Origin of the sequence: Kribbella sp. CA-247076, assembly GCF_050942445.1 — a bacterium.
Taxonomy (GTDB): domain Bacteria; phylum Actinomycetota; class Actinomycetes; order Propionibacteriales; family Kribbellaceae; genus Kribbella.
On record NZ_CP192051.1, the window covers coordinates 673,594 to 786,609 of the forward strand.

Genomic DNA, 113,016 nt, shown 5'->3' on the forward strand with positions numbered 1-113,016 from the left:
TCCTGCCGGGGTACGGCGACCCGCGGTCCAGGCCGGTGCGGTCGCGCGAAACCCTGTGCAGACAGGAATCGTGAGCCGGAGAAATGCAGTGCCCGAAAATTTCCGTCAGACCCAGCCGCGTTTTGCCGCGGCGACACCCAATTCGAATCGGCTGGCCGCGTCCAGCCGCTCGGAAAGATTCGCGGTAATTCGCCGGGCGGTCCGCAGAGAAATACCCAGCAAACGCGCGACCTGTTCGTCCTTGGCGCCGCCCGCGAGCAAACGCAGTACTTCCGCCTCATGGGGGGTCAGCGGCGTATTCTCGTCGCGGTCCTCGGGGGCGAACATTTCGGCCGCCCGGGACCAGTAGGCGTCGAACAGCGCCAGCGCGACCGAGACCACGGCCGGGGTGCGGTGGATGACCGCGCCGGCCGTCGGGTTCTCCGGGTCCATCGGCATGATCGCGATCTCCTGGTCGAAGATCAGCAGCCGCATCGGCAGGGTCGGCGTGGCCCGGACCTCCCCGCCGAGCCGGTGCATGGTGGCGGCGTAGTCCAGGGCCTGCTTCGACGACGTCATGCTCTGCAGGTAGACGGTCCGCATCTTCAGCCCGCGCTCGAGCAGGGTGAAGTCGGGGGACCGGTCCACCTGCTGGATCGTGTCGTCGATGTGCGCCGGCACCAGGCCCCAGAACGTGTCCCGGGCCTTCAGCGCGAGCTCCTCGATCCGGCGGGACGCGTTCGCCCGGCCCTTGAGCACCTCGACGTCACCGCTGCTGCGGGCGGTCAGGAGCTCGTTGTACTGCTCCGCGACCACCTCGGCCGACGCCTCGGCCTCCTTCAGCTCGCCGAGCATCTTGTTCAGCTCGGTCCGCCGTCGCTCCGCCAGGCCGGTCAGCCCGACCCGCGGGTGGACCGCGTGCTCGGACTCCGGGTTGGTCCAGGTGGGGACCAGCAGCTCGAGCCGGCGCAGCTCGTCCAGCAGCGCGTGCACCTCGGTCACGGAACGATTTACTAGCGCCGCAATCTGCTCCGGCGTACTGTCTGGGTGGCTGAGAAGGGCGTGATAGACCGCAAAGGTGGCTTCGTCCACCCCCAGCGGCTCGAGCACGATCCCTCTCCTCCAGAACTTGTCGGAACCGACCATATACAGAGTGCGTCGAGAAAGAGCACTCAATTGATGGTTCCGGATTATTTCCGAAAGGACGAACGGTGATCAAGAAGCTGCTGACCGTAGTCGGCGTCGCAGTTCTGCTCCTGACGGCCGCGCCGATGACGGGTACGGCGTCCGCAGTGGGTGCCGGGCCGGGTTGCCACGGGATGACCTGCTGGTAGCCCGCCGGGGTCGCGGGGTGGCCTGAGGGCCGTCCCGCGTCCCGTAGACTGCTCGTGTGGCTCGTGGCGATGGTCGGCTCACCCATGATCTTGACCCGCAGGATCTCGGACCGCAGGACGCCTGTGGCGTCTTCGGAGTCTGGGCACCCGGGGAAGAGGTCGCCAAACTCACCTATTTCGGGCTCTACGCCCTGCAGCACCGCGGACAGGAGTCAGCCGGCATAGCGGTCGGCAACGGCAGCCAGATCCTCGTCTACAAGGACATGGGGCTGGTCAGCCAGGCGTTCGACGAGGCGACCCTGGCCTCGCTGCGCGGGCACATCGCGATCGGCCACTGCCGGTACTCGACCACCGGGTCGAGCGTCTGGGCGAACGCCCAGCCCACCTTCCGGTCCACCGCGACCGGGTCGATCGCGCTCGGTCACAACGGCAACCTGACCAACACCGGCGAGCTCGCCGCCAGCCTGAACGGCGGCGGCGACCTGGATCTCGGCCTGGACGCCGAGGTCGAGCACGCGAAGGCGAACGCCAAGCACAGCGCCTCGTCCGACACCGACATCCTCACCTCGATGCTGGCCGGCTACCCGGACCTCACCATCGAGCAGGCGGCGGCCCGGATCCTGCCGAAGGTCAAGGGCGCGTTCAGCCTGATCTTCATGGACGAGAACACCCTGTACGCCGCCCGCGACCCGCAGGGCATCCGCCCGCTGGTGCTCGGCCGCCTCGAGCGCGGCTGGGTGGTCGCCAGCGAGACCGCGGCCCTGGACATCGTCGGCGCCTCCTTCATCCGCGAGATCGAGCCCGGGGAGATCGTCGCGATCGACGCCGACGGCCTGCGCTCGACCCGGTTCGCCGAGGCGGACCCGAAGGGCTGCCTGTTCGAGTTCGTCTACCTGGCCCGCCCGGACACCCAGATCTCCGGCCAGCGGATCCACTCCACCCGGGTCGAGATCGGCCGCCGGCTCGCCCGCGAGCACCCGGCCGAGGCCGACCTGGTGATCGCCACCCCGGAGTCCGGCGTCCCGGGCGCGATCGGGTACGCCGAGGAGTCCGGCATCCCGTACGGGTCCGGACTGGTCAAGAACGCGTACGTCGGCCGGACCTTCATCCAGCCGAGCCAGACCATCCGCCAGCTCGGGATCCGGCTGAAGCTGAACCCGCTGCGCGAGGTGATCGAGGGCAAGCGGCTGGTGGTCGTCGACGACACCATCGTCCGCGGCAACACCCAGCGGGCGGTCATCCGGATGCTGCGTGAGGCCGGCGCGAAGGAGATCCACGTCCGGATCACCGCGCCGCCGGTGAAGTGGCCGTGCTTCTACGGCATCGACTTCGCCAGCCGGGCCGAGCTGATCGCCAACGGCCTCAACACCGAGGAGATCTGTCGCTCGCTCGGCGCCGACTCGCTCGGCTACATCAGCCTGGACGCGCTGGTCGAGTCCACCACGGTGCCCAAGGAGCGCCTCTGCCGCGCCTGCTTCGACGGGGTCTACCCGGTCGAGCTGCCGGATCCGGAGCAGCTCGGCAAGCACCTGCTGGAGGTCCCGGTGGCCACCGACATCGACGGCCTGGCCACGGTCTCCGGTGGTGCCGGCGCCGCCGACGCACTCAGCCGCCCGTGACGGGCCGTCCGTAACCGGCGTACGCCGTACCGAGGAGAAGAACGTGAGCGAAGGGGCGAGCTACGCCGCCGCCGGTGTCGACATCGAGGCCGGGGACCGGGCCGTCGAGCTGATGAAGGAGTGGGTGGCGAAGGCGACCCGTCCCGAGGTTGTCGGCGGGCTCGGCGGGTTCGCCGGGCTGTTCGACGCGACCGCGCTCACGTCGTACCGGCGCCCGCTGCTGGCGACCTCGACCGACGGCATCGGCACCAAGGTCGCGATCGCGCAGAAGCTGGACAAGCACGACACGATCGGGTTCGACCTGGTCGGGATGGTCGTCGACGACCTGGTCGTCTGCGGCGCCGAGCCGCTGTTCATGACCGACTACATCTGCACCGGCAAGGTGGTCCCGGAGACGATCGCGCAGATCGTGAAGGGGATCGCCGAGGCCTGCGTCGAGGCCGGTACGGCGCTCGTCGGCGGCGAGACCGCCGAGCACCCGGGCCTGCTGGAGCCGGACGAGTACGACGTCGCCGGCGCGTCTACCGGGGTGGTCGAGGCCGACGAGGTGCTCGGCGCGGAGCGGGTCCGGGCTGGCGACGTGGTCGTGGCGATGGGCTCGTCGGGGCTGCACTCGAACGGGTACTCCCTGGTCCGGCACGTGTTCTTCGACCGGGCGAAGTGGTCGCTGGACCGGGTCGTGCCCGAGCTCGGCGCGACGCTGGGCGAGGTGCTGCTGACGCCGACCCGGGTCTACGCCAAGCACTGCCTGGAGCTGATCCGGGAGCTGAACGGCGCGGCCGAGGGCGACGCGAAGCCGCTGCACGCGATGTCGCACATCACCGGTGGCGGGTTCGCTGCCAACCTGGCCCGGGTGATCCCGGACGAGCTGTCGGTCCGGATCGACCGCTCCACCTGGACGCCGGCGCCGATCTTCGGCCTGGTAGGGCTGCTGGGCGACGTGAAGCTGGCCGAGCTGGAGAAGACGCTGAACATGGGTGCCGGCATGGTCGGCGTCCTCGACCCGTCGGTGGCCGACCGCGCGATCGCCGCACTGGCCGTCCGGGACATCCCGGCCTGGGTCTGCGGCGAGGTCACCGCGACCCCCGGCGGCACAGTCACCCTCGAAGGCACCTACGCCAAGTAACCCCACGAGCCTGGGCGGCGGGCACTGCACGACCCCCGGGCGGCGGGCAACCGCACGAGCGGCGGACGACGGCCTCTGGGCTGCTCGACCGCACGAGCCGGGGTGGCGCTTCACCGCGTGAGCGGACTGACAGACCGGGCGGTCCCGCCGGCTTGGGGCAGGCGGGACCGCTGCGGCTACTGCTGGTGTGGTGGAGCTCGTCGGGCGCGCGACCAACTGCTCAGCGACCCGTGAGGGCGCTGAGCAGGTCAGTCGAGCTGTTGCTTACCGACGGGGGTGGTAGTCGTCGGCGTCGTAGTCGTCGCCGTCGTTCTCGCCGTTCGCAGAACGGTCGCCACCTTGTTCACCGGACAGCTCACGCTTGAGCTGGTCCAAGTCGGTGTCCCAGGTGCGGTACTTCAGGTCGCGAGCGACCTTCGTCTGCTTGGCCTTTGCACGGCCGCGCCCCATAGCGTCGACCCCCTCGCACAAGTCAACCGGGTACGCAGCGTGGCGCCCACGGATCAGTCGTCAGTAATCGTGTTTACAGGATACCCGGAGCTTGGGATCGACACACGCACCGGCCCCCTGGCCGGACCCGGAGAGGTCCGATCAGACTCCCGGGCGGGGTGGTCCGGCCCCCTCGAACCGGCCCACCCCGGCGCGTCCGTGCCCCGCTACTTGACCTCGCGACGTGAGCTTGCCCACAGTCCCACGACGGTCGGCAGGGCGATCCAGATCCCGAGCGAGGTCAGCGTCTCGGGCAGCATCCCGTGCAGGTCACGCTCCGCGATCCGGCCGAAGGCGGCGAAGACGTCCAGCCAGTTCGCGTTGTCCTTGAACAGCTCCGGCCCGGCGAGCGCCCACGCGGTCGGGGCGATGAAGTACACCAGGATCGCGACCGCGGTCTGCGCGATCACGGCCCCGAGGGCGGCACCCATGACCACGTTCAGCGCGACGGTCAGGTAGGCGCCGGCCAGTTGCCCGCCGGCTCCGGCGTACGACGCCGGGTGGTCGGTGACCGCACCGGCCAGGGCCGTCCCGGCGAAGGCGAGCGCGACGACGACGGACATCACCACGACGCTGAGCACGATCGCGGAGACGAACTTGGCCAGCTGGACCCGGACCCGGCGCGGCGACAGCGTGAACGTGGTCAGCGCGGTCCGCTGGGTCCACTCGCTGGTCATGGCCATCACGCCGATGACCGGGAGCAGCAGCAGGACGCTGGTCGACGCCGCGCCGAGGAAGCCGTCGAAGCCGGCCGGTCCTTGCGGCAGGTGGGTGAGCTGCCAGCCGATCGTGATCAGCGCGAGCAGCATGATCGCGGCGATCAGGACCCGGCCGCTGCGGGTGTTCACGGCCTTGCGGAGTTCGAGGACGACGAGTTTCAGGAAGGACTGGCCGCGCGCCGGCGGCAGCGCGGTCGCCACGTCGGCCCGGTGCTTGGCCGGGGCCGGCGGTGCGAGTTCGGTGACGGTAGTCATGGTGATTGAGCTCCAGGAAGTGTGTCGGTGATCAGGCGGCTTCGGCGACCGGGGTGGTCAGCTGGAAGAACAGGTCCTCCAGGCCGGCCCCGTCGCTCTGGCGGAGTTCGAGCAGGATCTGACCGGCGGCCGCGGCGGCGCGGCCGACCTGCTCGGCGCTGCCGTCGACCCGCAGGGCGCCGTCCGGCAGCGGCTCGAGGTTCAGGCCGGCGGCGGTCAGGGCCTGGTTCAGCCCGATCGGGTCGAGGCCGCGGACGAGCGTGCCGCTGCCGGACAGCAGCTCCTCGAGGGAGCCGTTGGCAACGATCCGGCCGCCGCCGATGACGACGAGCCGGTCGACGGTCGCCTGGACCTCGCCGAGCAGGTGGCTCGACAGGATCACCGTGCCGCCGCGGGACGCGAAGTCCTGCAGCAGGCCGCGCATCCACCGGATGCCCTCCGGGTCCATGCCGTTGGCCGGCTCGTCCAGGATCAGTACGGCGGGGTCGCCCAGCAGCGCACTGGCGATGCCGAGCCGCTGCCGCATGCCGAGCGAGTACTGCCCGACCCGGCGCTTCGCCGCGTGGCTGAGCCCGACGGCCTCGAGCATCTCCTCGACCCGGCCCTTCGGCACGCCCAGCAGGCTCGCGTTCAGCAGCAGCGTCTCCCGGCCGGTGCGGCCCGGGTGCTGTGCGGCCGCGTCGAGCATGACCCCGACGACGCGGCCCGGGTTCGGCAGGTCGGCGTACCGCTTGCCGGTGATGGTCGCGGTGCCGGAGGTGGGCGGCGTGAGCCCGGTCAGCATCCGCAGCGTGGTGGACTTGCCGGCGCCGTTCGGGCCGAGGAAGCCGGTGATGCTGCCCGGCTGGACGCTGAAGGAGACGTCGTCGACAGCCGTGGTGCTGCCGTACCGCTTGGTCAGGTTCTCGACGGTGATCATGACGTCGAGTCAACCGTCCGGACCCCTGGCCGCACATCGGTCGAGCGGCTGCGATCACCCCCTACGAAAGTCGTCGGGGACGGTCCCTGATCCCACCCGGAAGGGTGACGAGAAGTCGGCGACCGCACAACTACGCTGACAGAATGCGACGGTTGCGCCGGTGGTACGCCTGGTGGGTCAGGCATGCCGCGCGCCTGCGCGACGTCCTGTACGTCGGCTTCAGCCTGCTCACCATCGTCCTGCAGGCCGCCTCCGGCGCCGGCGGCTGGGGAGTCCGGGACTGGTACGTCCTCGGCGCCGGCGCGCTGGCCTCGGTCGCCCTTTTCTGGCGCCGGCGCTTCCCGGTGACCGTGACGGCGGTCGGGGTGCTGACGATGCTGACCTCTGGTGTGTTCGTGCCGATGGGCCTCGCCCTGATGACCCTGGCGGTCCGCCGCCGCGACCTGGCCCTGGCCGTCCTGGCGACCGCCGGGTACGTCGCCTACGTCCTCCACACCTGGTCCACCGGCGGGGAGTTCTGGGTCGCGGTCTTCACCGCACCGTTCCTGGTCGGCACCTTCGTCGCGATCGGCGCGTACGTCGGCGCCCGCCGCGACCTGATGGTGTCGCTGCGGGACCGCGCCGAGCGGGCCGAGGCGGAGCGGGAGCTGCGCGGCGAACAGGCCCGGCTTGGTGAGCGGGCCCGGATCGCTCAGGAGATGCACGACGTGCTCGCGCACAAGGTGTCGCTGATCGCCCTGCACGCCGGCGGTCTCGAGGTGAATCCGGCGGTCGGCCCGGAGAAGGTGGAGGGCTCGGCCCGGCTGATTCGGGAGACGGCCCGGCAGGCGATGGAGGATCTCCGCGAGGTTCTTGGCGTACTGCGTTCCGACTTCAGCGTCGACGGGGCTGACCTGACGCCGGTGCCGCGCGCCTCGGACCTGGACCGCCTGGTCGCTGCGTCCCGGGACGCTGGGGTGGGCGTGACGGGCGAGTTCGCGCTGCCGGACGACGTACCGGTGTCGGTGGGGCGGACGATCTACCGGGTCGTGCAGGAGTCGCTGACCAACGTGCACAAGCATGCCCGGGGTGCCTCGACCGACGTGGTCGTGCGCGGGAGCCGGGGAGACGGCGTCACGGTCAGCGTGACGAATGTCCGGCCGGTGGCGGCTGGTTCACTGCTGCCGGGAGCCGGCGCGGGCCTGGTCGGCCTGCGGGAGCGGGTGCAGCTGGCCGGTGGCCGGCTGTCGGCCGGGCCGACCCGCGAAGGCGGTTGGCAGGTGGAGGCGTGGCTGCCCTGGCCGGACGGCCGGGAGAACGTCGAGTCGGATGTGGACGAAGGGGAACGATGACGCGGCTGCTGATCGTGGACGACGAGGCGCTGGTCCGGGCCGGACTGAAGATGATCCTGGAGTCGGACGACGACCTCGAGGTGGTCGCCGAGGCCGAGGACGGCGCCGACGCGGCGGCGATGGTGGTGAAGCACCGGCCGGACGTCGTCCTGATGGACATCCGGATGCCGCGGCTGGACGGGCTGGCGGCGACCCGGGAGGTGCAGGCGCTGCCGGAGCCGCCGAAGGTCGTAGTCCTGACGACGTTCGACCTGGACGACTACGTGTTCCGCGCGCTGCAGGCCGGGGCAAGTGGGTTCCTGCTGAAGGACACGCCGCCGCGCGAGCTCGTGCAGGCGGTGAAGGTGGTGGCTGCCGGGGACGCGATGCTCTCACCGGCGGTGACCCGGCGCCTGATCGGGCACTTCGCCGCGGACTCGCGGTCGGACCGGCAGCGGCAGGCACGCGAGCGGCTGGCCGCCCTCACCGACCGCGAGCGCGAGGTGCTGACCGCCGTCGGCCGCGGACTCTCGAACGCCGACATCGGCAAGGCCCTGTACATGAGCGAGGCGACCGTGAAGGCGCACGTCTCCCGCGTCCTGGTGAAGCTGGGCGCCACCAACCGCGTGCAGGTGGCGATCCTGGCCCACGACGCCGGCCTGCTGGACGCCTAGGCACCGGACGACTGGACGCAGAGGAAACCGGTCGGGGCCGTCGGAGGGGTGGGGGGACGACGGCCCGCGACCGGTTTCAGGGTCAGCGATCCCTGGGGGGAGAGGATGCTGACAGGTCGGACTCAGACGCGGCCGAAGGCCACGCTCTTGGTCCAGATCTTTGCCTTCCGCACCGGAACGCCCGGCTTGGAGGAGTGCCACAGCATGTTGCCACCGGCAAAGATGCCGACGTGGTACACGCCGCCGCCACCGCTCTTGAAGAAGACCAGGTCACCCGGCTTCGCGGACTTGCGGCTGATGTGCTTGGTCGCGCTGTACTGCGCACGCGACGTACGCGGCAGCTTCTTGCCGGCCCGCTTGTAGACGTAGCCGGTGTAGCCGGAGCAGTCGAAGCCGCGCGGCGTCGTGCCGCCGTAGCGGTACGGCGTGCCCTTGAGTTTCGCCGCCTCGCGCAGCACCTTGGCGCGGAACGTACTGGTGCCGCTGGCCTTGCCGTACGGGCCGTAGAGCAGCCCGCGCTTGGCGGTGTAGGTCAGCCGGCTCCAGGTCTCGCGGGTCGTCGTACCCGTGGCCTTGAGACCCCAGGAGGCCTGGTACTTCTTCAGGACCCGGATGGTGCTGGCGCCGTAGTAGCCGTCCGGCCCGAGGTGCAGGGCGCGCTGGACGTACTTGACGGTGGGGCCCTTGTCGCGGAACCGGAGCAACGGCCGGCTCGGGATGCTCCAGTAGCCCCGCGGCGTGGTGGTCGCGGTGGCGGACGTGGTCGCCGCCGAGGCGGTGGCCGGAGGTGCGGCCAGGGTGATGGCGGCTCCACCGCCGACCGTGAGGCCCACCGTGAGGACGGTCGCTGCCGCCCTGGGGGTCATCGGCTTGCTGGGCTTGCGGTGCTTCGCGAGGGTCCGGCCGGTGGACCGGGGACTGAGCTCGCTGGTCTGGCTGACGGCGCGCGACAGCGACGTCCGTCGGGCAGTGACGGGCATGGTTGGTCTCCCGACGCCTGCGGAGTTAGCTGTCGGGTTCGGGCTGGGATTCATCGCCCGGTCCGCTCCCGCGGACTTCACCCCAGGGTTCCGGCCACTCACGGCCGGGACCCAACTTCCTGGGTCCCCCACCCCTGCCATGGTTTTCGAGGGGAGCACAGGCGCCTGGCAGGGCTCGGCGTTGACGCCTGTGCGGTTCGTCGTATTTACCGAACCGCCGACGACTGTATAACAGAACGATCACGACGCAAACCCTCCGATCCACAGAGACCCTCCGAAAAGGCCCTGGAAGGCTCTCTGACGCGTCAGGGACCAGTGGTGAACACCAGGTGTCCTGAGCGTGTCTGAGCGGGGCTCAGGCGGCCGATGAGCGGTCGGGAGTGACTTGGATCACACTTTGCGGTGGCTTTCTGTGACAACGAGCACAGTGCGTACTCGGGGCCTCCTCAGGGCACCCTCAGGTCATTGCGAATTCAGCGATCTCCGAGGAGCTCGAGGAAGCGGTCGAGGCCGACGTTCCCGCCGGAGAGCACGACGCCGACACGGTCCGGGAGCGACGGGATCCGGCCGGCCAGCAGCGCCGCCAGCGCGCTCGCCCCGCTCGGCTCGAGGACGATCTTCAGCCGCTCGAACGCGAACGTCATCGCCGCCAGGATCTCGTCGTCCGACACCAGTTCGACACTGTCCACGAGCCGCCGGTTGACCGCGAAGGTCAGCTCACCCGGCGTCGAGATCGCCTGCCCGTCCGCGATCGTCCGCGGTACGGCGATCTCCACCCGCTCGCCCTTGGCCAGCGAGCGCGCGTGGTCGTCGCCGGCGGCCGGCTCGACGCCGATCATCCGGATCCCGGGCGACAAGGCGGTCGCGGCGGTCGCGCAGCCGGCCATCAGTCCGCCGCCGCCGATCGGGACGAGCAGCGCGTCCAGCGGCCCGGTCTCCTCGATCAGCTCCAGCGCGACCGTCCCCTGCCCGGCCATCACGTCGGAGTGCTCGTACGGCGGGATTAGGGTCAGCCCCCGTTCGGTCGCCAGCTCCTCCGCCAACGCGGCCCGGTCCTGCGCGTAGCGGTCGTACGTGACGACCTCCGCGCTGTACCCGCGGGTGGCCGCGACCTTCGTCGGCGGCGCGTCGGCCGGCATCAGGATGACGGCCTTCGTCCCCGCGATCCGCGCGGCCAGGGCCACGGCCTGCGCGTGATTCCCGGACGAGTACGCCGCGACGCCGTACCGGAGCTGGTCGGGGGAGAGCCGGCTGACCGCGTTGTAGGCACCGCGGAACTTGAAGGCGCCGATCCGCTGCAGGTTCTCCGCCTTGAGGAAGACGTGCGCGCCGACCCGCTCGTCCAGGGTCCGCGACGTCAGCACCGGCGTCCGGTGCGCGACCCCGGCGATCCGGCCGGCGGCGGCCTGCACGTCTGTGAGACTCAATGCCGTCATGCGGCTGACGCTATCTGGCCGGACGTGATGTCAAGATGGCGGCGCCGGCTCCGTACTCATGGGCGAGAGGCTCCCGGCCGGGGGCCGCGGACAGAGGAGACACACCGTGAAGTACCTGTTGGTTCTGAACATCAACCCCGACGTGCTGGCCGCGCTGACCGAGGACGAGCAGCAGGCGATCGGCGCCGGGCACCAGAAGTTCCTGGACACCATCAAGGCCTCGGGGGAGTTCCACAGCACGCTCGCCCTGGGACAGCCGGCCGAGTCCGCGGTGGTCCGGGTCCGCGACGGCGTACCGGCGGTGACCGACGGGCCGTTCGTGGAGGCGAAGGAGTTCCTCGGCGGCTTCTACGTGATCGACGTGGCGTCGGCGGAGCGGGCGCACGAGCTGGCCGCGATGATCCCCGACGCGGCCATCGAGGGCCTCGGGGTCGAGGTCCGGCCGATCGTGTTCGAAGACGGTCTCTAAGCAGCAGGGGGTCTCGCCGGTCACGGCGAGACCCCCTTGTTCTATGGGCTTTTCAGTCCGTCTGGTCGTCGACGTTCGCCTCCGCGGCGTTCCGCTTGATCGAGTCGATCCCGTTCAGTGCGCCGGCCTTGGTCTCGTAGCTCTCGCTGCTGGTCGCGATCACTTCACCGTTGCCGGCCTTCAGCCGGAACCGGAACTCGCCCGACTTGTCCTTGTACAACTCGAACTTCCCCGCCATCGCCAAACCTCCAGGCTGCATCGGTAGTCACTCCGCTTCGGAGCGTAGCCCGATCAGCCGGGCGGGACCTCGCGCACCACGCCGGGCGGGCCGGACCAGCCGGGCCACGGACCGGGCGCCGGGCCGTCGGCGTCGGGACGTTCCTCCTCGACCGTCTGGTAGGGCTTGAGTCCCCGGGCCTGGTAGTTCGCCAGCGCGGCCGGCCCGTCGAGCGTGTTCGTGTTCACCCAGACCCGGGTGACCGGGTCGACGCTGTCGTGCCGCTGGTCCAGGGTCCACGCGTTCCGCAGGCCGACGGTCAGCAGGTGCCCGCCGATGCCGCGACCGATGAACGACTTGAGCAGCCCGAAGTTCTCGATCTCGACCTCGCTGCCGACACCGCGCAGAGCGACGTACCCGGCCGGAACGCCGCCGACCCAGGGCACGTAGGTCTCGAAGCCGGGGCGACTCAGCCAGTCGACCCACTGGTCCCAGTTCCAGCCGAGCTTGCCGATCCAGTGCCAGTGGCCGCCGACCGCGGTGTAGAGGTAGCGGGCGAACTCCGGTGACACCTCCTCGACCCGTCTGATCTCGATCGGCTGCTCCCGCGCGGGGACGATGTCGTCCGGGCTGTGCTGCTCCAGGTACGTCAGGACGCTGAGTGCCAACTACTTCTCCTCTTTCAGTACGCCGCGGATGCCGGCGACCACGAGGTCGATGCCGAGGGCGTAGTACTGCTCGGTCGAGGCCGGGCAGACCAGTGTGTCCGCGGCGGCCGTGATCAGCGGGTACTTCCGCGGCGGCAGCGCGGCCAGGGACGCGCGCTTGCGGCGCAGTGAATCATCGCGGGTGACTGGGTCGCTGGCCTCCCGGGCGATCGGGTCGTTCGTCACCAGGACGATCAGCGAGCAGATCGACTGCCGCCCGACCTCGGCCGCATCGTCGACCGAGAACCCGCCCTCGGTCAGCAGCTCCATCGTCCGCTCGGCCATCTCCAGGCCCGGCTCGGCCACCAGGATGCGCATCAGCGTGAGGTCGGCCAGTCGCGGATGCCCGCGCAGGGCGGTGACGAACGCCGTCAGCACCTGGTGCAGTTGGCGATCCCACGGCTCGTCGGTGGGCTCGGGCAGGACGACGTCCGCCAGCAACCGGTCGCCGAGCGCGGCGAGCAGGTCGTCCTTGTCCTTGAAGTGCCGGTACAGCGCCATCGGCGTGACCTCGTGGAGACCGGCCAGCCTTCGCAGCGTGACAGCGGCCGGGCCCTCCTCGTCGGCGATCGCGAGCGCGCTGTCGACGACCTTGCCCGGATCCAGGCGGCGGGCGGTTTCTCTGCTGATCACGTTGACAAGTTTACACCGTAGACCTAGCGTCTACCTTGTACGCATACAGCGTATACATACAACGTAGACTCTTCGTGAGGTCATCATGCGACGTAGTCCCTGGGCCACCCTGGCGGTGCTGGCCCTCGCGCAGTTCATCGTGGTGCTGGACGTGACGATCGTGAACGTCGCGCTGCCGGACATCCAGGCCGACCTGAACTTCTCCGCCGACTCCCTGCAGTGGGTGATCAACGCCTACACCCTGCTCTTCGGCGGCTTCCTGTTGCTCGGCGGCCGGATGGCCGACCTGCTCGGGGCCCGCCGGGTGTTCGTGGCCGGGCTGCTGCTGTTCGGTGTCACCTCGCTGGTGGCCGGGCTGTCCAACTCACCGGAGTTCCTGATCGGTGCGCGCGCCGTCCAGGGTCTCGGTGGTGCGCTGCTGTCGCCGGCGGCGCTGGCGATCCTCACGATGACGTTCGCGCACGGGCGGGAGCGCAACATCGCGATGGGCGTGTGGGGTGGACTCGCGGGCCTCGGTGGCACGCTCGGCGTGGTGCTCGGCGGCGTACTGGTCGATTCACTCAGTTGGCAGTGGATCTTCTTCGTCAACGTGCCGATCGTGCTTGCGCTGGTCGCAGTGATCCCGGTGTTCGTTCGCGACGTACGGCACGCGGCTGATCGTCGTACGTTCGACACTCTGGGCGCTGTGCTCGCGACGGCCGGGCTGATGGCAGTGGTGTACGGCGTGGTGCGGTCGGAGCCCTCCGGATGGGGATCCGCCGAGGTGGTCGGCGTACTGGTGGCCGGAGTGGTGCTGTTGGCTGCGTTCGTCCTGGTGGAGCGGCGGTCTGCGGCTCCGCTGGTGCCGTTGCGGCTGTTCCGATCGCGTGCGTTGAGTGTTTCGAGTGGAGCGCTGGCACTGAACGGTGCTGCGTTCCTGTCGATGTTCTTCTTGACTGCGATCTACCTGCAGCAGGTGCGTGGGGACAGTGCGCTCGAGGCGGGTGTGCACTTCCTGCCGATGGGTGGTGCGGCGATCGTCGGGGCGGTGCTGGCTTCGCAGCTGGTGCAGCGGGTCGGCACTCGTACGGTCCAGCTCGCGGGTGCTGTGTTGAGTGTGACCGGGCTTCTCCTGCTGTCGCAGGCTGACGCGACCGGAAGCTACACGGCCGAGTTGCTGCCGGGGTTGGTCGTGTTCGGCTTCGGAATCCTCGGCGTCGGCGTACCCGGTCAGATCACTGCGGTGTCCGAGGTGCAGCCTGCTGAAGCTGGTGCGGCGTCCGGTGTGGTCAACGCGATGTACCAGGTGGGCGGTGCACTCGGGCTGGCGATCGTCACCACGCTCTCCATCACGCACACCACGCACGAGCTCACCCGCGGCGCCACGCAGGAGCACGCCCTGGTTGCCGGCTACGAACGCGGCCTACTGGTCGCCGCGCTCTTCGCGGTGGCCAACGTGATCCTCACGCTCGCGTCTCCTCAGCTCCAGCCCACCTCCGAACAACTGGCCGAGGCCACCGCCGCGGCGTGACCCCTTTCGCTTCCCCTACAGGGTTTTCCGGGTGGGCGGAGGGCGATCCCCGATCTCTTGGCGGGGTTCGTTCGGAAGGCTGGCCTTCTGACTCGACAGGAGGCTGGGGATGAAGCGAGTGCTTCGGGTGTTGGTTGCAGTGACGACGGTGGGCGCGGTGATCGCGGCGCCGGCGACGGCTGTTGCCGGGCGGGATCCGTCCGGGTTGCAGAAGCAGTTGGACGGGGTCGTCGCCGGCAGTGCGGTGGGCGCGTTGGCGGAGGTGCGCACCGGGCATTCCCGGTGGCGCGGGACCAGCGGGGTCGCCGAGCGGGAGACGACGCGGCCCGTCCCGGTCGACGGCAGGTTCCGGGCCGGGAGTATTACCAAGACGTTCGTCGCCACCGTCGTACTGCAACTCGTCGGGGCGGGCGAACTCCGGCTGGACGACCCGGTGGAGAAGTGGCTGCCGGGCGTCGTACCGAACGGCGAGAACATCACCGTGCGCCATCTGCTCAACCACACCAGCGGTTTGGCCGACTACAAGAAGACTCTGCCGATGCCGCCGTCGCCGGAATTCTTCGCCAATCGGTGGCGGACCTGGACGGCTGACGAATTCATCCAGCGCGCCGTCGCCCAGCCGCCGGTCCACGAAACCCCGGGCAAGGTCTTCGACTACTCGAACACGAACTACATCCTGCTCGGCGAGATCATCGAGAAGATCACCGGCGAGACGTACGCCGACGAGATCGAGCGGCGCCTGATCAAGCCGCTCCACCTGCGCGGCACCGAGATGCCGGGGACGTCTCCGCGGATCCGCGGCCCGCATCCGCGCGGTTACGTTCCCGCGGACCGGACCGGTGAGAACTTCGTCGACTTCACCGAGCTGAACCCGTCGCTCTTCGGCGCCGGCGGCGAACTGATCTCGACCACCGCCGACCTCAACCGCTTCATGAGCGCGCTCCTCACCGGGCGCCTGCTTCGGCCGCACCTGCTCGCCGAGATGAAGAAGCCGGGCGTCCCCGGCGGCGACTACGGCCTCGGCCTGACCTGGCGGGACCTGTCCTGCGGCCTGCGCGTGTACGGCAACGACGGCGACGCTCTCGCCTACCACTCGTGGTCGTTCGTCACGCCGGACGCCCGGCGCCAGGCCTCGGTCGCGCTGACGCCCAACTTCGACGGTGACAGCGACGACTACATCGACGGCTTCCTCGACGAGGCCTTCTGTCCCTGACGGGATTCGCAGTCGGCCGCCCGGTGCCCCCGGACGGCCGATTGTTGCCGTGGGCCTCTTCCGGGCAGGGGTTCGGGCAAAAGAAATGGCAAGGAGTATCTCCTTGCCATGTCTAACTTATAGCGTATGGGGGGACTTGCCGCAAGGCCCAGGTGGTGGCGCACAATCGTCGGCCGTAGAGCACATCGATGGATTGAGAGTCACTGAATGCCGATGATCTCGAGTGCGTTCAACCTTCCCGAGAACCTCGCCGCCAAGGCCGATCCGGCGCTGATCGCCGGTGACGAGAAGCACTTCGCGGCGATCGCGGAGAGCCTCGAGCAGACGATCGCCGAGCTGACCGACCGGCTCGACGCGACCCGCAAGGCGCCTGGCGGCACCGGCCAGGCTGCGCTCGACCGCGACCTGGAAGTCCACCGGTTGACCTCCCGGCTGCGGGCGCTGAAGCGCTTCGGTCTCGACCTGTGCCTCGGCCACATGGTCAGTGAGGACGACCACGAGGCCGTGTACGTCGGCCGCCTCGGCCTCACCGACAGCAGCGGCCGCCGGCTCCTGATCGACTGGCGTTCGCCGGCCGCCGAGCCGTTCTTCGGCGCGACCCACGCCAACCCGATGGGCCTCGCGAGCCGGCGGCGGTACCGGTGGACCCGCGGCCGGATCAGCGACTACTGGGACGAGGTGTTCACCCCGGACGGCCTCGAAGGGTACGCCGCGTCGCTCGACGACCAGTCCGCGTTCATCGCGAGCCTCGGCAGCAACCGCTCCGACCGGATGCGCGACGTACTCGGCACCATCCAGGCCGACCAGGACGCGATCATCCGGGCTGGATCGCGCGGGGCGCTCGTCGTCGATGGCGGTCCGGGCACGGGGAAGACCGTGGTCGCTCTGCACCGGACGGCGTACCTCTTGTACTCCGATCCACGGCTCGGTCGCCGGCGTGGCGGCGTACTGTTCGTGGGTCCGCACCAGCCCTATTTGGCGTACGTGTCCGACGTACTCCCGAGCCTGGGTGAGGAGGGCGTGCAGACCTGCACGTTGCGGGACCTGCTGCCGGAGGGCGCTGCGGCGCAGCCGGAGACCGATCCGGAGGTGGCTCGGCTGAAGTCGACCGCCGCCATGGTCGGGGCGATCGAGCCGGCCGTCCGGCTGTACGAGGAGCCGCCGACCAAGCCGATGGTGGTCGAGACGCACTGGTCCGAGGTCTGGCTCAGCGCGGCCGACTGGGCCGAGGCGTTCGGCTCGGTCGACGCCGGTACGCCGCACAACGAGGCGCGCGACCTGGTGTGGGAAGAACTGTTGACGATCCTGATGGACAAGCACGCGGAGGAGTACGAGGACGACGACGTCTCGGACGAGATGTTGCGCAGATCCCTTGTGCAGAACGAGGAACTGACCGATGTCTTCAGCAAGGCCTGGCCGCTGATCGAGCCGACCGACCTCGTCGGCGACCTGTGGACGGTCCCGGCGTACCTGCGGCTGTGCGCGCCTTGGCTCTCCCGCGATGAGATCAGGAGGCTGCAGCGCGAGGATCCGGAGGCCTGGACGGTGTCCGACCTGCCGCTCCTGGACGCGGCCCGGCAGCGGCTCGGTGACCCCGAGGCGTCGCGGCGGAAGCGCCGGCAGCAGGCGGTCGCGGCGACCGAGCGAGAGCGGATGGGGCAGGTTGTCGACAATCTGATCGAAGCCGGTGACGACGAGTACGCCGGCGGCCTGGTGACGATGCTCCGGGTCGAGGACTTCCACGACGCGCTGGTCGACTCCGACGCCCTGCCGACCGCGGACCCGGACCTGCTGGCCGGCCCGTTCGCTCATATCGTCGTGGACGAGGCGCAGGAGTTGACCGACGCGGAATGGCAGATGCTGTTGCTGCGCTGCCCGTCCCGCAGCTTCACCATCGTCGGCGACCGCGCCCAGGCCCGCCACGGCTTCACCGAGACCTGGTCGGAACGACTCGAACGCGTCGGGCTCGACCGGGTCAACCTGGCCTCGTTGACCATCAACTACCGCACGCCCGAGGAGGTCATGGCGGAGGCGGAGCCCGTCATCCGCGCCGTACTCCCCGACGCCAACGTCCCGGTGTCGATCCGCAGCAGCGGACTCCCTGTCCACCACGGCTCGACGTCCGAGCTGTCGTCGATTGTCGACAACTGGATCGCCGACAACCCGGACGGAATCGCCTGCGTCATCGGCGATCCGACGTACCCGGACAGCCCGCGCGTCCGCTCACTGCCACCGGAGCTCACGAAGGGCCTCGAGTTCGACCTCGTCATCCTGGTCAACCCCCAGACCTTCACCCCGGTCGACCACTACGTAGCCATCACCCGAACGACCCAACAACTGGCCATCCTCAGCGACTGACCACTTGGTGCCGTTGTCGTTTCTGTCCAAGACGGCCGACTCGCCCGCGATCTAGCGTGGGCCCAGCAACTCTTCCGAGCATGAGGAGACAACACAATGCGTGACCTGGTGTACACCGGTTTCATGTCGCTGGACGGCGTCGTGGACTCGCCCGGCGGCGGGCCGACGGAGGAGCACCGCAGCGGAGGGTGGGTGTTCAAGGACCTCGAGTTCGTCCCGGAAGCCTGGTCGCTGAAGAGCGAAGAGCTCGCCGACACCACGGCGCTGATGTTCGGCCGCCGCAGCTACGAGGCGTTCTCGCCGGTCTGGCCCACCTCGGAGGACCACGCCAGCTACAAGGAGATGCCCAAGTACGTGGTGTCGTCCACGCTGCCCGACGACGCGCTCGTCGAGGGGTGGGGGCCGACGACCATCCTGCGCACGACCGAGGACGTCGCCGCGCTCAAGGAGGGCGAAGGCGGTGCGATCTTCATCCACGGGAGCGCGGAGCTGGCCCGGCGGCTGTCGGACGCAGGACTGATCGACCAGTACAACCTGCTGGTGTTCCCCGTGCTGCTCGGTGCCGGGAAGAGCCTGTTCGGCCGGGCGGACCGGGACAAGCACATGCTGACGCTGCGGGAGTCGGAGGCCTACCCGAACGGAATCCTGAAACTGGTCTACGACGTCAAGCGCTGACCGTCGCGCCGTCGGCCCGCGGACTGCCGCGCTCCAGCTCGAGCCCAATCGCGCCGCCGGTGCCCTCGGCCCCCTCGGCCCGGTCGCGCCCGGTCGCGCCGCCGGCGCCCTCACGCAGGTCGTGCCCGGTCGCGCCGCCGGTGCCGTCGGTCAGGTCGTGCCCGGTCGCGCCGCCGGTGCCCTCGGCCAGGTCGTGCCCGGTCGCGCCGCCGGTGCCCTCGCCCAGGTCGAGGCCGATCGCGCCGCCGGTGCCCTCGCGCAGTTGCCTGACGGTGCGGCCGACGTACGCGCGCAGAGCTCGTGCCAGATGCGGCTCGTCGAAGTAGTCGAGCTTGGCAACGACGTCGGCGGCCGCGGCGCCGGTCGCCAGCAGTTCCGCTGCCGTGCGGGCCCGTTCGATCTGCCGGACCGCGCCCCGCGTCAGTCCGGTCGCGGCGCGGAACCGGCGTTCGACCGTGCGCCCCGAGACGTCCGGGCGGTGCCCCCGCAGTACGTCGGCGACGAGCGGGTCACGGACCACGATCCCGGCCCGGACGAGACGCTCGACCAGGGCCTCGGCGTCGTCGGAGCCAGGCACCGCCCACCGCGCGCCGTCCAGCCGGAACGTCCGGCGCGTGGCGTCGGGAAGCTCGATCCCGCCGTCGACAAGCGCCGGCGTCGGCACGGCCCGCAACGACGTACCCAGGGCGAAATCGATACCCGTAAAGCTCGCGCCCTCCGGCACAGGCGCCGTACTGGTCCGCGTCGCAGGCCCGGTGATCGCGGCGTACGCCTGCCCGTCCTGCTCCCAGAACACCAGCCCCCAACGCACCCCCGCCACAGACGTCATCTCAACAACCTGCTCACTAGTACAGGTCCACACGCTGTCCACCCACAACGAGTCAGACCCCCGCCCTCCAAACCGCAGCCGCATCCCTGAAGGCTACGCCGCCCCGCGCACTGATGGCCCGCCCGACCACATGGCTCTGCTCACCGCCACTCCCCAAACAGGGTGCGAAGGCAACCAATCAGCAAGACCATCGCCAGCCGAGGGTCGGGGTACGCAAGCACCGTCGAACGGTACATGAAAAGAGAATCCCTCCCCGGACACCGGAGAGGGTTGGTGTGGTCAGGGGCGGTCTCGAACCGCCGACCTTCCGCTTTTCAGGCGGACGCTCTACCAGCTGAGCTACCTGACCGGGAGAAAAAGGGCGGCGGTGTTTGACACCGCCGCCTTCTCCTGGCGACCCAGACGGGACTCGAACCCGCGACCTCCGCCGTGACAGGGCGGCACGCTAACCAACTGCGCCACTGGGCCAGATTTCTCGATGATCCTACAGCATCTTCGAGGTGGTTCTGACACCGGCCTTTCGACCGTATCCCCAACGGGATTCGAACCCGCGTTACCGCCTTGAAAGGGCAGCGTCCTAGGCCACTAGACGATGGGGACTCGGACCCGCGGGAGCCGAAGCTCCAGGGACAGCCGTAAGCATAGAGGAGTCTGGCGCTGGGTCCAAAACGAGTTCCGGGCGAGGGGCCGGCGGGTGCGCGTGGAGGCCGGTGGGGCCGCGCGGAGGTGGGTCGTACGCCGCCCCAGCAGACGGAAGGGTCGGCCGGCTGGAGGTGGGTTACTACCCTGGCTGCGTGATCGAGATGAGTCGGGCGGACTTCGAGGTGCTGGTTTCGGAGGCGCTGGACGAGGTGCCGGCGGAGTTGGCGGCGTTGATCGACAACGTGGCGATCTTCGTGGAGGACGAGCCGCCGGCGAGCGATCCACAGTTGCTCGGGATCTACGAGGGCATTCCGCTGACCGAGCGCGGGCACTACTACGGCGGCGTCCTGCCCGACCGGATCACGATCTACCGGAACCCGACGCTGGCGATCTGTGACACCGTCGAGGACGTCGTCGACGAGGTGAACATCACTGTGGTGCACGAGATCGCGCACCACTTCGGCATCGACGACGCCCGGCTCCACGAGCTGGGGTACGGGTAGGTCAGGAGCGGCGGAAGAGGAGTTTCCAGGGCATCAGGGCGGACTCGAGCTGGACCTTGAGGCTCATCTTCGATGCTCCCGCCGTCCGCTCCTCGAAGCGGATCGGGACCTCGGCGATGCGCAGGCCGCGCCGGACCGTGCGGTAGTTCATCTCGACCTGGAACGAGTACCCGTTGCTCTCGATCGTGGTGACGTCGATCCAGCGCAGCGTGTCCGCCTTCCACGCCTTGAACCCGGCGGTGGCGTCCTTGACGTGCAGCCGCAGGATCGCGTTCACGTAGAAGTTGGCCCACGCGGACAGCGCCCGGCGGTGCCAGCCCCATTCGGCGGCCGCGGAGCCGCCCTCGACGTACCGCGAGCCGATCACGACGCCGACGTCCGTGGTCCGCAGCTTCTCGACCATGATCGGGATCACCGAGGCCGGGTGGGACAGGTCGGCGTCCATCTGGATCACGATGTCGGCGCCTTCGTCCAGCGCGCGGCTGATCCCGGCGATGTACGCCCGCCCGAGGCCGTTCTTCTCGGTCCGGTGCAGTACGCCGACGGTCTCCGGCGACTTCTTCGCCAGCTCGTCGGCGACGTCGCCGGTGCCGTCGGGGGAGTTGTCGTCGACCACGAGCATCTGCAGGCCCGGGAGGTTCAGGTCGGACAGCAGCCCGGCCAGCACGGGCAGGTTCTCCCGCTCGTTGTAGGTCGGCACGACGACGACGATCTTGCTCAGCTCACCCATGACTTTCCTTCTTCGGGGACCACCGGACGCTATCGCATTCACCGGTCGAGTGCCCCGGTGACAGCCGTCCGCGCCTGCATCGTTCCAGTAACGCACTAGGGTCAAGCAGGTGACCTGGCTAGGCGTCGACGTCGGTACGACGAATCTGAAGGTGTGCCGAGTTCCGCCCGGCCGCACCGGGCAGGACGTGGTCGTCCGGTCCGTCCGTACGCCGGATGACGCTACGGAGCTGCAGGACGCCGTACGGCGACTGGTCGGCGAGCTGGCGGACGGGTACGACGTCGACGGCATCGGGATCTCCGCGATGGCCGAGACCGGCGTACCGCTCGACCGGGAGCTCCGGCCGCTGACGAAGCTCATCACGTGGCGTGACCAGCCCGGGGTGGAGCAGGCCGAGGCGTTACGGGCTGAAGTCGGCCCAGAGGAGCTGTACGCCCGCACCGGTCTCCGGCTCAGCCCCAAGCTGCCGGTGATCACCTGGCGCTGGCTCCGAGACACCGGGGTCCTGCCGCGCACCCACCTCTGGGCCGGCGCGCCCGACCTGGTCCTAGCCGCGCTGACCGGCACGTACGCGATGCACCTCACCCATGCGCAGCGTCTGGGCGTGCTGGACCTCCGCACCAGGCAGTGCGACCCCGAGCTGCTCGAGTACGGCGGCCTGGACCGCCTACCGCCCGTACTCGACCTGATGACCGTCGCCGCGACCACACCGGCCGGTGTGCCGGTGGTCCTGTGCGGCCACGACCACCTGGTCGGCGCCTGGGCCGCGGGCGTACGTGAGCCCGGCCAGGTGGCCGACTCCCTCGGTACGGCGGAGGCCGTCATCACTCCGAGTCGTGAGCTCGTGCTGGACGACGTACTGCGGCAACAGGGCATCAGCACCGGCTGGTACGTCGATGGGCGCTACGGCTGCGCGATCTCGGGTCACGGTGCGGCGGGCGGCCTGGTGGAGCAGCGGTTGGCTGCGCTCGACCGCGACTACCCGTGGCTGAACGGCGTACTGGCGGAGGATCGGCCGCCGAGCGAGCAGTTCGTCGCGCCTTATCCACAAGGGCGTCAGGCGCCGAAGCCCGATCCGCGGTCGACGTACGACGCCCAGCGGTCGGCGGACGACCCGGCTGAGGAGCTGCGGGCGCTCGTGGACGCGTTGAGCTTCCACGCGCGGTGGATGGCTGAGGAGCAGACGCGGCTGCTCGGGATTCCGTGGCGGAGCACGGTGGCGTTCGGTGGTCCCGTGCGGCTCGAGGGGTGGATGCGGCGGAAGGCGCTCGCGTCCGGCGGGCGGGGGTTCGCCGTACTGCGGGGGGAGGCGACCGCGGCCGAAGGAGCCGCGCTGATGGCGGCCGAGGTGGTGACCGGCTCGCCCATGGAGCCGTTGCCGGCAACGCCGATCCAGGTTTCTCCACAGCTTGCCGAGACGTGGGATGGCGCGTTCTGGCATCGATTCCATAAGGTGGTGTCGTGAGCCCGACACTCGATGCCCTCGCCTACCCCGACGGGACGTTCGCCATGGTCGCGATGGACCAGCGCGAGAGTCTGCGCACGATGCTCGCCGACCACGGACGGCCCGACGATCCGGAGGCGATCACCGCCTTCAAGGCCGCCGTCGCCGAACACCTTGCCCCGCTGGCCTCCGGCTTCCTGATCGACAAGGGGTACGACGCTCCGCCCCGGCCCGGGTGGATCCTCGCCGCCGACGCGCTCACACAGGAGCGCGGCGGACCGGTCACGGACACCCACTTGGACGAGTCCGTCGACCCGGACGCCGCACGTGAGGCCGGTGCGGTCGCGCTCAAGCTCCTGGTCATCTGGAAGCGCGACGACCAGCAGCAGCGCCGCGTGGAGATGGCCGCCGAGTTCGTACGGCGCTGCGCCGACGCCGGACTGCTGTCCGTGCTGGAGCCGGTCGCGCAGCCGGCGGCCGGTGAGGACCTCGATGCCGCGATCGTCGAGGCCGCCGAGGTCCTCGGCCAGGTCCGCCCCGACCTCTACAAGGCCCAGGTCCCGAGCCGCGGCCTCGGCGACCCCGATCAGATCATCAAGACCTGCGAGCAACTCACCGCCACCCTGCACGGTCCGTGGGTCGTGCTCTCCAACGGCGTGGCCCGCGACGACTTCCCCCGCGCCGTAGAGCTCGCCTGCCGGGGCGGCGCCTCCGGCACCCTCGCCGGCCGAGCCCTCTGGACCCCGGCTCTGGAAACCCCCACCCCCACCGAATCCCTCACTACAACCTGCCGCTCCCGCCTGAAACTCATCGCCGAAATAGTCCACAAACACGCCCGCCCGTGGCGCGAATGCGGTTAATAGCGCTCCAGCAGGAGAACTTCACAGCACTCATCAGCCGATCTCACGCCTTGCCACCTCGACCCAGGGCCCGAACGCTACTCCGATCACACCAGCAGCGCTCTCTGGTGCGCTTGCTGTTGCCTTGTGCTTGTACAGAAGGCTGAGGACCGTGTTCGGGTCGTCGTCAAGGAGCGAGAGAGGGAGTACCGCGCCGAGTCGGTTCGCCACGTCCTGCTTGCAGCGATCACAGTAAATAAGCAGTCGCCCAGTCTGTGTCGACAGGTTATAGCGGGCGACGACAAGCCAGTCGGCCAGTCCTCCGCAGCGCGAGCATGTCCGGCGCCTCGAGGTCGGAGCAGCGTCGTCGGCCATAGTGTCGTCGGCAGCCTGCGCCGTCTGCCATCGACGCGGCACGGCCTTCCAATGTGTCCAGTGGCGGCTGGTGGGCCGCCCGTCGCCATCGCAGCGTTGTACGGCGTACCGCAAGCCAGGGTCGTCAATGGCTAGGAACCGTGTGCGCCCGTCGGGACGGGTCCACTCGGGCCAGTCTGTGATCTTCAACCCAGCACTTGGCTGTGGACCTGCGAGAAAGAGATGGACGTCGAATCGGTTCCGAAGTTCTCCAGCGAAGATTGAGTCGAGACGCATGACCTTTCTCTTCAGTTGCGTGTTGCTCCACCCGGTGAAGCCCTTGGCTTCGATCAGGATCAGGTGCGCACAGCCATCCGGGCCTTCCCATGCGACGATGAGGTCCACATCCTCCGGTGATGCCGCCAACTCTCCCTTCGACGGCCAGGGCTGGGGAAGGCTGTCGTCTTCAGCAAGAGTCGCTTGGACCGCGGCGTACAGCCAATCCAGCGTGTAGTCCATCGCGACGAAAGCATCCGCCGGTGGTTCAATCCCAACGGCACGAGAAATTGCGGAGCGCAGCGCACCCCCGACACGAAACGGCTCCCCTGCAACCCACTGCAGGAGGAGCCCGCGCTCGTGGCTGTCGAACCGCCGGAGATTGCCCACGAAGCTGGATGAAGTCATGACAACACCGCCCGCGTCGTTTTGTAATGCCTGCTCATCTTTGCACGATGTAGGGCTTGACCGTCAGAGGAAGGACGCTGAATTGCCTGCGACGAACCGCCTTGTCGACTTTCGAGCCCCGTATGTGCCGCAGGATCGAGGCCTGGAGCTGCGGGCTAGTGCTCTGGCCTTGATTGGGCAGATCCTGAGCATGAAGGGTGTCGACAGCAGGCACCAGCGGGAGTTGTTGTCGATCGGATTATGGAAGTGGACCGAGGCTCCCGGGATCACTCCCTATCCGAAGTACAACGTTCGGTACGTGAGTCGTGGAGTTCGTGGCGAGGACGTCGCGAAGATCAACCATGAACATGTCTGGCCACGTAAATGGATGATCGACCGCCTGCGGGCACAGGACTGGACCGTCACCGAGTTGGAGACGTTCCTCGACACGCATGGCGTTGCCTGCGTGGTGACGACCGAGGAACACGCTCGGCTCGGAGCGGCGTCAGGGCAGGGCTGGCAGCGATACGACCGCGCCAACATCGACGTCTGGGACCGCCAGCTTGGCCGGTGGGCGGAGCTCCACGCGGTCTCGGTCGATGTGCCACCCGAGTTGGCGGCCGAGCCGGAGGCTGAGGACGCCGAAGCTGACGTGGTGCCCACCGCAGGTGTCGATCTGCAGCAGGTACTGCGAGAGCGCGCCGGCAAGCACGCATTCGTTCTGGGCGAGCTTGCCCGGTGGACCGACGTCGAAGGTGCAGTGGCCGTGGTTGGCGGCACGCGAGATCCGCAACAGCCGGTCGGTGCATACTTCCGCATCCATGACACGGAGATCGAGGAGCCGACCCCGGCGGCTGCTTATGCGCACTGGAACGGGCGCGTCTCGTTCCGCCTCGTCGGCGCCAACCTCCCGGCTGGGACCAAGGTCGACGGCGTCAAGGTCGTTTCCCACCAACGGTACGGAGTCGAGTGTCGTGTTTCTGACGACAGAACGCTTGAGCTCGCCAAGGAACTCCTGTTCCTCGCCTTAGAGAAGCTGCGGGGTGAACTGTGACTGCGAAGCCGGCGATGGTGCGAGTCGGGCGCCTCAAGATCCCGCTGCAGTCCGCCGTTGAGTGGGTGCGCGACTACACCGACGCCGACCGGAACGCGGCCGGGCCCAGGCCATACGCCTATCCGGCGTACGACGAGTTCGATTGGGAGAACAATCTACCGGCGCGACTCAGTGATGCGGATCTGCTCGCCCCAGTGCTTCTGAATGTGGGGCTGTCGATCCGGGCGTTCTATGGACTGCGGCGGATCCGAGACAGGCTCGAGCACGGGCTGGCGAATCCGGACCTGCGGCGCCCGCTCGCGGAGATCGAAGATCAGCAGCAGATCTCCAGGATGGTCGAGCCTCTGTACGGCTTGCTGGACGATCCGGAGACGAAGCCGTGGGGTGTTGCGGGGACCACCTTGTCGAAGATCCTGCACCGGAAGGCGCCTCACGCCCTTGTGCTACATGATCGGTGGGTACGCGCCTGCTACGTCGGTGATGGCGGCCCAGTCCCGTCCGCACGCAATCGGTCGTGGGCCGACTACATGACCGCGATGACTGCGGCCATAGGGCAGGACATCCGCAGTCAGGGAGCCGCGTTCACCCAGCTCGACGCAGCCACCGGGAGACCCGGCCAGCTCAGTCATGTGCGACTGCTGGATCTTGTGGCCTGGAAGTCGAAGGGCGCCGCTGGCTAGACCTGCGAGCCGTCGTCACCAGTTGATGGATGGGAGCGTCAGGGCCTTCTCGGTGGCGAGGAGGAGTTGGCCTAGGGGCCAGGTGTGGGAGAGGGTGAGGAGGGCGCTGGGTGGGCCGAAGCAGTGGGTTTGGCAAAAGCGTTCGGTGAGCATGGCCTCGGCGGGCGTTGAAGTCGCCGTCGTGGCGAGCGATGAGCTGGCGAGCGAAGCGGAGATATGTGGCCGCGAGCACGTAGCACTGGTCGCCGGTCCAGGTGGAGAGGGTTGCCGGTTCGGTGGTGCAGATCCGGCCGTAGGTGTGTGTGCAGGTGCTGGTTGGACGGGCTGGCGGTGTCGGCACCTCGGGTGCGGGAGTTGTAGGCGCCGAGGATGGTCTACGTGGAGGAGCTCACGTCGTACCTGTAGCGGAAGGTGCGCGTCCAGTCGGCGGCTAGCCGGGCGAGCTCGAGCCAGCGTCGATCTTGTTCGATCCTGTACAGGGACACGTAGGCGACGTTCACCTGCATGGGATCAGCCATTCGACGGGGTGGAGGTTCAGGCCGTCGACCACCACCAGGCCGGCGCCGGACCACTGGAGCTCGATGGTGCGTTCTTCGCCGGGGAGGAGGACGAAGCCGCTGTCGGAGAGGATGAGCCAACCGGGGGCGTCGGATGGGCGGCCGTCGCGGATCCGGACGAACGGCGCGACCGGGCCGTCCCGATGCCGGACGACTAACGAATCCCCGTGCATCACAACCTCGATTCCAGGCAGTTCGCCCGGAAGGTGCGCCAGGTCGGCACCGGCGCTCGTGCGGGGACCCAGGAGGCTTCCGAGGTGGTGATCTCCGGTGAGGACGTAGCGCCGTTCGGCGTGCACTTCCCCGGCCTGCAGATGTACGTCGACCACGAAAGGCCCGGGCGGCGTCGGGGCTCGTAGCGGCCCGAGCATTGTTGCCTCAGGCCCAATCTTGACGTCCTTCACGATGATCACGGCCAGCTCCTCGCCGTGCCAGCTGATCAGGCGCGCCGTGATTGTCGCTGGGCCTGACCAGTGCTCGGCCAGTGCCCACAGCGGTAGGGTCACCTCGGGATGGCCGGCCCAGCTCTGGCGCGTGCACACTGCACCGACGAGCACCGGACGGTACGCCGCCGCGACGCCGAAGTACGCCGGTTTCGGCTCGCCCGCGTGCGTGATCACCGAGGTGCACCAGGCGTTCGGATAGGGCTCGTTGAACTGCCACGGCAGTGTCCCGACACAGCGTGGCCAGCGCCGGCGATGCGCCTCGACGGCGTACGCGAGCCCGTCGCGCTGCAGGAACTGGCTCGCCAGGCCGAGAGTGTCGAGGTCCTCGATGCGGTTGCCGAAGCAGGCCTGGACGAGCGACTCGTTGTTCCACCAGCGGCCGAGGTGGTCCCACACCGGCCGGCCGCGCGTCGGCAGGCGACGGTCGGGTTCGGGTACGACGTGCGCCAGCGTCCGCGGCATCGTCATCCCCTCGACGCCGAACTCGCTCAGCAGGTGAGCCGTCCCCGCGTCGTACAACGCGTAGTGGTCACGCAGACCCTGATGCTCCCACGGGCCGTGTACGTCGTGCTGGTCGTCAGGCGCCTGCCGGATCAGGTCGAGCCGGTTGAGGAACGCCGGGCCGGTCGGCGATGTGGACAACCACAGCCGCCCGGGGTCCAGCCGCCGTACGACGTCCGCGAGAGCCGCGAGCACCGGCGTGCGATCGTCGAGCGGCTCACCTTCGCCGGCCTGCAACTCGTTGCCACCACCCCAGATCGCCAGCGAGGGGTGATGGCGCAACCGCGGCACGATCTCCTCCGCCTGGGCCCGCATCATCGCGACGAACTCCTCGTCGGCGGCCGGCGTCGACTCGATCCCCGAGCTCGACTGCGAGAACTCCTGCCACACCAGCAGCCCGCGCCGATCGCACTCGGCGTAGAACTCGGGTGTCTCGATCAACCCGCCGCCCCACACCCGCAGCAGGTTCACGCCCGCGGCGACCGCGAGGTCCAGCAGGTCGGCGAGCCGCTCCGGCCGGGGTACGCCGTAGCTGAGGTCGATCGGCACCCAGTTCCATCCTTTGGCGAAGATCCGCCGCCCGTTGACCGAGATGCCGTACGGCGCCGCGTCGGATGCAGCACCGTCGGCCCGATGGAAACCCAGCGTCCGCAGCCCGACGTCCAGCTCCCGACGATCGCTCACCACTCCGTCGACCTGGGCGACGACGGAGAGCCGATAGAGATACGGGTCGCCGGATCCGTTCGGCCACCACAACCGTGGATCGGGAACCACCAGCGAACGATTGCCGGTAGCAACTACCTCGCCGTCGGCAGCCGTCAGTGTCAGCGACACCGACGCGTCGGCGTCGAGACCCACGCCGACGGTCACCACAGCGCTGTCGGTGTCCACAGCCAAGTCGGCGTCCACAGCCAAGTCGATGCCCACGGACACGGACACGTCGGTGATCCGCGCCGGCCCGGTGACCTCGACGTACACGGACTGCCAGATGCCTTGATGCACCAGCCGCGGGCAGAAGTCCCAGCCGTACGTCATCCGCGCCTTGTGCACGCGCACCTTCGGGGTGAACCCGACCTGCGGTTCACTCACCGGAGCCGGCTCGACGACCACCACCAGGACGTGATCCCGCGACCCGGTCAGCAGCGAGGTCACCTCGAAGCGTCCGTGGACGAACATGCCGTCGACCCGCCCCAGCTCCTGACCGTCCAGGAACACGATCCCGCTGTGATCGACCCCGTCCAGACACAGCCACGCCCGTTGACCGGTCGCGGGCGGATCCAGCGTGAACTCGTGCCGATACGCCCAGTGCCGATCCGAGACCCATTCGATCGCCCGCGTGTTCAGGCCGACGTACGGATCCGGTACGGCGCCCGCACGCCACAGATCGTCGACGACGCTGCCCGGGACCCGCGCCGGCATCCAGGCATCGGGCTCACGCAGCGGGCCCCACACGCGATGGTGTCGCCACTCGTCACCGAGAAACCCTCGGACCTGCCAGCCGGACTCGTCGAGCAGGATCCGCACGTCACTGACCCAGTGGCGGCGGCTTCGCCGGGTCCCACTCGAGCAGGTCGACCTCGACCGGCGCCACGTCCGCGGACGCCGGCAGCTGCAAGGTCTTCACCTCGTGCGGCCCGAACGCCGTCTCGAACGAGCGGCCCAGGAACGGCAGCTCGACCCGGACCGAGGCCGCACGTCCGCTCGTTTCGTAGCCGCGCAGGACCACAGTGCCGTTGTCGTCCTCGCCGCGCTTGAGCACCGAGAAGATGACGTCGTCCGACCCGCTCATCGTCAGGTACGACTGCGAGACCGGCAGCGGCCCGTCGTGGAAGCACTCGATCAGGGGCGTCACCGGCTGGTTCAGCTCCGAGGCTCGGCGGACGACGCCCGCCGTACGCCAGTCGCCGCCGTGCGGCTGCAGCCGATAGGTGAACCGCTGGATGCCCTGGTCGAGGTACTCGTAGACGCCGTCGTCGTCGAGGCGGCGCGGATCGTGCCACGCGTAGACCGGCGAGCGTACGACGGTCATCGCGAGCACCGGCTTGCCGGCCTTCGAGCCGTCGACCGCGAACGAATACTTCCCGTCGTTCAGCACCGCGACGCCGCCGCCGGTGCCCGAGATGTCCACCCACGCGTGCGACGGCACCTCCTCGCGGTTCTGCTCGCGGACCAGGTGGCCGTACGGGATCTCGTGGGTCGCCACCGACTTCTTCACCGCGAACGGGAAGCACAGCTTGAGCGCCTTCAGCTGCTCCCGCCAGTCGACCGTGACCCGGACCTCGACCGCGTCCGACTCCGCGTCGAGCACGAACTCCTCGATCAGCTTCGACTCGCCGTACGCCGATTCGACCCGGACCAGCTGGCGCACCGGCCCGTCCGCGAGCCGGCGGACCCGGGTCACCTCGAAGGCGCCGGACGTGTTCCACAGCGACCGTACGCCGTGGCTCCAGGTGTCGGTGTCGTCGTCGATCACCTGGGCGTGGGCGACCCCGGAGGCCGCCAGGTTCGGCCCGTCGGCCAGCCCAAGCGTCCGCAGCCAACCCGTCTTCGGGTCGATCTCGGCCCGCACGACGCCGTTGTCCAGGACCAGGTCACCCGTGGGCTCACCCAGGTGGTACGACGACGCGTCACCCGGACGCATCGTGTAGAGCTGATATCCCAGCGGCGGCACCTTCGCCGTGAAGGCGACGCGCCGGCGCCCGTTGGCGGTCGCGGCCGACCGGATCTCCTGGACGTCGAGCAGCGGACCGTCGAGCCCTTCGGACAACGCGATCGCCCCTCGCAGCGGCGCCGGGTACCCGAGCTCGAGCTCGACTGTGGCGGTCACCGGCCACGCGTGCGGGTTGAACACGGCGACCGGAACCATCGCCGTCTCGGCCGGGATGTCGATCTGCCGCGCGATCGACTGGATCGACCGGTTCGCCAGCCGGGCCGCGATCGACTTCGCCTCACCGAGCTGGTCGCGGGCGTCCTCGTACGCCGGCTCGATCGCGGTGCCGGCCGCGATGTCGTGGAACTGGTTGAACAGCACCTGCTTCCAGGCGTGCCCGAGCTCGACGGTGGCGTCCGGCGTGCCGCTGACCACGGCCGCGATCGTCGTCCACTTCTCCGCCGCGAGCAGCGCCTGCTCGGCCAGCCGGTTCTGCCGCTTCACGCCGGAGTGTGCGGCGTAGCAGCCGATCGCGTGCGGCTGCAGCTCGGTCGGGTGCACCGGGATGCCGTCGAAGGTGCGTGCCTCGTCGAAGAACCGGCGCATTGTGGAGGGAAACATCTCAGGGAACAGGTCGCGCCGGGCGAGCTGCTGGATCGACTCGATGTTCTCGATCGTCGGGCCGCCGCCGTGGTTGCCGACGCCGTAGAACACCATCAACGGCTCCGTTGTCACCGGCAACTGCTGCAGCGCCTTGGTGACGTGGCCGGAGATCTCGCCGCGGGGCGAGCAGTACTCGTGCGGGATGCGGTACGCGAGCACGCGCGAGCCGTCCGCCGACTCCCACCAGAACTTCTGGCCGGGCAGCTCCCGCTCGTGGGCCTGCGGCCGGAGGAACGCGTACGAGTCGAGCCGGGCCTTGCTGAGCAGCTGGGGCAGCGTCGCGTTGTGGCCGAACGGGTCGACGTTGCAGCCGACGGTCGCGATCACGCGCAGGTGCTCGGCGAGCCAGCGCTGCGAGTACAGCGCGTGCCGGACGAACGCCTCACCGCCGGGGATGTTGCAGTCCGGCTCGACCCACCAGCCGCCGACGATCTCGAACCGGCCCTCGGCGACCCGCTTGCGGATCCGCTCGAACAGGCCGGGATCGTGCTCGGCGATCCAGGTGAAGTAGGCGACCGAGTCCGCGGTGAAGACGTAGTCCGGATACTCGTCCATCCGGTCGAGCGCCGACCGGAACGTTGCCCGGACCTCCTGGTATCCCTCCTGCCACTGCCAGAGCCACACCGCATCGATGTGAGCATTACCGATCATGTGCAGTGGACCGCGACTCACGAAGTCTCCTCTGTCGATGATGCCCAGCGGTCGACGAGTTCGCTGACCAGGTGCAGGGCGAGGACGTGCATCTCCTGGATCCGGGCCGTCTCCTCGGCCGGTACGACGACTGCCAGGTCGGCCGCGGCCGCGAGGTCCTTGCCCCGGGTCGAGGTGAAGGCGACCGAGCAGGCGCCGTTGGCCCGCGCCGCTGCGAGCCCTTTCACCACCGTAGGCGAAGTACCTGACGTGCTGAAACCCACCACCATGTCCTGTGGACGGGCCAGCGCGGTCACCTGCCGCGCGAACACGTCGTCGTACGAGTAGTCGTTCGCGATGCAGCTGACCACCGAGGCGTCGCCGATGAGCGCGACCGCGGGGAGCGGGCGCCGTTCGCGCAGGTAGCGGCCGATCAGCTCGCCGGCCAGGTGCTGGGCGTCGGCGGCCGACCCGCCGTTGCCGTACGTGTACAGCACCCCGCCGGCGGCGAGCCGCCGGATCAGTTCGTCGGCGACGGCCTGCACCTGGGGCAACTGTTCACGCATCGCCGCGGTCACCTCGGCATGCCGCTCCAGTTGCCCGTCCAGCAGGCCGTCCACAAAGAGGTCGGTCATGAGACGTCCAAACGATCGAAGGCGATCGCCGCGGCACCCAGCACCCCGACCGCATCGCCGTGCCTGCTGAGGACCACGTCGCACGCTGCGGCCGCCGGCGGCATCGCCTGCCGCAACGCGCCCTCGCGCACCGGCACCAGCAACTGGTCACCGGACCTGGTCACGCCACCACCCAGCACGACGAGCTCCGGCTCGCACACGTTGATCAGTACGGCGACCATCCGGCCGAGCATCGCGGTCGTCTCGTCCCAGACCTCACGGGCAACCACGTCACCGGCCTGTGCCTGCTCGACGACCTCCTTGGCGGTGATCACCGGCAACTCGGCGAGCCGTGAGTCCGGCCGGGTCGCGACGACCTCGGCTGCTCGGCGGGCGATCGACGTACCCGAGACGTAGGCCTCAGCGCAGCCGCGGGCACCGCAGCCGCACTGTCGTCCCTGCCAGTCGACCACCACGTGCCCGAGCTCGCCGCCCTGAAGGGCCGCACCGCGGAACAGCTTGCCATCGGCAACGACACCGCCGCCGAACCCGGTCGAGACGGTGAGGTACACCAGGCTCTGTACGCCCCAGTCACCCCAGCGGTACTCGCCGAGGGCGGCCGCGGTCGCATCGTTCTCCACCGAGGTCGGCAGGCCGAACCGGTCGGCCACCAGACTGCCGAGCGGAACGTTGTCCCACCCCGGCAGGCCAGGCGGGCCGAGGATCACACCGGTCCGTGGATCCAGCGGTCCACCACAGCCGACGCCCACCGCCACCGGCTCCGCGCCGGACTCGGTGAGCGCCTGCTCGCCGAGCTCGAGCAGGCGTTTGACGACGGCCGCCGGCCCCTCGTCGACGGCGGTCTCGATCTGGCAGAACGACCGTACGGTCCCGTCCGCGGCGACGACGCCGGCCGCGAGCTTGGTGCCGCCGACGTCCAGCGCGAGCACGGGCGGCAGGTCAGGGGAAGGCACGCTCAGCCCTTCTGCGCGGTCGTCGCCACGCCGTCGAGGATGTACCGCTGGCCGAAGGCGAACAGGATGATCATCGGCACCACGGCGATCACGCTGGCGGCCACCGCGAGCTCCCACTCGTAGTGGCCCGAGAGGGCGAAGGCGTCGATGATCTGCTTCAGGCCGCGCGGCATCGTGAAGTACTCCGGGGTCTGCAGGTAGATCAGGGGTTTCATCAGGTCCGACCAGCTCGCCTTGAACTCGAAGACGAACACGATCACCAGGGCCGGCTTGCAGAGCGGGAACGCGACCCGCCGGAACATGCCGAAGTACCCGCAGCCGTCCACCCGGGCCGCCTCGAACAGCTCCCGTGGGATGCCGAGGAAGAACTGCCGCAGCAGGAAAACGTAGAACGCCGAGCCGAACAGGTTCTGCGCCCAGAGCGGGATCTGGGTGTCGATCATGCCGAGCTGGTTCCAGATCAGGTACACCGGGATCATCGTCACCGCGCCCGGCAGCATCATCGTCGACAGCAGTACGCCGAACAGCAGGTTCCGCCCGCGGAAGCGGAAGTAGGCGAAGCCGAAGGCGACCAGGGCACTCGACAACGTGACCGCCGCGGCGGCCATGAAGCCGACGGTCAGCGAGTTGGTCAGCCAGCGCATGACCGGAGCCGTGTCCCAGATGCGGACGTAGTTCTCCGGCTGGAAGACCTCCGGGATGAGCCGGTTGTCGAACACCTGCGACCGCGGTTTCAGTGAGGCGGAGACGAGCCAGACCAGCGGATAGCAGAACGCGAAGGTCGCCAGCGTCAGGAAGAACAGGAACGGCAACCGGCGCAGGCTGAAGGTGGACGGCTTCGTCGAGGCCGGCTGCTGCGAAGGACCCGGGGACGCCACGGCGACGGCGGCCGCGGGTGCGCTCGACGGGGTCGGAGTGGTCGGTGGAGTCGCCATGGTTCACCGCTCCCCGTGGTAGTAGACGTAGCGGTTGCCGACCCGGAACTGTATGAAGGTGATCAGCAGGATGATCACGAACAGCAGCCAGGCCATCGCCGAGGCGAAGCCCATCTTGAAGAACTGGAAGGCGTTCTGGAACAGGTAGACCATGTAGACCAGCGACTCCTCCGACGCCGCGGCCTTCTGCTGCGGGCCGTAGAACATCGTGTACGCCTGGTCGAACATCTGCATCGCCGCGATCGTGTTGGTGATCACGGTGAAGAACAGCGCCCCGGAGATCATCGGGATGGTGATCCGGAACAGCCGCGTCACCGGCCCGGCGCCGTCCAGCTCGGCCGCCTCGTACAGCTGCTTGGGTACGCCGTTCAGCGCGGCCAGGTAGATCACCACCGTGCCGCCGAGCGTCCACAGGCTGACGATCGCCAGCGACGGTTTCAGCCAGGCCGGATCGGTGGTCCAGTTCGGCCCGTTGATGCCGACCCAGCCGAGCACCTTGTTCACCAGGCCCTGCTGACCGTTCAGCAGCAGCAGGAACATCGCCGCCGCGGCCACCGCCGGCGTCATCTCCGGCAGGTAGAACGCCGTCCGGAAGAACCCGCCGGCCCGGCCGACGCGCTGCAGCATCATCGCCAGGACCAGCGCGAAGACCGTGCCGAGGGGGACGAACATGGCCGCGTAGATGAACGTGTTGCTGAGCGACTTGAGCACTCGTGGGTCGTCGAACAGCTCGCGGTAGTTCTCCAGCCCGACCGCCCGCGGGGCCTGGATCATCTGGTAGTCGGTGAACGACAGCACCAGGCTGGCGATCATCGGCCCGGCGGTGAAGATCAGGAACCCGATCACCCACGGCGAGACGAACAGCCAGCCGGCCCGGTCCTCCTGCTTCGCGAGCGGGCTCCGCGGTGGCCGGCGCCGGCGGACAGGCTCGGCCTGCCCGCCGGTCACCGGACGGTCGACGGTCGTCGTCATCGAATCAGCCCTGGCTGACCTTGTCGAAGGCGGTCTTGGCCTCGGCCTGGGCCTGGTCGAGGGCCGCCTGTGGGGTCACCGTGCCTCCCAGCGCCTTGCCGACCGCGTTCTTCCAGGCGGCGTCGATCTCCGCGCCGGCCGCCGACGGGTTCAGCGACTTGGCCTTGTCGAGCGCGGAGTAGTAGATCTCGATCGCCTGGTCGAACCCGGCGTCACCGGTGGGCTTCAGGTACTTCGCCTTGATCTCCTCGTCGGCCTTCTTGTTCCCGGTGAACAGGCCGGTGAAGAAGCTCTTGTCCTTGGCGACGGTCTGCATCCGGGCCTCGGCGGCCTTGTGCCAGGTCTCCAGCGAGGTCATCGTCTTGGCCCACTTGCAGGCGGCGTCCATGTTCTTCGCGCCCTTCGGGACCACCCAGGCCGAGCCGCCGAGGGTGCTGATCTGCTCACCCTGGCGGTTCGTGAACGGCGTCGCGGCGAGCTCCAGCCCGTACTTGCGGGCGTCCCGCAGCACGTTCACGTACCAGTTCTCGATCGGCATCACGGCCAGCTGGTCCTTGGTGAACTGGTTCTGCTCACCGAAGACGTCGAAGGTGTCGCGGAAGGTCTTGAAGTTCGACCAGCCGCCCTGGTTCTTGACCAGCTTGATCGCGTAGTCCAGCGCCTCGACCGCCTTCGGGTCGTTCAGGTTCGGCTCGCCGCCGGGTTTGACCAGCTCGGCGCCGTTGGCCATCGCCCAGATCGGGAAGAAGTCCGGCATCCGCGGGTCGTAGCCGATCCGGGCGGGCCGGCCGGCCTTCGCCTTGTAGAGCTTCGTGGCCGTCTGCTCGAGCTTGTCCCAGTCGGTGGTCTGGATGTCCTCCACCGCCACCCCGGCGGACTTCAGCGCCTTGCCGCTGATCAGGTTGGCCGTGACCGTGTAGAACTCCGGGATGCCGTAGGTCTTGTCCTTGAGCTTGACCTCGTTCATCGCGGCCTCGCGGTACTGGCCGGTGTCGATCTCGTTGTCCTTGATGCAGTCGTCGAGCGGCTGGATCGCGCCCTTGGCGGCGTACGTGCCGATCAGGTTGCGAGCCATGTAGGCGACGTCCGGCGGGTTGCCGCTGGAGACGGCGGTGAGGAACTGCTGGGCGTCGAGATCGCCCTTGTTGTTCTTCACCGTGACGGTCGGGTACGCCGCCTTGAAGGCCGCGATCCGGGACTGGGCCACCTCGTCCTCGCCGCTGAAACCCATGATGTTCAGGGTGCCCGACGGGGTCGAGTCGGCGGAGCTCTGGTCGCTTCCGCCGGAGTCTTCGTTGTTCCCGACGCCGGCGCAGGCCGTGAGTGCCAGTGCGCTCGCGGCCAGCACTACGGGAAGGCGCAGGTGCTTCATTGCAGGTGCTCCTAACTCGACAGGGGACGAGCGGCCGGAATGTGGTATCGATGCCACATTCGGTTGCAGGCACGGTATGTGTGACTTTCTGCCGTCGTCAAGACGTAGACCGGAAGGTTGTGGACAACGATCCGGTTGCGCCCCGCCCGGTGCCCAGCCGGAAACCCGCCTGGTCAGGCGTGCGGAGCGGGCCCGGTGGAGCCGCGGACGATCAGCCGGGCCGGCACCCGGACGATCCGGCGCCGGGCGGGCAGCTCGCCGCGGATCCGGGCCAGCAGCAGCCGGGCGCAGCTGCGGCCCAGCTCGACCGTGTGCTGGTCGACCGTGGTCAGGGCCGGCTGCACCAGCGACATCCACGGCACGTCGTCGTACGCCGCCAGGCTGAGCTGCCGGGGGATCCGCAGCCGCCGGTCCTTCAGCTCGGCCAGGGCGCCCTGGGCGAGCACGTTGTTGGCCGAGATGATCGCGGTCACCTCGTGCTCGTTGAGCAGTGTGCGGGTGGTCTCCCGGGCGGCGTCGGCGTCGAAGCTGGTGTAGGCGATCAGGTCCTCGTCGAGATCGACGAAGTTGTCCTGGTGCGCGGCCCGGAACCCGGCCAGCCGGCCGGCACCGGTGGACCACTTGGTCTCGTCGATCAGCAGACCGATCCGGGTGTGGCCGAGGCCGATCAGGTGGTCGGTCAGCTCGCGGGCGCCCGCCTTGTTGTCACTCATCACGACGTCGCCGTTGGACCGGCCGAGCTCACGGTCCGCGCACACCACGTGGACGCCGTTCTCCCGCAGGACCCGCGGGCACTTGGCCGTGACCGGGGTGACGATCACGCCGGGCACCCGCATCGCCAGCAGCGTCTCGGCGGCCCGCATCTCCTCCGCCGGGTCGCCGTTGTCGTTCACGAGCACCATCTGGTACTCCGCCGCCCGCAACTCCTCCTCGATCCCCGCGGCCAGGTCGGCGTAGAAGGGGTTGCGCAGGTCGGAGATGAGCACGCCGATCGACGTCGACGTCCGGCTGCGCAGGTTGCGGGCGTTGTGGTCGAGCACGTACCCGATCCGCTCCGCGGCCGCACGCACCCGCGCCCGTACGTCGGGCGACGCGTAACCACGGGTGTGCAGGGCACGCGACACCGTCGACGGCGAGACACCGGCCTCACGGGCCACGTCCTGCACCGTCGGACGTCGTACAGACGACTGTGCCGGCTGCGACACCGTCCTTGCCGCCTGCTGCCCCCGTGGACTCATGGCCCGCAGTCTAAAGGTTCAGAGCCGCCCTGTAGCGCTCCCAGCTGTCCTTGACGGCGTCGAAGTCCCCAGCACCGAAGTCATAGCGGTCCGTGTCCGTACCGTCCACGTAGTACAGCGCCGGAACGCCCAGACCGCCCTGAACCTTCACGTACTCGAGCCACTCCGCGTGACTCGGCATCATCCAGCCGTCGGTGTCGATCCCCAGCTCCGGGCACACCGACCGGACCACACCGGCGCGGTAGGCCATGTGGCGAGCGACGTACCCGGGCTCCGCGGTGTCGTCCCGCAGCACGTCGTTCAGCCGGATTACGTCGGTCACGTCGAGGAAGGCCGGGTTGGGGGTGTGCGTGACGACCAGAGCGTCCGGCTTGACTCGCTTCGCGGTGTCATAGACGAGTCGCAGTTGCTCATGCAGCAGTGCGGCACCCCACCGCGATCCACGGTGCCGCAGCGAGGAGCCCGACGGCGTGCGTGCGGTGAAGTCGATCTTGAAGCCGTCGGCGTCGAGCTCACCGAGCATGTACTCGACCGCCTCGGTGATCAGCGCCACGCCGGCCGGAGACTCCGGGTCGAGACCGACCGGGTTGCCGCCGGCATCGGTCACACAGGCGTCGGCCGGCGCCCCTTCCTCGTCCCACGCCTTCCACCACAGCAGCACCCGCTGCCCGGCCGCGTGCCGCCGGGCGATCCATCCCTTGAGGTCGCTCCACTTCTCGGGATCGGGCCGGCAGGTCCCGTACGACGCCTGCCACTTGTCGTCGATGACGATCGTCTCCGGCACTATCCCCTGTGCGGCAAGGGTGTCCAGGAACCGGTCGTAGTTCGCCTCGGTGGCCAGCGGCTGCGGCGCCTGCTCGGTCCGCGCGCCGAGCGCGCACTGCGCCCCCCACCCGCAGAAGATCGTCCCGCGCCACCAGTCCGCGTCCGCGACCTTGCGCTCGGGGACGACGCCGGACGAGTCGAGCAACGAGCGGTGCCGGACCAGGACGTCCTCGGCAGACGAACCACCCAGGTGTACGACGAGTGGCGGCGTACTGAAGGATCCGTCAACCGCCGTCTGGCCTTCGTAGTCCAGCCGCAGGCTGAAACCGCCGGTCACGGGCAGGTAGTGGTAGCTGGTGAAGTTCTGCTCGGCCACCGGTGCGACCACACTCAGGCCCAGCCACTGGTCGTCGACGGTCGCCGCGAAGCACCAGGGCGCGGGCGTGAACAGCCATCGCTCGATCCCGGGCTCGCTGCCCTCACCGCACACGCTGATCGTTGCCGCCTCCAGCGCGTACCGCATGACCCGGGTCGGATGGTCCGGGTTCGGCGAGTACACCCGCTGCAGACCAGACCCGCTGGGCAGGAACCCACGCGGCGTACGGCGCCCACCGAGCAGGTGTACGTCGGTCAGCCGCCCCTGCCCGGTGACGACCGTAGACGTCTCGATGCGGTCGGAGAGGAATCGCGTGGTCGTCACTCGTGAGTCCCACACCGTGCTCTGAGCGGTCGTGGTGACGACCAGCCCGTCGGCCGACTCCGCGACGTCCACCGCCAGGTCGCCGTAGCTCTCGTCGAACCCGCCGACCGTGTCCAGCGAGGCGAACAGCCGCAGCCTGAACAGCGGCCGGTCGTCGACGACGACGGTGGCGTACGCCTTGGCAGTATGAAGATCGACCGTGTACTTCAACGAAGAGTCCTTACATCGACGAGGGCTTCGGCCAACTGGCCCAGGTACCGGCCGTCGCGAGTGATCCCGGCCGCGATCCGCGCCTGCCTGACCGGCTCGGCGACGTGCGGCACGACCAGGAACTCCGAGCCGGACACCTGCTGACACTCCCAGCCCGCGGGCACCACCAGTTCGGCGCCCGCGCAGCTCACCTGCACCGCGAACGGCTGACCGTCCACGGCATCGATCCGGTACGGCGTGAGGCGCACGTCGCCCACGAACACCGGGTCGTCCGGCAGGAACAGCTCGCGATGGACCTCGGCGACCTCCTCACCGAGCCGCGCGAGCTCGTCGAGGTAGTCGGGTGTGACCACGCGCGGCTCCCAGTGCCCGGAGATCATCAGCGAAGGCTGCAGCCGCTTGTAGAGTGCGGCCGAGGCGGCGTAGTCGTCCGCGGCGAACGCGTTCGCGTACTGGAAGTTCGGGATCTCCGGAGCCTCCCCGGGCACCCAGGTCCCGGTCTGCTGGTCACCTGTCGCGAGCACGCGCCGGCCGTCGACCTCGAAGCCGATCGCCGAGGCGTAGAGCGTGTGCCCGGGCAACGCGTGCAGGTCGAGCTCGTACTCGCGCCAGCGCATGCCTGTCCCGTCGGGGATGTGCTGCGCGCAGGGAATCGGCTCGAACCAGAGACACGGCAGGTCGTACTTCGTCGGGTTCTCCAGGACGTGGGCCACCGGGCTGGACGCCCACACCTCGGTCCCGTGCACCTCGCGCATGAGGTTGAACGCGGCAACGTGATCGTCGTGGTAGTGCGTGGGGATGGCGACTTCGATCCGCTCGATGCCGTAGTCGCGCTGCAGAGCGCGCAGGCTCGGCAACCACGGTCGCAGGTTCTGCCGCTGACTGCCGAACGCGACGCCGGCGGTCAGGTCGTACCCGTAGTCGATGAGCAGAGCGGTGCCCGAGTCGCTGAGCAGCACGTAGCTGCGGGACTCGCTGGTCCGGTTCATCAGCAGGTGTGGACTGAGCTCGACGTACGGTCGCTCGAGCTTGTCGAGCAGACCGGTCGGCGCGCCGAGTCTGGTCTGGATCAACCGGCCCAGCGCGTCGCACGTCTCGCGGATCGCCAGGGCCGGGTCGGTCATCGGTGCACCGTGGCTCGGCATCAGTGCGCGCGGCTGGTAGTCCAGAAGTTGCACCATCGAGGCCATCGACATCGAGGCGCCTTCGAGGCCGACGTACGACCACTGCAGGGCGGCCGCCGACCAGACCTTGCCGGGGCTGTGCAGCAGGTCGCCGGTGAAGGCGTAGCCGTCGATCAGGTAGGTGACGCTGCCGGGGGTGTGACCGGGGGTCGGCAACGTGCGGACGTCGAGGTGTCCGATGCGGCGCGAGCTGTAGTCCTTCATCACGCCCGCGACCGGCACCGGCTCCAGCAACGAGAACCGGTCCGTGTGCAGATCGTAGTTGTTCACCACCCGTCGTTGCTGCCAGTGACGATCGACCTCGGCGATCAGGTCGTACTCGTTCTCCGGCACCCAGATCCGCGTGCCGCTCGCGGCCAGCCGGGGCAGGCCCTCGACCTGGTCGCGATGGTGGTGCGTGACCAGGACGTCGGTCACCCGGTCGACGCCGTACGACGCCAGTCGGTCCAGCCACCGTCCGCTGCCGGCGTCGATCGCGACCGCTGTCCGCGACGACTCGTCGACGAGCAGGTACACGACGCAGGTGTCCTCGATGGTGTGCAGCACACCCTGCACCCTAAGGGGAGTGCTGGAATCGATTCCACTTGGATTCCACGAGTCAGAGCGACGCGAGTGCCTCGGCCACCGTGGAGTAGATCCGGAACTGGCCGCCCAGACCGGTGATCGCCAGCGGCCGGTCGACCGGCCGGCCCACGCCGACCAGCGCCAGCGTGATGTTGTGCTGACCGGCCAGGTTGCGCGCCTCGACCAGGTTGCCGAGACCGGCCGAGCTGCAGAACGTCACCGCGGAGACGTCGATCAGCACCAGTCGCGCCGGCGGGGCCACCGCGGCCCGGATCGACTCGGCGGCGAAGTCGGTGGTCGCGATGTCGATCTCGCCGGACAGCCGGACCAGCAGGACGCCAGGCTCCAGCTGCTCGGTCCGTGCGTCGAAGGTGGTTCGGATCATCTCGCCGTCCCGCGGCTCAGGCTGGCTCGTCACGCCGGTCTCTCCCCCGGGTGGTTCCGCGAAACGCCGGTCGGTCCTGGCGAGGGAACTCCCTGTGCTCACCGTATGCCCCAACGCGGAGACGTCACAACGGGTCTGGCCGGGATGACCCCGGAGCGTGACCTGGCCACGGATGTAAGCGCTGCCAGACCGGCTCGGTTCAAACGCATGACCTCACCCCCAGAAGGCCGGCTGGGTCTGGACGTTCAGCTCGGACAGCTTCACCTTGGCGGCGGAGTCGGTCCGCCGGTCGGAGATCTTGAAGGTGTCGAACGCGGTCACCGACTCGGTGCCGTAGATCGTGCCGTTGTAGTAGTACACCGACCAGTAGCCGCCGAAGGAGGCCGGCTGACGTGGCGGCCGGTCGAAGTACCCGATCTCCTGCGGGTGGGCGGAGTCGGTGAAGTCCCAGACCGAGAAGCCGCCCTGGTACCACGCCTGGACCATGATGTCGCGGCCGCGGACCGGGATCAGCGAGCCGTTGTGGGACACGCAGTTCTCCTGCTCGGCCTGGTGCCGCGGGATCTTGTAGTAGCTGCGGAACTTCAGCTTGCGGTGCTTGATATCGAAGATCGCCGTCGCGCCCTTGTTCGGCCCGACCTCCTCGTTGCACTCGGCACCGCCACCGCCGCCGAGCTCGTCCATGAAGACGACCTTGGTGCCGTCGCCGTTGAACGTGGCGCCGTGCCAGAAGGAGAAGTTCGCCGCGTCCTGGACGCGGTCGATCACCCGCGGCGCGGCCGGGCGGGAGATGTCCAGCAGGACGCCGTCGCCCATACACGCCGCGGCCGCGATCCGGCGGGCCGGGAAGGCGGTGATGTCGTGGCAGCCGCTGGTCTCGTAGCCGGTCTCGCTGCCCGGGAACCCGCCGTCCGGGAACAGCACCGGCGACGCCACCACGGCGGCCTTCGCCGGGTCGCGCAGCGGCACCTTGACGATGTCGATCCGGTCGTTCGGCGGCTGGCAGTCCGGGTAGGTCGCGTTCGGGAAGTACGACGAGTTGTAGATGTACACGGAGCCCGTCTTCGAATTCGGATTCAGCGACGGCTCCGGGATCAGCGTGTGCGTGTGCGAACCGCACTTGGTCTCGACGGCCGCGACGTACCGGGGGTTGGCCGGGTCGCGGACGTCGAAGATCTTGATGCCCTCCCAGGACTCCTTGATCGTCGGCGACTGCGCCACGCTCTGGCAGGAGCTGTCGCTGCGGGACTGGTCGGTGCTCAGGAACAGCAGACCGGCGTACACGCTGATGTCGTTCTGGCTGCCCGGGCAGGAGACCTGGCTGATCATCCGCGGGTTCGCCGGGTCGCCGACGTCGTAGATCGCGAAGCCGGCGTAGTTGCCGACGTACGCCTTCTTGCCGGCGAACGCTATGTCGGTGTGCACCCCGCCGGCCAGCGGTCCGGTCATCGGCACGCTGGCCAGGTGGGTGATGTTGTCGCTCTTCGAGGCACCGGTGTCCGGCGGGGCGGCCGCGGCCGTGCCGGCCAGGCCGGTGACGAGGGCGACTGCGAGGGCGAGACGGACGAGCGTGCGGGGGCGGCGCATGCTGGGTCCCTTCGTCGGATCGGCTTCGGCCTCCCAGGGTAGGCGTGATAGACACGTTATGGAAGCGATCTGACACAAGGAGTGAGGCCGTGGGGATCCGCCGCTCAGCCGTCGCCGCTGCTCTCGTCGTCGTCCTGACCGGCTGCAGTACGCCGGAACCGGAGGCCGGGACGCCGGTCTCGCAGCCGCCGGTGATCGTCCCGGGGACGCCGGGCGGACCGAACCGGACGGTGCCGGCCGTCCCGTCCCAGCCGGCCACTCCGGACGCCGACGACGTCATGTTCTTGGCCGACATGATGGTCCACCACACACAGGCGTTGCGGATGGCCGGCTACGCGCCGGCCTCGGCGCAGAACACCAAGGTCAAGGCGCTCGCCGAGCGGATCCGGGTCGGCCAGAAGCCGGAGATCGAGGCGATGCGGCAACTGCTGGTCGCCCGCGGCCAGACGCCGCCCGACCTGACCCACGTCGACCACATGGATCACAGCGGGATGCCGGGGATGGCCACCCACGACGAGCTGGCCACGCTGGAGAAGTCGCGTGGCACGGCGTTCGACCAGCTCTTCCTGACCCTGATGATCAAGCACCACCAGGGTGCGGTGACGATGAGCGGCACGGTGATAGACAAGGGAACGGACCCACAGGTGGGTGAGCTGGCCCAGGAGGTCGGCGTCACCCAGACGAAGGAGATCGCGACCATGCGGCAACTGCAGAAGGAGCTGTGATGGGTGTCCTCGACGGCAAGGCAGCGCTCGTCACCGGCGGATCGCGCGGGATCGGCGCGGCGATCGTCCGCCGGCTGGCCGCCGACGGCGCGGTGGTCACGTTCACCTACGTGTCCAGCGAGTCCGCGGCCGACGACGTGGTGAACGAGGTGAAGGCGGCCGGCGGCCGGGCGGTCGCGGTCCGGTCCGACCAGGCGGATCTGGCCGGCATCCCGGAGCTGTTCGGCCGGGCCGCGGAGCCGACCGGGACGCTCGACATCTTCGTCTGCAACGCGGCCGAGGTGATGGTGAAGCCGATCGACAGCGTCACCGAGGACGACTACGACCGGCTGTTCGCGACGAACGTGAAGGGTCCGTACTTCGCCATCCAGCAGGCGGCCCGCGTCCTCCCGGACGGCGGCCGGATCATCGCGCTGTCGACGCTGAACACGGCGATGCCGGGCCCCGGGATCTCCTTGTACACCGCGAGCAAGGGCGCGCTCGAGCAGTTCGTCAAGGTGGCCGCCCGCGAGTACGGGCCTCGCAACATCACCGTCAACACGGTCTCCCCGGGAGCGACCGACACGGACATGTTCCGGGACTCCAACCCGCCGGAGGCCCGGGCGGCGCTGGTCGGCATCACCGCCCTCGGCCGGGTCGGCGAGCCGGCCGACGTCGCCGATGTGGTCGCCTTCCTGGCCGGTCCGGACAGCCGCTGGCTGACGGGGCAGAACCTGCGCGCCTCCGGAGGGCTGTTGATCTGAGGACCGCCGACCTGATCGCCGAGATCGACGCCGCCGCTGATCCCGCGGCGGCGAAAATCCTCGCCGGCTACTTCAAGCTGGCGCCCGGCGGCTACGGTCACGGCGACCGGATGATCGGCGTGAAGCTGTCCACGATCCGCGGGCTGATCAAGCCCTACGTGCGCGCGGACCTCCCGCTGGCCGAGCTCGAGCAGGCGCTGACGAGCCCGATCCACGAGCATCGGCTGGCGGTGCTCTGCGTGCTCGCCGACCGCGCGGCCCGCAGCCGCAAGCCGCGCACCGCGAACCCGGCCGAGCTCCGGGCGATCTACGAGCTGTATCTGCGCAGTACGGCGTACGTCAACAACTGGGACCTGGTCGACTGCAGCACGTCGGAGATCGTCGGCGGGTACCTGCTCGACAAGCCGCGCGACGTGCTGACCACGCTGGTCCGGTCGGAATCCCTGTGGGAGCGGCGGATCGCGCTGGTCGCGACCCATCGGTTCATCATGCACGGCGAGAGCGCGGACACGTACGCGCTGGCCGCGCTCGTGCTCGACGACCGGGAGGACCTGATCCACAAGGCGTCCGGGTGGATGCTGCGCGAGGCCGGCAAACGAGTCTCGGCGGACGAACTGCGGGCGTTCCTCGACCGGCACGCGGCGGTGATGCCGCGGACGATGCTGCGCTACGCGATCGAGCACTTCACGCCCGAGGTCCGGAAGAAGTATCTCGCCATGCGCTGACGTTTCGGCGGACGTCGAAAGGCCTGGCGGAGTGGCGTCACAGCGCTACCCTGAGCCACAAAGATCGCGTGCTAGGGAGCCGCCCCCATGAACCTGAAGCGCATCGTCCACCTGTTGCTGCTCGCAACACTCGTCGCCGCCGGACTGGTCGGCGTCCAAACCTCCGCCACGGCCGCGCCCGGCTTCCAGATGCCGATCCCGTGCGGTCTCCGCTGGACCACCGCCACCCACAGCGGTCACGCCAGCCAGTGGATGCTCGACATGGTCTCGCCGAGCGGAGCCACCCGCGGGACGCCGGTGCTCGCGTCGGCGAGCGGGACGGTCAGCGCGTCGCTGCTGTCGTCCAGCGGCGGTCACATGGTCGTCATCGACCACGGTGGCGGCTGGCAGACCCGGTACCTGCACATGGACCGCCGTGATGTTGCCGTCGGCAACGTCGTGGCCCAGGGCCGGCAGATCGGCATCGTCGGCAACACCGGCCAGAGCACCGGACCGCACCTGCACTACGAGCAGAAGCTGAACGGCACCGTCCGGCAGTCCTGGTTCAACGGCCACGCGGTGCCGCTGACCTGGTCCTACAACCAGCACTACGAGACCAGCGCGAACTGCGGCGCCGGCGACGGCAAGTTCTGGGTCGACACGTTCGCCAACGCACCCGGTCACAGCACCCCGGGCGGGGCCCAGACCGGCACGCTCTACAAGGGCACGAACTACGTGTTCTGCAAGGTCTGGGGACCCGAGGTCCGGGTCGGGTCGGCGTACAACCACTGGTGGATGAAGACCGACCTGGACGTCGGTCCGGCGAACCAGTGGGTGTCGGCGTACTACCTGTCCCGCTGGGGCAACGACGAGGCCAAGGACAACAACGGCCGGGACCTGCCGAACTGCTGAATTGTCGACAAGTCGCCGTACGCGGTCAGGCCTTCCGGCTGTCCGCGTACGGCGGGGCCGTGAGCGAGCAGTGCGGGTGGTGGTGCACGTCCACCGGCCGCGCGGCGCGGTCGGCCAGCATGATCCAGGCGAGTACGCCGCCGGCCGCCGCCAGCGCGGCCGAGATCCACAGCGCGTTGGCGAAGCCGTTGCTGAAGGCATCCGGATCGAGGTAGGAGTCGCCGGTGATCCCGGCGGCGATCGGGATCGCGGCGACCGCCATCAGCTGGGCCGACCGGGCGACCGCGTTGTTCACCCCGGACGCGATCCCGGCGTGGTGGTCCTCGACCGAGGACAGCACGGTGGCGGTCAGCGGCGCGACGGTGGCGACCAGGCCCAGGCCGAGGACGGTGACCGCCGGCAGGACCGTGCTGACGTAGCCCGCGCCGGGCTCGATCCGCAGCATCAGCAGGAAGCCCGCGGCCATCAGCAACGGCCCGACCGTCATCGGGATCCGGGCGCCGATCCGGTCCGCGAGGCCGCCGGCGTACCCGGACAGCGCGAGCATCAGCGCGGTCATCGGCAACAGCGACGCACCGGCCCAGAGAGCGGAGTACCCGAGGGCGGTCTGCAGGTAGACGACCAGCAGGAAGGTCGCGGTGCCGAGGCCGCCGTAGACGACGACGGTGACCAGGTTGGCGCCGGTGAAGCGGATGTTCGCGAAGATGCCGGGCGGCAGCATCGGGTGCGAGCTGCGGCGTTCGACCTCCACGAAGACCGCGAGCGCGACCACCCCGACCGCCAGCGAGACCAGCACCAGGGTGTCGCCCCAGCCGCGGTCGCCGGCGCTGATCAGGCCGAAGGTGAGTCCGGCGAGCCCGAGGGTCGCGACGATCGCACCGGCGATGTCGAGCTTGCCGGCCGCGGTCTCGTCCCGGGACTCCGGCACGTGCCGCAGCGTGACCAGGACGGTGACGAGGGCGATCGGGATGTTCAGCAGGAAGATCAGCCGCCAGGACCCGCTGTCGACCAGGCCACCGCCGACGAACGGCCCGATCGCCGCGGCGACCGAGGTCAGGCCGGACCACGCGCCGACCGCCTTGCCGCGGTCCGACGGCGCGAACGCGGTCTGCAGGATGGCGAGGCTGCCCGGGGTGAGCAGCGCGCCGCCGATGCCCTGCAGCACCCGGCCCGCGATCATCACCTCGAGGGTCGGGGCCACGGTGCAGATCACCGAGGCGACCGCGAACCAGATCACTCCGGCGACGTACACCCGCCGGCGTCCGAGCCGGTCGCCGAGCGACCCGCTCAGCAGGATCAGTGCCGACAGCGGCAGCATGTAGCCGTTGACGATCCACTGCAGGCCGGCCACGTCGGCGTCGAGCTCCTCGCCCATCGCCGGTAGCGCGACGTTCACCACGGTGCCGTCGAGGAACGCCATCCCCGATCCGAGGGCGGTGGCCGCCAGCACCCACCGGGCCCGGCCGGTGCCGAACACGATCCGATCGTCCGTCATGAACTCAGACTAGGCCGCCGGGTACGGGGCCGTTACTGCGGCTGCGGAAGATCCAGCTGGAGGACGACCAGGGCCTTGTCGGCCGGGATCCCCGGAAGGACCGCCAGCTCCGGTGGATTGCCGACCGCGCACCGGGTCTCGGTCAGCAGCGGGCAGACCACGTTCAGCAGCTCGCCGCCGTTGACGGTCAGGTTGGTCGGCAGGCCGCCCTCGGTGATCGCGGTCAGCGGCCGGATGGCCGACGCGGCCCGCTCGGGCTTCGACTCCGTACGCCGTACCGTCGAGCCGGACAGGCGGTAGGTCAGCCGGAGACTGGTGGCCGCGGTGGTCAGCGGCACGTCCGTCGTCTTGGTGATCTCGGTGCTCGACAGCGGGACGTTCAGGCCGTCGGCCTGGACCCGGAGGTTGCCCGCGGTCGGCGAGGTCCGGGTCATCATCCCGGGGAGCTGCTCGCCGGACGCCGGCAGCTGGACCTGCAGGATGTTCGTCGCCTTCGGCAACTTCACGTTCTCGGTGATGTCGAACGAGCCGTCCGGTCGTGGTACGGCGACCAGCTGGATCCCGGGCTGGGTCGCACCGGGCCCTGGACTGGTGGGCGCCTGGGTCGGTGAGCTGCCGGCACTGGGTCCGGCACTGGGCAGCGTGGGATCGGGGAGGCCCGGGCTCGGGGCGACCGGGCCGGCGGAGTCGGGCGAACAGGCCACGGCCGCGCTGAGCCCCAGAGTCAGCGCGGCCGTTGCCAGCCACCGTGCCCCCGAAGCCCACCACCGAAGGTCCTCCACCCCCGATGCACCACTCGGGAGGAACTCCTCGCCCGCCGTCGACGCCCCGTCCGGGGAACTGCGCTCAGACATGTGCGATCGCCCCCCAACGGATTCGGCCGCTTCCTCTGGCGGTCGGATCGGACTTGCGCATACGATACGCCGGAATTAGTGGGGTTCGGCAATTACTGCCGATATTTTCATGGGGACTTCGAGGGGGCACGAAATGGTGAGACGCAGCGTGTCCGGACCATTCCAAGCAGTATTGGAGGGAATTTCGAGAATTCCTGGTCCGGTAATTCGAAGGGTGATTCCACTGACGCTGGCGGTGACCGTCGCGGCGGCACCGGCAGTGCTGGCCGCGCCGGCGCAGGGGGCCGCCGGCGCGAACCTGTACATCGTCCAGGGGTTGCCCGGGCGGTCGCTCGACATCAGCGTCGACGGCCGCACGGTGGCCACCGGACTGGCCACGACCAAGATCGCCGGACCGTTCGGTGTTGCCGCAGGCAAGCGAATGGTGACCGCCCGTCAGGGCGGAACAGTGGTGATCCAGCGCGAGGTGACGCTGGGATCCGGCTCCAGTGTCGACGCGGTGATCCATCTGCCGGTGTCGCCCACGGGCGCTCCGGTGCTGACGTCGTACGTGAACAAGCTGAGCTCGATCCCGAAGGACAAGGCGGCACTGCGGGTCGCCCACGACGCGGCCGTCGGGCCGGCCGACATCCGGGTGAACGGAAAGGTCGCGTTCGCGAACGTGGCCAACGGGGAATCGCTCGAGGCGGTCGTGCCGGCGGACACCTACAAGGTGGACATTGTGCCGGCCGGTGCGACGTCACCTGTTGTTCTCGGTCCGTTGGACCTACCGGCCCGAGCCGGTTACCTGACCCGGGTTTTCGCGGTCGGTAATCCGAACGCGAGAACGATGAATGTCGCGCTCGGAACGATCAAGTTGCCGGCCAGTGGGTCGGGGACGCCCGGGCTGGTGGACACCGGCACCGGTGGTCAGGCGGCGGAGCTGGACCAGGCGCACAGCTCCACCTCCGGCCTCTGGGTCCTGCTCGTGCTGGGGAGCACGCTGGCCGCGGTGGTCTCGATCCGTAAGGTCGCGGTCCGGAAGGTGGTCCGTCGCTGAGGAAGCTCCTGCTCGTACTGGTGCTGTGCTGCGCGGGCCTGGAGGGGTGCGCTGCGCAGACAGCAGGTTCCGGGCCGGACCCCGGGGCGGGCGGCGGTACCCCAACGCCGTCGTCCGTCCCGGCTACGCGCGGTCTTCCGGGGTTCGCTCCCGAGATTGAACCCCGGGGGACGCCGTCGCCGGCCGATCCGGCGTCCGCGCCGCCGGCCCGGATCGGTACGCCGGCGCCGAGTCAGCGGATCTGGTTCGTGCCGACCCAGGTCGTGCTGCCGGGCGGCGCCAAGGCGCCGGTGGTGTCGGCCAGTACGGTCCGCGGCGAGCTCATAGTGCCCGAGGAGGGTGATCGGGTCGGCTGGTGGGACGGTGGCGCCCAGGCCGGTGACCCGTTCGGGTCGGTGGTGCTGGCAGGTCACGTCGACACCAAGACCGACGGCATCGGGTACTTCGCCCGGCTGCTCCGCATCAGGCCCGGGGAACTCGTCGTACTGCGCGGTGCCGGGCACACCCAGACGTACCGGGTGAGCTCGATCGTCTCGGTGCCGAAGAACGCCCTCGCCACGCGCAGCGGTGCGTTCGACCAGAAGGTCGACCACCGGCTCGTGCTGATCACCTGCACCGGTCCGTACGACGCCTCCGGCGGCGGCTACGAGGACAACCTGGTGGTGACCGCCACCGCGGTCGGTCCGGCGCGCTGAGCCGACGCTAGGCTCGGCGGTCATGGCGAGGTATTTCGACGTACATCCGGAGAATCCGCAGCGACGCGCCGTCGGCCAGGTGGTGGACCTGGTGCGCGAGGGCGGGCTGATCGCCTACCCGACCGACTCCTGCTTCGCGCTCGGCTGCCAGCTGGGCAACCGGGACGGGATCGAGCGGATCCGCGCCATCCGGCACCTGGACGACCGGCACCACTTCACGCTGGTGTGCCAGGACTTCGCCCAGCTCGGCCAGTTCGTGCACATCAGCAACGCGGTGTTCCGGTCGATCAAGGCGGCCACCCCGGGGAGCTACACGTTCATCCTGCCGGCGACCAAGGAAGTCCCGCGCCGGCTGCTGCACCCCAAGAAGAAGACGGTCGGCGTCCGCATCCCCGACCACGTGGTCGCCCAGGCTCTGGTAGCCGAGCTCGGCGAGCCGTTGCTGTCCAGCACCCTGCTGCTGCCGGAGCACGAGGTGCCGATGACCCAGGCCTGGGAGATCAAGGAGGAGCTCGACAATCAGGTCGACGGTGTCATCGAAGGCGAGACCGGCACCGAGCCGACGACCGTGGTCGACTTCTCCGACGACGTCGCCGAGGTCGTCCGGGTCGGTGCGGGAGATCCGGCGCCCTTCCAGTGAACTCTTGCGATCGGCAAGATCATGCCCGATCGTGACTGCTGAAGGTCAATCGTTCACCAGTGCACCTCACCCGCCCCGGAGGAGCCATGCGACGTGGTCTGCCGGCCGTCCTGGCCGTCGTCCTGCTGATGTTCGGCCTGCCCGCACCCGCCCAGGCCTACGCGAACGCGTTCTTCCCGACGCAGAGCGGTGGGAACCGCGGCGCCGACGTCCTCGCGATCCAGTACCTGCTCCAGCACCACGGGCAGTCCGTGGCGGCCGACGGGGTGTTCGGTCCGGCGACCACCACCGCGGCCAAGGCGTTCCAGACGGCCAAGGGTCTCGGCGCCGACGGCATCGTCGGGCCGCAGACCTGGGGCGCGCTGGTGCCGACGATCCGGTCGGGTGACAACAACTCGGCTGTGAAGGCGTTGCAGGTCGAACTCAACGCCAAGCGCCGGCTCAACCTGCCGGTCGACGGCGTGTTCGGTGCGGCCGTCCGCGACGCGGTCGTCTCCTTCCAGTCACACGCCGGCATCGGCGCGGACGGGATCGTCGGGCCGGTCACCTGGCGCAATCTCGCCTGGCACTACGACTACCCGGACTTCGCCGCGAACCTGTGCGACCAGGACCCCGACGGCAACGGTACGGCGGCCAACTGGGCCACGTCGGCCGCCGTCGCCCAACTGGAGCAGGCCGCCCGGTCGTTCGCCGGGACGGGACAGGGCAAGGTCCCGTACGGCGACGCCGGATTCGAGCACGGCGGTGACATCCCGGGGCACGGCAGCCACGAGGTCGGGCTCGACATCGACCTCTGGCCGATCCGCACCGACAACGCCCAGTGCACCGCGGGCCGGATCACCTGGCAGTCACCGACGTACGACCGGGCCGCGACCCGCCAACTGGTGCAGGCGATCCGGGCCGCCGCACCAGGCCACGTGCGCCTCGTCTTCTTCAACGACCCGGTCCTGATCGGCGAGGGCCTGACCACCGAGTGGGCGGCGCACGACAACCACCTCCACGTCCGGTACTGCGAGAAGGTTCACCCGAACAGCCTCTACACCTGCTGACATAGTGGCCCTGTGACCACACTCGAGCTGTCGCCCGACGAACTGCTCACCACCACCCGCACGGTCCGCAAGCGGCTGGACCTGGCGAAGCCGGTGCCGATCGAGCTCGTCCGCGAGTGCATCGAGATCGCCCTGCAGGCGCCGTCCGGCAGCAACCGGCAGGCGTGGCACTGGCTGGTGATCACCGACGCGGAGAAGCGGGCGGCGGTCGGCGAGTACTACCGGCTCGCGGTGGAGAAGTACCTCGCCGGCAGCGGTTCGGCCGGGAAGCTGTTCGCGGACGACCCGGTCCGTGGGCCGGTGCAGCGCCGGATCGGCGACAGCGTGGCCTACCTGGGTGAGCGGATGGGGCAGGTCCCGGTGCTGGTGATCCCGTGCCTCGAAGCGAGGTCGCTGACGGCCGGCAACCAGGCCGGCCTGTGGGGTTCCATCCTGCCGTCCGCCTGGAGCTACATGCTGGCCGCGCGCGCCCGCGGCCTCGGTACGGCGTGGACCACCCTGCACCTCAACTACGAGCAGGAGGTCAGCGAGCTGCTCGGGCTGCCGGAAGAGGTTCGGCAGACGGTCCTGATCCCGACGGCGTACACGATCGGGACCGGCTTCAAGCCCGCGCCGCGGCAGCCGCTCGACGAGGTCCTGCACGTCAACGCCTGGTAGCCATGTCCTCGATCGTCAGGCCGCTGAGCACGGACTTCGGCTCGGTGACGGTGAGGTCGAGTTCGGGATCCGCGGCGGCATCGCGGACCTTCACCAGCAACCAGTCCTCGCCGGTCCTGGTGAAGGCCCACGCGCCGTTCAGCTTCACCCCGTGCAACTGGACCTTGAGGTGGCCACGCTCGATCGCCACCGCCGGGTCCACCGGTCGGCGGCGATCGTCGCGGGTCAGGTTGGTCCAGACGCCCGCGTCCCAGACGATGACCGCGCCACTGCCGTACTGGCTGTCCGCGATCACGCCCTCGTAGGAGGCGTACTCCAGGTCGTGGTCGGTGGTGAACACGGCGAGCCGCTTCACGGTCGGATCCAGCGACGGCCCGCGCGGGACCGCCCAGGACTTCAGCACACCGTCGACCTCCAGCCGAACGTCGTAGTGCAGCCGCCTGGCGTCGTGCAGCTGCACCACGAAGATCGGCCTGGACGTCAAGCGGCAGCTGCCGTGGGCGGCTCGATGCGCTCGCGCAGGCGGTCGAGGATGCTGCGCAGCAACCGGGAGACCTGCATCTGGCTGACGCCGATCTCGGCGCCGATGTCGGCCTGGGTGTGACCCTCGATGAAGCGCAGCTCGAGGATCCTGCGCTCCCGCGGCGCCAGCTCGCTCAGCACCGGCTCGAGGACGGCGACCGCCTCGGTCCGCTCGAACGAGGAGTCGTCGGTGTCCGCGATCGTGTCGGCCAGGTTGGCGGCCGACTCGTCGTCGACCGGGCGGTCCAGCGACAGCACCGAGAAGCAGCCGTCGGCGGCCATCGCGGCCTCGATCTCCTCGACGTCGGCCCCGATCTCGTCGGCGAGCTCCTGCACGGTGGGCTCTCGGTGCAGGTCCTGCGTGAGCACCGGTCGCACGGACGCGATCGAGCCCTGCAGCTCCTGCAGGCGGCGGGGGATCCGGACCGTCCACGAGCAGTCGCGGAAGTACCGTTTCACCTCGCCCCGGATCGTCGGTACGGCGTACGCCAGGAACGGCGTGTCGGTGTCCGGGTCGTAGTTCCGGGCGGCCTTGACGAGCCCCAGGTAGGCGACCTGGTCCAGGTCCTCGGGCTCGACGCCCCGGCCGCGGAACCGGGTGGCGATGCTGTGGGCGATGCTCAGATTGAGTTCGATCGCCTCCTCCAGCAGGGACTGCCGGAGATTCTCGTCGGTGCTGGCGGCCCGCCGGCTCAGAAGGGAGCGGGTCGTCGTGTCTCTGCGCTGCTTCGGATCGGTGCTGCGCGGTTCGTCGACGGTACTGCGGGTAAGTACGGTGACCATTTTTGCTGACCTCGCGACGTTGAGTCACGGCGCGGCACATGTCTGGACCGCGGTCAGAGCTGTCTGCTGACATTCCTACCCCACGTTGCGCGGGTTATGCATTTCTACCCGGACCGAATCCCGGCCCGCAACACGGGCCCGCTGACCTGAGCGTGGGCGTAGGTTCTGCTCATGGACTGGAAGCTCGAGCTGGTGTCGGTGCCCGTCGCGGACGTGGACCGGGCGAAGGAGTTCTACACCGAGAAGGTCGGCTTCCACGCCGATCACGACCACCAGGTCACCGAGGAACTGAGATTCGTTCAGCTCACACCGCCAGGCTCGGCGTGCTCGATCGCGATCGGCAGCGGCATGCCGCAGGCCGAGCCGGGCTCGGTCCGCGGGCTGCAGGTCGTCGTCGCGGACGTGGCGGCGGCCCGCGAGGAGCTCGCGGGCCGCGGGGTGGAGGTGTCGGACCTGCAGGAGTTCCCGTGGGGGACCTTCGCCTTCTTCAGCGACCCCGACGGGAACTCCTGGGCCTTGCAGCAACTTCCCGCGCGCGACTGACCGACCCGGCCGCGCGGTCGGGGCTAGCGGTCGAAGCGGGGGAGTTGGTCGTCCGGGTCCTCGTCCGGGGCGTCCGGGTTCTCGGCCGGCTGTTCGAGGGGCGAGTCGTCGCCCGGCCGGGTGCCGACCGCGGGCTCGTCGTCGGCGGCGGGGTCGACCAGGTCGGGCATGTCCGGATCCGGGTTGTCCGGGTTCCGGGAGTCGCCTGGGCCGACCGGCATCGGTGGGATCGGGTTCGTGCTCATCATCCACCTCCTTGTGGTGAGATTCCTCCGGTACCCAGGGGGTTGGATGTCAATTCCGTGGATCGCTAACGCTGTGTCATGCGGCGGTTGTAGGGTGGCCTTTGGTTGAGCAGCCAGCCCCCAGATGTTGGCCGCCGTGTCCCTGCGAGGGCGACGATGACCGAACTCCAGCACCATCCCAGAGCAGCACGCCAGAAGTCGGGTGCCATGACCGTTTCCGCACCGCCGGCCACCTCTCCGGCCCGGCCCGTCGCCGTCCAGGTCCGCATCGGCGGCCGCTGGATCGCGGGCCTGCAGGTCGGCCGCCGGATCGGCACGGCCGGTGCCGACGAGGTGCTGGTCAGCCACCACGGCCACTTGGTTTGGGTCGACCGGCAGGCTGTCCGCGGCGCCTGAAGCCCTTGCGCACAAGGGATTTCAGCAAAGAGTTTTCGCAACCAGATTGCCGATCTCGATCGCCGAGGCGGACTGCGCCGGGTCGAACAGTCGCCGGGTGAGCGCGAACGCGACGCCTGCTCGCGCGTCCGCCCAGGCGACGCTGCCGCCCATGCCGGGCATCCCGAACGACGCCGGGCTCTCCTCGGCGGTCGAGCCGAGCCGCCCGATCGCGTAGCCGTGCGCCCAGGTCCCCGGATTCCCGAGCAGTTCGTCCTGGCCGGTGAACGCCGGACCGGTGATCTCCGCGACCGCCTCCGGCCGGACCAGCCGGACACCGTCCACCTCACCGAGCAGAGCGGCGTACAGCTTGGCGATGCCGTGTGCCGACAGCACGGCGGCGGACGGCGTTTCGACGGTGAGGTGTTCGGGGCTGTTGCACAACGCTGCCCGGGGGATGATCGCGGCGGGGGTGAGCTTGCCGAACAGCCCGGCCAGCATCGCGAACGTGTCCTCGGCCCCGTCTGGCTCGACCAGCGGCGTGACCCGGTGCAGCTGGTCCCGCGGTACGCCGAAGTACACCTCGTCCGCGATCCCGAGCGGTTCCGCGATCTCCCGCAGTACGTCGGAAATCGTCCGGCCGGTCGCCCGTCGCACGATCTCGCCGACCAGGTAGCCGAAGGTCTCGGCGTGGTACGTCATCTTCGTGCCCGGCTCCCACCACGGCTCGGCCGCAGCCAGGTACGACGTCTGTTTCGCCCAGTCGGCCAGGTCCTCCGGCACGGTGTCCGGTGCCAGCGCCGGTACGCCGACCGTGTGGGTGAGGACATGCCGCAGGGTGGCCTTCTCCTTGCCGTTGGCCGCGAACTCGGGCCAGACGTCCGCGATCGGAGCGTCGTACTCGAGCACGCCGCGGTCGACGAGGACGTTCGCGACGGTCGCAGTCGCGCCCTTGCCGGTCGACGCGCTGTAGAAGAGCGTGTCCGAGGTGATCGCGTCGCCGGCGACGGCGTCGACGACGAGCTCACCGTGCTGGAAGACGGCCACCTGCAGGCCGAGCTCGGTCGCGGCCAGTTCGTCGAGCCGCTGCTGCACCTGGTCCTGGAGATTCGTCACGAGGTTCATCCTGTCTGTGGGAGTGTCCTTCAGCGACAGGTCGGAACCGGTCCGCCGGTTTTGACACACTGCCCTCGTGGAATTGCGGCAGCTGGAGTACTTCGTGGCGGTGGCGCATGAGCGCAGCTTCACGCTGGCCGCCCGGCGGCTGCACGTGGTCCAGAGCGCGGTCAGCGCCGCGATCGCCGCGCTGGAACGGGACCTGAAGGTCACGCTGTTCGAGCGCAGCGCGCAGCGGGTCGTCCTGACCGAGGCCGGGACGGCGCTGCTGCCCGAGGCGCTCGCCGTGATGGACGCCGTCCAAGGTGCCCGGGACGTCGTCGACGAGCTCGGCGCCGGCATGCGGGGATCGGTGCGGGTCGGCCTGCTGCCCGGGCTCGGGCTGGTGAACCTGCCGGCCGCGGCCGGCGAGTTCCGCCGGCGGTACCCGAACGTCGAGCTGCAGTTGCGGGCCGAGGCCGAAGGATCGGCCGGGGTGATCGCCGGGCTGCGCAACGGCGACATCGACTGCGGGTTCCTCGGCATCGCGGCCGGCAGCGCGCCGCGCGACCTGACCACCTGGGAGCTGCTCCGCGTTCCACAGATCCTGGCGGTGCCGGTGAGCCACCGGCTCGCCCGGCGCCGGTCGGTCATGCTGGCCGACCTGGCCGACGAGGCCTTCGTCGACTTCCCGCCGGGCTCCGGCACCCGGACGCTGATCGACCAGAAGTTCGAGGCGGCCGGGCTCGAACGCCAGGTGGTGGTCGAGGCGCTCGGCATCGAGGGCGGTGTCCAGTTCGTCGCCCACGGGGTCGGGCTCGGCATCCTGCCCGGGTACGCCGTCGCCGGGATCGACTCGATCCGGATCGTCCGGATCGCCGACGAGGAGTTCCGCTGGTCGCTCTACCTGGCCACCCTGCGGAAGCGGAAGCCGTCGGCCGCTCTGCGCGCCCTGCTCGGCCTGGTCAGCGCCCATCTCCAGCACCCTCCGGGGACGGAGCGCGGCAGCGACTTGGATCAATAGAACTGATCCACCCATCGACTTGATTCGTTGGACGTGATGCATCGCCCGCAGCAAGATCTTTGGTGTCAGCAGCACATCGAAGAGCTGGAGGAGCAGGGCCATGAGCATCGAGCGAGTCGCGATCGTCACCGGTGGTTCGAGCGGGATCGGCCGCGAGGCCGCCGCCCGGCTGGGCCGCGAGGGCTACGCCGTGGTGATCGGGTACGCCGGGAACCAGGCGAACGCCGACCAGGCCGTCAAGGAGGTCGAGCAGGCCGGCGGCCGGGCGATCGCAGTCCAGGCCGACGTCGCCGACGAGACCGCGGTGGCGGCCATGTTCGACCGGGCCGAGCAGGAGTTCGGCGGCGTCGACGTGGTGGTGAACGCGGCCGGCGTCATGCCGCTGTCGCCGCTGGCCGACCTCGACCTGGAGGTGTTCGACCGGGTCGTCCGGACCAACCTGCGCGGGACGATCGTCGTCGACCAGCAGGCCGTTCGCCGGCTGCGGGCCGGCGGCGCCCTGATCAACGTGTCCAGTTCGCTGACGAAGCTGGCCCGCCCGGGCTACTCGGCGTACTCGGCCACCAAGGGCGGGGTCGAGGCGATCACGCTGATCCTGGCCCGTGAGCTGCGCGGCCGCGACGTCACCGTGAACACCGTCGCCCCCGGCCCGACCGCGACCCCGCTGTTCTTCGAGGGCAAGTCGCAGGAGCTGATCGACCGGATCGCCGCCGAGCCGCCGCTCGAGCGCCTCGGCGAGCCGGCCGACATCGCCGAGCTCATCGCCTTCCTGGCCGGCCCGGCGCGCTGGATCAACGGCCAGGTCATCTACGCCAACGGCGGCTCGGCCGCCTGACCACTCACTCTTCCGAAAGGGAATCACTCATGAGCAAGACAGTCCTGATCAGCGGCGCCTCCAGTGGCTTCGGCGCCCTCACCGCCCGCGCCCTGGCCGACACCGGCCACGTCGTCTACGCCGGGATGCGCGACCTGAACGGCCGGAACGCGACCGCCGCGGCCGACGCCAAGCAGTACGCGTCCGAGCACCGGGTCGACCTGCGGCCGGTCGAGCTCGACGTCAGCTCGGAAGCCTCCACCCAGCAGGCCGTCGACACCGCGATCGGCGAGCAGGGGCGCCTCGACGTCCTGATCCACAACGCCGGGCACATGGTCACCGGGCCGGCCGAGGCGTTCACCCCCGAGCAACTCGCCGAGCTGTACGACACCAACGTCCTGGGCACACAGCGGCTGAACCGGGCCGCGTTGCCGAAACTCCGCGAGCAGCAGGACGGGTTGCTGCTCTGGGTCGGCAGCTCCAGCACACGCGGCGGCACCCCGCCGTACCTGGCGCCGTACTTCGCGGCGAAGGCGGCGATGGACGCGCTCGCGCAGAGCTACGCGCTGGAGGTGTCGCGGTTCGGGATCGAGACCACGATCGTCGTCCCGGGGGCGTTCACCCACGGGACCAACCACTTCGCGCACAGCGGCTCACCGGCCGACGCGGACGTGATGGCGGCGTACGAGACGAAGTACGCCGGACTGATGGCCCAGGTCAGCCAGAAGCTCGCCGAGCTGGAGCCGGCGTGGGCGGACGTCGCCGAGGTCGCCAAGGCGATCGTCACGGTGGTCGGCACCGAGAAGGGCCGGCGGCCGTTCCGGGTGCACATCGATCCCTCCGACGACGGATCCGTCGTGGTCAACGCGGTCGCGGACCGGGTCCGCGCCGAGCTGCTGCGCCGCATCGGCCTCGAGGACCTGCTCCACCCGGCGGCATGACGGGTTTGATCGACCTCCACGCGCACTTCCTGCTGCCGGAGTACGTCGCCGCGGCGGAACGGGCCGGGCATCTCCGACCGGACGGGATGCCCGGCTGGCCCGCGTGGACGGTGCGGAAGCAGCTCGACGTGATGGACCGGAACGGGATCGCGACCGCGCTGCTCTCGGTCTCGTCGCCCGGCGTGCACTTCGGCGACGACTTCCGCGCACGGGTGCTGGCGCGGCGGGTCAACGAGAGTGCGGCCGAGTTCGGGCGCGACCATCCCGGGCGGTTCGGGTTATTCGCCAGCCTGCCGTTGCCGGATGTGGAGGGTGCGCTGGTCGAGCTTGAGTACGCGTACGACGTGCTGCACGCGGACGGCGTCGTACTCCTGAGCAACGCGGGCGGCCTGTATCCGGGCGAACCGTCGTGGGAACCACTGTGGCGGGCGCTGAACGACCGGTCGGCCGTCGTCCTGCTGCATCCAACCTCGCCGCCGCAGTGGCGACAGGTCGCGCTGGACCGGCCGCGGCCGATGCTCGAGTTCCTCTTCGACAGTGCCCGGGCGGTCACCGACCTGGCGCTGACCGGGATCCTGGCGCGCTACCCGGACATCCGGTTCGTCGTCGCGCACGGCGGTGTACTGCCCTTGCTCGGCGATCGGCTCGACGACTTCCGCCGTACGTTCGCCCCCGACAGCTCATCCAGCGTGGCGCCGCAGCTGGACACCCTGTGGTACGACGTCGCCGGTACGCCGGACGCCGTGCTCGGTGATCGGGTCGTGTACGGCAGCGACTACTGCTTCACTCCGGCGGACGCGGTCGAGCGGCAACTGGCGGCGTTGGACGCACGGTCCGGTGACTGGCGGGAGCGGGTCGGCGCGAACGCGGAACGCCTGATCAGTGCCGGGATCACCACCTGAGAGCCCCCGGCGGGCCCTGACAGCTCCGCCGGGGTGACTGTTGATCTCTCAACAGCCACCGGATCGTACGCCCTCGTGGTGCAGAAGGACAGGAGGTACCGGCCCCCACGTCGGCCGGCTGAGCGGCAGTCCGGCTGGAGAGCTGCCGGCGGGCCGGACACCTCCTGTCGTACTGCACCCGGCATGGCATGCTCTGGGCAGAAGCTGAGAGGCGAGGAGCGCCGTGGGGCCGTGGGACGTGGAGCAGGTGCTGGGCCTGGCGCCCGATCCTGCGTCCGCGAAGGCCGCCCAGGCCCAGGCGCGGCCGGTGAGGTGGCCGGAGACCGGTAGCTCGGAACGGGTCGTGTGGGGGTTGTGTCAGGGGAGCGGCAAGCAGCCGTACCAGGTCACGGTCGATCCCAGCGGTCCGGCGTACAAGTGCTCGTGTCCGAGCCGGAAGGTTCCGTGCAAGCACGCGCTCGGGCTGATGCTGCTGTGGGCGGCGGGGGAAGTCGGCTCCGGTGAGGAGCCGGAGTGGGTGACGTCGTGGATCGACCAGCGGGCCGCGCGGGCGGAGCGGCCGGAGCGGAAGCCCGGCGAGGTCGCCGATCCGCTCGCGGCGCAGCAGCGCGCGTCCCGGCGGGCCGACCGGGTGTCCGCGGGGATGGCCGAGCTGGCCAGTTGGCTGGACGACCAGGTCCGGCAGGGGCTGGGTGGGTTCGACCAGCGGGCGTACAGCGAGCTCAGCCGGTTGGCTGCGCGGATGGTGGACGCGCAGGCGCCGGGTGTCGCGGGAGCCGTACGGCGGGCCGCCGGTGTCGTCGGACGTGGACACGGCTGGCCCGGCGAGCTGCTCGAAGAGCTCTCGCTCATCCACCTGATCGTGTCCGCTCATGGCCGCCTGGCCGACCTGCCGCCCTCGCTCGCCGACACCGTGCAGTCCCGGATCGGCTGGACCGTCGAGACGGCACGGGTGCAGGCCGAGGGCGAGAAGGTGGCGGACGACTGGCTGGTGCTCGGCCGGGTGGTCGAGCCCGACGACCGGCTGACCGTCCGGCGAGTCTGGTTGCGCGGGGCAACAACCGGCCGGCTCGGGTTGATCCTCAGCTTCGCCGCCGCCGGCCGGCCGCTCGACCCGCTCCCGGCCCGCCCGGGCGAGTACGTCCCCGGCACACTGTCCTTCTACCCCGGCGCCCTGCCGATGCGGGCGCTGCTCACGCAGACGGCGCCGCGAATGCCCGCGCCCCGGCCGACCGGTTTCACGGCCCGGCAGGCGTTGGCGTCGTACGTCGAGTCCGTCGCCGCGGACCCGTGGAACGAGCGCTGGCCGTTAGTTCTGCAGGGTGTCCGGCCGGCACGGTACGGCGAGGGCTGGGCGCTCGTGGACGAGTCCGGCGACGGTCTGGAGATCCTGCCTGGCCTGGATCCGTTGAAGTTGCTCGCGGTCTCGGCGGGTGAGCCGTTCACCGTCGCGGGTGAGTGGAACCGGGCCGGTTTCCGGCCGATGACGTGCTGGCACGGTGAGCGGCCGGTGATCCTGTGAAGGGCTGGGACGGGCTGGTCAGTTCGGCACTGCTCGGGACCGATCGGCGGCCGGTGCACTTCGAGGAGTTGCCCGAGCACATCCAGGAGCGCCTCGGCGACGGCGGTCTGCTGGACGCGGCCGCGCTGGCGACGGTCTACAAGCGAGCCGGCCGGACACCGCTGCGCGACCTCGAACCGTTGCCTGCGGCCCCTGGTGAGGATCGTCCGCTGCCCCGGCCGGCCGCGATCCGGCGACTGGCCGCGATGCTCGGTGGGTTCCAGACGACGGCGCTCGGCGAGTGGCTGCGTGCAGCCGACGAGCGCGGGTGGGGAGTACCGCCCGAACACCTGCCCGCGTTGGCCGACCATGCCCGCAATCGGCCGGACTTCCGGCCGCTCGTGATCGCGGCGGCCGGCCGCCGGGCGGCCTGGCTGGCCGATCTCAACCCGGAGTGGAAGTTCCTGCACGCGGCCGAGAGCAACGACGCCGAGCTGTGGACGTACGGCAACGCGGTGCAGCGGCGCGCCTGGTTACGGACGATGCGGAAGGATGACCCGGCCGCCGCACTCGAAGCCTTGCGCGACGTCTGGCCGACCGAGTCGGCGGCCACGCGGACCGAGTTCCTCGCTCTGCTGGCCGACGGACTCTCCAGCGACGACGAAGAGTTCCTGGAGGCCGCGCTCGACGACCGCGCGCGCGAGGTCCGGCGGGGTGCGGCCCGGCTGCTTGCCCGGATCCCCGGATCGCGGTACGGCGACCGGATGACCGAACGACTGTGGTCGCACCTGGTGGTCAGCCAGGGGGTCCTCGCGGTCGACCTGCCGAAGCGGCTGAGTGCGTCGATGGAACGCGACGGCATCGACTCGCAGAACCCGGAAGGCATCGGCAAGCGGGCCTGGTGGTTCCTGCAGATCGTCGCGAACACCCCGCTCGCCGTGATGGACCCGGCCTGGCTGCCGATGCCGGTCGAAGGCTGCGCACCCGAGATCCTGCAGTCCGCGTGGACCGAGGCCGCCCTCCGGGAGCGGTCGGCGCCGTGGGCCCGCGAGTTGCTGAAGGCGAACGCATCGACCGGCAGCCGGAGTCCGGCCGAGTTGCTGCGCGTGCTGCCGGCCGACGAGTGGGTGCGGGCGGTGACCGCGCTGAAGGAGTCCATCGACCTGACCGAGTTGGTCGGCGGGCTGCCGGTGCCGTGGCCGGCGTCCCTCGGCACGATGATCCTGGACCAACTGGCCGCCGCCGGGACGTCCCGCGGATGGGCGCGGGTGGCGAGTGTCGCGGCCCGCGCGGTGCCGGCCGACGTACTGAACCATCCGATCACGCGGGAGCCGACCGATGAGGAAGACACCTGGCGGCGCCGGCTGGTGGAGACCCTGACCTTCCGACGCGAGCTGTACGAGGAGCTGTCATGAGCACAGAAGTACTGCGTCCGCACGCCGAGGACGAGTACGCCGGCGAACTCGCGGCGCTGGCAGCGGCCGACGACCGTCCGCGCCCGCCGGCCTGGCGGCTCTCGCCGTCCGCGGTGGTCACTTACCTGCTCGGCGGCCGCGCCGGTGACGTCGAGATCTCCCCGAAGTACGTCGGCCCGCGCCGGCTGATCGAGGTCGCGGTCGCCACGCTCGCGACGGACCGCGCGCTGCTGCTGCTCGGTGTTCCCGGAACGGCGAAGACCTGGGTCAGCGAACACCTCGCGGCCGCGATCAGCGGCGACTCGACCCTGCTCGTGCAGGGGACCGCGGGGACCGCCGAGGAGTCGATCCGCTACGGCTGGAACTACGCCCAGTTGATTGCCCAGGGCCCCAGTGAGGCGGCGCTCGTGCCGAGCCCGGTGCAGCGGGCGATGGCGGAGGCGAAGATCGCCCGGATCGAGGAGCTCACCCGGATGCCCTCCGACGTCCAGGACGCGCTGATCACGATCCTGTCGGAGAAGGCGCTGCCGATCTCCGAGCTGGCCACCGAGGTGCAGGCCCGCAAGGGCTTCAACGTGATCGCCACCGCCAACGACCGCGACAAGGGCGTCAACGAGCTGTCCAGCGCGCTCCGGCGCCGGTTCAACACGGTCGTCCTGCCGCTGCCCGTCTCCGCCGACGACGAGGTGGAGATCGTCTCCCGCCGGGTCGCGCAGCTCGGGTCCGCGCTCGAGTTGCCGCAGCCGGACGACGCGCTCGAGGAGATCCGCCGGGTGGTCACGATCTTCCGCGAGCTGCGGTCCGGCCGGACCGAGGACGGGCGGACGGCGGTCAAGTCACCGACCGCGACCCTGTCGACCGCCGAGGCGATCAGCGTGGTGACCGGAGGTCTCGCGCTCGCGGCACACTTCGGCGACGGCGTACTGCGGCCGACGGACGTGGCCGGCGGCATCCTCGGTGCGGTCATCAAGGACCCGTCCGCGGACCGGGTCGTCTGGTCGGAGTACCTGGAGACCGTGGTCCGTGAGCGCGACGACTGGGCACCGTTCTACCGGGCCTGCCGAGAGATCAGCGGATGACCGTTCACCTGTTCGGGATCCGGCACCACGGGCCGGGGTCGGCGCGCGCGGTGGCGACCGCGCTGGCCGGGCTGCGGCCGGACCTCGTGCTGATCGAGGGACCGCCGGAGGCCGACAAGGTGGTCGAGCTGGCCGGGTCGGAGGAGATGGAGCCGCCGGTCGCGCTGCTCGCCTACGCGGTGGACGACTCGACCCGGGCCGCGTTCTGGCCGTTCGCGGTGTTCAGCCCCGAGTGGCAGGCGATCGAGTACGCGCTGACAGCCGGCGTACCGGTGCGGTTCTGCGACCTTCCGGCCGCCCACCAGTTCGCTTCGTCAGGTGGTGGCGGTCGGCGCGGGCTGTCGATCGACCCGCTGGCGACTCTCGCGAACGCCGGTGGGTACGACGATCCCGAGCGCTGGTGGGACGACGTGATCGAGTCCCGCCGGGAAGGCGCGGAGCCCTTCACGGTGATCGCCGACGCGATGCGCGAGCTCCGGCACGGTGAGGAAGCAACCGGCCGGGAAGCGCAGCGCGAGGCGTACATGCGGACCGTGCTGCGGAAGGCGCAGCGCGAGGGCTTCGAACGGATCGCGGTGATCTGCGGCGCCTGGCACGTGCCCGCCCTGGAGGCACCGTTGCCGCCGGCAACTCACGACGCACGGATCCTGAAGGGCCTGCCGAAACGGAAGGTCGCCTGCACGTGGGTCCCGTGGACGCACGGCCGGCTCGCCGCGACCAGCGGGTACGGCGCCGGCATCACGTCACCGGGTTGGTACCACCACCTGTTCACCGCGCCGGACCAGATCACCGCGCGCTGGCTGTCGAAGGTCGCCCAGGTCCTTCGCGAGCAGGACCTGCCGGTCTCGAGCGCGCACGTGATCGAGGCGGTCCGGCTCGCGGACACGCTCGCGGCGTTGCGGGGCCGCCCGCTGGCCGGGCTCAGCGAGGTCACCGAGGCGACGCGGGCGGTGCTCTGCGGCGGGAACGACGTACTGCTCGACCTGGTCACCCGGGAGGCGGTCGTCGGCGAGCTGCTCGGGTCGGTGCCGGGTGAGACGCCCCAGGCTCCGGTCGCGGCGGACCTCGCGGCGCAGGCGCGGCGGCTGCGGATGCGACGGGACGCGACCGAGCGGGTGATCGAGCTCGACCTGCGGAAACCGAACGACCTGGAGAAGTCGCGACTGCTGCACCGACTGCGGATCCTCGGTGTGCACTGGGGTGTCCCGGCCGCTGACGAGCGCCGGGCGCAGGGCACGTTCCGCGAGATGTGGCGGCTGGCGTGGGATCCCGGTCTCGAGGTCGAGTTGGTCGCCGCCGGTGCGCACGGTACGACGGTGGTCGGCGCCGCGACGACGGTGATGCTGCGGGTCGCGGACGAGTCGTCGACACTGGCCGACGTGACCGCAGCACTGGAGAAATCGCTGCTCGCCGACCTCGCGGATGCGATGCCGTCCCTGCTCCAAGGTGTCGACACTCGCGCGGCCGCGGACGCCGACGTCGGTCACCTGATGGCAGCGCTGCCAGCGCTGGCGCGATCCTCCCGGTACGGCGACGTCCGCGGGACCGACACGGCCGGGCTGGCGTCCGTCGCCGGGCGGATGGTGTCCCGCGTGTGCGCCGGACTCGGCCGGACGGTGCACGGACTCGATCCGGACGCGGCGGCCGCCGTGCAGGAGCTGATCGACGGGGTGCAGGACGCGACCGCGTTGCTCGACGAGGACGTCCGGGCCGAGTGGCTCGCGACGCTGGAAGGGCTGAGCGACCGGTCGTCGGTGCCGCCGCTGATCCGTGGGCGGTTGACCCGGCTGATGCTGGACACGTCCCGGCTGCCCGACCACGAGGTCGCGCTGCGGCTCGGGCGAGCGCTGTCGCCCGGTACGCCGACCGCGGACGCGGCCGGGTACGTCGAGGGCTTCCTGGCCGGTGGCGGGTTGCTGCTCGTGCACGACGAACGCCTGCTCACCCTGGTGGACGCGTGGCTGGCGGCGATCCCGGACGAGGCGTTCGTCGAGGTGCTCCCGCTGCTGCGGCGTACGTTCGGAACGTTCGCGTCACCCGAGCGGCGGTCGATCGGCACGCGCGCCCGTGCACTCGGCGACCCGGCGGCGCTCGTGGTTGCCGATGACAACGACCTCGACGCCGAGCTGGCCGCGTCCGTGCTTCCCGTCGTCGCCCGGCTGCTGGGGGTGTGATGACCGACGAACGCATGCGCCGCTGGCGACTCGTGCTGGGTGGTGAGGCCGAGCCGGAGACCGGTACGACGCTGTCGTCCGAGGACCGCTCGGTCGACGCAGCGCTGGCCGCGCTGTACGACGCGCCGTCCGGTGAGGCCGGCACGCAGCGGACGTCCGGGCTCGGGTCGTCCGCGCCACGGGTCGCACGCTGGCTGGGCGACATCCGGCAGTACTTCCCGAGCACGGTCGTCCAGGTGATGCAGCGGGACGCGGTCGAGCGGCTCGGCATCACCCGGATGCTGATGGAGCCGGAGTTGCTGGGAGCGGTCGAGCCGGACGTCCACCTGGTCAGTACCTTGCTCGCGCTGAACGAGGTCATGCCGGAGGAGACCAAGCAGACCGCGCGAGACGTCGTCGGCCGGGTCGTCGCCGAGCTGGAGGCCAGGCTGGCTGAACGCACCCGGGCCGCGGTCACCGGCGCGCTCGACCGGGCCGGGCGCACCGGCCGGCCGAGGCACTCCGACATCGACTGGGACCGGACGATCCGGGCCAACCTCAAGCACTTCTCGCCCACGCTCGGCACGATCGTGCCGGACCGGCTGGTCGGCTACGCGCGCCGGAACCACAGCGTCCAGCGCGACATCGTGCTGGCGATCGACCAGTCCGGCTCGATGGCGGAGTCGGTGGTGTACGCGTCTCTGTTCGGGGCGGTGCTCGGGTCGATCCGGACGCTGCGAACCAGCCTGGTCGTGTTCGACACCGCGGTCGTCGACCTGACCGATCAGCTCGAGGATCCGGTCGACGTCCTCTTCGGGACCCAGCTCGGCGGCGGGACGGACATCAACCGGGCGCTGGCGTACTGCGAGGAGCTCGTCACCAAGCCCGCGGAGACGGTGATGGTGCTGATCTCCGACCTGTACGAGGGCGGTGTTCGCGAGGAGATGCTCCGCCGGGCGCGCTCGCTGGTCGAGTCCGGCGTCCAGGTGATCGCCCTGCTCGCCCTGGCCGACTCGGGCACCCCGTCGTACGACGCCGAGAACGCGGCCGCGCTCGCCGAACTCGGCGTACCGACCTTCGCCTGCACGCCCGACCTGTTCCCCGACCTGATGGCGGCGGCGATGAAACGCGAGGACATCGCCGGCTGGGCCGCAACGAACCTGTCGGGAAGCAACTGAGAGCGCCGGCGGTTGGTGGTCGACATGACGACTGTGGAATTGACGCGCTTCCGGGTGCGGCCGGAGCAGGTTTCGGAGCTGCTGGCTGCCCGCCCCGGCATGCTGCAGGACTTCACCGCCGACCGGGCCGGTTTCCAGGGCGCCCGGCTGGTCCGGCTGCCGAACGACGAATGGCTCGACATCGTCGAGTGGGCCACGCCGGAGGACTTCGCCACCTCCCGCGAGAAGGGCCCGAACCTTCCCGGCATCGCCCGGTTCTTCGCCGCGATCGACTCGCTGGTCAGCGCCGAGGAAGGCACGCTGGCCGACTGACCTCAGCCGGCCAGCTCGAGGATGTCGATCGGGGTGTTCGGATCGGCCTCGGCGAAGCGCAGCGCCCACTGGACGGCTTCGGCCTTCGAGTCGACCCGGATAATCGACACGCCGGCGATCAGTTCCTTGGTCTCGGCGAACGGGCCGTCGACGACCCGCGGCTCCTCACCGGGCTTCGGGAACGTGATCCGGGCACCGCGCGAGCTCGGCATCAGGCCCTCGGCGGCCAGCAGTACGCCGGCCTGCCGCATCTCCTCGAGGACGGCGTCGGCCCGGGCCAGCATGTCCGGGTCCGGCGGGTTGCCCGCCTCGAGGCCGGCGTTGGTCTTGTGGAGAAGCATGTACCGCATAGGACAGACCCTAGCCCCGGTCCAGCGCGTCCCAGAACGCCGGCGGGATCTCGTGGTCCATCCACTGCGCGACCTCGGTGATCTCCTGGGGAGTCCGCGCCCCGACGACCACGGCCGGTACGGCGGGATGCGCCAGCGGGAACTGGACCGCGGCGGCCAGCAGCGGCACGTCGTACCGGCGACTCAGCTCGCGTAACCGATCGATCCGGCGGACCAGCTCCACCGGCAGGCGCTCGTAGCCGTGCGGCGCCCCCTCGGCCAGTACGCCGCCCTGGAACACGCCGGCCGCGATCACCGCGACCCCGAGCTGCTCGCACAACGGCAGTAGCTCGTCGGCGCCGGACTGGTCGAGCAGCGTGTACCGGCCGGCGAGCAGGAGGCAGTCCGGGCCGGCCGGGCCGGTGTCCCGAAGGAAACGCGCGGCGACGTCCGCGTGGTTCACCCCGAGGGAAATCGCCCGGATCGTGCCCCGGCCGCGTAGCTCGGTCAGCGCCTTGAAGGCCTCGGTCGCGGCCGTCGGGTAGTCGAGATCCGGATCGTGGATGTGCAGGACGTCGATCCGGTCGATGCCGATCCGCTCGAGACTCTCCTCGAACGACCGCATCACCGCACGATAGGAGTAGTCGAGCCGCGGACCCAGCCCGGCCGGCGGCTCGGCCCAGATCGGCTGGATGTCCGGGCCACCCGGCTCGATCAGCCGGCCGACCTTCGTGCAGAGCACGAACCGGTCGCGCGGCCGGCCGCGGAGCGCGAGCCCGGCCCGCTGCTCCGACAGTCCGTATCCGTACACCGGCGCGGTGTCGAACAGCCGGATGCCGAGCTCCCAGGCCCGGTCGACGGTCGCGACGGCCTGAGCCTCCGGCACCGCGGCGAACATCCCCCCGATCGAGGCGAGCCCGAGCCCCAGCCGGCTCACCCGCAACCCTGTCCGCCCCAGCTCCACACTCCGCATGCGGCGACCCTAGAAGCCGCCGCCGACATTCCCGCCCTCAGCGGGGACGCCGGGTCAGCGGGGTACGTCGCCCCGCCACGCGCCGGTCTCGCCCGGCCGCTCCTCGATGAACTTCTTGAACCGCTGCAGGTCGCCCTTGACCCGGCCCTCGATCACGCCGAGCATGTCGCCGGCCTTCTCGACGACGCCCTCCGGCTCGATGTCCATCTGCGCGGTCACCCGGGTCCGCTCCGGGCTCAGCTGGTGGAAGGTGATCACGCCGCCGTGGTTAGGACCGGAGTCCGAGCGCCAGGCGACCCGCTCGTCCGGGTGCTGCTCGGTGATGGTCGCGTCGAACTCGCGCGTCGCCCCGGCGACCTTCGTCACCCAGTGGGTGTGCGTGGCGTCCAGTTGGCGGACCTCCTCGACGCCCTCCATGAACTGCGGGAAGGACTCGAACTGCGTCCACTGGTTGTACGCGGTCGTCACCGGTACGTCGACGTCGACGGACTGGGTGATGTTGCTCATCGGCGTTCCTCTCGATCTCGTCGGAGCACGCCCGGTACCCCGCCGTCCCCCTTCCACGCCACCGGGATCCACGGCACCATTTCGGTCATGGGTGAGATCGCGGAGCGGTACCGGCGCCGGGCCGAGGCGTTCGAGCGGAAGGTGGCCGCCGTCCGGCCGGAGCAGTGGGACAACCAGTCGCCGTGCGAGAAGTGGACGGCCCGGGACGTGGTCGACCACGTGGTGACGATGCACGGCGTGATGCTGACGCCGGTCGCCCGGAAGCTGGAGCCGGCCGACAATCCGCTGACGGCGTTCCAGGAGGCCCGGGCGGCGGTCGAGGAGGTGCTCGACGACCCGGTGCTCGCGCTGACCGAGACCGACACGCCGACCGGCCCGCTGACGACCGAGCAGCACGTCGACCAGGTGGTCTCCGACGACCTGGTGCTGCACGGCTGGGACCTCGCCCGCGCGACCGGTCAGGACGAGACGATGGACCCGGACGACGTCGAGCGCCTCTGGGCGAGTGCGTCGGCCGTCCCGGCGGACGTGATGGAGAAGTTCCGCACGCCCGGCGCGTTCGGCGAAGGCATCGAGGTCTACGGCCCGGAGGTCGTCGTACCGGTGGAAGCGCCGTTGCAGGACCGGCTACTCGGCCTGATCGGCCGCCAGCCGTAGCGGGAGGGTGCTCGGCGCGTAGTACGCCTCCGGCGTCGCGCACAGCGGTGCATCCGTGAGTTGGTCGGGCTTGGTCATCAGCAGCGCGTGGCCGCTGGCGATCGACCGCTCGAGGTACTCGTGGCCGGGCAGGTTGGCCACCGCCGTACGGCAGCCGAGCGCCATGCCCTCGAACAGCGCGGTCGTGGACACACCGACCTGGTAGGTGGCCCCGGCGAGCAGGTCGAGAGTGCTGCCGTCGGTCGACAGCTCGATGCCGGCCGGGATGGTGTAGTCCGCGGCGCGTTCACTCGGGTGCAGCCGGAAGACGACGTCGAGCGTCGGGTGCTCCTTGGCGACCGCCTCGGCGACATGCAGGAGCTCTGCGCCGATCGTGCCCTGCGAGAGGAAGACCACGCGCCGCGGGTCCTTCTCCGTGGCCCTCGGCAGGTACGGCGCGCCGATGACCGACGTACTCGTGCCGGCCGGGAGGTCCGCCACGTCGGTCCAGTACGAGCCGAAGCACCAGAGCTCGTCCGGCTGGTGGGCGACGTCCGGCCGGCCCGGGTAGCTGTAGCCGAGGTGGAACTGGCTGATGGCGCCGTGCTGGAGCTCGACCACCCGGATACCGAGATCGCGGGCCGCGCCGACGATGTGCTGGTGGAAGTACGCGACCACGACGTATACGGTCTTGATCCCGTGCCGCTTCAACAGGGTGCGGTAGAGCGCCCGCAGCCTCGTGTGCTTCGGCACCTCCCGGGCCAGCAGCGGCCCGACCGGCACGGAGACACCGGTCAGTTTGCGCAGTGCCTCGGCGATACCGCGGTCGGGTGCCGTGCCCTTGTGGACCGCGCCCGCGGCCGAGGTGAAGAAGTCGAGGTTGCGGCTGCCGGGGAGCGGCGTGCCGTTGATCCCGGAGTCCAGGATCAGTGCCCGGGACCCGAGCGCCTCGCGGAGCTCGTCGGTGTAGATCTCGACACCGCCCGGTTTCCTCGGGTGCGGGACGACCAGGGCGTCGTACTGGTGGAGGAACGGGTTCCTTGTGACCAGGCCGGTCACGTGCCGGCCGACGAGCCTGGCCTTGTCGTACGGCGTCCGTCGTACCGGGTGGGAGGCGCCGTGGATGCCGGTCCGCCGGGTCAGCTCGTGGAAGATCCGCATCCGGATCAGCGCCCACGGGCTAGCGTCCCCGATCCGCCAGTCGAGCAGACTCAGCTCCTGCTCCACCTGCCAGATCGCCCGGCACAGGCCCGCCACCGTCGGATCCGTGCCGTTCCCGGTACTCGTCATGGTTGATCCCTACTATCCCCGCGAGACTGCCGACGCCCGAGAAGAACCGGCGGACTGCCTTCAGCAGGTGCGTCTTCCGGCCGAGCAGCAGCCCGGCGAGGGCGTACCCGATCGCCGAGACCACCCGGGCCGAAGCATAGGCCAGCACCAGCAGGTAGCTGACCGCGCCCGGCCGGATCAGCAGCCGGCTGATCGTGTCGCCGCTGCCGGACCGGAACGCCCGCCGGACCAGCCAGCGCAGCGTGGTCCGCCCGGCCGGCACGTCCTCGGCGATGCACGCCTCCTCGCACCACACGATCCGGAACCCGGCCCGGTGCACGCGCAGGAAGAAGTGCAGGTCGCTGGAGCCGGTGTACCGGAACGCGGGATGGAAGCCGGGCGTCACGGCGTGGTAGACCCGCCGGCTGACCAGCGTGTTGTTCGTGTACGCCTTCCGCAACTCTTCGCCGGTGGCGTGCTTGCCGGTCGAGTCGTGTACGTCGCTGTAGTGGTTCCAGGCCGGTGCGCCGGGCGGCAGGTTGCCCTTGACCGGGCCGGTGACGACGTCCGCGCCGGTCGTCTCCCAGGCCTGGAGCAGGGTGGCCAGCCAGCCGGGCGGCGCGACCTCGTCGTCGTCCACGAAGATCAGCGCGTCGTCGTTCCAGCAGAGCTCGACCGACTTCTCCCGCGCGAAGGGGATCCCCGGCTCCGGTTCCACCACCGACTCGATCGGGTACGGCGTACCGTCCCCGAACTCCTCCAGGACGCGCGCCGCCGACCCCTCCGCGTCGTTGTCCACCACCACGATCCGGATCGCGAAGTCTCCGTCTCCCGGCAGCTCCTGTGCCTGCAAGCTCGTCAGCAAACCACGCAACAGAGCAGGTCGCCTGAAGGTAATCACCGCGATGGCGACACTGGTGCTCATGGCGCCCGAGACTATCGGTCCCCGCCAACCACAGCCCATCCGGCGCTCGGCCGGCTCCGGGGAGAGCCGGCCGAGCCAGGGGTCAGGCGCAGGCGGGCAGAGTGTTCCGCGAGAAGTCGCGGACGGCGGTGGTGGTCTGGCCGCTGCCCGGGTCGAATTGCCCGAGGATGACCGTCAGCATCCTGCTGTCGTACGCGCCGGCGCCGATCCGGCCCTGGGCGACGATCCGGTCGTCGGCGAGCCCGTTCCCGCTGAACCCGTAGCGCATGTCGTCGGCCTGCCGCACGACGTCCATCGTCCACCACGCCTTCTTGCCGGAGTTGTTCCACGACGAGTAGCGGTACTCCGACGAGCTCACCTTGCACAGGTACACGGTGACTCCGGCCTTCCAGCCGACCGCCTTGCCGTACGTGCGGAGCTTCGCCCAGGTCTGCGGCCCGACCTTGCCGTCGACCCCGATGCCGGCATCGTCCTGGAAGGACCGGACGCGGCTCTGCGTGCCCGAGCCGTACACGCCGTCCACGGCGAGTCCACCCAGGTTCTTCTGGAGGAGCCGCACGCAGGTCCCGGTGCTGCCGAGGCTCAGGTAGGTCCCGGAACAGGTCGCCTCGGCCGCCGCCTCGGTTGCCGCGGTCGCCTCGGTTGCGGCGTCAGGAGACGCGACGGCAGGCGCGGCGGCCGGGCTGTCGACCGATGCGTGAGTTGCCGCGGCCAGCCCACAGACCAGGCCGCCAGCCAGCAGCGTGGCGACGACGATCTCCCGGGTGCGGGGCCGACGCAGGGGGTTCCTCATCTGGTTCTATTCCTTCCAACCGAACGTGTACGTGCCGAGGCCGCACGCTAACGACGCCCAGGAACACCTCGCTGCCCGTACCACGCCCGTACCGGATGCTGTACCTGTGGGTACAGTGGCTGGGTGGAGACGGTCGAGCGGTTGATTCGCAGTACGCAGGAGTTGTTGTGGGAGCGGGGGTACGTCGGGACCTCGCCGAAGGCGATCCAGCGGGCCGCGGACGCCGGGCAGGGGAGCATGTACCACCACTTCACCGGGAAGGCCGCGCTGGCGCGGGCGGCGATCGAGCGGTCCGGGGCCGAGTTGCGGGCGGCCGCGGAGGAGCAGCTCGCAGGGCCTGGTACGGCGACCGAGCGAATCACGCAGTACCTGGAACGGGACCGGGACGTGCTGCGCGGGTGCCGGATCGGGCGGTTGACTGCGGATCCGGAGGTGCTGGCGGATCCGGCGTTGCGGGAGCCGGTCGACGAGACGTTCCGGTGGCTGCGCGAACGGCTCGCGGAGGTTGTTGCTGAAGGCAAGAAGAGTGGCGAGTTTCCGGCTGGGATCGATCCAGAGGAGACGGCCGCGACGATCGCCGCCGTCCTGCAAGGTGGGTACGTGCTTGCCCGGGCGGCGGACTCACGGGAACCGTTCGAGCTGGCGGTGCAGGGGCTGCTGAAGCTGTTGCTGGGGGCCCCGAAGTGAGGATCGGCGCGGTGTTCCCGCAGTTGGAGATCGGGTCGGACCCGGCGGTCGTGCGCGAGTGGGCGACCGTCGTCGAGGAAGCCGGCTACACCCACATCCACGCTTACGACCACGTGCTCGGGGCGGATCCGGCGAACCGGCCGGGGTGGAGCGGATACAACGACAAGTCCTTGTTCCACGAGGTTTTCGTGCTGTTCGGGTACCTGGCGGCAATCACGACCCGAGTCGAGCTCGTGACCGGCGTACTCGTGCTGCCGCAGCGGCAGACGGCGTTGGTGGCCAAGCAGGCGGCGGAGGTCGACGTACTCAGTGGTGGGCGGTTGCGGCTGGGCGTTGGCATCGGGTGGAACCAGGTCGAGTATCAGGCGCTCGGCATACCGTTCCGGCAGCGTGGGGCGTTGCTGGCGGAGCAGGTCGACGTACTGCGCCGGTTGTGGGCCGAGCCGGTCGTCACGTACGACGGGAAGTTCCACCAGATCGAGGAGGCCGGTCTCAACCCGTTGCCGGGGCGGCAGATCCCGATCTGGTTCGGCGGCAGCGCGGACGCCGTACTGCGCCGTACCGGCCGCATCGGCGACGGCTGGATGCCGCAAAGCGTCCCCGACGATCGGGCCCGCGCCCAGGTAGCCACGATCCACGCCGCCGCAACCGCCGCCGGCCGCGACCCCGCCACCATCGGCATCGAACCCCGCCTCACCCTCAGCGCAATCCCCGAAGCCGACTGGCCGGCCTTCATCGCGGGCTGGGAAGCCCTAGGCGCCACCCACCTGGCCGTCAACACCATGAACCTCGGCCTCCAACACCCCCGAGACCACGCCAAACTCCTCCAAGACCTTCTGCCGAAACTCAGCTAGCTGGCCAGGGCGTGTTGGCGGTCGAGCCCCGGATGGTGAGCGGGCAGGGGAGGGTGATGATCTCGGTGGGCCGGTCGGGAGTCTCGATGCGGCGGCGGAGGAGGTCGACGCCGGTTTCGACGATGGCGTGCACCGGTTGGTCGACCGAGGTGAGGTCGAACGACTCCCAGGCGGCCAGGTCGGTGTTGTCGAAGCCGATCACCCAGACGTCCTCGGGGACCCGGACGCCCAGCGCCCGGGCGCCGTCGAGGATGCCGAACGCGAGCAGGTCGGTGACGGTGTAGATCGCGGTTGGCGGCTTCTTCGCCGACAGCAGTTTCTGCGCGGCCGCGTGGCCGTCGGCGTGCGGGACGCCGACGGTGAGCACGTTGCGCGGCTTGATCGTGATCCCGGCGTCGGCGAGGGCGGCCCGGAAGCCGAGATCGCGGTCCCGGGAGGTGTTCCCGGTGTGCTCCAGCGTGACCAGGCCGATCTCGGTGTGCCCGGTCTCGGCGAGGTAGCGGCCGGCGTCGTACGCGCCCTGCCAGTTGTCGCCGACGACCTGGTCGCAGTCGAGCCCGTCGATCCCGCGGTGGAGCAGTACGGTCGGTGTCCCGGAGGCGACCGCGATGTCGTGCAGGGACGAGTCGTACGTCGCCGACGTGAGCAGGAACCCGTCGACCAGGCGCTGCTGGATCACCTTGCCGACGGACTCCTCCGGGTCGTGCTCGATGTTCCACAGGATCATGTGCAGACCGAGCGAGCTGAGCACCCGGCCGATGTCGTCCAGCAGCTCGGCGTGGAACGGGCTGGTGACCCGGGTCATGAACACGCCGATGGTGTCGGTCCGGCCGGTCTTCATCGCCCGGGCGAGCGCGTTCGGCGTGTAGTTCGCCTCCTCCAGCACCCGCAGTACCCGGGCCCTGGTCTCGGCGTTGACCTTCGGGTTGTTGGTCAGCACCCGCGAGACCGTCGCCTGGGAGACCCCGGCCAGGCGTGCGAGATCACGGCTCGTCGGTGGTCGCGTCATGATCCCCTCCCCTCGTCCCCGCGTCCGAAACCCTACTGAAGAGTGTCACCACTCGCCGTTGACCGCGCCGCCGGACCTGTGTATACGTATTCATTGTATACGTATTCATCCTTCGTGGATGGGAGATTCCGGTGCAGACACATCACACCAACCTGAGCCGCCGCAGGTTTCTCGCCGGACTGACGGGACTCGCGGCCGGCGGCATGCTGGCCGGCTGTGGCGGGAGCGGCAACGCCGGGGGCGGTGACGGCCTGACCTTCCTCAACTGGCAACAGGTCAGGGGCACGCCGCTCGAACAGGCGATCCAGGCCTACGAGAAGTCCTCCGGGGTGACGGTCACCGTGCAGCCCGCGGTCACCCAGGAGTACGACACCAAGATGCGCACCCTGCTCGCGGGCGGCAGTCCGCCGGACGTGATGCGGATCAACGACGACTTCGTCCGCGGGTTCTCCGAGCAGGGAGCCTTGCTCGACCTGAAGCCCTACATCGAGAAGGACGGCCTGGACGCCGCCGCGTTCGCCAAGGAGGCGTACGAGTTCCCGCAGCAGCCGGACGGAGCACACGCCGCCTGGGTGCTCGGCTACGAGCCACGGCTGATCTTCTACAACGTCGACCTGTTCGAGCAGGCCGGCGTACCGCTGCCGCCGACCACGTGGTCGCCCGACGGCTGGAGCTGGGCGGACTTCGCCGACCGGGCGAAGAAGCTGACCGACCCGGCGAAGAAGCAGCACGGCGCTCTGGTCTACCTGGACACCGGGTACGAGCAGACGTTCACCGTCAACCACGGCAGCGAGACCGGCATCTACTCCGCCGACGGCAACCGGTTCACCCTGCCCGGCGCCAAGGAGGTCGAGGCGCTGCAGTGGGCCACCGACCTGACCTGCAAGGACAAGGTGCAGCCGCCGTGGTCGGCGCTGCAGCAGGACAACGTGCAGAACCAGCTGTTCGCGCAGGGCAAGATCGCGATGATGTACGCGACCTTCGGCACGGTCCCGTACCTGCGGACGACGATCAAGGACTTCACCTGGGACGTCGCGCCGCCGCCGGCCGACGTCCAGCAGAAGACCGAGGCCAGCGTGATCGTGTTCTGCATCCCGAAGGCGGCCAAGAACCCGGACCGGGCCTGGGAGCTGCTGAAGTTCCTGGCCGGCGAGGAGGGCGGCAAGATCCTGCTGCAGGGTGGCGCGTTCACGCCGATCAACAAGAAGGTCGCCGCCCAGCTCGCGCCGGACGGGAAGATGCCGGAGCACATCGGCTTGTTCGGGGAGGCCGCGGAGCACCTGACCGCGACCAACCAGACCAAGAACACCCTCGGCGCCCGTGAGCTCTACCGGCCCGCGCTCGACCAGGCCTACAACTGCGAGAAGCCGGTCGGCGAGGTCCTCAACCAGATCAAGCCACAGGTGGAGAACGCCTTGAAGGGTTGATGTCGATGGCAACCACAACACCAACCAGGGCACCGGTGCCGCGGACCGAGGTGCCGAACCATGACGCCGAGGTACGCCGGGCGCGGCGCCGGCAGAACCTGGTCGGCTGGCTGTTCATCAGTCCGATCGTGATCGGTGTGGTGGCCTTCCAGTTCTTCCCGATCCTGGTCTCGATCGGCGCCTCACTGACCGACTGGAACGGCATCTCGGCGCCCCGGTTCGTCGGCCTGCGGAACTTCACCGACCTGTTCGGCGACGACCCGCTGTTCCTGCAGACGTTCAAGAACACGATTTACTTCACGCTGGCGAGCATCCCGCTGACGATCGGGATCGGCCTGGTGCTGGCGCTGCTGTGCGCCCGGCCGATCCGCGGGGTCGCGTTCTTCCGGACGGCGTACTTCGCGCCGTACGTGACGAACGTGGTCGCGATCGGGTTCGTCTGGTTCTGGTTCTTCCAGCCGGACAGCGGCGTGGTCAACGGGCTGCTCAGCCAGGTCGGCATCACCGGGCCGCAGTGGCTGTCGAGCTCGACCTGGGCGATGCCGGCGGTGATCGTGGTCAGCGTCTGGCAGGGCATCGGCTATCCGATGATCATCCTGCTCGCGGGGCTGCAAGGCCTGCCCACCGAGTACTTCGAGTCCGCGAAGCTCGACGGGGCCGGGGCGTTCCAGCGGCTGCGGTTCATCACGCTGCCGCTGCTGACGCCGCACTTCCTGTTCCTGCTGATCACGCAGTTCATCACGTCGTTCCAGGTCTTCGGCCTGATCTACGTGATGACCAAGGGCGGACCGGGCCACGCCACCAGCGTCTACATCTTCAACATCTACCAGAACGCGTTCAGCTTCGGGAAGGTCGGCTACGCCTCGGCGATGGCGTGGATCCTCTTCGTGGTGATCGCGGCCGTCACCTTCCTGCAGTGGAAGCTCCAGAAGAGGTGGGTGTTCTACTCGTGAGGCTGATGAGCAGGACCTCGCAGTACGTGGTCATGTCCCTGTTCGCGGTGGTCTTCCTGGCGCCGCTGGTCTGGATGATCAGTGCGTCGTTGCGGCCGGAGGCGAAGGTGCTGTCGGTGCCGCCGCAGTTCCTGCCGAAGGACGCGCAGTGGGACAACTACCGGCAGATCTTCGAGCTGATCCCGGTGTTCCTCTGGAACAGCGTGAAGCTGGCCGGGCTGAACGTGGTCGGCATCCTGATCGTCGCGTCGATGGCCGGGTACGCGTTCGCGCGGTTGCGGTTCGCCGGCCGGGACTTCGCGTTCATGGTGCTGCTGGCGACCTCGATCATCCCGGGCATCGCGTACCTGATCCCGCAGTACATCGTGTTCCGGCAGATCGGCTGGGTGGACACGCAGTACCCGCTGTGGGTGCCGAAGGTGCTCACGCCGGTGTTCGCGACCTTCCTGATGCGGCAGTCGTTCCTGACGATCCCGCAGGAGCTCGAGGACGCCGGCAAGATCGACGGGGCGTCCACGTTCGGCATCTACTGGCGGATCATGCTGCCGCAGACCAAGCCGGCGCTGGCCGCGATCGGGGTGTTCACCTTCCTCGAGTCGTGGAACGACCTGTTCGGTCCGCTGATCTACATCAACTCCGAGGACCTGCAGACGCTGCCGGTGGCGCTGGCCCAGTTCCAGGGCGAGTACTTCACCCAGATCAGTCTGCTGATGTGCGGGGCGACCGTGTCGGTGGTCCCCGTCATCGCCGTCTTCCTCTTTGCACAGCGCTATTTCATCCAGGGCATCACGATGACAGGAATGAAGGGGTGAGCACCGTGCCGGACCGGCTCGTTGCCATGCAGATCGGAGCGGTTTCGTTCGTCGACGAAGGCGTCGACCAGACGTTGGACATCCTGGCCGACCGCGGCGCGGTGAACGCGCTGTTCCTGGCCACGCCGACCTGGACCCGGGGCACCGGCGGGCGGCAGGTCCCCGGGTACCCGATCCCGGACCACGGCGGGGCGGAGTACGACCTCGGCTGGGTCGGCGGCAACTACGCGACCCCGCACCCGCAGTACTACGGCAACACCGTGCTCGGCGCGGCCGGGCGGGCACCGGAGCACCCGGAGCTGGACCTGCTCGCCGAGGTGGTGCCGAAGGCGCGCGAGCGCGGGATGACGTCGTTCGCCTGGATGGAGGAGAGCGGCGGCGCCCGGCAGTTGCGGACCTACCCGAACTTCGTCAAGGTGCTCGAGGTGGACGCCTGGGGACGGCCGGGACGCCGGCCGTGCTTCAACAACCCGGACTACCGCAACTGGCACCTCGGGTTCGTCGAGGACTACCTGCAGAGCTACGAGCTCGACGGGCTCGCCTGGTGCTCGGAGCGGCCGGGGCCGCTGAACATGCTGATGCAGGGCACGGTCGACGTGGCCGAGGTCGGCTGCTTCTGCCCGCACTGCCGGCAGTTCGGCAGGGACCGCGGGATCGACGTCGAGCGTGCGATGCGGGGCTACCGCGAGCTGGTCGAGTGGAACCAGCGGGTCGGCGCCGGCGAGCGCCCGGCCGACGGCGCGTTCGTGACGTTCTGGCGGATCCTGCTGAACTTCCCCGAGGTGCTCGCCTGGCAGACGCTGTGGACCGAGAGTCAGCGGCAGCTCTACCGCGACATCTACGGGGTCGCCAAGGCGATGTCGCCCGAGGTGCAGGTCGGCTGGCACGTCTACCACAACATCTCGTTCAGCCCGTTCTACCGGGCGGACCAGGACTACACCGAGATGGCGAAGTTCTCCGACTTCATCAAGGTCGTCATCTACAACAACTGCGCCGGGCCGCGGTTCTTCACCTGGGTGAAGAGCATCTGCGGTGCGCTGTTCGCCGACGCCGACCCCGAGGACGTCTACCCGCTGATGATGAAGCTGCTGCAGCTCGACGAGGGCGACTACGCGAAGCTGCCGCAGACCGGGTTCACCGCCGACTACGTCCGCCGGGAGACCGCGCGCGCCGTCGCCGGCGTCGGTAGGCAGAGCAGAATCTACCCCGGGATCGACATCGACATCCCGGTGGGCGTCCCCAAGGAGCGGCTGGAGAAGCCGCGCGACCTCGGCACCAAGATCAACTGGGACGACAACGAGGGTGAGCTGACCCGGTGCACCCGTGAGTCCGTGCGGGACGCGACCCTGGCCGCGTTCGAGGGCGGCGCCGAAGGCGTCGTCCTGAGCCGCAAGTACTCCGAGATGCTGCTGGAGAACCTGTCCGGCGCCGGGGACGCCGTCCGGAGTCTGCGGTGACGCCCTGGTACCGGCGCACGCTGCGGTGGGGACAGACGAACCTGACCGAGAAGGACCCGGCCCGGTACGACGCCGACTGGTGGCGCGAGCACTGGCGTCGTACCCGGGTGCAGGGCGTGATCGTCAACGCCGGCGGGATCGTCGCGTACTACCCGAGCAGGTTCGAGCTGCACCACCGGGCCGAGTTCCTCGGCGATCGCGACCTGTACGGCGAGATCGTCGCGGCGGCCCGCGAGGACGGACTGACGGTGCTGGCCCGGATGGACTCCAACCGGGCCCACCAGCCGCTGTACGACGCGCACCCGGACTGGTTCGCGATCGATGCCGACGGCAACCCGTACCGTGCCGGCCGGATGTACGTCGCCTGCGTCACCGGCCCGTACTATCGGGACTTCCTCACCGGCGTGCTCGAGGAGATCGTCGAGCGGTCCGCGCCGGACGGCATCACCGACAACAGCTGGAGCGGACTCGGCCGGGATCAGATCTGCTACTGCCCGAACTGCCGGGAGAGCTTCGGCCAGGACCTCCCGGTCCGCGTGGACTGGGCGGATCCGGCGTACCGGCAGTGGATCCGGTGGAGCTACGACCGGCGGCTCGCGGTCTGGGACCTGAACAACGAGGTGACCCGGCGGGCCGGCGGCCCGGACTGTCTGTGGATCGGCATGAACGGCGGCGAGGTCGTTGCGCAGAGCAAGCGATTGCGCGACGACGTGGAGATCTGCAAGCGGGCGCCGATCTTCCTGCTCGACTCGCAGTGGCGGCACGACGACGCCGGCTTCCAGGCGAACGCCGACAGCGGCAAGCGGCTGCACGGCCTACTCGGCCGGGACACCCTGATCCCGGAGAGCACCGCGATGTACGACGCGGGCACGCCGACGTTCCGGCTCGGGAGCAAGCCCGGGCCGGAAGCGCGGATGTGGGCGGTGGAGGGGTTCGCCGGCGGCATCCAGCCGTGGTGGCACCACATCGGCTCGGTGCACGAGGATCGGCGGCAGTACGCGACCGCCGAGCCGCTGTTCGCCTGGCACTCGGCGCACCAGGACTATCTGGTCAACCGTGAGCCGGTCGCGACCGTCGGTCTGCTGTGGAGTCAACGCAGTGTCGACTTCCACGGCAAGGACACCCCGGAGACGACGAGCCAGTTGCCCTACCGCGGCTGGGTGGACGCGCTGATCCGGGCCCGCATCCCGTACGAGCCCACGCATGTGGTGGACGAGCGGTTCGCCGTCCTCGTCGTGCCGAACGTGGGAGTGCTGACCGACGAGCAGCTCGCACAGTTGCAGGCCTACCGGGGCCGCCTCGTCGTGTCCGGGGAGTCGGGGCTGTACGACGAGTGGGGCGACCGTCGGGACGCCTGGGCGTTGGGTGACCTGCTCGGGGTGCGGCATACCGGCAAGCGGCTCGAGGCGGGGAAGGTCGACTGGGAGACGTACGACGCGCACACGTACCTGCGGATCGAGGACCGGTCGATCGCGACCGGTTTCGACGACACCGACCTGCTGCCGTTCGGCGGGCAGTTGGAGCTGGTCGAGGCGACCGGGACCGCGGCGCTGACGTACGTTCCGCCGTTCCCGATCTATCCCCCGGAGTTGTCCTGGATGGCCGAGCCGCGCAGTGACACGCCTGCGCTCGTGCTCGGCGAGCGGACCGCGTACCTGGCGGCGGACCTCGACCGGCTGTACGCGCAGTACCACCATCCGGACCACGGCCGGCTGCTCGCCAACCTGGTCCGGCACGACGGCATCCCGCTGCGCGTCGAGGGCGCCGGCGTACTCGACTGTCAGCTCTACCGGCAGGACGAGACGTTGATCCTGCACCTGGTCAACCTCGACCAGGGCGGCGCGTGGCGCGGCCGGCTGGAGGAGTTCACGCCGGCCGGGCCGTTCACGATCCGGGTACGGGGGACCGGCAACCGGGCGCGGCTGCTGGTGGCCGGGGTGGACGCGGAGGTGAACGAGGAGGGCGGCTGGATTACGGTCGGGGTGGAACGGATCACCGATCACGAGGTCGTGGTCGTGAATGCGAAGGAGTGAGTTCGTGGCAGTCGAGGTCATCGGTGCGCGGCAGGACCGGTACGACGAGATCCTGACCGAGCGGGCGCTCGGGCTGATCGAGCGGTTGCACCGGGAGTACGGCGCCCGCCGGCTCGAACTGCTGGAGCGCCGGCGGGAGCGGGTGGCGGCGATCGCGGACGGGGCGTCGCTGGGCTTCCTGCCGGAGACGCAGGCCGTCCGCGACGACCCGGACTGGCGGGTCGCGCCGGCCGCGCCCGGGCTGGTCGACCGGCGGGTCGAGATCACCGGCCCGACCGACCGGAAGATGACGATCAACGCGCTCAACTCCGGCGCCAAGGTGTGGCTCGCCGACCAGGAGGACGCGAACACCCCGCTGTGGGAGAACGTCGTCGGCGGCCAGCTCAACCTGCTGGACGCGATCACCCGGCGGATCGACTTCAGCACCGACACCAAGAGCTACGCGCTGAAGCCGGACGACGAGCTCGCCACGATCGTCGTCCGGCCGCGTGGCTGGCACCTGCCGGAGAAGCACCTCCTGGTCGACGGCGAGCCGGTGTCCGGCTCGCTGGTCGACTTCGCGCTGTACCTGGCCGCCTGTGGACAGCTGCAAATCGACCGCGGGCAGGGGCCGTACTACTACCTGCCGAAGATGGAGTCGCACCTGGAGGCCCGGCTCTGGAACGACGTCTTCCTGACCGCACAGGAGCACCTCGGCATCCCGCGCGGCACGATCCGGGCGACCGTGCTGATCGAGACGTACCCGGCCGCGTTCGAGATGGAGGAGATCCTCTACGAGCTACGCGAGCACTCCGCCGGGCTGAACGCGGGCCGCTGGGACTACATGTTCAGTGTGATCAAGACCCACCGGACCCGGGGCGCCGACTTCCAGCTGCCGGACCGCAACAGCGTGACGATGACCGTGCCGTTCATGCGCGCGTACACCGAGCTGCTGGTGCGGACCTGTCACAAGCGCGGCGCGCACGCGATCGGCGGGATGGCCGCGTTCATCCCGAGCAAGGACCCGGCGGTCAACGAGCAGGCGTTCGCGAAGGTTGCCGCGGACAAGCAGCGCGAGGCCGGTGACGGGTTCGACGGGTCGTGGGTCGCGCACCCGGGCATGGTCGAGACCTGCCGCACGGCCTTCGACGCCGTCCTCGGCTCGGAGCCGAACCAGCTGGGCAAGCTCCGCGAGGACGTGTCCGTGACCGCCGCGGACCTGCTGGACGTCGCGTCCACGCCGGGTGAGGTGACCGAGGCGGGCCTGCGGAACAACGTCAGCGTTGCGATCCAGTACCTCGCGGCCTGGCTGGACGGCACCGGCGCGGTCGGCATCTTCAACCTGATGGAGGACGCCGCGACCGCCGAGATCTCCCGGTCGCAGATCTGGCAGTGGCGGCTGAACGGTGTCGTCCTGGACACCGGTGCGACCGTGACGACCGAGTTGGTCCAGCAGATCGCCGACGAGGAGATCGCCAAGCTCGGCGACGACCCGGACCGGTTCAAGGCGGCCCGGGAGCTCTTCCTCGAGACCGCGCTGGCCGACGACTACGAGGACTTCCTCACGCTCCCGGCGTACGAGCGCTTCCCCTAGAGCTGCGCCCGCAACGTCTTCGCGGCCCCGGCGATCTCGGCGTAGACGCCGGGGTAGCCGGGGTCGGCGCAGCCCTTGCCCCAGGAGACGGTGGCGAGCAGGCGGCCGTTGAGGACGAGCGGGCCGCCGGAGTCGCCCTGGCAGGCGTCGCCGGTGCCGTTGCCGGCGCAGACGTTCGCGGCGGCGGCGTACCCGTTGGCGACGTACTCCTTGTTCGCGAGGCAGACGTCGTCGCCCAGGTCGGGGACGGCGACCTTCTGCAGCGTGTCGTCCGGGCCGGTGTCCGCGGTGTCGCCCCAGCCGTAGACGGTTGGTACGGCGCCCTTCCGGTCGGCCTTCGGGTTCGTCTCGAACGCGATCACCGGGACCCGGGTGAACGGCGTGGCGAGGGTGAGGACGGCGAAGTCGTTCCGGTTGTCGTTCGCGTTGTAGCCCGGGTGGATCCACACCTTGCTGATCGCGGACACCCGCCCGGTCGAGCCGTCGGTCAGGTCCGCGCGTCCCTGGATCGCGGTGTACGTCGACAGCGGCTTGGTCATGCAGTGCGCGGCGGTGAGCACCTTGTCCGGAGCGATCAGGGCCGCACCACACCACCGACCCGTCTGCCGGGAGGACTGCGAGTTCGTCAGTACCACCGCCCACGGCGCCTCGCTCACGCTCGCCAGCGTCCCACCGACGATCATCCGCTTGTCGACTGCCGCCGAGACCGACCCGGCGGAGACCAGCAGCACGATCCCCGCCAGCACCACAGCACGCTTCACCATGCCGACGAACTTACTCCAAGTGATCCGATGATTACAGCGAGATCAGTACGACGGTCGCCAGGGCGAGTCCCAGTCCGACCAGCAGCCGGCGTGTCACCGGCTCGTGGAACACGGCGATCCCCGCCAGCACCGGAACGACCGGGTACAGCGAGGTCAGCACGACCGCGATCGAAAGAGCCTGCTCCCGGCTGGCGAACCAGAAGGCGGCGATCGCCACGGTCCCCAGCACACCGGAGAGTACGGCGATGCCGAAGGTGCCCTTCTGCATCCGCAACCGCTCGCGGCGGACAGCCCACGGCGCCACACTCAGGACTGCGCCGACCCGGTTCAGTACCAGCGGCCAGAGCCCCGCGGCCGGGTCGGCCTGAGCCAGAGCCAGGTACTGCAACGAGAACGCGGCTCCTGACAGCAGCGCCCACCGCGCCCCGGCAGCGGATCCGCCACGCGGGCCCGTCTTGCTGGTGATCAGCCAGAGCGCAGGCACCGACAGAGCGAACCCGCACCAGGCGGCCGGCCCGATGTGGTCACCCAGCAGCGCGACTCCGATCAGCACGGGGATGGCCACGCCGGCCACATCGCTCAGCGGTACGACGATGCTGAACCGCCCCACGCTCATCGCCTGGAACAGGAACGCCGCGCCGAGTCCGGTCCCGATTCCGGCCAGAGCACCCCAGCCGAGGGCGGTCCCGGTCACCGAAGGTGCGGCCACCAGCAGTGCGGCCGCTGCGGTCAGGACCACACCGGCGAGCTGACCGATGAACGCGACCACGGCGCTGTGCAGGCGGCGCGCGGCCACACCGGCCGCGATGTCGGACAGGCCGAAGGCCAGCGCGGACAGCAGTGCGAGCGCGACACCCATGCCCCCGGTGGTACCCAAGTGGTCTGGTCGCAGGCATGCGTCCGGGCGGCATCGGGCACAGAAGTGCAATGAGGCTGACCGAGACTGCAGATGTCTGGTGGAAGAACGCGGTGGTGTACTGCCTCGATGTCGAGACCTTCTTCGACACCGACGGCGACGGACGCGGTGACCTGCGCGGGGTGAGTCAACGGATCGACCACCTCGCCGAGCTGGGGGTGACGTGTCTGTGGCTGATGCCGTTCTACCCGACACCGGACCGCGACGACGGCTACGACATCACCGACTTCTACGGCGTCGACTCGCGCCTGGGCACGCACGGTGACCTGGCCGAGCTGATCACGCTGGCCCGCGACCGCGGCATGCGGGTGATCGCCGACCTGGTCGTCAACCACACCTCCGACCAGCACCCGTGGTTCCAGAGCGCGCGGTCCTCGCGGCAGTCGCCGTACCGGGACTGGTACGTGTGGCGGGACGAGGAGCCGCCGGACGCGGACAAGGGCATCGTCTTCCCGGACCAGGAGAAGAGTCTGTGGCAGTACGACGAGCAGGCCGGGCAGTACTACCTGCACCGGTTCTACAAGCACCAGCCCGATCTCGACATCACGAACCCCGCGGTGCGTGAGGAGATCATGCGGGTGATCGGGTTCTGGCTGCGGCTCGGGCTGTCCGGGTTCCGGGTGGACGCCGTACCGTTCCTGATCGATCCGTCGGGATCGCTGGACGCCGAGGAGCTGCCGGACCCGCACGACTACCTGCGGGACCTGCGGGCGTTCCTGTCCCGGCGCAGTGGTGAAGCGATGCTGCTCGGTGAGGTCAACCTGCCGTACAAGGACACCCGGAGCTTCTTCGGTGACGAGGACGGCGACGAGCTGACGATGAGCTTCGACTTCATCGGCATGCAGCGCCTCTACCTGTCGCTGGCGCGCAACGACCCGGCCGAACTGGTGAAGGCGTTGCGGGAGCGGCCGGACCCGCCGGAGGAGGCGCAGTGGGGCACGTTCGTGCGCAACCATGACGAGCTCACGCTGGACAAGCTGTCCGACGAGGAGCGGCAGGAGGTCTTCGACGCGTTCGGTCCCGAGGAGAGCATGCAGCTGTACGGGCGCGGGCTGCGCCGCCGGCTGCCGCCGATGCTCGGCAACGACAAGGACCGGCTGAAGATGGTCTACAGCCTGCTCTTCTCGCTGCCCGGTACGCCGGTGCTCTTCTACGGCGAGGAGATCGGCATGGGGGAGAACCTCGCGGTCGAGGGGCGGAACGCCGTCCGTACGCCGATGCAGTGGACGGCCGACGCGAACGGCGGGTTCTCGATCGCGGACCCGAACGACCTGGCCGCACCGCTGCCCGAGGGCGAGTACGGACCGGAGAACGTCAACGTCGCGTCGCAGCGCCGTGACCCGGACTCGCTGATGAGCTGGATCAAGCTGCTCGCCCAGCGCTACCGCGAGTGCCCGGAGCTCTCGTGGGGTGACTGCACGATCCTGGAGCACGAGTCGCGATCGGTGTTCGCCCACCGCTCCGACTGCGAGGGCGGGACGATCGTGGCGGTCCACAACTTCGCCGCCGAGCCGGCCAAGGCGACCCTGGCGATCGCCGGCGCCGGAGTCGGCGTCCGGGCGGTCGACCTGCTGTGCGACGGGACCGAGGACATCGGCGCCGACGGAACGTTCGAGCTCGAGCTGGAGCCGTACGGCTGCCGCTGGCTGCGGGTCATCCGCCCGGGCGACCGCTACATCGTGTGAGGGTGGCCACCCCGGCCACGCATGCCGGGGTGACCACAGCTAAGACCTTAGCCCGCCCGTTCCGCCGAGGATGAACAATCGGCAGCAAAACACCCCGGCATGCATGGAGTGGGGGTGGAGGTGGCTACTGTCATCTGGTGCAGAAATGGCCTGGCCGTCCTTACCCCCTCGGAGCCACGTACGACGGCTCCGGGACGAACTTCGCGCTGTTCTCGGAGGTTGCCGAGCGAGTAGACCTGGCCCTGATCGGAGACGACGGGTCCGAGCAGTTGGTCCAGCTGACCGAGGTCGACGGGTTCGTCTGGCACGCGTACCTGCCGTCGGTCGAGCCCGGCCAGCGGTACGGCTTCCGCGTGCACGGTCCGTACAACCCGGCCGAGGGACCTCGGTGCAACCCCTCCAAGCTGCTGCTGGACCCGTATGCGAAGGCTGTCGACGGCCAGATCGACGGTGACGAGTCACTGTTCAGCTACCGGTTCGGGAAGCCGGACGAGCTGAACACGATGGACAACCGCGAGCACACCATGCTGTCGGTGGTGACGAACCCGTTCTTCGACTGGGGCACCGACCGCCCGCCGGGGCACGCGTACCACGAGACGGTGATCTACGAGGCGCACGTCAAGGGCCTGACCAAGACCCACCCGGCCCTGCCGGAAGACATCCGCGGCACGTACGCCGGGATGAGCCATCCGGCCGTGATCGAGCACCTCAAGGAGCTCGGGGTGTCCGCGATCGAGCTGATGCCGATCCACCAGTTCGCCCAGGACGGCCACCTGCAGGAGCGCGGCCTGTCGAATTACTGGGGCTACAACACCATCGGCTTCTTCGCACCGCACAACGACTACGCCGCCGGCGGCACCCGCGGCCAGCAGGTGACCGAGTTCAAGACGATGGTGAAGGCGCTGCACGAGGCGAACATCGAGGTCATCCTCGACGTGGTCTACAACCACACCGCCGAGGGCAACGAGTTCGGCCCGACGCTGTCGTTCAAGGGCATCGACAACGCGGCGTACTACCGGCTGGTGGACGCCGACAAGCGGCACTACTACGACACCACCGGCACCGGCAACAGCCTGCTGATGCGGCACCCGCACGTCCTGCAGCTGATCATGGACTCGCTGCGCTACTGGGTGACCGAGATGCACGTCGACGGCTTCCGCTTCGACCTCGCGGCCACGCTGGCCCGGCAGTTCCACGAGGTCGACCGGCTGTCGGCGTTCTTCGACCTGGTCCAGCAGGACCCGGTGGTCAGCCAGGTGAAGCTGATCGCCGAGCCGTGGGACGTCGGCGACGGCGGCTACCAGGTGGGCAACTTCCCGCCGCTGTGGACGGAGTGGAACGGGAAGTACCGCGACACCGTCCGGGACTTCTGGCGCGGCGAGAAGTACACGCTGGCCGAGTTCGCGTCCCGGCTGACCGGCTCGTCGGACCTGTACCAGGACGACAGCCGCCGGCCGCTGGCCAGCATCAACTTCGTCACCGCGCACGACGGCTTCACCCTGCGCGACCTGGTCTCCTACAACGACAAGCACAACGAGGCGAACGGCGAGGGCGGCAAGGACGGCGAGAGCCACAACCGGTCGTGGAACTGCGGTGCCGAGGGCGAGACCGACGACGCCGAGGTGCTCGAGCTGCGGGCCCGGCAGCAGCGCAACTTCCTCACCACGCTGCTGATCTCGCAGGGCGTGCCGATGATCGCCCACGGCGACGAGCTCGGCCGGACGCAGGGCGGCAACAACAACGTCTACTGCCAGGACAACGAGATCGCCTGGGTCGACTGGGAGCTGTCCGACGCGCAGAAGGACCTGCTCGAGTTCACCGGCTCGCTGGTCCGGCTGCGCAACAACCACCCGGTGCTGCGCCGGCGCCGGTTCTTCCACGGTGACACCGGGGTCGACGGCCTCGGTGATCTGGTCTGGTTCACCCCGATGGGCACCGAGATGCAGAACGGCGACTGGACCCGCGACGACGCCCGGGCGATCGCGGTCTTCCTGAACGGCGACGCGATCTCCGAGCCGGACCCGCGGGGCGAGCCGGTGGTGGACGACTCGTTCCTGGTCCTGCTGAACAGCAACCACGAGCCGCTCGACTTCCTCCTGCCACCCAAGGAGTACGGCGACGACTGGCGGGTGGTCGTGGACACGACGACCGCGAAGAACGGCTCCGAGGACGAGCCGCACGCGGCCGGCAGCACGATCCGGCTCGAGGCCCGCAGCACGCTGGTGCTGACCCGCCCGCGGCAGGCGGCCGGATGAGCCAGGTCCCACAGGCGACCTACCGGCTGCAGCTGCACGCCGACTTCGGGTTCGACGACGCGGCGGCCACCGTCCCGTACCTGCACAGCCTCGGGATTTCGCACGCGTACCTGTCGCCGATCCTGCAGGCCGCGCCCGGTTCCATGCACGGGTACGACGTGGTCGACCACAGCCGGCTGTCCGAGCCGGCCGGCGGACGGCCCGCGTTCGACCGGCTGGCCGCGCGGCTCGGCGAGCACCGGATGGGTGCGGTCGCGGACGTCGTACCGAACCATGTGGCCGTGCCGACGCCGGCCCGGCTGAACAGGGCGCTGTGGTCGGTGCTGCGGGACGGGCCGGGCTCGCCGTACGCGGAGTGGTTCGACGTGGACTGGGGCTCGGGGAACCAGCCGTTGCTGATGGCGGTGCTGGGTCAGCGGATCGGCAAGGTGCTCGCGGACGGCGAGCTGTCGGTCGACGGCGACGTACTGCGCTACTACGAGCACGAGTACCCGCTGCGCCCGGGGACCGAGGACCTGCCGATCGCTGAGCTGGTGACCGAGCAGTGGTACCGCCTGGCGCACTGGCGGGTCGCCGACGAGGAGCTGAACTACCGGCGCTTCTTCGACGTGGACACGCTCGCCGCGGTACGAGTAGAGACACAGGAGGTGTTCGAGGCCACGCACGAGCTGCTGCTCGAGCTCCTGCACGAGGGGAAGCTCAACGGCCTCCGCATCGACCACCCGGACGGCCTGGCCGACCCGCGCGGGTACCTGCGCCGACTGGCCGAGCGCACCGGCGGTGCGTGGGTCGTGGTCGAGAAGATCCTCGAAGGCAGCGAAGAGCTGCCCCGCGACTGGCCCTGCGCCGGCACGACCGGGTACGACGCCTTGCTGCGCGTCGGCGGTCTCTTCGTCGACCCGGCCGGCGCCGCACCGCTCGCAGCCTTCCACTCCGAGCTGACCGGTGAGCCGGCCGACTTCGCGCCGGTGGTCGAGCAGGCGAAGCGTGAGGTGGTGAAGCACGGGCAGTACGCCGAAGTGCACCGGCTGGTGGAGTTGCTCGCCCGCATCTGCCAGGACGACGTCCGGCTCCGTGACCACACCCGGCGCGCGTTCCACGAGGTCGTCGTGGAGCTGCTCGTCCACTTCGAGATCTACCGGGCGTACGTCGTACCGGGGGAACAGCCCGGGCCGGCCGCGGTCCGTGCGCTGGAGCACGCGGCCGAGAAGGCACGGGAGAACCTGGACGAGGACCGGCAGGAGACGCTCGACGTCGTCCTGCACCTGCTGCTCGGGCGGGAGACCGGGACGGCGAGCCGGATCGACGAGCACGCCCGGCACGAGCTGATCGTCCGGTTCCAGCAGACCTGTGGACCGGTGATGGCCAAGGGCGTCGAGGACACCGCGTTCTACCGGTGGTTCCGGCTCGCGTCGCTCAACGAGGTCGGGGGCGACCCGGAGCACTTCGGCGTCACGCCGGAGGAGTTCCACGCGTACGCGGCCCGGCTGAACCAGCACTGGCCGAAGACGATGACCACGCTCTCCACGCACGACACCAAGCGGTCCGAGGACGTGCGGGCGCGGCTCGGCGTACTGTCCGAGCAGCCTGCTGCCTGGTCGGAGGCGGTCCGCGAGTGGCGGCGGCTGTCGGAGGACCATCGGAGCCCGTTGCTCGACGGCAGCACGGAGTACCTGTTCTGGCAGACGTTGTTCGGCACATGGGACGACGGGCCGATCCCGGAGGACCGCCTGCAGGCCTATCTGCTCAAGGCGATCCGCGAGGCCAAGCGGCACACCACCTGGACGTCGCCCGACGAGGAGTACGAGCAGGCCGTCGCCGGCTTCTGCACCGCGGTCCTCGCCGACGCCACCGTGCTGGAGTCGGTACGTCGCTTCGCGGCCAGGCAGACCGAGTTCGTCCGGGCGGCCACGCTCGGGCAGAAGCTGGTGCAGCTGACGATGCCCGGCGTACCGGACGTGTACCAGGGGACCGAGCTGGTCGACCTGTCGCTGGTGGACCCGGACAACCGGCGGCCGGTGGACTACCAGCACCGGATCGAGCGGCTGCGCAGGCTGGACGAGGGCGCCAAGCCGGACGACCTCTCCGACGAGAAGCTGCTGGTCACCGCGCGGGCGCTCCGCATCCGCCGGCAGTACCCGGAGGCCTTCGCCGGCAGCTACACCCCGCTGCCGACCTCGAACGGCCACGCGGTCGCCTTCGCGCGCGGCGACGCGGTGATCACGGTCGCGACCCGCCTGCCGGCCGCGCTGCACCGGCTCGGCGGCTGGGGCGAGAGCACGGTCGTGTTGCCGAGTGGCGAGTGGAAGAACGTGTTGACCGGCCGGGTCGTGGGTAGTGGAGCAGCCCGGATCCATGAGCTGCTGGAGGACCTCCCGGTGGCGCTGCTCGTAAGGAGCTGAATGCACACCTTCCGCGTCTGGGCGCCCGCTGCCTCGTCGGTCGACGTCGTCCTCCGGGACGGAGTTCTCCCCCTGCGCGCCGCGGCCGACGGCTGGTGGGAGCGAGAGGTGGTCGAGGCCGGCCACGGCACCGAGTACGCGTTCACAATCGACGGCAGCGAACCACTGCCGGACCCGCGCAGCCCGTGGCAGCCCGACGGTGTGCACGGGTTCAGCCGGGTGTTCGACGAGGACCGTTTCCACTGGACCGACGGCGACTGGGCCGGCCGTGACGTCCGCGGCTCGGTCTTCTACGAGCTGCACCTCGGCACGTTCACTCCGGAGGGCACGCTGGAGGCGGCCGCCGGCCATCTCGACTACCTGGTCGCGCTCGGCGTCGAGGTGGTCTCGCTGATGCCAGTCGCCGCGTTCCCCGGGAGGCACGGCTGGGGGTACGACGGCGTGCACCTCTACGCCGTCCACGAGCCGTACGGCGGGCCGGAAGCCCTGCAACGGTTCGTGAACCGGTGCCACGAGGTCGGCCTGGCCGTCTGCCTGGACGTCGTCTACAACCACCTCGGCCCGAGTGGGAACCGGCTGGCCGACTTCGGGCCCTACTTCACCGACAAGCACTCGACCCCGTGGGGCCAGGCGGTCAACCTGGATGACACCGGCAGCACTGAAGTACGCCGGTGGATCTGCGACAACGCCCTCCGGTGGTTCCGGTCGTTCCACGTCGACGCTCTGCGGCTGGACGCCGTACACGCGCTCGCCGACGACAGCCCGACGCACCTGCTGGCACAGCTGTCGTCGGAGACGGCGGCCTTGTCGCAGCAGCTCGGCCGGCCGTTGGGGCTGGTGGCCGAGTCGGATCTGAACGATCCGCGGATGGTCGAGCCGGTGGACGAGGGCGGTCTGGGCATGACCGCGCAGTGGAGCGACGACTTCCACCACGCACTGCACACGTTGCTGACCGGCGAGCGGGCCGGGTACTACGTGGACTTCGGTGAGCCCGGGGTGTTCGCCAAGACGCTGACCCAGGTCTTCCTGCACGACGGGTCGTACTCCACGTTCCGCGGTAAGGACTGGGGCCGGCCGGTCGATCCGGCCCGGCATCGCGGCGGCGAGTTCCTCGCCTACACCTCGAACCACGACCAGGTCGGCAACCGGGCGCTCGGCGACCGGCCCGCGCTGACGCCCGGCCAGCTCGCGATCGGCGCCGCGCTCGTGCTCACGTCGCCGTACACGCCGATGCTGTTCATGGGTGAGGAGTGGGGCGCGTCGACGCCCTGGCGCTACTTCACCGACCACGAGGAGCCCGAGCTGGCCGAGGCGGTCCGGACCGGCCGCCGGCGCGAGTTCGCCGACCACGGCTGGAACGCCGACGACATCCCCGACCCGCAGGACCCGGAGACCTGGCGCAGCTCGGTGCTCGACTGGTCCGAGGTGAACGAGCCGCCGCACGCCGAGCTGCTCTCGTGGTACCGCGACCTGCTCGCGCTGCGGGCCCGGACCCCGGACCTGCGCGACGATCGACTCGCCTCGGTCGGCATCGCGTACGACGCCGACGGCAACTGGCTCGTGGTGACCCGCGGCGCCTTCCGGATCGTGGTGAACCTGGCCGCCGACGAGACCGTGGTCCCGGTCGACGCCGTCCCGTCGTACCAGGTGATGACCTTCGGGACGGCGGAGCCGGTGGACGGTGGCGTCCGGATCTCGGGACACGCCGTGACGATCGTCGTGATCTGAGAACATCAAGCATTGAACGGTTTTGACGCAGATATCTGGGTGAACTGAACAGATTCGGCTGTTCGAATCCGTTTGTCGATGGGGATTTTCGGAATTGCTTGTGTCACATGCCACTCGTGACGGACTGTGGAATCTCGCCAGCAGGGGTCGCGGGGGTTGACGGGAGGACAGGGGATGACAGTCGGAGGCGTCGACACTTACTACGACTACGAAGAGAAGCAGTGGAAGAGCCGGAGGCTGGGTGGCGGTCCGATCCGCCGCGGCCCGGTGTGCCCGGCACCGCGGACCACCGAGCACACCCACGAAACCGCCCGCGAGCGGCATCCGGCCGGTCGCGACCATCTGACCCGGGACGAGAAGAAGCCCGTTCTCGGCTGACGTCGCGGTGACACGGCCCGCCAGACCAGGTCACCGACAGACGCCGGAAAGCACCACAGCGGCCGTCGAGCCGGAACCCGACGGCCGCTGCGGCCTGCTGCCCGGCCATCCCTGCTTCACGCCGCTTCGGTCTCAGCGGGTGAAGAGTGTGCGCACCTCGAGGGACGCCTGCAGCCGGTCGAGCAACGGGCGGCTCCGCAGCGCCTTGCGCAGTTCACGGACGCCGGTCCACGCCTGCTGACTCAGCTCCCCGCCGGCCGCTCCGCCGGACCAGAGCGCGTGGTCGACAGCCCGCGCGACCCGGTCCAGCCCAGGCCCGGTGTCCGGCAACTCACGCGCGGCCTCGGCCAGGTCCCGGACCGTCATGCCCGCGGTCACCGGCACGCCGTGCGCCCGAAGCCGGTCCCGCGCCTCGGTCCAGGCCCCGACCACCGATGCACTCCCGCCCCGACGCCGACGCCGCAGCGCGCGGGCGAACTTCAGTAGCGGTACGCCGGCCAGCCACAACAGCAGCAACCCCGCCGAGATCACGAACACCCACAGCAGCGGAAGCCGGAAACCACCCCAGCTCCGATTCGACGCCCCCTCGCCGGCCGAGGGCGGCACCTCCGGATCCTCGATCTGCTCGACCGGTGGTACGGCGGCCCGCGCCTGCTCGGTGATCTCCGCGGTGGACCCGGCCACGGATGTCTTCCCGCTCGCCGCCCGGCCGACCGGGTCGAGCGGCCACCAGCCGACCCCGTCGACGGCGACCTCGGGCCAGGCGTACGCGTCGCTGTCGCGCACGGTGTAGAGGCCGTCCGCATCGGGCTCGGCGGGCGCCCGGAAGCCGACCGCGAGCCGTGCCGGGATCCCGTTCAGCCGGGCCAGGGCGACGTACCCAGCGGCGAACTGCTCACTCGTCCCGGGCTGCTCCTTGAGCAGGAACGCCCGCAGTTGCGGCCAGCTGTGCCCGGTCGGGAGTCGGCCGTCGACGGCCACCTGGTAGTTGTCCCGCAGGTACTTCTCGAGCGCGAGCGCGGTGGAGAAGGTGGCCCGCTTGCCCTGCAGCGGGTTGAGCTCGGAGATCTCCGGCGGCACCGGACCGAGATCGGACAGGCCGCCGGGGGCGTCCGCGTCGATCCCGGCGCCGAGCAGGTACGAGCTGTCGACCACTGGTTCCCGCCAGGCCAGCTCGTAGCGGTCCGGCCGCTGCGGCGCCAGCAGGGTGCTGCCGATCGGCTCGACCTGCGGCTCGGTCACGCCGCCGACGGTCGACGGCAGCAGCTGACCGGGCAGCCACGGGCCGTCCAGCTGCTCGAGCCGCACGGACGCACGCTGCTCTGTGGTCGGAACCCGGATCTCCGGGCCGGGCGTGAGCTCGGTGCCCATGCGCAGGAGTGGATGGTCGGTCGTCCAGTTCGCGCCGTCGAAGTCGTCCAAGGCCACCAGCCGCCAGCGGTCGACCGGCTCGGAGGCGCTGTACCGGAACAGCACATCGTCCTTGTCCGTTCCGCGCGACCCGAGCCGGCTGCCGAGCTCGTCGAGCGGGCTCGGCCAGCGCGTCCCGGCGACGGTCGCGGCCTGCACCTTCTGCAGCGAGTACGGCGTCCGGCCGGCCGGATCGATCGCGCCCACGACCAGACCGGTGACGATCGCCGCGACCGTCACCGCCGACGTCGCCACCCACGGCGCGAGCCGCCGGTACTCCGTCGTGTCGGGGATGAGCAGCGCGATCACGATCAGGCCGAACGCGACGGCGATCAGTACGGCGGTCAGCCCGGTGGCGGCGAGGTACAGCTGACTAACGCCCAGGACCGCGACCGCGGGCAGCAGAGCGACCAGCGGAGGCGCCCGGTCGAGCAGCTCGATCGCCAGCAGGCATGCCACCAGCGTGAGCAGCGGAACGAACACCACCAGCTCCGGGTCGGGCCGAGCCGGCCAGGTCGACTGCAGCGTCAGATGCCAGGAGTCGAGCCCGCGACCGAGCGCCCGGACCGACTCCACCCTCGGCAGACCGACGACAGTCGTTGCCCGAAGCACCGTTTCGACGACGGCCAGCAGTCCGCCGGCCGCCACGAGCAGTGGACGCCAGGCGGTCAGTCGCGGCCACTGCCGGCACGCCTCGGTGGCGAGGTAGGCGACCACGCAGACGGCCGCGACCGAAAGCCACAGGTTCCCGAGCCCGAAGACCGGCCCGAAGCACAGCCCACCGACGAGCACGCCGGCCAGCACAGCAACCGTCTGCCGCCGGCTCACTGCAGCACCCCTGTCCACTGCTGAAGCGCCTCGCGGGCGCTGCCGGCCAGGATGACCTGGGCGCCGAGGATCGGCGCGACGCCGACGGCCTCACCCAGGCCGAGGACCGTCACCGACGAGTAGCGGGTGAGCAGCGGGGCCAGCTCGGCCGCCGAGCCCCGGACGCCGGTGACGACCACGATCGCCCCGCCGGCCGACGTACCGGTGGTCAGGACCGGCGGCAACAGCCCGGCGCGGTCGTCGCGTTGGCCGACCACGCAGAGCTCGTCGAGGAACTGGCGGGAGGCGACCGCGCCGCCCGGGGCCGCGACGTCGGCGCCGGCCGTGGTCACCAGCCGGCAGCGGTGGCCCGCGGTGGACGCGGCGAACAGGATCGACGCCGCGACCTCGGTCGCCTCCTCGAAGGTTGCCGCTGACAACGGTTCGCGCCGGGTGTCCAGCAGGACGGTGAGCCGGGGCTGGTCGGGATCGGCGTAGTCGCGGACCATCAGCTGCCCGGTCCGGGCGGTCGCCTTCCAGTGCAGGTGGCGCACCTCGTCGCCGACGACGTACGGCCGGACGTCGCGCAGGTCCGCGGAGCCGCGCAGCGAGTCGTCCGCGGTCCGCCCGATGTGGTGGTGCCGTGGCCGGCCGGCGACGACGGTCTTGGCCGGGTGGCGTTTCGGGTGCACCCACAGCGTGCCGACCTCGCCGGTGGCCTTGCTGTTGCGGGCCAGGCCGAGCGGGTCGCGCCGCTCCAGGGTCAACGGCCCGACCGCGAGCCGGCCGCGCTTCGAGGTCGGCAGCTCGTACCGGTACGTCGCCGCGCTGCCCGGACCGAGCCGCCGGATCCGGACCTCCTGCCGCTCGTCCCCGGCGGCGTCGTACGCCGCGAACGACGCCTGCCACCGGGCACCCTCGTTCCGCACCCGCAAGGTGGCCAGCGCCGGCCGGCCGCGCTCGACGCGGTCAGGTGACAACGCCCGCTGCACCGTCACCTGCGGCTGCCGCACGGTCAGCACCATCGCCGCCAGCACCGCGCCCAGCCCGATCCCGCCGAGTGCCCGGAAGACGGCGTACCCGGCGAGCTCACCGAGCACGTACGCAGCGATTGACCCGGCCAGCACGCCGTACCCACGTCCCGTCAGCCGCATCGGGTCACCCACTCGGCCAGGTGACGGCGTTCGACCGGTACGGACCGCCCGGGCCGGTCGCGGTCACGTAGATCCGCTGACCGACGGCGGCGTTGTGGAACATCTTCTTGCTGACGTTCCCGTCGTCGTCGGTCTCCACCTCGTAGCCGCCGTCGTGGATCTCGCCCCAGCCGCTCGCGAAGGCGCGGAACAGGTACGTCGTGTTCGGCTCGAGCCCGCTCGCCGCGACCTGGACGAAGGCGCAGTCGTCCTGCGTCCCCTCCGGGCAGTGCGAGTCCTCGTATTTCGTCGTCTTCTCGCCGTACGCGATCCGCAGCCGGCCCAGGCCCTTCGGGGTCGCCGTCACGGTCGCGGCGGCGCCGTTCATCGCCTTGCCGTCCGAGCCGCGCGTGACCGCCCGCACCTGGAAGGTGTACGCCGTCTCGTTCGTCAGCCCGCTCCAGGTGTAGCTCCGGCCGGTCGTCGTGACGGAACTGCCGCCGCGGGTGACCCGGTAGTGGACGAGCCGGCCGCCGTTGAGGTTCGGCTGCCGCCAGGACAGCGTCACCGCGCCGTCCGCGGCTCTCGCCGTCAGGCCGGTCGGTGCGCCGGCCGGGGTCGCCTTCACCGGCTTGGGCTTCGGTTTCGGTGAAGGCTTGGGGGACGGCTTGGGCTTCGGCGTCGTGGTCGGCCGGGGCTTGACCGTCTTCGGTGGGTTGTTCGTCTCGGGCGGCGGGGTCCGGCGGGGCCGCACCGGCCGGTTCTCGCCCTCCGGTCCTCCGGTCCGCTCAGGTTCACCGGTTCGCAGCGGCGCGGTCGGTTTGCGCGACGGCGGTGTGGACGGAGGTGTGGACGTCTTCGCGCTCGGTGGAGTGGTCGGCGGGGTCTCCGGTGGGCGCTTGCCGTCGCCCGGTTCGCGTGGATCGCGGGCCTCGACCCCGGTCACCTCGCCGTCGTCGTCGACGACCATGGTGTGCTCACCGGACGCGTTGTCGACGTACAGCCGCTTGTCGGCGCCGCGGAACAACTCCGGCCGCTCGGCCTTGCCTGATCCCTTCTTCGACGGTGCCGGGATCGGCCGCGCGGCCTTCTTCCGCCCGTCGGCGTCCAGGGTGACGAGGGTGTTGCTCGACTCGTCGATCAACGCGACCCCGGTGCCGGACGACGCGACCTGCGAGTACTTGCCGGCCGGCAGCTTCTGGACGACCGGAGCGGCCGGCGTCCGGTCCCCGGTGAGGGCGGCGTCGACCAGGTGCAGCTCGTTCCGCGCCGGCTCCACGATCGCGATCCGGCCCTTCACGTCGTACGGCGCGATCAGCGACTCCGGCGTGATCCGGGTGCCCGGGATCGGCACCGTGCGGCCGAAGCCGTCGGCGTCGAGCGTGCGCAGCTCGCGGGCGGTGGTGTCCACGAACACGACCCGGTCCTCGACCACGGTGAGCGCGCCCGCGTGCCCGCTGCCGACCTCGGCCGGGCAGGACAGGCGATCGGCGTCCACGGGCAGCTGGCAGAGTTCGCGACTGGTGATGCGGTGCACCCACAACGTCCCGTGCGCGGTGACGACCGGATGTCCGAGCGCGCCGGGCACCGAGATCGTCACCGGCTCGGCGCCGAGCCGGCTGATCGCGCCGGCCTTGCGGTAGACGGCGAACGCCGCCCCCGGCGCCTCGAGCGCGGTCGGTTGCTCCTCCGACGGCGCCGGCCGTGGGTCCGCGACCTGGAGGTCGGACTTGCCGAACTCGGTGATGCTGCCGCGCGCGAGCACGAAGCCCTGCGTGTCGGTCTGCACCGCCTTGGCGCCGGCACCGAGGCCGGGCACCTGGACCTGGCCGTCGACGTTCTTCGTGCCGCCGTCGACGTGGAAGACCGTGCCGAGCGTGCTGTTGTAGATCAGGTGGCCGGACTGGACGAACTTCATCCCGGCCGTGTCCGCCCCCGCGCCGGTGATGGCCAGTGCCGTCGCGGTCATGCAGACCGCGACCACCCCGGCCAGCGCGGCCCGCGAGCGCCACGCGCTCCCGCCGCGCTCCGCGGTCCCGCCGCGCTCCGCGGCGGTCGAGCCCTTGATCCGGAAGATCCGTTTCACCGCCCAGCCTCCCCGTTCGTCGGTGGACTCAGCCGGCGCTCGCGCCGGCCGTCGGTGCGGGCGTCGCGGCCAGCACTTCCTCCACTACGGATGACGGCGGCCGTTGGCTCAATTCGGCGTCCGGCGTGAGCACGAGCCGGTGCGCGAGGACCGGCTGGGCCACCTGTTTCACGTCGTCCGGCGTGGTGAACGCCCGACCGTCGGTGGCGGCGAACGCCCGGGCGGCCCGGACCAGCGCGATGCTGCCGCGCGGGCTGGCGCCGTACCGGACGGCGGTGTGCTCCCGGGTCGCGGCCGCGAGCTTCACGGCGTACGAGCTGATCGCCGGGTCGACGTGGACCGACCGGACGGCGGCGATCGCGTTCCGCAGCGCGGGGACGTCGATCACCGGGCTGAGCGAGTCCGGCCCGATCCGGCCGGTGTCGCCGAGGACGATCCGGACCTCGGCGTCGTGGTCGGGGTAGCCGATCTCGATCCGCATCAGGAACCGGTCCAGCTGGGCCTCGGGCAGCCGGTAGGTGCCCTCCATCTCGATCGGGTTCTGGGTGCCGACGACCAGGAACGGGTCGGGGACGGCGCGGGTGTTCGAGTCGACCGTGACCCGGCGCTCGGCCATCACCTCGAGCAGGGCGGACTGCGTCTTCGGCGTCCCGCGGTTGATCTCGTCGGCGACCACCACGTTGGCGAAGATGCCGCCCGGGTGGAACTCGAACGTCTCGGTGCCCTGGTGGTAGACCATCACGCCGGTGATGTCGCCGGGCAGCAGGTCCGGGGTGAACTGGATCCGGTTCCAGGTCGCGTCGATGCTGCGGGCGATGCACCGGGCCAGCGTGGTCTTGCCCAGGCCGGGCACGTCCTCGATCAGCAGGTGTCCCTCGGCGAACAGCGCGGTCAACGCCAGCCGGATCACCTCGGGCTTGCCGTGGATCACCTTCGCCAGATTGTCCGCGACCAGCCGATAGGCCTCGCCAGGCGGAATGGTGGCGCTCATGTCAGTCTCCCCAGGTGTTCGCCGGACCGCACACTGTGACCCTACTCAGGCCCGGTCCAGCCGCCGTACAGAACCGGTCCACTACTCGGACGTCGGCAGGCTGAACTCGAAGATCGCGCCGCCCTCGTCGGCGTTGTAGACCTTCAGGTCGCCGCCGTGCGAGAGCGCGACCCAGCGGACGATCGACAGCCCGAGCCCGGACGAGCCGCCACCACTGGTGAACCGGTCGAACAGCTCCTCGCCCACCGCCGGGTCGATCCCGGGACCTTGGTCGGCCACCGTGACCCGGCCGTCGGCGACCGTGACGGTGACGATCGCCTGGTCGGCACCAGGTGCGCGGCCGTGCCGCATCGCGTTGTCGAGCAGGTTGCCGATCGCGCGTTGCAGCAGGGTCGGGTCCGCCCGCACCATGCTCGGCGCGGTCACCAGCGAGATCCGGGCGCCGTTCGTGGGCAGGTCCTCGACCACACCGGCGACCAGTTGGTCCAGCCAGACCGGTTGCATGGTGAGCTGCTCGACGCCGGCCGCCAGCCGGGCCCGGACGAGCAAGCCGTCGATGATGTCGCCCATCCGGCCGGCGAGCCGGACCGTCCGCGGCAGCAGTTCGGCCCGCTGCCCGGGGTCCTGCGCGGCCGTCTCGGCCAACGCGCGGAGCGCGGCGACCGGCGTGCGCAGGTCGTGCGCGGTCTCGGCGAGCAGGGTCTCCTGCTGCTCGAGCGCCGCCATCGCCGGCCGGATCGCCCGGCCGGACAACCAGTAGCCGGCGAGTGCGGCGGCGCCGATCAGCAACGCACAGACGCCGAGGACCACCCACACCAGCCGCTGGTGCTGCGCCGACTGCTCCTCGGTGTCCTGCCACGCCAGTACGGCGCCGATGACCGAGCCGTCCTGGTCCTTGAACGGCTCGGCCGCCACCCGGATGCGGTGACCGTTCACCGCCTCGCGATCGGCGAACAGACGCGTGCCCGGACCCGCGGTCGCCTGCTTCGCCAACTCCTCCAGGACCGCGTGGTCGACCGGCGTACAGTCCAGCGCGCTCTCGTGCCCGGCGAATGTCTCGGACTGCGTGGGCAGGATCTCGAACTGCGGGCAGTCGGCGTTCAGCGGATCGGCGGCCACCGGGTTGTAGTTGATCGCGCCGACGTCGTTCTTGATCAGCCGGAGTACCGGCGCGGTGACCACCTCGAGTTGGTTGTCGATCTCGGTCGTCCGGCGGTCGGCGTCCAGGGTGATGACCACCGGCGCGAGGATGACCAGGCCGACCGTGTTCGCCACCGTGAACAGCGCCGTCAGCCACCACCGCAGCCGGCGCAGCCGCTCGACCGACGGACCCCTCATCCGGCGCCGCCGGCGCTGGTCAGCCGGTAGCCCTGGCCGCGGACCGCCCGGATCAGCTCGGGCCCGCGGAGCTTGCTCCGCAACCGCTTGATGGTCACGTCGACGACGTTCGACATCGGGTCCGCCGCGGCGTCCCAGCAGTGCTCGATCAGCTCCGTCCGGGAGACCGCCTGCTCGGGCCGGACCATCAGGTACTCCAGCACGGAGAACTCCTTCGCTGTCAGGGTCAGCAGGACGCCGGCCCGGCGCACCTCGCGGCGCCCCGTGTCGAGCTCGACGTCGGCGTACCGCAGGACCGGCGGGCGGCCGGTGCCCGCGCGGCGGCACAGGCTGAGCACCCTAGCGGTCAGCTCGGCCACCGCGAACGGCTTGACCAGGTAGTCGTCCCCGCCGTGCTCGAACCCGTCGACCCGGTCGGCCAGCGTGTCCCGGGCGGTCAGGAACAGCACCGGCACCGCCCAGCCGTCCTGCCGGCGCCCGCGCACGTAGGCGATCGAGTCGCCGTCCGGGAGCATCCGGTCGAACACCACGCAGTCGTAGGAATTCACCCACAGGGCCTCGTCCGCGGCCGCGATCGAGCCGGCGACATCCACCGCGAGCGCCGCCGACCGGAGCGCGGCCGGCACCGCCACCTGCAGGTCCTCGTCGTCCTCTACCACCAGTACGCGCACCGGCACCCTCGCGTGTCATCGAAATGTCATCGTCGATACGGATCGTATGTGTCATGAACGGTCACTCAGCGCACTCACCGGCCCGGATCGCCTTCCGGGTGCTGGGCCCGCTCGAGGTCGACGGGCCGGACGGACGCCCGCTCGACGTCTGCGGCGGCAAACCCGCCACCGTGCTCACCCTGCTCCTGCTGCACCGCAACGCCTGGGTCAGCACCGACCAGCTGACCGACGCGGTCTGGGCGGGCCGGGACGTCCCGGCGTCGGCGCAGAACAACCTGAAGACCTACGTCTGGCAGTTGCGCCGGGCGCTCCCGGACGAGCGGATCGAGAGTCGCCCGGGCGCCTACCGGGTGCGCGTGCTGCCCGGCGAGCTGGACGCCGACGTCGCCGCCGACCTCCGGGACCAGGTTCGTGACCTGCTCGCCCGCGGCGAGGGCACCGAGGCGGTCGCCCTGGTCGAGCGGGCGCTCGGCCTGTGGCGTGGCTGCCCGTACGACGGCCTGACCGTCGACGCAACCTCGGCCGTCGACCGGTTGACGGAGCTGCACCGGAGTCTGCGCGAGGACCTGGCCGACGCCCAGCTCGCCCTCGGGCGGCCCGCCGAGGCGATCGCCGTACTGCGGAACCTGACCGACGAGGAGCCGTTGCGGGAGCTGGCCTGGGTTCGGCTGATGACCGCCTACCGGACCACGGGCCGCCGGCACGACGCGCTGGCGGCGTACCAACGGGCCCGGACCGCGCTGGTCCGCGATCTCGGCATCGAGCCCGGCGCCGAGCTCACCGCGTTGCACCAGCGGATCCTGAGCGAGGACGTGCCGCGGCCGGTCAGCCCGCCGGTCAGGTCGAACCTGCCGCGGCGGATCCCGGGATTCGTCGGGCGGAAGGCCGAGCTGCGGGAGCTGCGCGGTGCGACCGGCGTGGTGACGATCGACGGAATGCCGGGGATCGGCAAGACCGCGTTCGCCCTCGAGGTCGCGGCCGCCTCGGGCGTGGAGACCCAAAGCTACCTGGACCTGCGCACCCCCGGTCCGTTGCCGCCAGCAACTGGACTGTTGATCCTGGACAACGCCGAGCACGCGGACGAGGTACGTCGCCTGCTGCCGAACGACCCGGCCGCGCTGGTGCTCGTGATCAGCCGTCACCGCCTGACCGGCTTGGACCGCACCGGCGCGATCACGCTCGACGTCCTGGCCGCCGACGAGGCCGAGCAGCTCACCGACCTCGATCAGGTCCTGCGCTGGTGCGGCGGACACCCCGGTGCGATCCGGCACCTGGTCGAGCGGCTGCGGAACCGGCAGCCGTGGACGGTGGCCCGGATGCTCGCCCGGCTCGACGATCCGGCGGCTCGTTTCCGCGCGCTGGCCGAGGTGCTCGCGCCGTTCGACGAGTTGTACGACGCGCTGCCGGCGCAGGTCCAGCGGTTCTATCGGAGGATCGCGACCGTGCCGCGGTTCGACGTACGCCGGGCTGCCAGGCTGGCCGGGATCGGGCCGGACGAGGCCGAGACGATGGTCGATCTGCTGATGGACTTCAACCTGGTCGCCGAACCCGCGCCCGGACGGTTCGTCCTGCTGCCGGTGGCGCGGGACCACGCGCACCGGCTGCTGCTCGCCTCCGGATCCGAAGCGGAGCTGGTCGCATGAGGCCGCCCGCCGCGGCCGCCACCGCACCCCGGGTCGAAGCCGCGCAGGCACCTGCTGCCCGCGTCGTGCCACAGGCCACCGCGGTCGGTGTGCCGATCGCCCGGACCGCGGCGCCGAAGTTGCCGTCGGCACCGATCGCCGTCGCGGTGCCGGGCCGCCTGGTCGCTCAGGTCCGGCAACTGCCGGCACCCGAGCCGACGGCCGACACCGTCGAGCAAGCGGATCGCGCGATCCGGGTCGGCCAGATCGTCTGCTGGCAGCTCGCCGTGGTCGCGGTCGGCGCGGCGGCGACCGGCTCGCGGACCGTGCTCGTCCTGACCTCGCTCGCGGCCGTCTCGCTGGTGGCCCTGACCGCCGTCCGCCTCCGCGGACTGTGGCTGTACCGCTGGCTCGGCGTGCTGCTCGGCTTCCTGGTCCGGCGGCGCCGGATCGACCTCGGTGACGAGGTCGCCCTCAACCTGGTCGGCGCCTTCCTCGGCCGGACGCGGACCGATCGACTCGTCGTCCGCGAGCAGCCGTACGGCGTGCTCAGCCGGCCGGCCGGGGTGAGCGCCGCCCTCCGGCTCGGTCCCGACGCGCAGCACGACGTCCTGCCGCGGCTCGGGTCGCTGGCCGACGCGGCCGACGAGCAGCCGGTCGAGATCGCCGTACAACTCGTCGTGCACACCGGCGTGAAGCCGAACCAGCCGCCGCGGGCGTGGCTCGCGGTCGCGGCCGGGCGTACGCCGGACGTCGCCACCGACCCGCAGTTGACTCAGGTGCTCGCGAACACGGTTCGCCGGCTCGTCCGCCGGTTCGACCGCGAGGAGGTCGAGTACCTGCCGCTCGACGAGTCCGACGTACTGGCGTCGCTCGGAGCACTCGCACACGCCAACGCCGGCCGCGGACAGCTGCACGAACGCTGGTCGACCTGGTCGTGCGGACCGGTCCGGCAGCTGTGCGTGCGGCTGACCGGCTCGGCGTCATTGCCTGCAGCAACGTTACGGACGTTGGCCGGCACTCTCCTCGGCACCGCGACCGGTGCCGCCCAGACCATCGCCGTCACGGTGACGGCCTCGGCCGATCACCCCGCACCACACCGCCACGACGCCGTACTGCGGCTGGCCGCGTCGCACCCGGCAACGCTCGACGCGGCCTACTCCGTGCTGACCACTCTGGCCCGGTCCTACGGGGTCGAGCCCGAGCGCCTCGACGGGCGTCACGCCACCGGCGTCGCCGCCACGCTACCTCTGGGGGTCCCTCTCTCATGACCGTAACGATGCTTCCGACCGCCTTCCACCAGGTTCCCGCCCACAGTGGGATCGCCGAGCTGCTGGCGTCCGCCGAGGACGAAGTGGTGGCGATGAGCAACCTCACTCCGGCTGGACCCGCGTTCGGTCCGCGGGACGTCCGGCCCGGGCTGCGGTACCGGGCGATCTACCCCGACACCGCGCGGACAGCGCCGACCGCGTGCCGCCACCTGGGTGCGCTGTCGCTCGCCGGGGTCGCGGTGCGGACGATGCCGTCCGTGCCGATGAACGCGCTGGTCATCGACGGCTCGATCGCGGTCCTGCCCGCGGACACCGCGAACGGCAGCGTCGCCGTACTGCGGCTGAGCAGCGTGGTCACCAACGCCCTCGAGCTGTTCGAGCGGATCTGGCCGGACGCCGTACCGCTGGCCGGCGACGACCTGCCCGGCGACACCGATCTGTCGCTGCGGGAGCAAGAGATGCTCCGGCTGCTCGCCCTCGGCGCGACCGACGAGGTGGCCGCGGCGCAGCTCGGCATCTCGGTGCGGACCGTCCGGCGGATGGTCGCCCAGATCATGAACCGGCTCGGCGCGCGCAGCCGCTTCCAGGCCGGCGTGAAAGCCGCCGACCGCGGTTGGCTCCTCGACCGGGCCTGCTGATGTTGTGCTCTTGGCCTCGCCTCCGGCTCGGCGGGGCATGGGGCCCTGACTCCCGGCCTTGCCTCGTCGCTCCAGTCGCTGCGCTCCCTCCGCTCCTCAGTCCAGGCCGGGAGGCCCCATGCCCATGTCGACTCGAGTACTGACTGTTGCTCCGGGGCGTCCCGGTGCGTATCCGACGATCGGCTCCGCGCTGCTCGACGCGCCGGACGGGGCCGCGATCGCGATCGCCGACGGGACGTACGCCGAGACGCTCGAGCTGTCCGGCCGCTCGGTCACCCTCCAGGCCGAGCCCGGGGCGACGGTGATCCTCGACGGCTCCGGCGCCGACCGGCCGACGATCCGCGCCGTCGACGGCACGCTGACCCTGCGCGGACTGCACGTCCGGGCCACCGAGGGCGTGGCGATCTCGGTCGACCGTACGGCGCTCTCGGTCGAGCAGTGCACCGTGTCCGGCCGGACCCGGCCCGCGATCAGCGTGCACGCGAGTACGTCGCTCCTGGTCGACCGCTGCACGGTCACCGGCGCCGAGACCGGGATCGTCGTCGAGGGCGCCGGCGGGCAGATCCTGGACACCACCGTCCGGGACGTCGGCGGCGACGGCATAGTCGTTGCCCTGGGCGCCGATCCGCTCGTCCGCGGCGGCAGCGTTACCGGCTGCGGCGGCCGGGGCGTCTACGTCTACCAGTACAGCCGGCCGGAACTGACCGACCTCGAGGTCGCGCATACCGGCACCGAAGGCGTCGGCGTCGCGCACGGCAGTACGCCGGTCCTGCGGCGGGTGACCGTGCACGACACCCGCGGACCGGCGATCACGTTCGCCCCCGGCTGCGGCGGAACGGTCGAGGCCGGCCGGTTCTCGAACACCGCCGAGCCCGCGCTGTTGCTCGCGGACGGCGCCACGGTCGAGGTGATCGAGGACCACCACGCGGCCACCTCCGTCGGCGGTCCGGTCGAGGAGCTGCTGGCCGACCTCGACGCCATGGTCGGCCTGCCCGGCGTCAAGGCCGAGGTCCGTGCGCTCACCGATGAGATCCAGGTCGACGAATGGCGCCGTACCGCCGGATTGTCGGTCGGCGCGGTCAGTCATCACCTGGTCTTCGCCGGCGCACCGGGGACCGGGAAGACGACGGTCGCCCGGCTGTACGGGAAGCTGCTGAAGGCACTCGGCGTGCTGCCGCACGGAGGCTTCACCGAGGTGTCCCGGCGGGACCTGGTCGGCCAGTACATCGGGCACACCGCGGAGAAGACGGCCCAGGTGTTCGAGAAGTCGCTCGGTGGCGTGCTGTTCATCGACGAGGCCTACACGCTGTCGCGCTCGGCCGGGACCGGCGGCGACTTCGGCCAGGAGGCGATCGACGCGCTGGTCAAGCTGATGGAGGACCACCGCGACGAGATCGCGATCATCGTCGCCGGCTACACCGCGGAGATGACCGACTTCCTGGACGCCAACCCGGGCCTGGCCTCCCGGTTCTCCAAGACCGTCGAATTCGAGAACTACAGCGCCGAGGAGCTGCTGCTGATCACCGACCGGATGGTCGCGGGCGGCGACTACCTGCTCGACCCCGCGGCCGCCCAGCCGCTGACGTCGTACTTCGGCCGGATCGCGGACGGGCCCAACTTCGGCAACGCCCGGGAGGCCCGCCGGCTGGTCGAGGCGATCCGCAAGGCGCAGTCCCAGCGCCTGCGCACCCTCGGCCGGATGCCCACCACCGAGGAGCTCCGGTCGCTGCTCGCGGCCGACGTGCTGGCGGCCGCGGGCGGCTGACGGGCCGGGGGCGGCGACGGTGTGGGCCTTGTATCGCCTAGAGTGATTGAGGTCAAGACCGGAACGGAGGGATCGCCGATGGCCGACGGGAACGAGCAGGCGCCGTACCCGGGGTTCGACATGTCCAAGCCGAGTATCGCGCGGACGTACGACTACCTGCTCGGCGGCAAGGACAACTTCGCCGTCGACCGTGCCTTCGGTGACAAGTTCATCCACGACCTGCCGGGATCGCAGCAGATCGCCCTGGACAACCGGGCCGCGCTGATCCGGGCCATCCGCGAGCTGGTGTCGGCGAACCGGATCCGTCAGTTCGTCGACCTCGGCAGCGGCCTGCCGACGGCCGACAACGTGCACCAGGTCGCCCAGCGGTACGACCCGGACGCCACGGTCGTGTACGCCGACAACGACCCGATCGTGCTCGCCCACGGCCGCGCGCTGCTCGCCGAGAACGACAACACCACCGTCATCCAGGCCGACCTGCGTACGCCGAAGGCGATCTTCGACCACCCGGACACCCGCCGGCTGATCGACTTCGAGCAGCCGGTCGCGGTCGTCTTCAGCGCGACCCTGCACCACGTGAACGACGACGAGGACCCGGCCGGCCTGGTGAAGTTCTGGGCCGATCGCATCCCGTCCGGCAGCTACGTGTTCATCAGCCACTTCCGCAGTGAGAACGACCCGCGCAGCCAGGAGCTGGAGCAGGTGCTGCAGGGATCGCTCGGCCGCGGCCGGTGGCGCACCGACGAACAGATCCTGGACCTGTTCGGCGACGGCTTCACCGTGCTCGAGCCCGGCCTGGTCCCGGCGGCCGAGTGGCGCAACCCGGAGCCCGTCGACGACCTGACCGACTGGCAACGCCTGATCGCCGCCGCCCTCGCGGTGAAGAACTAGCACCGGCTTTCAACCGCTGTCCGGGGGAGCGGGCTGGGGTCTGGGTGCCGCCCGACAGGACGTATACGCCCACTGCCGGCCACTCCCCGCGTGAACCGGCCACCGAACAGCCCCCACGACCGGACACCTCCTGTCCATCTGCACCACCCCCAGCCACCACGCGCCCGCACCGCACGGCCGGCATTTCAGGGGAGAACCGCTGAAATGTGCCTTCTCAGCCGACAATCCCCACGTTCGACAATTGTGCTTGGAGAGGCATTAGCCCGACGTCCAGACGAACCTGTTGGATGTGTAGGTCGTTCCGTCCGGGGCCTCGACGGTCACCCAGACGGTCTGGCCGACGGCACCGCAGGGGAACCGGTCGTCGACCACCATGTTGCCCTTGGCATCGGTTGTCAGGGTCGCGCCCGGGTTGAAGTTGCCCCAGCGGGACGCCCACGGCTTGATCTCGTACTTCGTGTTCGGGCGCAGGTTCTCGATCCGGACCAGCACGAACGCGCAGTCCGGTGGAGTGCACTCCTCGTACTCCGCACTGGCTCCGCGGGAGGCGATCACGCGCTCCTTCACCTGCGGTGCCGCGGTCAGACCGGCCGCCGACCCGATCAGCGTGCGGCCGTCCGGCGACCGGGTGATCGCCCGCACGCTGAATGTGTACCGCGTTCCGTCGGTCAGCCCGGTCCAGGTGACCTGCTCGGTGGTCGACATACGGGTCCGTCCGCCCATCGTGACGTCGTACCGGACGAACGTGCCCTGGTTGAGTTGTGGGCGCGTCCAGCCCAGGACCAGTGTCCCGCTACTGGGGTTGCTCTTGACCCGCAGGCCGCCAGGCGACGCCGCCACGGCCCAGGTGAACTGGACGCGGTTCGACCGGACCGCCGGACCGGAGCCGACGCGGTTCACCGCGCGAATCGTGAAGTAGTAGGCGGTCTTCTCGTCGAGACCGGTGATCCGCGTGGACGTGGTCGTCCCGGACACCGTCCTCGATCCGCCGGTCCAGCTCAGTCGGTACGACGTGACGGCCGCACCGTGCGCCGCCGCGGGCCTCCACGTCACGGTGGCCGAGCCATTGACCAGCCTGGCCTGGACCGCGGTCGGCGCGCCGGGCCGGCCGGGCTCGGCGGTGACCTGGTTCGTTGGCCGGTTGCTCGGCGGCTCCACCTTCTGTGGCGGAGGTGTTGTCGTGCTCCTCGGTGGTGGCGGAACGTTCGGCTGCTGTGGTGTCCGTTCCGGTGGCGTGACGTTCGGTGTGGGCGTCGGCGTCGGTTTGCCCGGACCGACCTCGACCGCCTCGGCGCGCCCGTCCCGGTCGACCACGACGACCCGGTCGCCCTTGCCGCTCTCGACGTACACGCGGGAGTCCTCACCGCGGACGAGGTTCGGCGGGCGCTTGCGCTCACCCGGAACGGCCTGGCTCGACACCTTCTGGTGCGAGGTCTGCGTGCCGTCCGGGCCGAGGGTGAGCAGGTCTTCGTTCTCGCGGTCGAGCAGGGCCAGGCCGTGGCCGGTCGACGCGATCCGGTCGTACTTCCCGGGCTTGATCGGCCGGCTGATCGTCGCGGCCGGCTTCTTGCCCTCGGCCGGTACGTCGACCAGGTGCACGACCCCGCGATCGCGGTCGACCAGGGCCAGCCGGCCGTCGACGTCGTTCCCCGCGACCAGCGCGTCGTCGGGTACGGCGACGCTGCCCAGGCCGGTGCGGTCGTCGATCCCGTCACTGGTCAGCCGGTACACCTGCCGGGCGGTGAGGTCGACGAACATCGCCTCGGTCCCGAACGCGGTCAGCGCGCCCCGGTGTCCCTTCGGCGCCGCCGCCGGGCACGACATCCGGTCCGCACCGAGCGGCAACTGGCACAGGTCGCCGTGGTCCACCCGGTGCACCCACAGCGTGCCGTCCGAGGTGACCACCGGATCACCCAGCGGACCGCCCGGGAACACGGCCGCCTGCCGCTCGCCGAGCCGCAGTACATGCCCGGCCTTCGGGTACACGGCGAACGCCGCACCGGCCGCCTCCAGGCCGACCGGCTGCTCGTCGGCCGGCGGCTGGATCGGCTCGGCGACGGTCAGGTCGGACTTGCCGAACTGGTCGATCCGCGACCGGGACAGGACGTATCCGTTCCGGTCGGACTGCACCACCTGGGCGCCTGGCTCGGCCGACTCCACCCGTACGTCGGCGTCGACGTTCCGGGTCGCGCCGTCGAGGTGGAAGACCCGGCCGAGCATGCTGTTGTAGACCCAGTGCCCCGACTGCGAGAAGGACAGGCCGGAGTCGGCGCTGCCCGCACCGGTCAGCACCACGACGCTGGTGAGGGCGATGCACCCGGCCACGACCGCGGCCAGACCTGCCCGGGCTCTCCTGGTCTCGCGCACGCCGACAGCCTAGGCGAGGGAGGTCCAGGAACGGTCCACGTTCCGTCTACCGGCCACCGACACAGGTGGCACCGCGGATGCTTCGCGGCACACTCTTGTACGGCGCGACGCCGTCGGTGCCCTGCACCTGGAAGCAGTACTTCAGTCCCGGGCTGACCTGCACGGTGGCCGTGGTCGCGGCGCCGCGGTACCCGATCCGCGCGGACTTCGCACCCTGCTCAGCGACGAACACGTAGTACTCGTCGAGCTCCTTCGGGAACGACCAGGCCAGGACGACCGACGTGCCCTTGTCCACCGGCGGTTTCAGCACGATCGGTGTCGGTGCCGAGGTGGTCGCTTCCGGCGTACCAGCGGTCGGCGTACTGGCGGCCGGCGGTGGGGTGGTTGCCTCGTCACCCTTTCCCGGCCGGATCATCACCGGCACCACCGCGACCAGCGCGACTGCGGCGGCGACACCGATCAGCACTCCCTTCGGCGGCGTCCTTCGCCGCTTCGTCACCGGCTTCCGGACAGGCGGAGCCGACGTGACGGTTGCCACCGGCACGATTCGCGCGGCCGCCAACTCCTCGCTGAAGTCGTCGAAGTCGACGTCGTCCTCGTCCGGCCCGGCGGTCAGCAGTCGCTCGAACTCGCGCAGTACGGTCAGCGCCTCCGGCCGCGCGTCCGGCTCCTTCGCCAGCATCCGCAGCAGCAGGCCCGCCAACGCCGACGGCACGTCCCGCCCGGACACCTCCGGCGGCGGCTCACGCAGTACTCGCAGTACGACGCCGTCCGCCGACTCACCCGTCCGCGCCGGGAACGGCGACTGCCCGGTCAGCGCCAGATACAGTACGGCGCCCAGGCTGTAGACGTCGGCCTGCTCGGACAGCTCGCCGTCCCGCAGTACCTCAGGAGCCGTGTACGCCGCGTCGGCCGTCAGGTCGCGCGGGCACCGCAGCCGCAGCGCCAGCCCGAAATCGGCGAGCGCCGGCTGACCACTCGGCCGCTCGAGCACGTTCGCCGGCGTCACACCACCGTGTACCAGTCCGGCGTCGTGCGCCTCGGCCAGCACCGAGCTCAGGATCTGCCCGAGTACGACCACGTCCCCGATCGGCAACGGACCACCCGCGACCAGGTCCGGCAACGACTGCGGACAGAACTCCATCCGCAACCCGGTCCGCCCGTCCGGCAACTCGTCCAGCGCCTCGACGTGCACGATCGACGGCGCCGACCGCAGCCCGGCCAGCTTCGCCTGCTCCACCTCGACCGCGTTGTACGTCCGCCGGTCCAACGGCTGCGGGTACACCTTCAGCGCCGCCGTACGCGACCCGGTCAGCAGAAAGACCGAGGCGACCGGACCTGTCCGGTGCGGCACCAGCGCGTCGAGCGGGATCTCAGCCATCGTGGTCATCTTGTCACCCGGTGACGTCCAGGTACGCACAACCGTGGGCGATCAGGAACCGCAGATCACCGAGAATCTCAGCCACCGCCCGCTCCGGATCGGCCGCCTGACCGTGCTCGGCCGTCACCGTTGCACGCACCTCACAGCTGTGCCACAACGTCGGCGCCACCGACCCCCATTGCCACAGCTCGTAACTGTCGGGATCAAGCACCGCCGCCACCCCAAGCCCGGGAATCCCGACCGCATGCCCGTCCAACCGGTCCGGAGCGTTGCCCAAGCCAACGAACAGCACGTCCATCCGATGCGACCGCGCGAACACCCCGGAGTCCTCCACCACAGCAAGCAACCCGGCATCATTGAGCCGCGCAACCTGATCACGCGCCCCCACAATCCCCGCCTCCGCAGCCCGCCCGACGACGTCCTCCACCGTCCAGACCCCCTTACCCACCTCCGGCACCCCATGCGCCAACACCCAAACCCCAAACGCATCCTCGTCGATCCTGTGCTGCGTCCAGCCGACCCGGATCACCTGCCCGTCGTCCCGGACCCCGCCGTAGTGCCCGACCGGAAACACCGTC

At 70.1% G+C, this 113,016-nt stretch carries 103 protein-coding genes, 3 tRNA genes and 1 riboswitch (1 of these 107 only partly in view); of the genes, 55 read left to right on the forward strand and 51 right to left on the reverse strand.

All coding sequences use genetic code 11. From position 1 onward, the window contains the following. Positions 1-105: 105 nt before the first annotated feature. Positions 106-1,089 (reverse strand): helix-turn-helix transcriptional regulator, encoded by a 984-nt coding sequence (locus tag ACQPYZ_RS03255; RefSeq protein WP_433165040.1) that lies wholly within the window; start codon positions 1,087-1,089, stop codon positions 106-108. A gap of 101 nt (positions 1,090-1,190) precedes the next feature. On the opposite strand from ACQPYZ_RS03255, the gene ACQPYZ_RS03260 reads away from it, so the two are divergent. The 3 genes from ACQPYZ_RS03260 to purM are packed head-to-tail and all read left to right on the forward strand — an operon-like array spanning position 1,191 to position 4,058. Continuing rightward, positions 1,191-1,313 carry a hypothetical protein gene (locus ACQPYZ_RS03260; protein ID WP_433165041.1) on the forward strand — a complete coding sequence of 41 codons (123 nt, stop codon included), beginning with the start codon at positions 1,191-1,193 and terminating at the stop codon, positions 1,311-1,313. Positions 1,314-1,369: 56 nt separating this feature from the next. Beyond that, positions 1,370-2,932, forward strand: a complete 1,563-nt coding sequence (purF, locus tag ACQPYZ_RS03265; protein ID WP_433165043.1) for an amidophosphoribosyltransferase — start codon at positions 1,370-1,372, stop codon at positions 2,930-2,932. A 43-nt stretch (positions 2,933-2,975) separates the two neighbouring features. Beyond that, positions 2,976-4,058, forward strand: coding sequence for a phosphoribosylformylglycinamidine cyclo-ligase (gene purM / locus ACQPYZ_RS03270; RefSeq protein ID WP_433165044.1), 1,083 nt, complete (start codon positions 2,976-2,978; stop codon positions 4,056-4,058). Between the two features lie 264 nt (positions 4,059-4,322). Here purM and ACQPYZ_RS03275 read toward each other — a convergent pair whose 3' ends face one another. From ACQPYZ_RS03275 to ACQPYZ_RS03285, 3 genes are all read right to left on the reverse strand, one after another. Next, entirely contained in the window at positions 4,323-4,508 is a 186-nt protein-coding gene (locus tag ACQPYZ_RS03275; RefSeq protein ID WP_433165046.1) for a DUF3073 domain-containing protein, read from the reverse strand. Positions 4,509-4,714: 206 nt separating this feature from the next. Beyond that, complete coding sequence (locus ACQPYZ_RS03280; protein ID WP_433165048.1) at positions 4,715-5,521, reverse strand: ABC transporter permease; 807 nt, start codon at positions 5,519-5,521, stop codon at positions 4,715-4,717. Between the two features lie 31 nt (positions 5,522-5,552). Continuing rightward, the gene (locus ACQPYZ_RS03285; RefSeq protein ID WP_433165050.1) at positions 5,553-6,440 is read right to left on the reverse strand and encodes an ABC transporter ATP-binding protein; all 888 of its coding nucleotides are present in this window, start codon (positions 6,438-6,440) and stop codon (positions 5,553-5,555) included. Between the two features lie 143 nt (positions 6,441-6,583). Here ACQPYZ_RS03285 and ACQPYZ_RS03290 point away from each other — a divergent pair, with 143 nt between their 5' ends. Both ACQPYZ_RS03290 and ACQPYZ_RS03295 read left to right on the forward strand, forming a co-directional pair. After that, positions 6,584-7,771: a sensor histidine kinase gene (locus ACQPYZ_RS03290; RefSeq protein ID WP_433165052.1), complete on the forward strand. Its 1,188-nt coding sequence runs from the start codon at positions 6,584-6,586 to the stop codon at positions 7,769-7,771. Further along, positions 7,768-8,424: a response regulator gene (locus ACQPYZ_RS03295; protein WP_433165054.1), complete on the forward strand. Its 657-nt coding sequence runs from the start codon at positions 7,768-7,770 to the stop codon at positions 8,422-8,424. The genes ACQPYZ_RS03290 and ACQPYZ_RS03295 overlap by 4 nt, the downstream gene beginning before the upstream one ends. A gap of 122 nt (positions 8,425-8,546) precedes the next feature. Here the strand turns inward: ACQPYZ_RS03295 and ACQPYZ_RS03300 are convergent, their stop codons facing one another. Both ACQPYZ_RS03300 and ACQPYZ_RS03305 read right to left on the reverse strand, forming a co-directional pair. Further along, the gene (locus ACQPYZ_RS03300) at positions 8,547-9,404 is read right to left on the reverse strand and encodes a C40 family peptidase (RefSeq protein WP_433165056.1); all 858 of its coding nucleotides are present in this window, start codon (positions 9,402-9,404) and stop codon (positions 8,547-8,549) included. A 2-nt stretch (positions 9,405-9,406) separates the two neighbouring features. Next, positions 9,407-9,578: riboswitch (cyclic di-AMP (ydaO/yuaA leader) on the reverse strand. A 299-nt stretch (positions 9,579-9,877) separates the two neighbouring features. Continuing rightward, positions 9,878-10,840: a pyridoxal-phosphate dependent enzyme gene (locus ACQPYZ_RS03305; protein WP_433165058.1), complete on the reverse strand. Its 963-nt coding sequence runs from the start codon at positions 10,838-10,840 to the stop codon at positions 9,878-9,880. A gap of 106 nt (positions 10,841-10,946) precedes the next feature. Here ACQPYZ_RS03305 and ACQPYZ_RS03310 point away from each other — a divergent pair, with 106 nt between their 5' ends. Next, positions 10,947-11,309, forward strand: a complete 363-nt coding sequence (locus ACQPYZ_RS03310; RefSeq protein ID WP_433165060.1) for a YciI family protein — start codon at positions 10,947-10,949, stop codon at positions 11,307-11,309. Between the two features lie 52 nt (positions 11,310-11,361). Here ACQPYZ_RS03310 and ACQPYZ_RS03315 read toward each other — a convergent pair whose 3' ends face one another. The 3 genes from ACQPYZ_RS03315 to ACQPYZ_RS03325 are packed head-to-tail and all read right to left on the reverse strand — an operon-like array spanning position 11,362 to position 12,866. After that, positions 11,362-11,547 (reverse strand): YegP family protein, encoded by a 186-nt coding sequence (locus ACQPYZ_RS03315; RefSeq protein ID WP_141857507.1) that lies wholly within the window; start codon positions 11,545-11,547, stop codon positions 11,362-11,364. A gap of 53 nt (positions 11,548-11,600) precedes the next feature. After that, positions 11,601-12,194: a GNAT family N-acetyltransferase gene (locus ACQPYZ_RS03320; RefSeq protein WP_433165062.1), complete on the reverse strand. Its 594-nt coding sequence runs from the start codon at positions 12,192-12,194 to the stop codon at positions 11,601-11,603. Then, positions 12,195-12,866, reverse strand: a complete 672-nt coding sequence (locus tag ACQPYZ_RS03325; protein ID WP_433165064.1) for a TetR/AcrR family transcriptional regulator — start codon at positions 12,864-12,866, stop codon at positions 12,195-12,197. It abuts the gene before it with no gap. An 85-nt stretch (positions 12,867-12,951) separates the two neighbouring features. On the opposite strand from ACQPYZ_RS03325, the gene ACQPYZ_RS03330 reads away from it, so the two are divergent. From ACQPYZ_RS03330 to ACQPYZ_RS03345, 4 genes are all read left to right on the forward strand, one after another. Further along, positions 12,952-14,376 (forward strand): MFS transporter, encoded by a 1,425-nt coding sequence (locus ACQPYZ_RS03330; RefSeq protein ID WP_433165066.1) that lies wholly within the window; start codon positions 12,952-12,954, stop codon positions 14,374-14,376. A 109-nt stretch (positions 14,377-14,485) separates the two neighbouring features. After that, complete coding sequence (locus ACQPYZ_RS03335; protein ID WP_433165068.1) at positions 14,486-15,589, forward strand: serine hydrolase domain-containing protein; 1,104 nt, start codon at positions 14,486-14,488, stop codon at positions 15,587-15,589. A 207-nt stretch (positions 15,590-15,796) separates the two neighbouring features. Next, entirely contained in the window at positions 15,797-17,947 is a 2,151-nt protein-coding gene (helR, locus tag ACQPYZ_RS03340) for an RNA polymerase recycling motor ATPase HelR (RefSeq protein WP_433165070.1), read from the forward strand. Between the two features lie 96 nt (positions 17,948-18,043). After that, a complete protein-coding gene (locus ACQPYZ_RS03345; RefSeq protein ID WP_433165072.1) occupies positions 18,044-18,622 on the forward strand; it encodes a dihydrofolate reductase family protein in 579 nt (192 codons plus the stop codon). On the opposite strand, the gene ACQPYZ_RS03350 is transcribed toward ACQPYZ_RS03345, so the two are convergent. The 4 genes from ACQPYZ_RS03350 to ACQPYZ_RS03365 form a co-directional block, all read right to left on the reverse strand. Then, positions 18,612-19,451: a helix-turn-helix domain-containing protein gene (locus ACQPYZ_RS03350; protein WP_433165073.1), complete on the reverse strand. Its 840-nt coding sequence runs from the start codon at positions 19,449-19,451 to the stop codon at positions 18,612-18,614. The two genes, ACQPYZ_RS03345 and ACQPYZ_RS03350, sit on opposite strands and share 11 nt — an antisense overlap. A 276-nt stretch (positions 19,452-19,727) precedes the next feature. Beyond that, positions 19,728-19,800 (reverse strand) — tRNA-Phe (locus tag ACQPYZ_RS03355). A gap of 42 nt (positions 19,801-19,842) precedes the next feature. Further along, positions 19,843-19,919: transfer RNA gene (locus tag ACQPYZ_RS03360), tRNA-Asp, on the reverse strand. Between the two features lie 59 nt (positions 19,920-19,978). Then, a tRNA-Glu gene (locus ACQPYZ_RS03365) sits at positions 19,979-20,051 on the reverse strand. 194 nt (positions 20,052-20,245) lie between these two features. Here ACQPYZ_RS03365 and ACQPYZ_RS03370 point away from each other — a divergent pair. Then, on the forward strand, positions 20,246-20,596 hold the full coding sequence (locus ACQPYZ_RS03370; protein ID WP_433165075.1) for a metallopeptidase family protein: 351 nt from the start codon (positions 20,246-20,248) through the stop codon (positions 20,594-20,596). Position 20,597: 1 nt separating this feature from the next. Here the strand turns inward: ACQPYZ_RS03370 and ACQPYZ_RS03375 are convergent, their stop codons facing one another. Continuing rightward, positions 20,598-21,326, reverse strand: a complete 729-nt coding sequence (locus tag ACQPYZ_RS03375; RefSeq protein WP_433165077.1) for a polyprenol monophosphomannose synthase — start codon at positions 21,324-21,326, stop codon at positions 20,598-20,600. 109 nt (positions 21,327-21,435) lie between these two features. On the opposite strand from ACQPYZ_RS03375, the gene ACQPYZ_RS03380 reads away from it, so the two are divergent. Together ACQPYZ_RS03380 and ACQPYZ_RS03385 are read left to right on the forward strand one after the other, a co-directional pair. After that, positions 21,436-22,791 (forward strand): FGGY-family carbohydrate kinase, encoded by a 1,356-nt coding sequence (locus ACQPYZ_RS03380; RefSeq protein ID WP_433165079.1) that lies wholly within the window; start codon positions 21,436-21,438, stop codon positions 22,789-22,791. Then, positions 22,788-23,630, forward strand: coding sequence for an aldolase (locus ACQPYZ_RS03385; protein WP_433165081.1), 843 nt, complete (start codon positions 22,788-22,790; stop codon positions 23,628-23,630). Before ACQPYZ_RS03380 ends, ACQPYZ_RS03385 begins: the two co-directional genes overlap by 4 nt. A gap of 33 nt (positions 23,631-23,663) precedes the next feature. Here the strand turns inward: ACQPYZ_RS03385 and ACQPYZ_RS03390 are convergent, their stop codons facing one another. Continuing rightward, positions 23,664-24,647, reverse strand: a complete 984-nt coding sequence (locus ACQPYZ_RS03390) for a hypothetical protein (protein WP_433165083.1) — start codon at positions 24,645-24,647, stop codon at positions 23,664-23,666. On the opposite strand from ACQPYZ_RS03390, the gene ACQPYZ_RS03395 reads away from it, so the two are divergent. Together ACQPYZ_RS03395 and ACQPYZ_RS03400 are read left to right on the forward strand one after the other, a co-directional pair. Beyond that, positions 24,646-25,680 (forward strand): hypothetical protein, encoded by a 1,035-nt coding sequence (locus tag ACQPYZ_RS03395; protein WP_433165084.1) that lies wholly within the window; start codon positions 24,646-24,648, stop codon positions 25,678-25,680. The genes ACQPYZ_RS03390 and ACQPYZ_RS03395 overlap by 2 nt on opposite strands. Next, a complete protein-coding gene (locus ACQPYZ_RS03400) occupies positions 25,677-26,360 on the forward strand; it encodes a DUF6308 family protein (RefSeq protein ID WP_433165086.1) in 684 nt (227 codons plus the stop codon). The genes ACQPYZ_RS03395 and ACQPYZ_RS03400 overlap by 4 nt, the downstream gene beginning before the upstream one ends. A 496-nt stretch (positions 26,361-26,856) precedes the next feature. Here ACQPYZ_RS03400 and ACQPYZ_RS03405 read toward each other — a convergent pair whose 3' ends face one another. The 12 genes from ACQPYZ_RS03405 to ACQPYZ_RS03460 form a co-directional block, all read right to left on the reverse strand. After that, the gene (locus tag ACQPYZ_RS03405; protein WP_433165087.1) at positions 26,857-29,388 is read right to left on the reverse strand and encodes a glycoside hydrolase family 2 protein; all 2,532 of its coding nucleotides are present in this window, start codon (positions 29,386-29,388) and stop codon (positions 26,857-26,859) included. A 1-nt stretch (position 29,389) separates the two neighbouring features. Further along, complete coding sequence (locus ACQPYZ_RS03410) at positions 29,390-31,849, reverse strand: alpha-mannosidase (protein WP_433165089.1); 2,460 nt, start codon at positions 31,847-31,849, stop codon at positions 29,390-29,392. Next, positions 31,846-32,442, reverse strand: coding sequence for a D-sedoheptulose-7-phosphate isomerase (locus tag ACQPYZ_RS03415; protein ID WP_433165091.1), 597 nt, complete (start codon positions 32,440-32,442; stop codon positions 31,846-31,848). The genes ACQPYZ_RS03410 and ACQPYZ_RS03415 overlap by 4 nt, the downstream gene beginning before the upstream one ends. Continuing rightward, positions 32,439-33,395 (reverse strand): ROK family protein, encoded by a 957-nt coding sequence (locus ACQPYZ_RS03420; RefSeq protein WP_433165093.1) that lies wholly within the window; start codon positions 33,393-33,395, stop codon positions 32,439-32,441. Before ACQPYZ_RS03420 ends, ACQPYZ_RS03415 begins: the two co-directional genes overlap by 4 nt. Before the next feature lie 2 nt (positions 33,396-33,397). After that, positions 33,398-34,330, reverse strand: a complete 933-nt coding sequence (locus ACQPYZ_RS03425) for a carbohydrate ABC transporter permease (RefSeq protein ID WP_433165095.1) — start codon at positions 34,328-34,330, stop codon at positions 33,398-33,400. A gap of 3 nt (positions 34,331-34,333) precedes the next feature. Then, positions 34,334-35,302 (reverse strand): carbohydrate ABC transporter permease, encoded by a 969-nt coding sequence (locus ACQPYZ_RS03430; RefSeq protein WP_433165097.1) that lies wholly within the window; start codon positions 35,300-35,302, stop codon positions 34,334-34,336. Positions 35,303-35,306: 4 nt separating this feature from the next. Next, complete coding sequence (locus tag ACQPYZ_RS03435) at positions 35,307-36,674, reverse strand: extracellular solute-binding protein (RefSeq protein ID WP_433165099.1); 1,368 nt, start codon at positions 36,672-36,674, stop codon at positions 35,307-35,309. Positions 36,675-36,847: 173 nt separating this feature from the next. Further along, on the reverse strand, positions 36,848-37,912 hold the full coding sequence (locus tag ACQPYZ_RS03440; RefSeq protein WP_433165101.1) for a LacI family DNA-binding transcriptional regulator: 1,065 nt from the start codon (positions 37,910-37,912) through the stop codon (positions 36,848-36,850). A 10-nt stretch (positions 37,913-37,922) separates the two neighbouring features. Beyond that, positions 37,923-39,587, reverse strand: coding sequence for a hypothetical protein (locus tag ACQPYZ_RS03445; protein WP_433165103.1), 1,665 nt, complete (start codon positions 39,585-39,587; stop codon positions 37,923-37,925). After that, the gene (locus tag ACQPYZ_RS03450) at positions 39,584-41,317 is read right to left on the reverse strand and encodes an MBL fold metallo-hydrolase (protein ID WP_433165105.1); all 1,734 of its coding nucleotides are present in this window, start codon (positions 41,315-41,317) and stop codon (positions 39,584-39,586) included. The genes ACQPYZ_RS03445 and ACQPYZ_RS03450 overlap by 4 nt, the downstream gene beginning before the upstream one ends. 52 nt (positions 41,318-41,369) lie before the next feature. Next, positions 41,370-41,753: an STAS domain-containing protein gene (locus ACQPYZ_RS03455; RefSeq protein WP_433165107.1), complete on the reverse strand. Its 384-nt coding sequence runs from the start codon at positions 41,751-41,753 to the stop codon at positions 41,370-41,372. A 180-nt stretch (positions 41,754-41,933) separates the two neighbouring features. Next, complete coding sequence (locus ACQPYZ_RS03460) at positions 41,934-43,307, reverse strand: LVIVD repeat-containing protein (protein ID WP_433165109.1); 1,374 nt, start codon at positions 43,305-43,307, stop codon at positions 41,934-41,936. An 89-nt stretch (positions 43,308-43,396) separates the two neighbouring features. On the opposite strand from ACQPYZ_RS03460, the gene ACQPYZ_RS03465 reads away from it, so the two are divergent. From ACQPYZ_RS03465 to ACQPYZ_RS03480, 4 genes are all read left to right on the forward strand, one after another. Continuing rightward, positions 43,397-44,032 carry a DUF305 domain-containing protein gene (locus tag ACQPYZ_RS03465; protein ID WP_433165111.1) on the forward strand — a complete coding sequence of 212 codons (636 nt, stop codon included), beginning with the start codon at positions 43,397-43,399 and terminating at the stop codon, positions 44,030-44,032. Next, on the forward strand, positions 44,032-44,775 hold the full coding sequence (locus ACQPYZ_RS03470; RefSeq protein WP_433165113.1) for an SDR family oxidoreductase: 744 nt from the start codon (positions 44,032-44,034) through the stop codon (positions 44,773-44,775). The genes ACQPYZ_RS03465 and ACQPYZ_RS03470 overlap by 1 nt, the downstream gene beginning before the upstream one ends. Before the next feature lie 23 nt (positions 44,776-44,798). Next, positions 44,799-45,500 carry a DNA alkylation repair protein gene (locus ACQPYZ_RS03475; protein ID WP_433169619.1) on the forward strand — a complete coding sequence of 234 codons (702 nt, stop codon included), beginning with the start codon at positions 44,799-44,801 and terminating at the stop codon, positions 45,498-45,500. An 87-nt stretch (positions 45,501-45,587) separates the two neighbouring features. Then, complete coding sequence (locus ACQPYZ_RS03480; RefSeq protein WP_433165115.1) at positions 45,588-46,391, forward strand: M23 family metallopeptidase; 804 nt, start codon at positions 45,588-45,590, stop codon at positions 46,389-46,391. A 25-nt stretch (positions 46,392-46,416) separates the two neighbouring features. Here the strand turns inward: ACQPYZ_RS03480 and ACQPYZ_RS03485 are convergent, their stop codons facing one another. Beyond that, the gene (locus ACQPYZ_RS03485; RefSeq protein WP_433165117.1) at positions 46,417-47,886 is read right to left on the reverse strand and encodes a DHA2 family efflux MFS transporter permease subunit; all 1,470 of its coding nucleotides are present in this window, start codon (positions 47,884-47,886) and stop codon (positions 46,417-46,419) included. 32 nt (positions 47,887-47,918) lie between these two features. Continuing rightward, positions 47,919-48,740, reverse strand: a complete 822-nt coding sequence (locus ACQPYZ_RS03490; RefSeq protein WP_433165119.1) for a hypothetical protein — start codon at positions 48,738-48,740, stop codon at positions 47,919-47,921. A 214-nt stretch (positions 48,741-48,954) separates the two neighbouring features. Here ACQPYZ_RS03490 and ACQPYZ_RS03495 point away from each other — a divergent pair, with 214 nt between their 5' ends. The 5 genes from ACQPYZ_RS03495 (at position 48,955) to ACQPYZ_RS03515 (ending at position 52,820) form a co-directional block, all read left to right on the forward strand. Then, a complete protein-coding gene (locus ACQPYZ_RS03495; RefSeq protein WP_433165120.1) occupies positions 48,955-49,779 on the forward strand; it encodes a DUF4397 domain-containing protein in 825 nt (274 codons plus the stop codon). A gap of 248 nt (positions 49,780-50,027) precedes the next feature. Then, a complete protein-coding gene (locus tag ACQPYZ_RS03500) occupies positions 50,028-50,474 on the forward strand; it encodes a class F sortase (protein ID WP_433165122.1) in 447 nt (148 codons plus the stop codon). 22 nt (positions 50,475-50,496) lie between these two features. Then, complete coding sequence (locus ACQPYZ_RS03505) at positions 50,497-51,114, forward strand: L-threonylcarbamoyladenylate synthase (RefSeq protein WP_433165124.1); 618 nt, start codon at positions 50,497-50,499, stop codon at positions 51,112-51,114. An 86-nt stretch (positions 51,115-51,200) separates the two neighbouring features. Then, positions 51,201-52,163, forward strand: a complete 963-nt coding sequence (locus ACQPYZ_RS03510) for a penicillin-insensitive murein endopeptidase (protein WP_433165126.1) — start codon at positions 51,201-51,203, stop codon at positions 52,161-52,163. A gap of 12 nt (positions 52,164-52,175) precedes the next feature. After that, the gene (locus tag ACQPYZ_RS03515) at positions 52,176-52,820 is read left to right on the forward strand and encodes a nitroreductase family protein (protein ID WP_433165128.1); all 645 of its coding nucleotides are present in this window, start codon (positions 52,176-52,178) and stop codon (positions 52,818-52,820) included. Here ACQPYZ_RS03515 and ACQPYZ_RS03520 read toward each other — a convergent pair. Together ACQPYZ_RS03520 and ACQPYZ_RS03525 are read right to left on the reverse strand one after the other, a co-directional pair. Then, complete coding sequence (locus tag ACQPYZ_RS03520; protein WP_433165130.1) at positions 52,807-53,304, reverse strand: DNA polymerase ligase N-terminal domain-containing protein; 498 nt, start codon at positions 53,302-53,304, stop codon at positions 52,807-52,809. The two genes, ACQPYZ_RS03515 and ACQPYZ_RS03520, sit on opposite strands and share 14 nt — an antisense overlap. Further along, positions 53,301-54,125 (reverse strand): SigB/SigF/SigG family RNA polymerase sigma factor, encoded by an 825-nt coding sequence (locus ACQPYZ_RS03525; RefSeq protein WP_433165132.1) that lies wholly within the window; start codon positions 54,123-54,125, stop codon positions 53,301-53,303. The genes ACQPYZ_RS03520 and ACQPYZ_RS03525 overlap by 4 nt, the downstream gene beginning before the upstream one ends. Before the next feature lie 171 nt (positions 54,126-54,296). Here ACQPYZ_RS03525 and ACQPYZ_RS03530 point away from each other — a divergent pair, with 171 nt between their 5' ends. Further along, on the forward strand, positions 54,297-54,668 hold the full coding sequence (locus tag ACQPYZ_RS03530; protein WP_433165134.1) for a glyoxalase superfamily protein: 372 nt from the start codon (positions 54,297-54,299) through the stop codon (positions 54,666-54,668). A gap of 23 nt (positions 54,669-54,691) precedes the next feature. Here the strand turns inward: ACQPYZ_RS03530 and ACQPYZ_RS03535 are convergent, their stop codons facing one another. Then, positions 54,692-54,913, reverse strand: coding sequence for a hypothetical protein (locus ACQPYZ_RS03535; RefSeq protein WP_433165136.1), 222 nt, complete (start codon positions 54,911-54,913; stop codon positions 54,692-54,694). A 207-nt stretch (positions 54,914-55,120) separates the two neighbouring features. Here ACQPYZ_RS03535 and ACQPYZ_RS03540 point away from each other — a divergent pair, with 207 nt between their 5' ends. Then, on the forward strand, positions 55,121-55,309 hold the full coding sequence (locus ACQPYZ_RS03540) for a hypothetical protein (protein ID WP_433165138.1): 189 nt from the start codon (positions 55,121-55,123) through the stop codon (positions 55,307-55,309). Positions 55,310-55,330: 21 nt separating this feature from the next. On the opposite strand, the gene ACQPYZ_RS03545 is transcribed toward ACQPYZ_RS03540, so the two are convergent. Continuing rightward, the gene (locus ACQPYZ_RS03545) at positions 55,331-56,404 is read right to left on the reverse strand and encodes a serine hydrolase domain-containing protein (protein ID WP_433165140.1); all 1,074 of its coding nucleotides are present in this window, start codon (positions 56,402-56,404) and stop codon (positions 55,331-55,333) included. 76 nt (positions 56,405-56,480) lie between these two features. Between ACQPYZ_RS03545 and ACQPYZ_RS03550 the strand changes: the two genes are divergently transcribed. The 10 genes from ACQPYZ_RS03550 to ACQPYZ_RS03595 all read left to right on the forward strand — a co-directional run bounded on the left by ACQPYZ_RS03550 (position 56,481) and on the right by ACQPYZ_RS03595 (position 67,702). Further along, positions 56,481-57,407 carry a LysR family transcriptional regulator gene (locus ACQPYZ_RS03550; RefSeq protein WP_433165141.1) on the forward strand — a complete coding sequence of 309 codons (927 nt, stop codon included), beginning with the start codon at positions 56,481-56,483 and terminating at the stop codon, positions 57,405-57,407. A gap of 100 nt (positions 57,408-57,507) precedes the next feature. Beyond that, positions 57,508-58,242, forward strand: a complete 735-nt coding sequence (locus ACQPYZ_RS03555; RefSeq protein ID WP_433165143.1) for an SDR family oxidoreductase — start codon at positions 57,508-57,510, stop codon at positions 58,240-58,242. A gap of 29 nt (positions 58,243-58,271) precedes the next feature. Continuing rightward, on the forward strand, positions 58,272-59,162 hold the full coding sequence (locus ACQPYZ_RS03560) for an SDR family oxidoreductase (RefSeq protein WP_433165145.1): 891 nt from the start codon (positions 58,272-58,274) through the stop codon (positions 59,160-59,162). Next, positions 59,159-60,064, forward strand: a complete 906-nt coding sequence (locus tag ACQPYZ_RS03565; RefSeq protein WP_433165147.1) for an amidohydrolase family protein — start codon at positions 59,159-59,161, stop codon at positions 60,062-60,064. The genes ACQPYZ_RS03560 and ACQPYZ_RS03565 overlap by 4 nt, the downstream gene beginning before the upstream one ends. A gap of 223 nt (positions 60,065-60,287) precedes the next feature. Then, positions 60,288-61,586 carry an SWIM zinc finger family protein gene (locus tag ACQPYZ_RS03570; protein ID WP_433165149.1) on the forward strand — a complete coding sequence of 433 codons (1,299 nt, stop codon included), beginning with the start codon at positions 60,288-60,290 and terminating at the stop codon, positions 61,584-61,586. Further along, entirely contained in the window at positions 61,583-62,980 is a 1,398-nt protein-coding gene (locus ACQPYZ_RS03575) for a DUF5691 domain-containing protein (protein WP_433165151.1), read from the forward strand. The genes ACQPYZ_RS03570 and ACQPYZ_RS03575 overlap by 4 nt, the downstream gene beginning before the upstream one ends. Then, a complete protein-coding gene (locus tag ACQPYZ_RS03580) occupies positions 62,977-64,059 on the forward strand; it encodes an ATP-binding protein (protein WP_433165153.1) in 1,083 nt (360 codons plus the stop codon). The genes ACQPYZ_RS03575 and ACQPYZ_RS03580 overlap by 4 nt, the downstream gene beginning before the upstream one ends. Further along, positions 64,056-66,233 (forward strand): DUF5682 family protein, encoded by a 2,178-nt coding sequence (locus ACQPYZ_RS03585; RefSeq protein WP_433165155.1) that lies wholly within the window; start codon positions 64,056-64,058, stop codon positions 66,231-66,233. The genes ACQPYZ_RS03580 and ACQPYZ_RS03585 overlap by 4 nt, the downstream gene beginning before the upstream one ends. Next, a complete protein-coding gene (locus tag ACQPYZ_RS03590) occupies positions 66,233-67,390 on the forward strand; it encodes a VWA domain-containing protein (RefSeq protein WP_433165157.1) in 1,158 nt (385 codons plus the stop codon). Before ACQPYZ_RS03585 ends, ACQPYZ_RS03590 begins: the two co-directional genes overlap by 1 nt. A 24-nt stretch (positions 67,391-67,414) precedes the next feature. Next, positions 67,415-67,702, forward strand: a complete 288-nt coding sequence (locus ACQPYZ_RS03595) for an antibiotic biosynthesis monooxygenase (RefSeq protein WP_433165159.1) — start codon at positions 67,415-67,417, stop codon at positions 67,700-67,702. A 2-nt stretch (positions 67,703-67,704) separates the two neighbouring features. Here the strand turns inward: ACQPYZ_RS03595 and ACQPYZ_RS03600 are convergent, their stop codons facing one another. From ACQPYZ_RS03600 to ACQPYZ_RS03610, 3 genes are read right to left on the reverse strand one after another with little or no spacing between them, the layout of a single operon-like run. Beyond that, positions 67,705-68,052, reverse strand: coding sequence for a YciI family protein (locus ACQPYZ_RS03600; protein ID WP_433165161.1), 348 nt, complete (start codon positions 68,050-68,052; stop codon positions 67,705-67,707). Between the two features lie 10 nt (positions 68,053-68,062). Next, positions 68,063-69,004 carry an aldo/keto reductase gene (locus tag ACQPYZ_RS03605; protein WP_433165163.1) on the reverse strand — a complete coding sequence of 314 codons (942 nt, stop codon included), beginning with the start codon at positions 69,002-69,004 and terminating at the stop codon, positions 68,063-68,065. Between the two features lie 54 nt (positions 69,005-69,058). Beyond that, entirely contained in the window at positions 69,059-69,511 is a 453-nt protein-coding gene (locus tag ACQPYZ_RS03610) for an SRPBCC family protein (protein WP_433165165.1), read from the reverse strand. Between the two features lie 87 nt (positions 69,512-69,598). Here ACQPYZ_RS03610 and ACQPYZ_RS03615 point away from each other — a divergent pair, with 87 nt between their 5' ends. Beyond that, positions 69,599-70,168 (forward strand): TIGR03086 family metal-binding protein, encoded by a 570-nt coding sequence (locus ACQPYZ_RS03615; RefSeq protein ID WP_433165167.1) that lies wholly within the window; start codon positions 69,599-69,601, stop codon positions 70,166-70,168. On the opposite strand, the gene ACQPYZ_RS03620 is transcribed toward ACQPYZ_RS03615, so the two are convergent. The 3 genes from ACQPYZ_RS03620 to ACQPYZ_RS03630 form a co-directional block, all read right to left on the reverse strand. Further along, positions 70,139-71,437, reverse strand: coding sequence for a hypothetical protein (locus tag ACQPYZ_RS03620; protein WP_433165169.1), 1,299 nt, complete (start codon positions 71,435-71,437; stop codon positions 70,139-70,141). The genes ACQPYZ_RS03615 and ACQPYZ_RS03620 overlap by 30 nt on opposite strands. Then, complete coding sequence (locus tag ACQPYZ_RS03625) at positions 71,328-72,341, reverse strand: glycosyltransferase (RefSeq protein WP_433165171.1); 1,014 nt, start codon at positions 72,339-72,341, stop codon at positions 71,328-71,330. Before ACQPYZ_RS03625 ends, ACQPYZ_RS03620 begins: the two co-directional genes overlap by 110 nt. 82 nt (positions 72,342-72,423) lie before the next feature. After that, positions 72,424-73,134 carry a peptidoglycan-binding domain-containing protein gene (locus ACQPYZ_RS03630; protein ID WP_433165173.1) on the reverse strand — a complete coding sequence of 237 codons (711 nt, stop codon included), beginning with the start codon at positions 73,132-73,134 and terminating at the stop codon, positions 72,424-72,426. A gap of 123 nt (positions 73,135-73,257) precedes the next feature. Between ACQPYZ_RS03630 and ACQPYZ_RS03635 the strand changes: the two genes are divergently transcribed. Then, the gene (locus ACQPYZ_RS03635) at positions 73,258-73,821 is read left to right on the forward strand and encodes a TetR/AcrR family transcriptional regulator (RefSeq protein WP_433165175.1); all 564 of its coding nucleotides are present in this window, start codon (positions 73,258-73,260) and stop codon (positions 73,819-73,821) included. A gap of 11 nt (positions 73,822-73,832) precedes the next feature. Next, the gene (locus ACQPYZ_RS03640; protein ID WP_433165177.1) at positions 73,833-74,675 is read left to right on the forward strand and encodes an LLM class F420-dependent oxidoreductase; all 843 of its coding nucleotides are present in this window, start codon (positions 73,833-73,835) and stop codon (positions 74,673-74,675) included. On the opposite strand, the gene ACQPYZ_RS03645 is transcribed toward ACQPYZ_RS03640, so the two are convergent. Further along, on the reverse strand, positions 74,668-75,684 hold the full coding sequence (locus ACQPYZ_RS03645) for a LacI family DNA-binding transcriptional regulator (protein ID WP_433165179.1): 1,017 nt from the start codon (positions 75,682-75,684) through the stop codon (positions 74,668-74,670). The genes ACQPYZ_RS03640 and ACQPYZ_RS03645 overlap by 8 nt on opposite strands. Before the next feature lie 131 nt (positions 75,685-75,815). On the opposite strand from ACQPYZ_RS03645, the gene ACQPYZ_RS03650 reads away from it, so the two are divergent. From ACQPYZ_RS03650 to aceB, 6 genes are read left to right on the forward strand one after another with little or no spacing between them, the layout of a single operon-like run. After that, complete coding sequence (locus tag ACQPYZ_RS03650; RefSeq protein WP_433165181.1) at positions 75,816-77,111, forward strand: ABC transporter substrate-binding protein; 1,296 nt, start codon at positions 75,816-75,818, stop codon at positions 77,109-77,111. Between the two features lie 5 nt (positions 77,112-77,116). Then, entirely contained in the window at positions 77,117-78,064 is a 948-nt protein-coding gene (locus tag ACQPYZ_RS03655; protein ID WP_433165183.1) for a carbohydrate ABC transporter permease, read from the forward strand. A gap of 5 nt (positions 78,065-78,069) precedes the next feature. Continuing rightward, positions 78,070-78,876, forward strand: coding sequence for a carbohydrate ABC transporter permease (locus ACQPYZ_RS03660; RefSeq protein ID WP_433165185.1), 807 nt, complete (start codon positions 78,070-78,072; stop codon positions 78,874-78,876). Further along, a complete protein-coding gene (locus tag ACQPYZ_RS03665; protein WP_433165187.1) occupies positions 78,873-80,333 on the forward strand; it encodes a hypothetical protein in 1,461 nt (486 codons plus the stop codon). Before ACQPYZ_RS03660 ends, ACQPYZ_RS03665 begins: the two co-directional genes overlap by 4 nt. Further along, positions 80,330-82,366: a beta-galactosidase gene (locus ACQPYZ_RS03670; RefSeq protein WP_433165188.1), complete on the forward strand. Its 2,037-nt coding sequence runs from the start codon at positions 80,330-80,332 to the stop codon at positions 82,364-82,366. Before ACQPYZ_RS03665 ends, ACQPYZ_RS03670 begins: the two co-directional genes overlap by 4 nt. Before the next feature lie 4 nt (positions 82,367-82,370). Beyond that, positions 82,371-83,939: a malate synthase A gene (gene aceB, locus ACQPYZ_RS03675; RefSeq protein WP_433165190.1), complete on the forward strand. Its 1,569-nt coding sequence runs from the start codon at positions 82,371-82,373 to the stop codon at positions 83,937-83,939. Here aceB and ACQPYZ_RS03680 read toward each other — a convergent pair. Then, complete coding sequence (locus tag ACQPYZ_RS03680) at positions 83,936-84,703, reverse strand: S1 family peptidase (protein WP_433165192.1); 768 nt, start codon at positions 84,701-84,703, stop codon at positions 83,936-83,938. The genes aceB and ACQPYZ_RS03680 overlap by 4 nt on opposite strands. A gap of 31 nt (positions 84,704-84,734) precedes the next feature. Further along, positions 84,735-85,562, reverse strand: a complete 828-nt coding sequence (locus tag ACQPYZ_RS03685) for an EamA family transporter (protein ID WP_433165193.1) — start codon at positions 85,560-85,562, stop codon at positions 84,735-84,737. A gap of 68 nt (positions 85,563-85,630) precedes the next feature. Between ACQPYZ_RS03685 and ACQPYZ_RS03690 the strand changes: the two genes are divergently transcribed. The 5 genes from ACQPYZ_RS03690 (at position 85,631) to ACQPYZ_RS03710 (ending at position 94,067) form a co-directional block, all read left to right on the forward strand. Next, complete coding sequence (locus ACQPYZ_RS03690) at positions 85,631-87,304, forward strand: alpha-amylase family protein (RefSeq protein WP_433165195.1); 1,674 nt, start codon at positions 85,631-85,633, stop codon at positions 87,302-87,304. 137 nt (positions 87,305-87,441) lie between these two features. Further along, positions 87,442-89,559: a glycogen debranching protein GlgX gene (gene glgX, locus ACQPYZ_RS03695; RefSeq protein ID WP_433165197.1), complete on the forward strand. Its 2,118-nt coding sequence runs from the start codon at positions 87,442-87,444 to the stop codon at positions 89,557-89,559. Next, entirely contained in the window at positions 89,556-91,961 is a 2,406-nt protein-coding gene (treY, locus tag ACQPYZ_RS03700) for a malto-oligosyltrehalose synthase (RefSeq protein ID WP_433165199.1), read from the forward strand. Before glgX ends, treY begins: the two co-directional genes overlap by 4 nt. Beyond that, the gene (treZ, locus tag ACQPYZ_RS03705) at positions 91,962-93,689 is read left to right on the forward strand and encodes a malto-oligosyltrehalose trehalohydrolase (protein ID WP_433165201.1); all 1,728 of its coding nucleotides are present in this window, start codon (positions 91,962-91,964) and stop codon (positions 93,687-93,689) included. 174 nt (positions 93,690-93,863) lie between these two features. Continuing rightward, positions 93,864-94,067: a hypothetical protein gene (locus ACQPYZ_RS03710; RefSeq protein ID WP_433165203.1), complete on the forward strand. Its 204-nt coding sequence runs from the start codon at positions 93,864-93,866 to the stop codon at positions 94,065-94,067. Positions 94,068-94,199: 132 nt separating this feature from the next. Here the strand turns inward: ACQPYZ_RS03710 and ACQPYZ_RS03715 are convergent, their stop codons facing one another. The 6 genes from ACQPYZ_RS03715 to ACQPYZ_RS03740 form a co-directional block, all read right to left on the reverse strand. Then, the gene (locus ACQPYZ_RS03715) at positions 94,200-96,305 is read right to left on the reverse strand and encodes a transglutaminase TgpA family protein (protein ID WP_433165205.1); all 2,106 of its coding nucleotides are present in this window, start codon (positions 96,303-96,305) and stop codon (positions 94,200-94,202) included. Then, positions 96,302-97,438 carry a DUF58 domain-containing protein gene (locus ACQPYZ_RS03720; protein ID WP_433165206.1) on the reverse strand — a complete coding sequence of 379 codons (1,137 nt, stop codon included), beginning with the start codon at positions 97,436-97,438 and terminating at the stop codon, positions 96,302-96,304. The genes ACQPYZ_RS03715 and ACQPYZ_RS03720 overlap by 4 nt, the downstream gene beginning before the upstream one ends. Positions 97,439-97,442: 4 nt before the next feature. Further along, positions 97,443-99,503, reverse strand: a complete 2,061-nt coding sequence (locus ACQPYZ_RS03725) for a fibronectin type III domain-containing protein (RefSeq protein ID WP_433165207.1) — start codon at positions 99,501-99,503, stop codon at positions 97,443-97,445. A gap of 28 nt (positions 99,504-99,531) precedes the next feature. Beyond that, the gene (locus ACQPYZ_RS03730) at positions 99,532-100,494 is read right to left on the reverse strand and encodes an AAA family ATPase (RefSeq protein ID WP_433165209.1); all 963 of its coding nucleotides are present in this window, start codon (positions 100,492-100,494) and stop codon (positions 99,532-99,534) included. Positions 100,495-100,575: 81 nt separating this feature from the next. Beyond that, positions 100,576-101,832 carry a sensor histidine kinase gene (locus tag ACQPYZ_RS03735; protein ID WP_433165211.1) on the reverse strand — a complete coding sequence of 419 codons (1,257 nt, stop codon included), beginning with the start codon at positions 101,830-101,832 and terminating at the stop codon, positions 100,576-100,578. Beyond that, entirely contained in the window at positions 101,829-102,503 is a 675-nt protein-coding gene (locus ACQPYZ_RS03740) for a response regulator transcription factor (RefSeq protein ID WP_433165214.1), read from the reverse strand. The genes ACQPYZ_RS03735 and ACQPYZ_RS03740 overlap by 4 nt, the downstream gene beginning before the upstream one ends. Before the next feature lie 53 nt (positions 102,504-102,556). Here ACQPYZ_RS03740 and ACQPYZ_RS03745 point away from each other — a divergent pair, with 53 nt between their 5' ends. The 5 genes from ACQPYZ_RS03745 (at position 102,557) to ACQPYZ_RS03765 (ending at position 108,690) form a co-directional block, all read left to right on the forward strand. Then, a complete protein-coding gene (locus ACQPYZ_RS03745; RefSeq protein ID WP_433165215.1) occupies positions 102,557-104,146 on the forward strand; it encodes a BTAD domain-containing putative transcriptional regulator in 1,590 nt (529 codons plus the stop codon). Then, positions 104,143-105,396, forward strand: coding sequence for a hypothetical protein (locus tag ACQPYZ_RS03750; RefSeq protein ID WP_433165217.1), 1,254 nt, complete (start codon positions 104,143-104,145; stop codon positions 105,394-105,396). Before ACQPYZ_RS03745 ends, ACQPYZ_RS03750 begins: the two co-directional genes overlap by 4 nt. Before the next feature lie 8 nt (positions 105,397-105,404). Further along, positions 105,405-106,034 (forward strand): LuxR C-terminal-related transcriptional regulator, encoded by a 630-nt coding sequence (locus tag ACQPYZ_RS03755; protein ID WP_433165219.1) that lies wholly within the window; start codon positions 105,405-105,407, stop codon positions 106,032-106,034. A 124-nt stretch (positions 106,035-106,158) separates the two neighbouring features. After that, positions 106,159-107,799 carry a right-handed parallel beta-helix repeat-containing protein gene (locus ACQPYZ_RS03760; RefSeq protein WP_433165221.1) on the forward strand — a complete coding sequence of 547 codons (1,641 nt, stop codon included), beginning with the start codon at positions 106,159-106,161 and terminating at the stop codon, positions 107,797-107,799. 78 nt (positions 107,800-107,877) lie between these two features. Beyond that, complete coding sequence (locus ACQPYZ_RS03765) at positions 107,878-108,690, forward strand: SAM-dependent methyltransferase (RefSeq protein WP_433165223.1); 813 nt, start codon at positions 107,878-107,880, stop codon at positions 108,688-108,690. Between the two features lie 258 nt (positions 108,691-108,948). Here ACQPYZ_RS03765 and ACQPYZ_RS03770 read toward each other — a convergent pair whose 3' ends face one another. The 3 genes in view from ACQPYZ_RS03770 to ACQPYZ_RS03780 are tightly spaced (at most 46 nt apart) and all read right to left on the reverse strand, a layout consistent with a single transcriptional unit that may run on beyond the window. Then, complete coding sequence (locus ACQPYZ_RS03770; protein ID WP_433165225.1) at positions 108,949-111,057, reverse strand: fibronectin type III domain-containing protein; 2,109 nt, start codon at positions 111,055-111,057, stop codon at positions 108,949-108,951. Positions 111,058-111,103: 46 nt separating this feature from the next. Then, on the reverse strand, positions 111,104-112,438 hold the full coding sequence (locus tag ACQPYZ_RS03775) for a serine/threonine protein kinase (RefSeq protein WP_433165226.1): 1,335 nt from the start codon (positions 112,436-112,438) through the stop codon (positions 111,104-111,106). Positions 112,439-112,451: 13 nt separating this feature from the next. Further along, positions 112,452-113,016: the 3' portion of a hypothetical protein gene (locus ACQPYZ_RS03780; protein WP_433165228.1), read on the reverse strand. It continues 8 nt past the right edge of the window; 565 of the gene's 573 nt are visible here — the last part of the coding sequence; its start codon lies beyond the right edge, outside the window — the gene reads right to left on this strand; the stop codon is at positions 112,452-112,454.

Bases quoted from the DNA above. Each gene is read 5' to 3' on its own strand.
- ACQPYZ_RS03275 (WP_433165046.1), bottom strand. From the start codon at position 4,508: ATGGGGCGCGGCCGTGCAAAGGCCAAGCAGACGAAGGTCGCTCGCGAC.
- ACQPYZ_RS03280 (WP_433165048.1), bottom strand. From the start codon at position 5,521: ATGACTACCGTCACCGAACTCGCACCGCCGGCCCCGGCCAAGCACCGG.
- ACQPYZ_RS03285 (WP_433165050.1), bottom strand. From the start codon at position 6,440: ATGATCACCGTCGAGAACCTGACCAAGCGGTACGGCAGCACCACGGCT.
- ACQPYZ_RS03290 (WP_433165052.1), top strand. From the start codon at position 6,584: ATGCGACGGTTGCGCCGGTGGTACGCCTGGTGGGTCAGGCATGCCGCG.
- ACQPYZ_RS03295 (WP_433165054.1), top strand. From the start codon at position 7,768: ATGACGCGGCTGCTGATCGTGGACGACGAGGCGCTGGTCCGGGCCGGA.
- ACQPYZ_RS03300 (WP_433165056.1), bottom strand. From the start codon at position 9,404: ATGCCCGTCACTGCCCGACGGACGTCGCTGTCGCGCGCCGTCAGCCAG.
- ACQPYZ_RS03305 (WP_433165058.1), bottom strand. From the start codon at position 10,840: ATGACGGCATTGAGTCTCACAGACGTGCAGGCCGCCGCCGGCCGGATC.
- ACQPYZ_RS03315 (WP_141857507.1), bottom strand. From the start codon at position 11,547: ATGGCGGGGAAGTTCGAGTTGTACAAGGACAAGTCGGGCGAGTTCCGG.
- ACQPYZ_RS03330 (WP_433165066.1), top strand. From the start codon at position 12,952: ATGCGACGTAGTCCCTGGGCCACCCTGGCGGTGCTGGCCCTCGCGCAG.
- ACQPYZ_RS03335 (WP_433165068.1), top strand. From the start codon at position 14,486: ATGAAGCGAGTGCTTCGGGTGTTGGTTGCAGTGACGACGGTGGGCGCG.
- helR (WP_433165070.1), top strand. From the start codon at position 15,797: ATGCCGATGATCTCGAGTGCGTTCAACCTTCCCGAGAACCTCGCCGCC.
- ACQPYZ_RS03345 (WP_433165072.1), top strand. From the start codon at position 18,044: ATGCGTGACCTGGTGTACACCGGTTTCATGTCGCTGGACGGCGTCGTG.
- ACQPYZ_RS03350 (WP_433165073.1), bottom strand. From the start codon at position 19,451: ATGACGTCTGTGGCGGGGGTGCGTTGGGGGCTGGTGTTCTGGGAGCAG.
- ACQPYZ_RS03375 (WP_433165077.1), bottom strand. From the start codon at position 21,326: ATGGGTGAGCTGAGCAAGATCGTCGTCGTCGTGCCGACCTACAACGAG.
- ACQPYZ_RS03395 (WP_433165084.1), top strand. From the start codon at position 24,646: ATGACAACACCGCCCGCGTCGTTTTGTAATGCCTGCTCATCTTTGCAC.
- ACQPYZ_RS03390 (WP_433165083.1), bottom strand. From the start codon at position 24,647: ATGACTTCATCCAGCTTCGTGGGCAATCTCCGGCGGTTCGACAGCCAC.
- ACQPYZ_RS03415 (WP_433165091.1), bottom strand. From the start codon at position 32,442: ATGACCGACCTCTTTGTGGACGGCCTGCTGGACGGGCAACTGGAGCGG.
- ACQPYZ_RS03425 (WP_433165095.1), bottom strand. From the start codon at position 34,330: ATGGCGACTCCACCGACCACTCCGACCCCGTCGAGCGCACCCGCGGCC.
- ACQPYZ_RS03430 (WP_433165097.1), bottom strand. From the start codon at position 35,302: ATGACGACGACCGTCGACCGTCCGGTGACCGGCGGGCAGGCCGAGCCT.
- ACQPYZ_RS03435 (WP_433165099.1), bottom strand. From the start codon at position 36,674: ATGAAGCACCTGCGCCTTCCCGTAGTGCTGGCCGCGAGCGCACTGGCA.
- ACQPYZ_RS03440 (WP_433165101.1), bottom strand. From the start codon at position 37,912: ATGAGTCCACGGGGGCAGCAGGCGGCAAGGACGGTGTCGCAGCCGGCA.
- ACQPYZ_RS03460 (WP_433165109.1), bottom strand. From the start codon at position 43,307: ATGCGCCGCCCCCGCACGCTCGTCCGTCTCGCCCTCGCAGTCGCCCTC.
- ACQPYZ_RS03470 (WP_433165113.1), top strand. From the start codon at position 44,032: ATGGGTGTCCTCGACGGCAAGGCAGCGCTCGTCACCGGCGGATCGCGC.
- ACQPYZ_RS03480 (WP_433165115.1), top strand. From the start codon at position 45,588: ATGAACCTGAAGCGCATCGTCCACCTGTTGCTGCTCGCAACACTCGTC.
- ACQPYZ_RS03485 (WP_433165117.1), bottom strand. From the start codon at position 47,886: ATGACGGACGATCGGATCGTGTTCGGCACCGGCCGGGCCCGGTGGGTG.
- ACQPYZ_RS03490 (WP_433165119.1), bottom strand. From the start codon at position 48,740: ATGTCTGAGCGCAGTTCCCCGGACGGGGCGTCGACGGCGGGCGAGGAG.
- ACQPYZ_RS03505 (WP_433165124.1), top strand. From the start codon at position 50,497: ATGGCGAGGTATTTCGACGTACATCCGGAGAATCCGCAGCGACGCGCC.
- ACQPYZ_RS03510 (WP_433165126.1), top strand. From the start codon at position 51,201: ATGCGACGTGGTCTGCCGGCCGTCCTGGCCGTCGTCCTGCTGATGTTC.
- ACQPYZ_RS03525 (WP_433165132.1), bottom strand. From the start codon at position 54,125: ATGGTCACCGTACTTACCCGCAGTACCGTCGACGAACCGCGCAGCACC.
- ACQPYZ_RS03530 (WP_433165134.1), top strand. From the start codon at position 54,297: ATGGACTGGAAGCTCGAGCTGGTGTCGGTGCCCGTCGCGGACGTGGAC.
- ACQPYZ_RS03535 (WP_433165136.1), bottom strand. From the start codon at position 54,913: ATGAGCACGAACCCGATCCCACCGATGCCGGTCGGCCCAGGCGACTCC.
- ACQPYZ_RS03540 (WP_433165138.1), top strand. From the start codon at position 55,121: ATGACCGTTTCCGCACCGCCGGCCACCTCTCCGGCCCGGCCCGTCGCC.
- ACQPYZ_RS03555 (WP_433165143.1), top strand. From the start codon at position 57,508: ATGAGCATCGAGCGAGTCGCGATCGTCACCGGTGGTTCGAGCGGGATC.
- ACQPYZ_RS03560 (WP_433165145.1), top strand. From the start codon at position 58,272: ATGAGCAAGACAGTCCTGATCAGCGGCGCCTCCAGTGGCTTCGGCGCC.
- ACQPYZ_RS03565 (WP_433165147.1), top strand. From the start codon at position 59,159: ATGACGGGTTTGATCGACCTCCACGCGCACTTCCTGCTGCCGGAGTAC.
- ACQPYZ_RS03580 (WP_433165153.1), top strand. From the start codon at position 62,977: ATGAGCACAGAAGTACTGCGTCCGCACGCCGAGGACGAGTACGCCGGC.
- ACQPYZ_RS03585 (WP_433165155.1), top strand. From the start codon at position 64,056: ATGACCGTTCACCTGTTCGGGATCCGGCACCACGGGCCGGGGTCGGCG.
- ACQPYZ_RS03590 (WP_433165157.1), top strand. From the start codon at position 66,233: ATGACCGACGAACGCATGCGCCGCTGGCGACTCGTGCTGGGTGGTGAG.
- ACQPYZ_RS03595 (WP_433165159.1), top strand. From the start codon at position 67,415: ATGACGACTGTGGAATTGACGCGCTTCCGGGTGCGGCCGGAGCAGGTT.
- ACQPYZ_RS03600 (WP_433165161.1), bottom strand. From the start codon at position 68,052: ATGCGGTACATGCTTCTCCACAAGACCAACGCCGGCCTCGAGGCGGGC.
- ACQPYZ_RS03605 (WP_433165163.1), bottom strand. From the start codon at position 69,004: ATGCGGAGTGTGGAGCTGGGGCGGACAGGGTTGCGGGTGAGCCGGCTG.
- ACQPYZ_RS03610 (WP_433165165.1), bottom strand. From the start codon at position 69,511: ATGAGCAACATCACCCAGTCCGTCGACGTCGACGTACCGGTGACGACC.
- ACQPYZ_RS03615 (WP_433165167.1), top strand. From the start codon at position 69,599: ATGGGTGAGATCGCGGAGCGGTACCGGCGCCGGGCCGAGGCGTTCGAG.
- ACQPYZ_RS03620 (WP_433165169.1), bottom strand. From the start codon at position 71,437: ATGACGAGTACCGGGAACGGCACGGATCCGACGGTGGCGGGCCTGTGC.
- ACQPYZ_RS03625 (WP_433165171.1), bottom strand. From the start codon at position 72,341: ATGAGCACCAGTGTCGCCATCGCGGTGATTACCTTCAGGCGACCTGCT.
- ACQPYZ_RS03630 (WP_433165173.1), bottom strand. From the start codon at position 73,134: ATGAGGAACCCCCTGCGTCGGCCCCGCACCCGGGAGATCGTCGTCGCC.
- ACQPYZ_RS03645 (WP_433165179.1), bottom strand. From the start codon at position 75,684: ATGACGCGACCACCGACGAGCCGTGATCTCGCACGCCTGGCCGGGGTC.
- ACQPYZ_RS03655 (WP_433165183.1), top strand. From the start codon at position 77,117: ATGGCAACCACAACACCAACCAGGGCACCGGTGCCGCGGACCGAGGTG.
- ACQPYZ_RS03660 (WP_433165185.1), top strand. From the start codon at position 78,070: ATGAGCAGGACCTCGCAGTACGTGGTCATGTCCCTGTTCGCGGTGGTC.
- ACQPYZ_RS03680 (WP_433165192.1), bottom strand. From the start codon at position 84,703: ATGGTGAAGCGTGCTGTGGTGCTGGCGGGGATCGTGCTGCTGGTCTCC.
- ACQPYZ_RS03685 (WP_433165193.1), bottom strand. From the start codon at position 85,562: ATGGGTGTCGCGCTCGCACTGCTGTCCGCGCTGGCCTTCGGCCTGTCC.
- ACQPYZ_RS03690 (WP_433165195.1), top strand. From the start codon at position 85,631: ATGAGGCTGACCGAGACTGCAGATGTCTGGTGGAAGAACGCGGTGGTG.
- treY (WP_433165199.1), top strand. From the start codon at position 89,556: ATGAGCCAGGTCCCACAGGCGACCTACCGGCTGCAGCTGCACGCCGAC.
- treZ (WP_433165201.1), top strand. From the start codon at position 91,962: ATGCACACCTTCCGCGTCTGGGCGCCCGCTGCCTCGTCGGTCGACGTC.
- ACQPYZ_RS03710 (WP_433165203.1), top strand. From the start codon at position 93,864: ATGACAGTCGGAGGCGTCGACACTTACTACGACTACGAAGAGAAGCAG.
- ACQPYZ_RS03720 (WP_433165206.1), bottom strand. From the start codon at position 97,438: ATGCGGCTGACGGGACGTGGGTACGGCGTGCTGGCCGGGTCAATCGCT.
- ACQPYZ_RS03730 (WP_433165209.1), bottom strand. From the start codon at position 100,494: ATGAGCGCCACCATTCCGCCTGGCGAGGCCTATCGGCTGGTCGCGGAC.
- ACQPYZ_RS03735 (WP_433165211.1), bottom strand. From the start codon at position 101,832: ATGAGGGGTCCGTCGGTCGAGCGGCTGCGCCGGCTGCGGTGGTGGCTG.
- ACQPYZ_RS03745 (WP_433165215.1), top strand. From the start codon at position 102,557: ATGAACGGTCACTCAGCGCACTCACCGGCCCGGATCGCCTTCCGGGTG.
- ACQPYZ_RS03750 (WP_433165217.1), top strand. From the start codon at position 104,143: ATGAGGCCGCCCGCCGCGGCCGCCACCGCACCCCGGGTCGAAGCCGCG.
- ACQPYZ_RS03755 (WP_433165219.1), top strand. From the start codon at position 105,405: ATGCTTCCGACCGCCTTCCACCAGGTTCCCGCCCACAGTGGGATCGCC.
- ACQPYZ_RS03760 (WP_433165221.1), top strand. From the start codon at position 106,159: ATGTCGACTCGAGTACTGACTGTTGCTCCGGGGCGTCCCGGTGCGTAT.
- ACQPYZ_RS03765 (WP_433165223.1), top strand. From the start codon at position 107,878: ATGGCCGACGGGAACGAGCAGGCGCCGTACCCGGGGTTCGACATGTCC.
- ACQPYZ_RS03775 (WP_433165226.1), bottom strand. From the start codon at position 112,438: ATGGCTGAGATCCCGCTCGACGCGCTGGTGCCGCACCGGACAGGTCCG.